Origin of the sequence: Pseudomonas sp. LPH60, assembly GCF_030718165.1 — a bacterium.
GTDB classification, from domain to species: domain Bacteria; phylum Pseudomonadota; class Gammaproteobacteria; order Pseudomonadales; family Pseudomonadaceae; genus Aquipseudomonas; species Aquipseudomonas danubii.
This window is the reverse complement of record NZ_JAVAJH010000006.1, coordinates 114,821-230,163: the sequence shown is the minus strand read 5'-3', so window position 1 is coordinate 230,163 and position 115,343 is coordinate 114,821. Positions and strand designations below refer to the sequence as shown.

Here is a 115,343-nt window from a genome sequence, read left to right as displayed (position 1 = left end):
CGTCCGGGTGCTGGAGCAGGACGCCCGCCAGGCCAGCATCGAATGGCAGGTCACCGATACCGGGATTGGCATCTCGCCCTTGCAGCAACCCCAGTTGTTCGACCCCTTCTATCAGGTCCGCGACGCTTCCAGCGAAGCCGGGGCCGGGCTGGGTCTGACGATCTGCCAGCGCCTGAGCGACATGATGGGCGGGCAGATGCAGGTCATCAGCGAGCCAGGGCTGGGCAGCAGCTTTTCCCTGCGCCTGACCCTGCAACGCCTGCCGGGGACCTTGTCGGGAGCCGAGCCACTGCCCGAAGGGCCGCCTGTGTATGTCCGCGCACCGGTGCCGGAACTGATGAAAAGCACATGCGACTGGCTCAACCGCCTGGGGGTCCAGGCCTATCCGCTGCCCACCAGTTGGGATGACAACCCCCAGAGCAGCGTCCTGATCGACATGCTGCCCCGGGACGCCCAGCCCACCTGGCCCGGCCCCTGCGTCAGTGCCAGTTCCAGCGGTCGCTGGCACGGCAGCAGCTTGCAGCCGGCGCACTGGGAGGTCGACGCCCACGACATCCGTGCCATCGCCCAGGCCGCAGCGCTGGCCCGCCTGGGACAGCCGCTGCATCTGGCACAGCGCGAAGCCGACACCTTGCAAGGCCTGAACCTGAACATCCTGGTGGCGGAAGACAACCCCATCAATCAGGCCATCATCAAGGAGCAGCTGGAGGCCCTGGGTTGCCAGGTAACCCTGGCGGCCAATGGTGAGCAAGCCCTGGAACAGTGGCTGCCGCAACGGTTCGACATCGCCTTGACCGACGTCAACATGCCGGTCATGAACGGCTACGACCTGGCCAGAGAGTTGCGTCTGAGGGAGCCGGAACTGCCGATCATCGGCGTCACTGCCAACGCCTTGCGCGAGGAAGGCCGCCGTTGCCTGGCTACCGGAATGAACAGCTGGATCGTCAAGCCCATGAGCCTGCAGACCCTGAGGGGGCAATTGTCGAAACTCTGCCAGGTGCCCGGCAAAAGCGCCCCGCTCGCTGCCAGACCTGGGTTGCGAAGCGAAAACCGGCCCGTGTCACCGCACCCCGTCAGAGACCGAATTCAGGTCTCGGAGCGGATGCGACCGCTGTTTCTCAGCACCATGCACGATGACCTGCAACGGCTGGCCAAAGCCCTGGAAACCGGCTCCGGCAAGGCGGCGGCCGAGCGTCTGCACAGTATTGCCGGGGCCATGGGGGCGGTGCAGGCCGGGGCGCTGGCCAGGGCCTGCGCCGAACTGGAGTGCCAATTACTGGAAAGCACCCTGAGCCCGACACTAGTAGCTCAAGTCAGGCAACTGATGCAGCACTTGTCGGAACTCCTGTTGCCCCTTGAATAATGAGTGGCAGGGTTTAATGTACCGTCAGTCTCATGTTTCTTTACTCATTTGCGTATTACACGGGTGTGTTTGCCATGGAAAAACTGAAAGTAGTCATTGCTGACGATCACCCTATTGTCTTGCTGGGCGTACGCGAGTTGATGGAGCGCGACGAACGTTTTGAAATCGTCGGTGAAGCGGTGTGTTCCAAAGGCCTGATCCAGCAATTGGAAGCCAAACAGGTGGACATCGTGATCACCGACTACAACATGCCTGGAGACTCACCCTACGGTGATGGCCTGAAGCTGGTGGAATACCTCAAGCGTAACTTTCCGCACCTGCAGATCCTGATCCTCACCATGATTTCCAACCAACTGATCCTCACCCGCCTGCACGAGTTGGGCGTGGTCGGGGTCATCCAGAAAAGCCAGCTGCACGAAGAGATCCAGACCGCCCTCAAGGCCATCGCGCAAAAAGGCGTCTACCGCAGTCTGGAGCCGGCTTCCAACTCGGTGATGGAATCCAATGTGGCGATCGATGAGCGCATCTCCACCCTGTCGCCCAAGGAGTTCGAAATCCTCCGCTTGTTCGTGTCCGGCAAAAGCGTCAGCGACATCGCCCGCAGCCAGAACCGCAGCTCCAAGACCATCAGTGCCCAGAAGATCTCCGCCATGCGCAAGCTGGAGGTACAGAGCGACCAGGACCTGCTGACCTACTGCATAGGCCGCAATATCTTCAACTGAACGCCCCCACAAGGAGTTGATCGACAATGGATACTGCATCCTCAGCCAGGAGCAACGACTCGCTGGAACTTCAGCGCCTGCAGGGAGCCTGGGAGCAAATCTCAATGGAGGACAGCGGCGTGCTGAATCCGCCGGACGAACACAGTGCGCCCGGGGCCCTGACCCTGATCGAAGGTGATCAGTTTCGCGTGCTGACGGTGGCGGGAGACGTGCTGCTGGCCGGAAGCTTCACCCTCGACAGCAGCACCACCCCCAAGTCGATCACCTGGATCGACTCCATCGGCGCGGATGCGGGCAAGCCCTTGCCCGCCAGCTATGAGCTGACTGAGGACGACTTCGTGTTCATCGCCGCCGATGAAGGTCAACCCCGGCCAACTCGCTTCAGCACCGGCCCGGGCCAGACCCTGCGGCGCTTCGTCCGGGTCCGCCAGGGCCAGTGACCCTCGCCCCCGGCGCACAAACGCCGGTGGCAAGCGGCTTCAGCTCCGCGCTATCACCTCGAAATCTCACCAGCCGACGCCGGGTCTTGGGCGTCCACGGCCCACCAGCTCGGCAACAACTGCCGCACCCTGGGCTCGGCAAAGCGATCGTCGATCAACATCAACACGCCCCGATCGGCCTGGCTGCGAATCACCCGCCCTGCCGCCTGCACCACTTTCTGCAGTCCGGGATAGAGGTAGGTGTAGTCGTACCCGGAGCCAAACAGCCGGGCCATGCGTTGTTTCATCTGCTCGTTCAACGGGTTGAGCTGAGGCAGCCCGAGGGTGGCGACAAAGGCGCCGATAAGTTTTGAGCCCGGCAAGTCGATGCCCTCGCCGAAAGCCCCGCCGAGCACGGCGAACCCGATGCCCTGCCCCTCTGCACGAAACTGCTGGAGAAAGCCCAGGCGCGACGCTTCATCCATGCCCCTGGACTGCAACCACAGGGGAATCTGCGGGTGCTCGCGAGCCAACAGCTCGGCCACTTGCTGCAGGTAATCGAAGCTGCTGAAGAACGCCAGGTAGTTGCCCGGCCGCGCAGCGAACTGCTGGGCCAGCAGTTCGACGATGGGCGCCAGGGACGCCTGTCGATGCACATAGCGGGTGGAGATGCGGCTGACGATATGCACGTCCAGCTGCGCGGCGGCAAACGGCGACTCCACGTCCAGCCACACCGTGGTCTGGGGCAATCCCAGCAGGTCGCGGTAGTAATGCTGCGGGTTGAGGGTGGCGGAAAACAGCACGGTGCTGCGAGCCGCCGTCAGTCGCGGCCCGAGTAGCGGCGCCGGCACCACATTGCGCAGGCTCAGCCGCGACAGGCTGCGCCTGGCACTCAGGGAGCGCTTGCTGATATCGAAGATGAACTGCTGTTCATCGAACAACTCCGCCACCCGGGCAAATTGCAGCAGCTCGAAATACAGCCCCTGCAAACCAACGTCCAGGCCCTGAGGCTGCTCGTTGAAGTAGTCCCCCAGGGCAGCGACACACAAGGCCAGCGCCCTGAGCCAGGCCGTCGGGAGTTGGCCATAGGCCTGGTATGGCGCGAGCTGTTCCTTGTGCAAGGCGTTCCATTCGCGGTTGAGCCGTTGCAACGAACTTTTCAGCGCCTGGGGCGCAGTGCTGCGCACGCTGGCCAGCGTTTGTTGATCCAGGCTGGCGCTGTACATGCCACGCCCGCGCTCCACCAGGTTATGGGCCTCGTCCACCAGCACCGCCACTTGCCATTGATTGGCCTGGGCCAGGCCGAACAGCAAGGCGCTGAAATCGAAATAATAGTTGTAGTCGGCCACCACCAGATCGCTCCAGCGGGCCATCTCCTGACTCAGGTAGTAAGGACAGACCTGATGCGCCAGGGCCACCTCGCGCAGCGCCTGGCGATCCAGCATCGGTACCTGGCTGGCCGCCTGACGCGCCGCGGGCAGACGCTGGTAGAACCCCTTGGCCAGCGGGCAGGACTCGCCGTGGCAAGCCTTGTCCAGGTGTTCGCAGGCCTTGTCCCGGGCCACCAGTTCCAGGACCCGCAACGGCAGTTGGGACTGGCTGGCGAACAGCACCCGGGCCGCATCCAGCGCCAACTGCCGCCCCGGGGTCTTGGCGGTGAGAAACAGCAGCTTGTCCAGTTGCTGCGGGGCCATGGCCTTGAGCATGGGAAAGATCGTGCCCAGGGTCTTGCCGATGCCGGTGGGCGCCTGGGCCAGCAGGCAACGGCCGGTGCTGACCGCCTTGTACACCGATTCCGCCAGGTGCCGCTGGCCAGGGCGGAACTCGCCATGGGGAAAGACCAGGGCCCCAGTGGCCTGGTCCCGGGCCTTGCGGTGGCGCATTTCCTGCTGCGCCCACTCCAGGAACACCGCGCACTGTCGATTGAAGAACGCCTGCAATGCCTCGGCACTGTGCTCCTCCACCAGGGCGGTTTCCTGCTCGCTGAGGATGTCGAAATACACCAGCGAGACTCGGACACTCGGCAGCTGCAGGCTCTGGCACAACAGCCAGCCATAGACCTTGGCCTGGGCCCAGTGCAGTTGCCGGTGGTTGTCGGGCATGCGCGCCAGGTCGCCCCGATAGGTCTTGATCTCCTCCAGGAGGTTCTGCGCCGGGTCATAACCGTCCGCCCGGCCCTTGACCAGCAACTCGCCGTATTGACCCTCCAGGGCCACTTCGCTCTGGTAGCCGGGATTGCGCCGGGACGCCACGGTGCGGTGCCCGACTATTCCCTCCAGGGCGGTAGGCGATGGGGTGAAACGCAGATCCAGGTCGCCGCTCTTGGCGCTGAACTCGCACAGGGCCCGCACCGCAATGCGGTAGCTCACGTCGACAGGTCCTGCCATTGCACATAGCACACCGCCACCGGCATCCGGTGCTCCTGGCAGAAGTCCAGCCAGCGCAGCTGGTTGTCCTGCAGGCGGTCCCCCGGGCCCTTGACCTCGATCATCCGGTAGGTCCTGGCCTCGGGCCAGAACTGGATCAGGTCCGGCATACCGGCCCGGTTGGCCTTGATATCCAGCAACAGGCGCTCAAACCAGTGTTTCAGGTGCTCGGCCGGCAGGCAGTCGAGGGCCTGCTCCAGCAACTCCTCGGTCAAGGCCCCCCAGAACACAAAGGGCGACTGCAGGCCCCACTTGTCGACAAACCGCTGGCGGATGCTGTCCCGGTAGCGACCATCGTCCAGCTCCTCCAGGCAGGCCTGGAACAGATCGCTGCGCCGCTGATGAAAGTCCTCGCTCAGCAGATCCACCGGCCCGCGCTGGAACGGGTGGAAGAACGCCCCGGGCAAGGGGGCGAAGATCGCCGGCCAGCACAGCAACCCGAACAGCGAATTGATCAGGCTGTTTTCCACGTAGTGCACCGGCGCCTGGGGCTGCTGCAGATGGGCCTGGACATGCAGCTCCACCGCCAGCCCATCGGCGTCACGGGGCAGGCACAGATCCAGTCGCGCCACCTCGCGGCTGACCGTCCGGGGCGCCGGCGGGCCACCCAGCTTGCGCCGCAGCCGGGGCATGACCCGCAGCAGCTGCTGGGCCTCGGCAGCGCTCTGGGGCGCCGCCGCAGCCTGCTCGGCCAGCGCCAGCGCCGCCTGATACTCGGCACTGAGCTCCAGGACCCGGATCAACCGCAGGCGAGCACCGGGGTAGGCACATTGCTGGTAGATCTCCCGGGCCTGCCGCCAGTCCGTCAACCGCTCGCAATGCTGCCCCAGCTGGAACAACAGCTTGCCGCGGCGTTTCTCCAGCCAGGGGTTGGCGGTGCTGAAAGCCGCGATGCGCGCGAGCACCGCGTCCACCTCCTCCCCGGCCTCGAAGGCTTCCTGACACTGGTGCAGGTAGATGAAGCCGTCCACATCGTCACGGCTGCGCAAGCCACGGGCATCGGCACTGATCTCGACCTTTTCGTAGCTGTAGATCCCCAGGTCCGCCAGCACGAATTCCGACCAGTCCTGGTAGAGATTGCCGAAGAACATCAAGCGCAGGCGATCGCACAACGGCATGACCGTCAGGCTCAGCAGCCGGTCCGCCAGTGCCGGGCACCATTGGCCGAAAGCCCGGGGTTGCGGGTACAGCGCCTGCAGGGTCTCCAGCCACTGGTTCTTCTTGGCCTTGGCCACCAGCCCCTGGTCACTGAAGCACTGCAGGATCTCGGCCTTTTGCAGCAGGCCGAACAACTCGTCCAGGGCCAAGGGCGCCTGCTCATCGACCCAGCCCAACGCCAGCAACGGCTGCAGGGCCCGGGCGCTGTCGCCGATCTCCGGGTAACGCAACTTGCCGAGGCGAAAATGCCGCCCCTTGCGCATCACCATGCGCACCAGCAAGGCCTGGGATGGCTGGGGCAACTGCGCGAAATCGGTGATGAAACGCTGCTCTTCATCGCGCAGCACATCGGCATAGCGCAGCTCCAGCCAGTTCAGGACTTGCTGGAAGTTGTGCAGGTAATAAAAGGGGTTCTCGAGGGGATTGGAAGTCACTGAACGAAGGCGCCACGGCTGGACTGATACTGGTTATGCGTACAGATAACAGCCGACGCCCCGGTCTGGCAAACACTATTGGATAAATGGCGGGAAGAAGATTTTTCCAGTGCCCAGGCGAACTTTCGTCGCCTTCACGACACCAAGGGGCCATGCTTATAGTGTCCGGCGCAACACGGATACCCCTACCGATAAGAGGTCTATATGAATGTGAAGAACCTGGGATTGCTCGTGGCCAGTGTCGCCGCCCTGGCCCTGACCGGCTGCGCCTCACCCACCGTGGTGACCTTGCAGAACGGTACCCAGTACCTGACCCGGGACCAGCCCAAGACCAAGACCGCTGATGGCTTCTACGAATTCCAGGACATTTCCGGCAAGACCATCCGGGTCAAGGCGGACGATGTGGCCACCGTTCGCCAGGAACAATGATTCAGCCGTGCACCTCAGTGCGACCAGGGAAAGGGTCCCTGCCCCGGCTCGCAGACAATCCCCAGGGGCTTGCCGCGCTTTGACATCTCGTCACGCACTTGCTGGCAGCGCTGCCGCTCCCGGGCTTCGGCGTTATCGATACTGATGTTGCCCGTGCTCTCTGGCGCCTTGCCGTCCCCCAGACGGAAATTTGCAATGGGTTGCTCCGGCTGCAGATTGAAGCGACTGGGTGCCGGCTCCTCTTTCTCGGCTGGCGCCGGCTGGCCGGCCGGCAATTGATCCGGGGTGACTCCGTAACGTTTCAGAATCGAGCTCTGAGGCAGCTCTTCGGCCGATGCCATGAGCGCCCACAGGGCCAGCACCAGTCCGCCCGCACACCTCTTGCTATTACTCACTGTCAACACTCTCCTGCCTTTTCCTTGAATCGATTACTGCTCAATACCTTGGGTAACGCATGACCAGGCTTGGGTTTTACAAGTATTTGAGTCGCCAACCGACCGACAGGTCACGATTTTCTTGCCAAGTCAGCGTGGAGCCCGTTGCGAGCCCCACGCTGCAGGTCCATCAGGCGAGGGTGATGCCCGAGCCGTTGAGGTGCGCGAGGCTGACACCCACCAGGGTCACCGAGTCATGGCCGAAGGTCAGCACGGTGTCATTGCCGCTGCTACTGGCGTGGGCCCGATAGTCCTGGTCCGGCAGCACGCCGCTCACCCCCATGAACACCAGCTTGTCGCCACTCTGGTAGCCGAGGATGCGGTCCTGGCCGAAATGACCGGTGAACAGGAAGGTGTTGTTGCCCCCACCCGACTCCATCAGGTCATTGCCGGCGCCACCGACGAAGACATCGTTGCCCTTGCCGCCGATCAGGTGATCGTTGCCATCCAGGCCGAACAGCCAATCGCCGCCGGCATGGGCCTTGAGCAGGTTGTCGCCGCCGTCCCCCTTCACCGAAGACGCGTACTGGGTCAGTTGGCTGCCCACCTTCAACCCCTGGTCGGTGACCTGGTGGACCACATCATCCTTGAACAGGCCCCAGAGAAACCCCGGCTCCTTGCTCTGAATGGCGCCGATGTCGCGGGTCATGCTGATCCCGCCGCTGGCGTCGCGCACGTACAGGGTCCCGGCGCCGTCGCTGGCGAAGCTGTAGTCCTTCACCGAGTGCTGCAGGTCCAGGGTGTTGCTGCCCTTGCCGCCGAGGATGATGTTGTAGCCGCCGTCATCACGGAAGGTGTCGTTGCCGTCGCGGCCTTCCAGGTAATCGTTGCCGCCCCCACCCTGGATCAGGTCGTTACCGTCGCTGCCGATGATGAAGGTGCTGCCCTTGTGGGTATCGGCGTTGCGGTTCAGATCCTGGACCCAGGTGCTACCCCGGGCCGGGTCCGACAGGTTGGCGACGACAATGGTGGAGTCCTTGCTGGTGAAGTCATAGAACTGCGACTGCAGCACCCGGGTCAGGCCATCGCCGTAGCCGGTGGGCAAGTGAGAAATCCAGGTGGGGATGTTGAGGATCGAGAACGGCAGCACGTTCCACAGGGTCGAGGCGTAATGGTCGTTGAAGTTGACGATGTTGTTGGTGGCCGAGTCCTGCTGGGCATCGTGCACCCCCAGGGACGACAGGTTGAAGTTGTAACCGTCCAGGGCGCGGAACACCGGGTCGTTTTCATAACCGATGTTCAACACCTTGTCGCTGCTGCTCTGGGTCGGTGAGGCATAGGCGATGTAGTTGGCATCCTTGTAGAACCCGGACCAGCGATCGGCACTCAGGTCCGCCAGGCTGTTGACCCCCAGCCCGCCCAGGCTGTGGCCACTGACCAGAATGTCCTTGCCCGACAGGCCATTGGCCTGGGCAAAAGCCGCCACATCGGCGAACAGTTTGCCGAAGGCCTCACCGGCGTAGTTCTTCGCATAGTCCTTGGGTCCCAGGGCGGCCAGCAGGTCACTGATGACATCACCGATGGTGTCGCCGATCACCGATTCCCGAGGGCCGCTGGTGCCGCGAAAGGCGATGCCGATGGAACTCAGGTGGCCCTGGGCATCGTACTTGCCGAGGATCTCCACCTGGGCCGTGCCGTAGCCGTCCTTCTCGCCGAAGAAGGTGCCCCGGGCATCCACCTTGCCGCTGTAGCCCAGTTGCTGGGCACTGAGGGTGGACCACCCGGCCTGGTGCAACGCGTCCTTGGCGGCCTGCTCCGAGTCCGGGTTCCAGGGAATACCGGGGATGACGCCCTGGGAATCGCTGCTGCCGATCAGCGCGGTGATCAGGGTCGCCGGCAGGCCCAGGCCGAAGCCGTGGTGCTGGTAACCCACGGCGAAGCCGTTGTCGAGGTTGTGATAGGAGTACAGCGTGATCGCCAGCGCATCGGAAAACAGCGCCTTGGAATCGGCTGCGGTGAAGTTCTTGTAGTCAAAGACACCCATGGTATTGCCTCTCTTTTGTTGGAATTGTCAGAGAAAGCTCAGGCCCTCGCAGGCCCCGTTTCCGGGTCTGGAGGACCTGTACAACACCTTGCACATCCGTTGCCTGGGTCTTAGAAAGTCCAGTCCAGGGTCAAGCCGACCCCATGGTTCCGGTCACGGCTGCCCAGCAACCCGTTGTAATCCAGATTGACCCGGGTCTGTCGACCCAGGGCAATGCCCGCCCGTGCACCGACGACCGCCGCATCGCGGTCCAGTGACAGGCTCTGCACCTTGTAGCTTTGTCCACCGTCGGCAAACGCCAGATGCTGGTCGGCGCCGGTGGCGCTCAGATTGTGCTGCCAGCCGAGGGTAGCGGACAGTTCCACAGTCTGCCCGGAAGACAACTGCAACTGCTTGCCGGCGCGCATGCCCAGGGTCGAGAGCCAAGCCTCGCGATTGTCGCTATCGCCCTTGAGTGCCGTGGCGCCGCCGTGTTCCTTGAAACGCTCGCTGTCCACCTGCACATAGGCCAGGCTGGCAAAGGGTTCCAGGGCCATGGGCTGCAGATCCAGGTGCCACGCCGCCTCGCCGAACAGCTGCAGGCTGCGGGCATCACGCTTGCTCTTCTGGCGATCGGCAACCTCGTCGTATTGCAGCTCGCGCCGAGTGGCGATGCGGTGCCAGCTGTAGGAACCGCCCAGGCTCAGGCGCAGTTGCGCAAGCTCGCGTCCGGCGTAGGCGCCCAGATGGTAGCTGTCGATGCTGGCCGAAGAATGCCGGCCATCGCCCATGCTCAGCGAGCTGTCGCTGTAGCCGGTGAACACGCCCAGGCGGGTGCTCGGGTCCACTTGCCCGTCGACACCGGCCAGCAGGCCGCCGATGGAGCTGGTGTAGCCGGCTCGATCCTGGCCGCCGTCGGCCTTGCCCCAGGCGCCCAGGGTCTTGAGCCACAGCCCCTGCTCGCCGCCCTCGACGGTAGGCACCGCGTCCCCGCCCTGCTGGCGTAGCCGCTCACCCATCGCGTCACGCAGGTAGCGGCTGTCATTGAGCAACTGGCTGCCAACGGCCGGATGAATTTCCCCGGACAGTTGCTCGAAGGCCTGTTGTGCACTGGCCGCGCTGGCGGCCAGCAGCAGGCTTTCATACACCGGGTTGCCCGCCCCCAGTTGCTCGGCAGCATCGGCCACCGAACGCTGGTTGGGGCTCAGGCCGATGCTGCTGAACGAGGTGGCATTGCGCGCCACCGCCAGCTGCACACCGCCGGCGCTGTAATTGAGGTTGCCCCCCAGAAACAGCGAGTTGGACAGCACCGGGCCAAAGCTGCCCTGCACGCCATTGGCGGCCTGGAGGATATCCAGTTGCCGCCCCACCAGGCTCGGGACCCGTTGTGCATTGAGGGACAATCCCGGGTTTTCCAGCTCCAGAGCCAGGCTCGCCCCGCCGAGGGTTGCCTGGCCGTCGCTGACGATCCGGTCGCTGCCGCTGGGAGACACCTCCACCGCGTAGGTCGAACCCGGGAGGAAGTTCACATCGGCGCTGACATGCAAGGTGCCGATGGAGTTGCCCGGAGCCACAATCGCGCCCGCGTTGGCGGTCAGTGCGCCCACGCGGCCCGTGCCGCCGAGGATGCCACCAGCGTTCACCGTCACCGCCGACAGCAGCGAGCCGTTGACCGCCAGCCGCCCCTGATTGACCAGGGTCGGCCCGGCGTAGGTGTTGGCGCCGCTGAGCACCAGGGTGCCGACGCCCTGCTTGGTCAGGCCGCCGTGGCCACTGATGTCGTTGCTCCAGATATCCAGTACGCAACTGATGTCATTGCAGCGCCGCTGGGTCGGCTTGCCGGCATCCAGCAACGCGCCATAGCCCGGCAGGTCAGCGACGAACTGGGTCGAACCGTAGCCGCCCTGGATACGGAACTCCTCAGGGATATCCGCTTCGGTCACCAGCATGCCGGGCCCGCGAATCCCCTTGCCCAGATCGATCATCCCCCAGCCGTACAAGGCATCAATGCCCGGGGCACCCAGGTCGGTGGCCGTGGTGCGCAGGACGCTGGCCACCTGTGCCGCGCTCATGTAGGGGAAACGCTCCATCAGCACCGCCGCGGCACCGGCCGCATGGGGCGCGGCCATGGAGGTGCCGTTCTTGTTGGCGTAGCCCAGGGTCATGTTCGCAAGGCTGGTGCCACCGATCACCGAGCTGTAGATCCGGGTGCCGGGGGCCGACACGCAAAAGCTCGCGGTGTAGCCGCAACGCGAGGAAAAGGTACTGATGACATAGGGATCGGCGCTGCTGGTGTCGGGGTTCTGCTGCAAGGCCGCCACGGTCAGCCAGTTGGGGGCAATCTGCGGCACGAAGTAGGCCAGCCCGGCGATAGCGTCGGGGTTGTTCAGGTTGTAATCGTTGCCGGCGGCAAAAATCGTCAGCACCCCGCTGCGGGCTGCGGCGATCGCCCCGTCGTAGGCGCCGCCCGGCAAGCTGCCCAGCAACGGCTGGATCTGCGCGAACTGCGCCCGGGCATCGTCCAGGGTGAAGTGCGGGAACGCCGGATCACGACCGCCCTTGCTGAAGTGCTCGGTAATGCCGATGCCCCAGCTGTTGTTGATGATCCGCGCGCCACTGGCCACCAGGCCGTCCCAGCCGGCCTTGTACACTGCGCCATCGTTACCGAGGATGATGCCGTCCTCCGGGCCGGGATCGCCGTTGTCGGCGCTGATGATCTGGGCGTCGAAGGCCACCCCGTGCATCGCCCCACCATCGCGGTTGCCAGCGGCAATCCCGCCGACATGGGTGCCGTGGGACCCCAGCTTGCCGTCCGAGCCCACCGAAGGTCGGCCGTCATAGACGAAGGCATCGCCGGCCCGCACCGGAATATAGGGATCGGTGTATTGACGAGTGCCGCTGGTGACCAGGGTCAGCACCTTGCCCGGGCTGGCGAACTCCGGATGCTGGGCATACACCGGCTGGTCGAAGATCCCCAGCTTGACACCCTTGCCGCTGTAACCGGCGGCATAGGCACTGTCGGCATGAATCGCCCCCAGGCCCCAATCGGCCTTGAACTCGCTGCTGCGCCAGCTCGCGGCATCACCGCGGCGGCCGTTCTCCACATAGGGCGCCGCCTGGGCTGTGCCCATCAAGGCCATCCAACCCAACAGGGCCGGAGCCAGGGGCAACCACCCACGTTCCTGCCCAAGCACCGCGCCATCCTTGCGTTTGACTTGCTTCACTACGACCTTCCTTAGTTGTGTTGCGAAATGACCCTGACAGGCTCCCTGCCCGCCGCTCGAATGACGTCGTGGAAACGCCATTGCAGATTGACTCCGACACCCTTGTGTCGCTCACCAACACCCCAGGCGCGCCAACGCAGCCGCACAGGCGCACGGGACTGGGCAGCACCTGCTGGGCTTGCTGGTTGTTCAGATAAGGGAAAGGTGCCATGGCTGGCGCTAGAGCGCCGATGGCATGGGGGCGGGAACGCCCCACTGGCCGGTGTGCCGAACGGCGTTGGGCGGCCGTCAACGGCAGGCCTGCGGCAAACGCCAGGCACGGGGTGCCCGCCAGCCTGTTGAACTGATGACATCTGACATCCATGTTGATGACTTCTCGTTTTTTGTTGTTGTTCGATCGTCCATCCAGGACGGATCAGGGTGTTGCCGGCGACTTCAGGGGAGCCACCCCGACGCCCTCTGGGTTCAAGGTCCGCAAAGCCCGGGGGAGCGAATCCTGCGCTCCCCCGGCCGAGGCTGAATCAGGCGAACACGATGCCTGAACCGTTGAGCCCCTCCATACCGATGCCCACCAGGGTCACCGAGTAGTCGCCCACCTTGAGCAAGGTGTCGTTGCCGCTCTGGGACAGGTGCTGGCTGTAGTCGTAATGGGCATCGATGCCGGGCACGCCCATGAACACCAGCTTGTCGTTGCTCTGGTAGCCGTGGATCAGGTCGAGGCCGAAGTTGCCGCTGAACAGGAACGTGTTGCTGCCACCTCCGCTGGAGTACATGACGTCGTTGCCGGCACCGCCGACAAAGGTCACGTTGGCCTTATCGCTGCTCAGCAGGTCGTCGCCGCCATGGCCGAACAGCCAATCGCCATTGACGCTGGCCACCAGCGCATTGCCATAGGCATCGCCATTGAGGGAGTGGTTGTAGGCGGTCCACTGGTTGCCGTTCTGCAAGCCGTCGGCGGTCACGCTATAGCTGACGTCCTTGCCGAGCAGTTGCCACCAGCTCCCGGCCTCGTGACTGACCAGGGCGCCGATATCCCGGGTCATGCTGATGCCGCCATAGGCATCGCGGATGTACAAAGTGCCGTCGCCGTCATTGGCAATGGAGAAGTTCTTCAGCGGCTGCTGCAGCTGCAAAACGTTATGACCCGAACCGCCATGGATGATGTTGTAGCCGCCGTCGTCGCGGAAACGGTCATCACCGGCCCCGCCATCGAGGTAATCGTTGCCCTTGCCACCGTGCAGCAGGTCGTTGCTCTGGGTGCCGATGATGAAGGTGCTGCCGCTGTGCTGGTCGGCGTAGAGATTCAGGTCCTTGACCCAGACCTGGTCGCGCTTGTCCTCGGACAGGTTGGAAACCACCACCGTCGAATCGCGACGGGTCAGGTCATAGAAGTCCGAATTGATCACGCGGTTGAGCCCCGCGGCGTAGTCGACCGCGCTATGGGCCGACCAGGACCAGGGGTTGAGGATGCTCTGGGGCACCAGCTTGCCGGACAACGACGAATAGTGATCGGTAAAGCTGACGATATTGTTGGTGGCCGACTCCTGTGGCTTGTCATGGGTGCCCAGGGACGAGGCGTTGAAATGGGTGCCGTCCAGCGCGCGGAACACCGGGTCGTTTTCATAACCGATGTTCAGCACCTGCTGGCTGTCGGCGCTCTGGGTCGGCGAGGCAAAGGCCACATAGCTGGCGTCCTTGTAGAACCCGCCCCAATGCTCCGCGCTCATGGTCGCCAGGCTGTTGACCGCCAGGCCGCCGAGGCTGTGCCCGGTGACCAGCACATCATTGCCGCTCAAGCCCTGAGCGTTGGCGAAGGCGGCAACCTTGCCCAGCAGTTGGTCGAAAGCCAAGCGGCTGTAGTTGTCGGCAAAACCTGGAACAAAGGCCGCCTGCAGGTCGTTGATCCCGTCCGCCAGGCTATCCGTGCCACGAAAGCTGATGCCGATGGACAGCAACTGCCCGGTGGCATCGTACTTGCCCAGGATTTCGACCTGAGCGTCGCCGACCGAAGACTGCTCGCCGGAAATGGTGCCCTGGGCGCTGATGTTGCCCTGGTAGCCCAGTTGCGAGGCGCTGATCGGTCGCCATGAGGTGCCCGGCAGGGCTTCACCGGTGGGCGATGAAGCATACAAGGCCAGCGTGATGGCATCGCTGTACTGGGCTTTGCCGGCACCGCCAAGGGCATTTTTGTAGTCGAAGATGCTCATTCCTTTCTCCTTGTTATTTCAGCGCCGGCAGGTCCGATCCCGGGCCGTCTACGGCGCTGTGCGCTGGCCAAAGGCTTCATCGACCCTGGCCAGATCTTCTTCTCGCAAGGTTCCTGCGTAGTAATGCAACTTGGTCCATGCCATCAGGTAGTCATAACGAGCCTGGGCCAGGTCACGCCGGGTAGTGTAGAGCTGCTGCTCGGCATTGAGCGCATCGAGGTTGACCCGCTCGCCGCCCAGAATGCTCTGCTGGGTCGAAACCACCAGGGCCTCGGCCGAGGTCAGGGCTTTCTGGTAGGCCCGCAACTTGTTCACCCCCGATAGACAGGCACTGAATTGCCGGCGTAGTTCAATCAGCGTCTCGCGGGTCTTGCCGTCCAGTTCGTACTCGGCCTGCTCCATGGCGCGGCTGGCCTGGCGAGTGGAGGCCGACACCACGCCACCGGCGTACAGCGGCAGGCTGACTTCGATGCCGATGGTGTTGGTGTCGTAGCGCTGGTTGTAGGTGTTGCCGCTTTCCGATTCGTTCTGCCGCACGCTGGCGTAAGCGCTGAGCTTGGGCAGGTGCCCGGCGCGGTTGCGCTCCACTTCATAACGCGCCACCTCGACCCGTTGCCGCTGGGAGGCCAGCACCGGGTTGTTGCTCAGGGCCATCTCATGCCAGGTGTCGTAATTGGCCGGGCTCAGGGCAAAGGACTGGAAGTTTTCCTGCAAGGGGTCGAGATCGCGCACGTCGAGGTCGGGCACGCCAATCAGCGCCCCCAGTTCACGCAAGGCCGCGTCCTGTTCGTCCCGGGCCTCGATCTCCTCGGCGGTGGCCAGCTCGTAGCGCGACTCGGCCTCGAGGATGTCGGTACGGGTGCCCTCGCCCTGCTCGAACATGTGCCGGTTCTGCTGGAACTGTTGCTCGAAGGCCTTCTTCTTGGCCAGGGCGATCTCGATCTGATCCTGGGCGAACAGGGCCTTGGTGTAGTAACTGAGCACCCGCACCAGCAACTCCTGGCTCTTGCCGCGAAAGTTCTCGTCGGCAAACAGGGCCTGGGCCACGCCCTTGCGGTAGTTGGCGTAGGCCTCGTAGTCGATCAGCGGCTGCTGCAGGGTCAGGGACGAGCCGTAGCTGTCGTAGTTGCGTTTTTCGCTGACACTGCCGCGCACCGTGTCCAGGTAGGTGACCTTGGAGTTGTTGTGGCCCTTGTTGTAGCTGTAGCCCACCTTGGGCAGCAGACCGGCGCGGCCGATGGCGCGGTTTTCCAGGCCGGCATCGCGCTCCTTGATGGCGCCGAGGAACACCGGGTCATTGCGCAGCGCCTGTTCGTAGATCTGGAACGGACCCATGGCCTGGGCCCCCTGGCACACCAGCAAGGACAAGGCCGCGGCGAGAATGGAAAGCTTACTCATACGACGCGACATCCTTATTCTTCGGTCAATGCAGAGCTGGCCCGGTCGAGCAGAGGCTTGAACAGGTAATTGAGCAGTGAACGCTCGCCGGTGCGCACGAACATCTCCGCCGGCATCCCGGGCTTGATCACCAGGCCGTTGAGCTTCTCCATGGCCTGGTCGCTGACGCTGCTGCGCAGCACGTAGTACGGCATGCCGGTCTTCTCGTCGACCATCTGGTCGGCGGATATCAGGCTGACTTCCCCCGGCACCCGTGGCGTGCGGCTCTGGTTGAAGGCGGTGAACAGGATGTCCACCGGCAGATGGGGGCCGACCTTGTCCACCAGGTTGACTGGCAACCGCCCTTCCACTTCCAGGTGCGTGCCCTGGGGCACGATTTCCAGCAGGGTTTCACCCTGGCGCACCACGGCGCCTTCGGTGTGTACCCCCAGGTTGACCGCGATGCCGTCGGCAGTGGCGATGATTTCGCTGTGCTGCAAGTCGAAGCCGGCGGAGGTCAGTTGCTGCTCCAGGGTCTGGGTCTTGAGCTGGGCTTCGGCCAATTGGCTGCGGACCTCCTTCTGGTACTCCTCGCTGTGCTGTTGCAGCTTGAGCCGGGACTCGAGAATGCCCTGCTCGATGCGCCCGCTTTCACCGGTGTTCTGCGCCAGCTCCTGTTGCACCTGGGACAACTGGCGCTGGTACTCCAGCAAGCGGTTGCGCGGGATGTAGCCGTTGTCGGCCAAAGGCTGCAGGTTGCTCAGTTGCTGGCGCAGGGACTCGGCCTGGCTGGCCAGGTCGGTGCGCGCCCGGCGCATGCCCGCCAGTTGCGCGGTGGCGCCTTCGATATTGGCGCGGATGCCCGCCTGCTCGCGGGAGAACGCCTCACGGCGGCTGCTGAACAGCTGACGCTGGCCTTCCAGCACCAGGGCCAGGCGTGGGTCGTCGCTGTTGCTCAACTGCGGCGGGAAGTCCACCTGCTTGAGGTTGTCGCGCTCGCTGCGCCAGCGCGCCAGGCTGGCCATGGCCATGCGGTACTGGGCCTGCAGCGACTGCACGTCCGCCGCCACCTGGGTCTGATCCAGGCGGAACAACGGCTGGCCCTGCTTCACGCTTTGGCCTTCGCGCACCAGAATCCGGCTGACCACGCCGCTGCTCATGGACTGCACCGCTTTGCGCTTGCCGGACACCACCACCGTGCCTTGCACGGGAATCCCCTGATCCAGTGGAGCCAGCGCGGCCCAGATGAAAAAACTGCCAGCCCCCACCAGGGCCAGTATCCAGCCCATGCGCGCGAAAAAGCCCGCATCACGCTCAACCCGTTCCGGCGCGTAACCCTCTTCGATCATCATGTTGCTGTCCTTGCTCATGCGCCTTTGTTCCGTGTCGGGGCCTGATACTGGCGGCTCATGCTCAAGCCACCGGGTGCGGCTGCAGCGGCGGGTCTGGCCGGTTCCTGGGGTTGGAGTGACTGGGGCTGCTGGGCACCGGCCAACGCCTTGAGTACTTCCTGGCTGGGGCCAAAGGCCTGCAGGCGGCCTTCATTGAGTACCAGCAGCTTGTCGGCCAGGGCCAGCACCGACGAGCGATGGGTCACCAGAACCACGCTGGTCCCCCGGGCCTTGAGCTGGGCAATCGCCGCCGCCAGGGCGCTCTCGCCCACGGTGTCGAGGTTGGAGTTGGGCTCGTCGAGCACCACCAGGCTGGGATTGCCATACAGTGCCCGGGCCAGGGCCACCCGTTGCTTCTGGCCCCCGGACAAGCCGCTGCCGTCATCGCCAAGCACGGTGTCGTAGCCTTGAGGCAGGCGCAGGATCAACTCGTGCACTCCGGCCAGCTGCGCGGCCTGGACCACCTGCTCCGGGTCGGCCTGGCGAAAGCGTGCGATGTTCTCGGCGATGCTGCCGGTGAAGAGTTCGATGTCCTGGGGCAAATAGCCGATGTAGGGACCCAACTCATCGCGATTCCAGCGATGAATGTCGGCGCCGTCCAGGCGCACCGTGCCGGCCAGGGTCGGCCAGACGCCCACCAGTACCCGAGCCAGGGTCGACTTGCCGGAACCGGAGGCCCCCAGCACCCCGAGCACTTCACCGGCATTGATACTGAAGCTCACCTGCTGCAGGGTCGCCGCCCGACGTCCGGGAGGCCCGGCGCTGACCTGCTCGAAACTCACCTGGCCCTTGGGCGCCGGCAGCGACATGGCGCTGTCACTGGGTGGGAACTCGCGCAGCAGCGCGTCCAGCCGACCATAGGCCAGCTTGGCCGAACTCCATTGCTTCCACACCGCGATCAACTGGTCGATGGGACTCAGGACCCGGCCCATGAGGATCGACCCGGCGATCATCATCCCCGCGGTCATGTCGCCCTTGATCACCAGCAAGGCGCCCAGGCCCAGCACCAGGGATTGCAGGCACAGACGCAGGGTCTTGCTCAGGGAACTGATCACCGAACCTGTGTCGCTGGCCTCGTTCTGCAGGCCGAGAAAGCGCGAGTGCACGGCAAACCAGCGCTTGCGCAAGGCACCGAGCATGCCCATCGCCTGAATGGTCTCGGCATTGTGCAAATGGCTGGTGGCCAATTGGGTGGAGCGTTGCGAAAAACCGCTGGCCTCGGCCAGGGGTTTCTTGGTCATGGCTTCATTCAGGTACGCCAGGGCGATCAGCAACACCGCGCCCACCGTGGCGAACACCCCGAGCCAGACGTTGAAGGCATAGATAACCAGCAGGTAGATCGGAAACCAGGGGGCATCGAAGAAGGCGAACAACGCCGGCCCGGTGAGGAACTGGCGGATATGGGTCAAATCGCCCAGTGACTGGCCGGCATGGCCTTCGCCACGGGCCAGGTTGCGTTCGAATGCAGCCTGATACACCCGCAGGTTGAAGCGGCGCTCCAACTGGCTACCGATGCGGATGACGATAAAGCTGCGCACCACTTCCAGCAGCCCGATAAACAGGAAAAAGCCCACCACCATCAGCGACAGCATCACCAGAGTGGTCTCATTCTGCGACGACAGCACCCGGTCGTAGACTTGCAACATATAGATGGAGGGCACCAGCATCAGCACATTAATCAACGCGGTGAAACAGCCGACACTGATCAGGATGCCCTTGTATTCGCCCAATGCCTTGAACAGTGGTGCAGGATGACTATTATTCAGCATCTTCAACATTTCCCTGAGCCGACCCTGCGCGCCGAACGCGAGCACCTCATATACGGCGCAACTAAAGATGTGTGCCCCTTAGTCTCAAAGTCTGCGGACACACCCAAACCAGACAACTGTAGTTAACAGTCATCCGGTTAAAAACCTGTCGATTAAAAGAGTGGTAAAACTAAAACCACAACCACCCAAGATTAAACGAACAGCCTGCTGCCTTAATTAGCCAGCACGCTGTAACACGATCAAACCGTCGCCTTTGAGGCGCGCTTCGTACAGGCCTTCTCTCTGTCGACTGAAAAAGATAATCCTTGAACCTTCCCGCCCCGTGATGGCAATACCGTCGGGCTCCGGAAACCAGCCCACCGCCGCCTCACCGATCCACTTCGACAGGCACTCGGCGCCGTCTCCCAGGGCTGCGTTTTGCAACAGGTCCAGGGCACAGGCGGCGCCAGGTTCGCTCTGTTGCTGCAACTGCCAGTGTCCAACCAGTTCCGAGGGGTCCGCCAAGCGCAGGCTGCTTGCCATGGTTATTGCTCCATAAAAGATCGTCAGCGTCGCCAGCAGCCAGGTGGCCGCCTTGCAACTCAAGGTGTGTGGGGTCATAGGGTGCTCCGTCCGCCCGGTAGACTCGCTCAGCCCCGGGGCCAATGCAAGAACGGAAGGCAGCGCATCGGCGCCGCCTTCCGCCTACTTCACTCAGGCCACGATGTCACTGACGGCTGCCTGGCCAACGGTGCTGACCAGGAAGTCCGCCACGCCCTGTCCGGAGAAGTCCACGGACAGGGTGCTGACGCCCCCGGAGGTAGTGAGGATGGCGTCACCCACCGCGCCGGTGAAGGCGTTGACGAAATGCAAGCCTGCACCCTTGGTGATACCGGTCAGATCGATCTTGTCCAGGCCGCTGACAAAATCCATGATCTGGTCGGCCGCGCCCGGCTTGGAGTCGGAACTGGCGCCGAACACGAAGGTGTCCGAACCCGAACCGCCCCAGAGCTTATCGGCGCCACCGCCACCGTAGATGATGTCGTTGCCGGCACCGCCCTTGAGCACGTTGGCAGCGTTGTTGCCGATCAACAGATCGTTGCCCGAACCGCCGATGGCGTTCTCCACGGTCACGCCCTGAGCAATGGAGACGTTACCCACCATGCCGCCAACGTCGGAGAACGAGGCCTCATTGAGGTTGATCTTCTGGTTTTGAGTGAACCCGGAGAAGTCCAGGGTATCGTTGCCACCACCGTCCCACACCGAGAACACCAGCTTGTCGGCAGACGAACTGGCGCTGTAGAAGTCGCGCCCGGTGTTGGAGTTGAAGCCATAGGTGGTATCGCCGGCACGGGTGCCGTAGTTGGCCCCGTAGAGTTTCTGGATGGCTGCGATATCGTCCATCAGCGGACCGGACGAATAGGCCACGACCCCGCCCTTGCTGAAGTTCTGGCTGGTGTTGCTTTCACTCCAGTAGCTCATGATGCTGTAGCCACGCGTGTCCTGGCCGTAGCTGGCGTCCTTGTAGCTTGGGTTGCCTTCGCCTGCGTTGTAGTCGCCAGGGTGAGCCAGGCCCAGGGTGTGACCGATCTCATGGGTCAGGGTCTGACGGCCATAGTTGTTCAGGTCGGGATTCTTGTTCTGGGTGTAGCTGCTGTTGATCAGGTACCAGGAGGTACCGTCGTAACCGGCACCGGTGCCCGGCAGGTAGGCGAAGGCCGCCGCGCCGTCCTGGCCACCACTGTAGTTGCCGAAGGTCATGCGAGCGTCGCCACCCGAGGCTTTCTCGGTAAACACGACATTGGCCACATCGGCCCAGGATTGCATGGCCAGCACTGCTTGGGCCTTCTGCTGGGCGCTGAACTGGCTGAACCCGGAGATACCGTGCTTGTACATGGTGCTCGAGGAGGCCGAGGTCAGGAAGGTATAGGACAGATCGATTTTGCCGTTACCGTTCAGGTCCTTGAACGCAGCGCCGTCACGCAGCAATTGCGTGGCGGCTTGATCGACTGAGAACGAAGGCTTGCCGTTAACCGTGAGATTGCCGCCACGATCGTATTGGTGGCTAAAGCTATTGATCTGGTTATACGCCGAACTTGCTGCGGCCAATGGCTCGAGTTGCTGTTCGGCAGATGCAATAGCGCTCTTTTTTATTGTCGACATAAACACACTTCCTTGTAATCAATGGAACAGTTTTTGTCAGATAGCGACAATCCCTGGCGAGATCGTCCTATCACTCGCCCTAAGCAGGCGAAAGCAAGCTGACACAGTTTGAAATCAGGCGTCCACTACTTTTTTGACGTCAAATTCCACTGTTCCGACAAACTCCCGCAAACAATGACCGTGCACTTAAAAGATTCTTTTCCAGCCGATTAGCGCTAGACATTGTCCGACAATCTACAATTTAATTATTAAATATCCATATAGAAAATTATGTCGATTGCGTCGCACTTCTTAGTCGGTTATTTCATGTTCCAACCAGTTAGTTCCAATGCTTGCCTCAATACTTGCGGGGTCAGCGCCGGTACTTGCACCCCGTCGGCACTGCTCATCGGCTCGGCTGCCAGCATGGCATTGATGATGGCCTCCTCCACCGCCTCGGCGGCTGCGCTGAACAGCGGCGAAATGTGATCGTTGTTGAGCATCGCCAGAGGCGCAGTGAACGCCAGGTCCTTGCGTCCATAATCCGCAGCGGGCAAGTCCCGGTTTCCCGTGGCAAAGGCCAGGAAGATATCGCCACTGGAATCTTCGGTGCCGCCACCGGTGCGGGCAATGCCGATGGAAGCACGCTGGGCCAGGCGCTGGCACTGATGAGGCAGCAGCGGCGCATCAGTGGCCAGGATCACCACGATCGAGCCCATGCCCGGGGTGCCGCGCTCGGCAAAAGGTGAGGCAATCCCTCCCAGATGACGCCCCACCGGGTAACCGTCCACCCGCAGCTCTTCACGCTTGCCGTGGTTGGCCTGGACCAGAGCGCCGACGGTGTAGCCGCCCTGCTCTGCCGCCAGCCGCCGGGAGGCGGTACCGATCCCGCCCTTGAACTCATGACAGATCATCCCGGTGCCGCCGCCTACCGCGCCTTCGGCCACCGGCCCGGATTCGGCGCTGGCCATGGCCTCGCGCACCTGTTGCGGCCCCACATGCTGCCCCCAGATGTCGTTAAGCAGGCCGTCGTAGGTTTCCATCACCACCGGCATGCACCAGTACACGGCGGGGTCCGCCAGGGCCTCGCGCTCCAGGGCGATCAGGGTGTCGCGCACCACGCCGACGCTGTGGGTATTGGTAATGGCCAGCGGCGTGGTCAGGGTGCCCGCCTCGCGAATCCACTCCAGCCCCGTGGCATCGCCATTGCCGTTGAGCACATGGCAACCGGCGAAACAGGGCTGTTGCCGCGCATGCCCGGCCCGGGGCTGGACCAGAGTGACCCCGGTGCGCACCTGCTTGCCGCCCACGCTGGCTTTCAGGGTGCTGTGCCCCACCCGTACCCCGGGTACGTCGGTGATCGCATTGAACGGACCTGGTGTCCCCAGACCCAGGCTGATGCCCAATTGACGTGCTCGCATAACCACTCCTTACAATTTCTGAAACGCCGGGCTGTACCGGCCATTGGTGCCATAGAGAATCACCGACAGTGCCAGCAGCCCGATAATCACCATGATGTCCCGCAGGGACGCCTCGAGGAACAGATTGATCAGCAGATACCCCGCGCCCATCACCGCCAGCAGCGCCGGTACTGGCCACAGGGGCATGCGATAGGGATGCTCGCGGTCGCGCAGCAGCACCCGGCTCATCAGCGCGCTGAGGGCAACAATCAGGTACACCAGCATGATCAGCAACACACTGAAGGACGTGAGGTCCGCCAGATTCGAGCTGAAACTGAGTACTGCCGAAGGAATCGCCAGGAACAACGTAGCCAGCCATGGCGAGTCCCAGCGTGGATGAATCCGCGTGAACAGGCGGTTGATGGTGGGCGTCCACAGGGCGTCGCGGCCGCTGCTGAACACCACCCGGCCGATCTGGATGACGATCGCGACAATGGCGTTGAACACCGACAGGAAGATCCCGCCACTGACCACCCTGGCGAGGGTTTCATTGCCATGGCTGGTGAGTAGGTAGCCGATGGGATCTGGGCTGGCCAGCATCGCGCTCAAGGACGGCGCGCCGATCAGCAGCGCGGTGAGCGGCACCAGTTCGATGATCACCACCAGCACCAGGGACCAGAGCACCGCCTTGTGCACGCCGCGCCCCTTGCACTTCATGTCTTCGGCCAGCAGCACCGCCGGCCCGTAGCCGTTGTAGGAAAACAGGCCGATGCCCACCGCACCGATCACCAGGGCCCAGGGCGCCATCTGCAATGCACCGTGATCGACGATCTGCGGTTGCAAAAGAATGCTCACCGGTTGCGTGGCGTTGCCAAAGCCCAGCCAGACAATCACCAGCAACGCCGCCACCTCCAGCAACAGGCAAGTGCCGGTGATCCAGGCATTGAGCTTGATGTTGAGGATGCCCAGCAGGTAGCTGCAGACCACTATCACCAGGGCTACGGTCTGGGAGTCGAAGTCGGTACCCAGGGCGTTGTTCAAATAGGTGGCGGCGCCAGTGGCCAGCACCGGAGGGATGAACAGCAGCATCACCAGCACCGTGAGGAAGGTGGCATAGCCGGCCATGCCGCCAAACACGCGCTTGGCATACACGTACTCACCGCCGGCACTGTTATGGGCCCGGCCCAGCTCGGCGTAACAGAAGGCAAACATCAGTGCCAGCAACCCGGCCATGACGAACGCCAGGAACACCCCGCTGCCGGCCTGGTGGATGGCAAAGGGCGCGATCACGAACACGGAACTGGCGGGGGTCACACCGGAAACAGTGATAGCCACCACATCGAACACACTCAAGGTTGGTTTCAGCGCGCCGTCGGGCACGGAGGGAGAGCTCATATCGTTATCCTCGTGTTTATTGTTGGTCTGAGGCAGAAACGAAATCCATCGGGCGGGTGCGCTCTGGGACGCACTGGCTGGGAGCTACTCTAGGCAGTCACATGACGGCGACCAATTCCCCTATTGGAGTACTCCCCTTGACGGCAACAGGCAAATCGACGAAACCCTTCTACGGCACTTTCGACGCATCAATGGAGCAAGGTCTTTGAGCAATCTGTTCAGGGAGGTCGGCATGCACGCCGGCCTGGGTCGCACCCTTACGCTGATCGGCAACCCGCGATTCTGGAAACAGCTGATCCTGCTGTTGCACCAGGCGACGCCGTTCGACAATGCCCTGGCGATCTTCTACCCGGTGGATGGCCCGCCCCGGGCCCTTGAGGAATATGACGCGGAGCCCAGCAGCAAACCGGCGTCGATGCTCACCTACCTCAATGGCCTGTACCTGCTGGACCCGTTCTTCCAGGCCTGTCGCGAGGGCTACCCCAGCGGCCTGTACCGCCTGGAAGAGGTGGCCCCGGACCACTTCCGCCAGAGCGAGTACTTTCTCAGCTACTTCCACGACAACGTCCTGGAAGATGAAGTGCAATTCATCCTGCAGCTGCCCGATACCGGCACCCTGTCCCTGTCACTGGGCAACCAACGGGTCTTCAATCGCGAGGAAATCGGCCAGCTCACGACCTTCGCGGCCTGGGTGCTGCCACTGATGCAACAGCATTGGCAACACAGCCAGATACGTCCCCAGGCCCCGATTGCAGAGGAAATGGCCAGCCAGATTCGCGATGCCCTGAGCCATTTCGGCAGCGCGGTGCTGTCGGATCGGGAGCTGGAGATCGCCCGACTGATCCTCCGGGGTTTTTCTTCCAAAGCCATGGCCGAGCGTTTGAAAATCTCGCCGGACACCATCAAGGTGCACCGCCGCCACCTTTACGCCAAGCTGGACATCTCCAGCCAGCCCGAGTTGTTTTCGTTGTTCATCCAATCCCTGGGGCATGATCTGGAAAATCCCTGACGCCCCTGTTCAGGCTGCTGTTCACGGTCTTTTCGCGTTCTTGCCTACCTGCTTGCCTGCTTGCCTGCTTGCCCGCTTGCCCGCTTGCCCGCTTGCCGTAGGAGCTGACTTGCCAGCGAAGGCGTCCTCAAGGACAACGCAAAACTCAAGGGCCTCTTCGCCGGCAAGCCGGCTCCTACACAGCCTGCGAAGGCGTCCTCAAGAGCAGCGCAAAACCAAAGGGCCCCTTTGCCGGCAAGCCGGCTCCTACGCAGCCAGCGTTGCCGTTTTGAGGGCGATGCGAAACTCCGGCGCCTACGCGTTCAGGGAGCGGGCGCGGAAGTCACGGGGCGACTGTTCGAAGTGCTTCTTGAACGTCCGGCTGAAATGCGCCGAATCGGTAAAGCCCCACTTGAAGGCGATATCGGTGATGGATTCGTTGCGCAGCTGCGGGTTGCTCAGGTCCGCCGCGCTGCGCTTGAGCCGGGAGCGCTGGATGAAGCGACACACGCTGTCGCCCTGCTCCTCAAACAGTCGGTACAGCTGGCGCACCGAAATATTCAACTGCCCGGCCAGGGATACCGGGGTCAGGCCCGGCTCATTGAGGGATTGATTGATCAGTTGCCGAGCCTGATCACGCAGACATTGACCATGCAGGTTGTCGTCAAAGCCATCCAGGGTGCTGGCCGTCTGACGCAGGGTCGGCCCAAGCAAGGCGATCAGGGCCTCTTGCAGGGCCTGACCCTCCTGCTGCGCCGCACACCCCTGCAGATCGCCGGCGCAGATCTGCTCCACCAGCAAACGCATCAGGCGACCACTGGCACAGTTTTGCGACAACTTGCCGAACTTGCGCTGCGGGGTCGGCAGATGCCGGTAAACCTCTTCCCGGCTGAGGTGGAACGAGGCGTGCTCGATCAGGCCGTGGGGCACGATTTCACAGGCACCGGCCGAATCCAGCAACGCCATGTCGCCGGGAGCCAGCTCAATGCTCTCACCATCCTGGCTCAGGCGAGCGTGGCCACTGCGCTGGATGATCAGGAAACAATGGCGATCGTCCTCATGGTCGACCTTGGTGCTCTGGCGGGAGATCAGCCCGGCATTGGTGCGGATCTGCGCCACCTCCAGCCCGGCATAATCCTGCAAACCCACTTCACCGATAAACAAGGCGGGATTGCGCGCCGGGCGGGCGTCGAATCGACCGCAGACACCCTGCAGGGCACCTACCCAGGAACTGAAACTATGCGAAGCAAGCACTGTGCACCTCCATAAGCCGGTTCAGACCGCCTTTGTTGTTATGGCGATATCATTAACATGTTATCTATTTGCCAGGCAAGGAGCCTGACAGCATGGATAGTCTGTTATGGCTTAAGCAGGGTGTATGCCAGTACTTACGGTTATGTCGGTCAGAATTCTCGTAGAAGCTTGTACAACTCAGTGAAGCTGCCCAACAGCGCCGCCCGCTGTTGGGGACTCAAGCGGATGTAGCGCCTGAACCCCGGTAAACGATTGACCACCTCGCTGGCGCCAAAGTGCTCAAGGCGCACTTGCCAGCCCTGCTCATCCCGCCACAGCTCAAGGTGCTTGAAGTCCAGCGGCAGCAGCCGCTCCAGCAACGACTGATCACTGCACAGCTTCTGCAGCAAGGGCGCCCATTGCTCTGCCTCCCCCGCAAGCAATCGCGCGGCGACGCCCTGTCGACGAATCGCCCCGGTGTGGCGCAGGCCAATCCGCGCTTGCCCGGGACGCTCGCAGGGCACCTGCAGACGCCACTCACAGACCACGATATGCATCAGGAACTGCGCCTGGGGACGCTCCCGCACTTGGAACTCCAGAGCGCTTTGCGGGCAATGGAAAACCCCCAGCCCAGCAGACCGAGGGGTGAAATCCAGGCCCGCCAGATCCCGCCGCACCTGACCCAGGGTGACCCCCGGGCGATAGCCCGAAGGTGCCCGGTGCCAGAATTCAAAGAGGTTTTGTCGCCAGCTTGAAAGATTCATCAGACAGATTCTCCCGAGGGCTTGGGGTTTCATCCGGCGACAGGCTCAGTGCCTGTTCCAGCACCTCCTCCACCGGCACCGGACGAAACGGATTGACCTTCTGTACCAGCAAGGTCCAGACCAGCGCGTAGATAGCGGTCAGGCCCAACATGCTGCCGAAGGGCACATAGATATCCCGTGGATTCATCCCCGGGGGGGTGATGAACCACATGCCCAGGACAATTCCCACCGAGGACAGAATCTGCGGCAACGGAAACCATGGCGATTTATAAGCCCGCGGCAAATCCGGCCGGCGAATGCGCAACATCACCACCGACAAGGTGACCAGCAGGTAGGCGGTGCTCCAGGCACAAACCGCCGCCAGCACCAGGTGCATGATGCTGTCGGTGCTGCCACCCAGCCACCAGGCATGCAGGCAGGGAATCAGGACCGCCACGGCGATGCACAGCAGCGGTGTCTTGAAGCGTGGGTGCAGATAGGTGAAAACCTTGGGTAATGCCCCGTCCAGGGCCATGCCATAGAGAATTCGCGGCAGGCCGGCCATCAACGTGTTGATAGTCGCGGCACCGGCAAACAGCAGGCCGATCCCCAGCCAGATGCGGCCGAACGGCCCCATGATCTGCTCGGCGAAATGCGGGATGGCCATGGGCGTATCCAGCAAATGCACGCTGCCGTCCTCACTCAAGGCAATGTTTTCCACCTGGCGCTTCATGGCTGCGCCGTAGATGAACATGCACACCGCGACGCCTACCAGACCCAGGGCCATCGCCCGGGGAATGGTCCTGGCGGCCTTGCGTACATCCGGTGTCAGGGGGGTAACAAACTCGCAGCCGACGAACATGAACATGGCCATGCCCACCAGAGACAGGATGGTCGTCAGATCGGTCCCTACCCTGGAAGCACCGAACCAGCCATCAAGTTCCACTGCCGGAGCCTTGATGACCCCGAGCACGCCAAAGATGATCAGGGTGGTCCACATGCCGAAGGTCAGGATCACCTCGGCACGGCTGAAGGCGGTGATGCCCACCGCGTTGAGCAGGCCGAAGAACACTACCAACCCGACACCCACCAACCAGGCGCTGCCGCTCTGTTCCAGCAGGGTATTGAGGGATTCGAAATTCACCAGGGCCATGACGCCGCTGAGAATGGTTTCCGCCGTCCCGGCAAACACGTGCACGATCAGGTAGGCGGACAAGGTCCCGGTGATAGCGAAGAAACGCCCCAGGCCACAGGCCAGGTAGTCATAGACCGAGCCATTGGTGGGCAACAGGCAGGCCGCTTCGGCGAAAGTGGTGGATTGCGCCAGCATCATCAGCAGGGCGATCACCATCGCCGCGGCGAACGCTCCACCACCGATACCGAATCCGGTGGTAGCCGTCAGGATCACCGGGCTGGCCATGATCAGGCCCACGGCACTGGCCAGCGCGGTGGGAAAGCCGACCACGCCCTGATCCAGGTGGTGCTTGAGTCTGTCGTTGAGCGACATGATGGTAAACCTCGAAAGCATGGGTTGATGATTGTTGTTCTAGGCATTTCAAGGGCACGCCCGGCAAGGGCGCAGAGCTTGGCTGTCTGACGCAGCTGAAATCATGTTCACGCCCTGTAGGCGCTGGCTTACCAGCGAAGACGTCCATGAGAATGACGCCTGTCCTGGGGGCCTCTTCGCCGGCCAACCGGCTCCTACAGTCAACCGGCTGGCCGGCAAAGGCGTCTGCATGGGGCGTGCTCAATAAGCGATGCACACCGATTTGTTCTCGGTATAGGCCTCGATGGCCGCGTGGCCCATCTCGCGGCCCATGCCCGATTGCTTGTAACCGCCGAAGGGCATCGAGGGGTCCAGCATGTTGTGGGTGTTGACCCAAACGGTACCGGCCTTGATCTGGGGAATCAGTTGCATGACCTGACTCAGATCGTTGGACCAGATGCTCGCCCCCAGCCCGTACTGGTTGTCATTGGCCAGGGCCACCACTTCCTCCAGAGAATCGAAAGGCGTCGCGACCACCACCGGGCCGAAAATCTCCTCGCGCACCAGCGGCAGGTTGGCGTTGACGTTGGCCACCACCGTGGGACGGACATAAAAGCCCTGCTCACCATGGGCAACTCCGCCGCAGAGCACCTTGGCGCCCTCCTCGACCCCGCGCTGGACCATCTGCAGCACGCGCTTTTGCTGTTTGGCAGAAATCAGCGGATTGATCTGTGCCTGCTCGTCCAGCCCCGGGCCAATGCGCAAGGACTCGGCAATGGCCACCAGCCGCTCCAGCACTTCGGTGTAGATCCCGCGTTGGACATACAGCCGCGAGCCCGCCGTGCAGACCTGTCCCTGATTGAAGAAGATGGCCCCGGCCGCCCCGGCGGCAGCAGTCTGCGGGTCGCAGTCGTCGAGGACGATCACCGGCGACTTGCCACCCAGCTCCAGGGAAAAGCGCGTCATGTTGTCCACCGCCGCGTGGCCGATCAGCTTGCCAACCTGGGTCGAACCGGTGAACGCCAGCTTGTCGATCCCCGGATGGGCAGCCAGCGCGGCACCGGCCTGGGCGCCACTGCCGGTCACCACGTTGACCACGCCGGGGGCGATCCCCGCTTCCAGGCAAAGCTGGCCAAGGCGCAGCGCGGTGAGCGGAGTCTCGTCGGCGGGCTTGAGTACCACGGTGCAGCCGCAAGCCAGGGCCGGGACGATTTTCCAGATGGCCATCAGCAACGGAAAATTCCACGGCACAATGGCTCCCACCACGCCCACCGGTTCCGGCACCGTATAAGCCCGGTACTGTGCCCCCGGGACCGCGGCGATGGACACATCCAGGCTCTTGCCTTCGATCTTGGTGGCCCAGCCGGCCATGTAGCGGGTGAACTCCGCCGCCGCCCCCACCTCCAGGGCCCGGGCCAGATGGATCGACTGGCCGTTGTTGAGAGTCTCCAACTGCGCCAGCTCCTCGCCATTGGCTTCCAGCAGATCCGCCAGCTTCAACAGCAGGCGCTCGCGATCGGCGGGACGCAACGCCTTCCAGCTGCCTTCGAAGGCCCGGCGCGCGGCCCCCACCGCCAGATCCACATCGGCCTGGGCGGCGGCGGCAACCTGGGTCAACTGCTCGCCACTGGCGGGGTTGTACACCGGCATCCGTGCTCCGGAAAGCGCGGGCTGGCTGAGACCGTCAATCAGCAGGCCGTGCTGACAGTCTATGAATGCAGCGACACGTGGGTCGATGGCAACGCTCATCTTGATTCCTCGCAGGTGGACCTTGTTCGAGGTGGACTTTGAGCCCAAAGTCGGATGCCGTCTTGATCCTGGCTGCCGCAAAACTTGGCCCTGGCTGCCAACGCCAGCGGCGCCTGGGCTGGCAAGCCAGCCCCTGCCAATGGCCGGCAGCGATACCCGCCAAGTCGCCACTGGCAGCCTGGGTCAAATGTCCTGGCACACAGAGGCAAGCCAGGAGCCCGCAAATGACGCACTAATAGCTCCACGCTGTCCGTGCGTTTTCAGGAGACTCAACGTGAGCCAAGCAAGCCGTTTCTGGCACCCCATGCTGCACCCCAACGAAATGAAGCAACGCGAACCGATCCGCATCGTCCGTGGCGATGGTTGCTATGTCTATGACGACAAGGGCCACCAGCTGGTGGATGGCGTCGCCGGGCTGTGGAACGTCAACGTCGGCCACAACCGCAAGGAAGTGAAAGCGGCCATCACCGCTCAGCTCGATGAGCTGGAGTATTTCCAGCTGTTCGACGGGGTCAGCCACCCTCGTGCCGAAGAACTGTCCCGGGTGCTGATGAACCTGCTGGAGCCCGAGGACATGTGCCGGGTGTCCTTCAGTTCCGGCGGTTCGGATGCCATCGAAAGCGCCCTGAAGCTGGCCCGCCAGTACTGGAAGCTCGAAGGCCAGGCCGACCGCACCAAGTTCATTTCCCTGCGCCAGGGCTACCACGGCACCCACTTCGGTGGCGCCTCGGTCAACGGCAACACGGTGTTCCGACGCAACTACGAGCCCCTGCTGCCCGGCTGCTACCACATCGATACGCCCTGGCTGTACCGCAACCCCTACAGCCAGGACCCGCAAGAGCTGGGCAAGATCTGCGCCGACCTGCTGGAACGGGAGATCCAGTTCCAGAGCCCGGACACCGTGGCCGCCTTCATTGCCGAGCCGATCCAGGGCGCCGGCGGCGTGATCGTGCCACCGGCCAACTACTGGCCGCTGATCCGCGAAGTCTGCGACAAGTACGGCGTCCTGCTGATCGCCGACGAGGTGGTCACCGGTTTCGGCCGCAGCGGTTCGATGTTCGGCAGCCGTCTGTGGGGCGTCAAACCCGACATCATGTGCCTGGCCAAGGGCATCACCTCGGGCTACATCCCCTTGGGCGCGACAGTGGTCAACCGGCGGATCGAGGCCGCCTTCGAGAAAAACGCCAACTTCACCGGCGCCATCATGCACGGCTACACCTACTCCGGGCACCCGGTGGCCTGCGCTGCTGCCCTGGCCTGCCTGGACATCGTGGTCAAGGAAGACCTGCCGGCCAACGCGGCGAAGATGGGCGACTACATGCTGGGCAAGCTGCGGCCCTTCGTCGAGCGCTTCGACACCGTCGGTGAAGTGCGGGGCCAGGGCTTGATGCTGGCCCTGGATCTGGTGGCGGACAAGAGCACCCGCGAACCCATCGACCCCATGAGCGGCTATGCCAATCAGGTGGCACAGATTGCCCGGGACAATGGCGTCATGGTGCGACCGGTGGGCACCAAGATCATTCTCTCGCCGCCCTTGGTGATCCAGCAGCCACAGGTGGATGCCATAGTCGATGCCCTCGCCGAGGGGTTGAGCAAGGCCCAGCGCTGATCGTTGCAACCGGCTGCGGTCAATCAAACAGCGACCGCAGCCTGTGCTGCATCCCTGCTTGCCAGGCGCCCCGCTCGTGGTTTTCCGCCCTGACACGGACAGCGCCACCCGTCGCAGCCCCCAACCACCCGAGCCACTGCCCAGCCGGCAGCCAGGAGCTATCCGATGATTGCGCCCACTTCCTTGCCCGGGGCCCATGAGCTGGGGCAACGCTGCATCGCCGCCTTTACCCGAGTGGTACCCGCCACCCTCTGCGCTTTCTACCGCATCGATCCGAACCTGCAGGCCCGGGACTTCTCGCTGTACCGCATGCCCGAGCAGATGCACCAGGCCTATTTGCAACGCTACCGCCACTACGACCCGTTGCAGCCACGCAACTGTGCCGCCGCCGGGCACCCGGTGCTGTCGCTGCACATGGGCATGGCCCAGCAGGGCCGTCATGCAACCGAGGTCTACCAGGGATTCCTGCAACGCCACGGGGTACTGGATGTGGTGGAGATTCTCGCCTGTGACGGTGAACGCCCCATCGCCGGCCTGTCGCTGCTGCGGGACAACGCCCTGGGGCATTTCAGCGTCGACGAACTGGGCACCCTGCATGCCTTGCAGGGCCTGCTGGAAATCGCTGCCCTGGCGCCCTATTCCCAGGTCGACGAACGTCTGGCCAACCTCACTCCCAGGGAACGGGAGATCGCCTGGCTGCTGCGCGATGGTGCCGACAACAAGAGCATCGCCAGGCGCCTGGACCTGGGGCTGCCCACGGTCAAGACCCACCTGATCAACCTGTTTCGCAAGGTCGGGGTCGGCAATCGCACGGAGCTGGTGAGCACGCTGTTCTTGTAACGGAGCACCGGCTCAACCATCTGGTTGATGGGCAGCAGCGGCGCCCAGGCAGAACATGGGGTTCTCCTTTCCTGGACAAGAGCCTTGCCATGAATCAGCAACCTGAGTGGATCACCGTCGGCGCCCTGGCGGACGGTTTTGCAGACGACAATCACATCCTAGCGGGGGTGGATGATCTGTCCGGTCGCACCTTGACCCTGCACTTCGACAACGGCTGGCAGATCGAACACCACTTCGCGCTCGACACGCTACGCTGGAACAGCCCCGGCCAGAGCGCCAGTGACGACCTGCCCTATCGCGCCACCTCGATACGCCCCGGTATCTACCTGGTGGACTTCCTCAAGCAGGAGCAAGGCCAGCCCCATTCGGTGAGCCTGATTCTCGATCTTGAGCGCCAGTGCTTCACCGCCGTGATCGGCCAGATGCCGAGCCAGGCCGAATGCGGCGTCGACCTGTTCAGCCGGGCGCTGGCCGGCGGCGAGCTGACCTCGGTCAAGGCGCAGTTCCTCCACGGTGCAATCGATGCCTTGCCCACGGCCGAGACTGCGCGACATGCGCCCACCGCCGAACTGATCGGCCTGCGCAACCAGTATGTCTACAGCGCCAGCGAGGCCTACGAGCACATCTACCTGAATGCCAACTTCTATAGCTGGCAGTGCCTCAGGGGTGTCGAGCAAGGCCTGGCGGACACCGACCGCTGTCACTACTACAAGATCGCCGAGCAGCTGTACCTGTTTGTCTGGCGCGAGAAGATCGTCCCGACCCTGGGCCTGGTGCTGATCGACCTCAAGGCCGGGCGTAGCGACGGCAAGATATTCGGCTACCAGGGTGCAGACTTCAGCCATGCCGCCAACTTCCCGGTGGGCGCCCTGGCCCAGGTCCTCAACCGAACCCTGCACCCCTGATTCCACACCGCTGCAGGCTTGTCCGAGCGCCAGCCGGCAGCGCTTTTCACAGGATACTTCCATGACTCTGGGCCTTGATCTGCAACGCGTCGCCAGCTGCTATCAGTCCGAACTGCAGCTGTTTGTCGAGCAACACCCGCGCTCCGGCGCCTTCTATCAGGAAAACCTCAAGCACTGGCTGTACGGCGCGCCGTTGCACTGGATGCAGCAATGGCCCGGCGCCTACCCGATCATGGTGGCGGATGCCCGTGGTGCGACCCTCACCGATTGCGACGGCCGCGAGTACGTGGACTTTGCCCTGGGCGACACCGGCGCCATGTTCGGCCATGCCCAGCCGGCGGTAGCCGCAGCCATTGCCGAACAGGCGCTGCATGGCTCGACGCTGATGCTGCCCACCGCCGACAGCCTGTGGGTCGGCAAGGAACTGAGCCGGCGCTTTGGTCTGCCCTATTGGCAGGTCACCACTTCAGCCACCGATGCCAACCGCTTTGTCCTGCGCCTGTGCCGGATGATCACCGGACGGCAGAAGGTCCTGGTGTTCAACTGCAACTACCACGGCAGCGTCGACGAATCCCAGGTGGAATTCGACGCCCAGGGGCAGATGATTCCCCGAGACGGCGTGCACGCCAACGGCTTGCAGCACGCCTCCACCACCCGACTGGTGGAGTTCAACGACCTGCCGGCCCTGGAGGCGGCGCTGGCCCATGGCGACGTGGCCGCGGTGCTGACCGAACCCTTCATGACCAACGTCGGCATGGTGCCTCCGGCCCCGGGCTTCCATGACGGCTTGCGGCAGTTGACCCAGCGCTATGACGTACCGCTGATCATTGACGAAACCCATACCCTGTCCTGTGGACCGGGGGGCTATTGCGGCGAACAGGGCTTGCAGCCGGACTTCTTCGTCCTGGGAAAATCCATCGCCGGGGGCATTCCCACGGCCGTCTGGGGCTGCAGCCAGGCCATGGCCGAACGGATCTGGCGGGTACTGCCGCATTTCCAGCCGGGCCAGGCGATCAACCACTTCGGCTTCGGTGGAACCCTGGCCGGCAACGCCCTGCAAATGGCCGCCATGCGCGCCACCTTCAGCGAAGTGATGAACGATGAAAACTACGCACGCATGTTCCTGCTCGCGGAGCGCCTGCGAGCGGGCGTCGACAGCATCATCGGCAAGCACGGCTTGCCCTGGCATGTGACCCGCATCGGTGCCCGGGTCGAATACCTGTTCATGCAGCAGGCCCCGCGTAACGGTGGCGAAGCCCACCACGCCCGCCATGCTCTGATCGAGGCGTACCTGCACCTGTACCTGCTCAATCGCGGGGTGCTGTTGACCCCATTCCACAACATGGCCCTGGTGTGTCCGGCCACCCGCGAGGCGCAGGTCGACCTGCACAATCGGCTGCTGGACCAGTGCCTGGCCCAGGTCCTGCCAGGAGCCCAGCCATGAGCCAGGATGACCGCGAGCGCATCGCCCTGGTTACCGGCTCGGGCCAGGGTATTGGCCGGGCGATCGCTCAGGTGTTCGCCGCCGGGGGCGCCAAGGTCATGCTGGCCACCCGCAGCGCTGCGTCAGGCGCCGAAACCCAACGCCTGATTCGTCAGGCCGGCGGAACAGCGGAGCTGCTGACCCTGGACCTCGGCACCCGGGCAGCCGCCGAACAGGCGGTAGCGGCGACCCTGGACGCCTTTGGCGGCCTGGACCTGCTGCTGCACAACGCCGGGATCTTTCCGATGCAGAAGCTGGCCGAGCTTGAGGAGCAGACCCTCGACAGCACCTTGGCGGTGAATCTGAAAAGCTGCTTCTGGCTGACCCAGGCAGCCTTGCCGGCGCTACGCCGGGCCCGAGCACCGCGGATCGTCGTCACCTCATCGGTGACCGGCCCACGCACGGCAATTCCCGGACTGGCCCACTACGCGGCGTCCAAGGCAGGGGTCAATGGCTTCATTCGCGCTGCGGCACTGGAACTGGCGGAGTATGGAATCACCGTCAACGGCGTCGAGCCGGGGCTTATCGCCACCCAAGCCATGGACAACCTCGGCGACGCCGCGACCCTGTCCAGGGGCATTCCCCTCGGGCGCCTGGGAACGCCTGAGGACATTGCCTACGCCATGCTGTTCCTGGCCTCACCACAGGCCGGCTACATCACCGGCCAGACCCTGATAGTGGACGGCGGTGCCCTGCTCCCGGAAAACAGCCAGTTGTAGGCGCTGGGAAGTTGCCCAAGATGAACTGTGGCACTACGCAATCCGGACGCAGATCAGTGCCACCCACCGCCAAAGGATCACACAAACCGGGCTATTCGAGCTTGAGTGCACTTTCTGTTTCATTGCTCCCTAAACCCCGGTACTGGCCTGCATGGAAGACCAGCGGTTCTGCGCCGCTGTATCGGTATTGTTCGATCTCGCCAATGAAGATCAGGTGATCACCGCCCTCGTACTGGGTGACGTTACGGCACACCAGCACTGCCACCACATCGTCCAGCACCGGGGATCCCGCCTTGCCATAGGAATGAGCTACACCGGCGAACTTGTCAGCGGCTGCCCGTGCGAACTGCTCCGACAAGTGGTGCTGGTGCGCGCCCAGCACATTGATGGCGAAGTGACTCGCCGAGCAAAAAAACTTCAGGCTCGGTGCGGTGCGTGCCAGGCTCCAGAGCACCAGCGCCGGCGATAGCGAGAGTGAGGAGAACGAGTTGGCTGTCACACCGACGTTGCGGCCCTCAGCGGTGCGCGTGGTGATCACGGTCACACCGGTAGCAAACTGCCCCAGCAAGTTGCGCAGCTCGCGGACATCGCGAACATCGCAGCCCTCGGCATCGAGCAAATCCTGAGCCTTGGTTTCGGTGGCAGCATTCATGGTGATCTCTCCCCTCAAGCTGGCTCAGATGGCCTGTTGGCTCATTGCGCGCGATTGCACGCGCAGCGTGAATCGAACCAGCGGTGCGGTAAGCGCTGTCGTCACCAGCGCGAACACCACGAGGATCGTGTAGACCTTTGGTGGAAGGATCTGCATCTGCAGACCGATCGACAGGACGATTAGCTCCATCAAGCCGCGCGTATTCATCAACGAGCTCACCAGCATCGCATCGTGTGGCACAAGCCCGGTGGCACGCGCGCCCAGATAGCTGCCGCCGAACTTGCCGATGAATCCGCCCGCGAGGAATACACCGAACCACATCCAGGATGCCGCGTCATCGATCGTGCCGACCGAGGCATGCAGCCCCGCATAGGCGAAAAACACCGGCATCAGCACAAGCTTGACGAAGCCTTCGACGTTGTCGCGCCACTCCTTCGCGACGCCGGGCATGCGCCGCACGAACAGCGCCGCCGCAAGTGCGCCAAATGCGCTATGGAATCCGATCAGCGACGTCGCGAGTGCCGACGCTATTACGAAGCAAAGCAAAACGGCCAAGCGGTCGCGCGCCGCATGCGCAGTCAATGCGAGCCGCGCAAGCGCCGGTCGAACCACGAAGCGCACCAGGAGCGCGCACAGCACCAGATACACGAGCAGGCTGACGAGCATGCGCGCAAATGCCCAGCCAGGGCCGCTCGAGAGCGAGGCAATCGTTGCAAGCAGCATCCATCCGAGCGCATCCGTCAGCATCGCGGCAGACATTGCGTGCCGCGCGCCCACCATGGCGCTGAGCGCCAGGTCGTCGATGATGCGCGCCATCACCGGTACCGCTGATACCGCAAGCGCAACACCGCAGAAGAGTATGTAGGGCAGCGCCGGCACGTCGCTGGCAAGCGTATCTTTCGAGACGCTGGCGACGATCATGCCGATCGCGGCCGGCGCGATGAGCCCGCACGCCGCGATCGCGACAGGTATGCGCCAGCGCCTGCCGCGCAGCGTCTCCCTCAACTCCATATGCAGACCGATCTGAAACATCAGCAGTATCAGGCCGACTTCGCCGACTTGCGCCATGGCTGACAGCGTACGTGGGCCGAACAACAGGTCGTAGAAACTCGGTGCGATCACGCCGAACAGCGAAGGTCCCAACAGCAGGCCGGCCGCGATCTCGCCGACGACCGCGCACTGGCCGAGGCGTTCGGCAATGCGGCCGCAGACATTGCAGAGCGCGATCACCAGCACGAGTTGCAACAGCCAGACGGTCATGAGTACCTCGGAAAGAGTGACGCCGACGCGAAGCGGGTGGTCGCGACGCAGCTCGCCAGGTTCGCGAGCGCCTGGCGGAGCGACGCGGCCGATACCAGCTCGGCCTCATGCATCACCGCTCACCCGCGACGCGGTCGACCCAGCCCCGGTAGAACGCACGGTACTTGAGCACGAGCTTGTCGTACTTGCTGTACGCACCGCCGCCGTCCGGCTTCATCCCGTTCCAGATTTTGACGTCGTACCCCGCGGCCTGTCTGGTCTGCAGCCCAAACAGCACGAAGTCGGTCGCACGGCGCAGGGCGCCGCTCACCTTCTTGATCGAGATGAGCATGTGCATGACGTTCTTGCCGTCGCTCACCGGCGTCACACACTGGAGCAGCTTGTATTTGACGTCTCCGTCCAGGGCAACGGTCATGACGCACCCGCCAGGGTAGCCATCGAAGTGCAGGTTCATCTGCGACATGTTCAGGCCGAGCGCGCGCGACAGCATGCCGAGGGGGCCGAAGTAGCGGTTCACGGTGAAGTCGATCCCGGCACCGAACCACGCGCCCGCCCGGGCCAGCGACTCAACCTCCGGCCACCGGCGCCAGTCGTCGAAAAGCTTGAGCTCGAAGGCCGAGATCGGGAGCGCGTGCACGGGGCTCGCGTGCTGCGCATCGTAGAAGTTCTCGACGATCCGCAAGACCGCCGTCGTCGTCTCGAACGCGAAGTGCAGGTGCATAAAGTCGCCGTTGTCGACGTCGGCCGCGGCGATTTCGGGCAGCGGGTGCAGCGGCTGCGGGGAGCCGTACCAGACCCACACGTAGCCGTATCGCTCGGTGGTGACCAACGTCGGCTGGCGCGCCCCGCGCGGCACGGGCTCCAGCCGGCACACCGCCTGGCTATGGCCGGGGATGTGAACGCACTTGCCCTGCTCGTCGTACCGCCAGTGGTGAAACGGGCATTGGATGCATCCGTCCTTGACCCGCCCGTCAGCCAGGTTCGCGCCCAGGTGCGAACAGTGGCGGTCCATCACCACTGCCCGCCCCGTCGCTCCGCGCCACGCCACGCACGGACGGCCGAAGAGCGTCAACTCCTTCGGCTTGCCCTTGAGGTCGTGCGAGCGCATTGCGACGTACCAGCTCGCGGCCACGCGCGTGGTCGCGTCGTACGCCCCCGGGGAATGCTTCTTGACGCTCGCTTGATCCAGTTGAATGTTGTTCATCGCTTTTGTGTCGTCCTCGGCCGACTACTTCTTCAGAACCAAGCCGATGCGGGTTGTGACGTACGCCTTGAGCAGCGCGAACATCGGGTTGTAGTCGAAGTACTTTTTCACCTCTGCCGGCGCACGGGTCTGCGTCCAGTACATCAGCTTCATCGCCGGCAGCAGGCTGTACTTCGAGTTGTTGAGCTGCGGCTTGTCCCCAGTGATGCAGTACCCGAAGCCGAACATCGGCTTGGCGAAGTCGCGTTCGTCGATGAGGGCGTGAATCCGCACCGCGGCCTCCTCGGCCGACTTGCGCCCGGCGCTAACGGCCTCGACCTCGGCCTTGGCGTCGTTGAACAACTGGTAGTACTGCTCCATGTCAGCGCACAGGTACCCGAGGTACGGGGGGTCGTTGTCGAGGTGATCGAGGTCGCCCTCGTCGCGCGACGCGCGGAACCTCGCGTGGGCTTGCACGAGCCGGAACTGCCCGAGGATTGTGCCGACCGCCCACAGCCTGTGGAACGCGTCCCATAGGCGAAAGTCCGAGAACGCCGTGTAGCAGCAGCTGACGAAGTCGTCGTTGTGGTCCAAAAGCTTTTGCTGCAGGCGCTCGATGTACTCGAAGCGCTCGGGGGAGAAGTCGTCGTCGCGTAGCGCCTTGATGAGACGCGCCGCAAGCGCGTGGATGGTCACCGCGGTGTTCTCGAGCCCCCGGGAGAAGAGCGGGTCGATGAACCCGTTCGCGTGCAGCATCAGGCAGTAGCGGTCGCCGACGCAGGCGCTCGACGAGAACTGCAGGCGGTCGGTCTTGACCCAATCGCGCACCGGCACGGCGTCCCGGAACTGAGCTCCGATACTCGGGAACCGCGCGAGGAACTCATCGAATTCTTGCTGCGCGCTGATGTCCGTTTTCGGGTAGACACGCGGATCGAGCTGCAGGCCGACGCTCACCAGGTTGTTGGTCGACCGCGGGTGGTTGTTGAACGGAATCACCCAGAGCCAGCCGCCTGTGAACATGTGGTGCAAGGTCCCCTCGTGCCAGCGCCAGCGCTGCCCCTTGACCTTGAAGATGTCGTCGAACGGCTTGACCCCGAGCATGTGCGTGTAGAGGCTGCGCGAGTGCGTCTTGAAGCGACACGGTTCTTCGCGGAGCTTGAACTTGGTCGCGAGCGGCGCGCGCGGGCCTCCGCAGTCGATCATGTACCGGCCGGTGAACCGTTCGCCCTCGGCGGTGGTCACCGCGACGCCGTCTTTATCGGCGTGGTATTCGGTCACGCTGGTCTTCTGGCGAACCTTGCAGCCGTACTTAATGGCGGCTTGCAACAGGTAGGCGTCGACGTCTTGCCGGTAATAATGGCTCTCCGGCCCCCACGGCAGCTCGGGAATGACGCACTGCGTAAACTCCTTCGGGTCGTGCTCCTGGCCGGGCTTGTGGAACACGAAACCGAAGTTGCGCTTGATGCCCGTGCTCGACGAGACGTAACGTTGCGTCGAGTAGAACGACGTGATGTGGCCCAGCTCCGGAATGCCGTAGCGATCAGCAATGATGCGGTTCATGAGCGACGTCTCGGGGATCGACGATTCGCCGATCGTAAACCGCGGGTGCGACGACTCCTCGATGATCAGCACGCGAAACTGTTGTTTGGCCAGGATGGCTCCCATCTGGGTTCCGGACATGCCGGAGCCGAGGATGATCACGTCGAAATGGTTGCTATCGCGCCCGTTCGCGGGGCTCTGCTGAGTCATGGGGCAAACTCTCCTTGTCAGATAGGACCTGGCCGTGCGCGTCAGGATTCGTCGAGCGCGGCGCGGATGCGGGACCGCGCGGCACACGTGAGCGTGAGTAGATCGCCGAGCATGCTGGGCGCGTACCCCCCGCTGCCCGTTGCGGGGCCGCTGCGCCCGACTTCGTACGCCCGCTCCGCCAATTTAAGGTGAGGCGCCCGGAAGCGCAGCAGGACCTTGAAGACCCGTTCGAGGGCTGTCAGCCCAGCCCGGACGGACTCGCCTCGTGCATCGACCGCTCGCGCCTCGGCGAGCACGCGATCAATGAGCGCCGGCCCCCCAGCGAACCGAGCGTAGACCGCCCTGTACGCGGGAAGCACGTAGGGCAGGTACGTCTCTTTGAATTCTCGATAAGCTTGGTCTTCCGATTGCGAGCCCCACAGGACGTGTTCCAGCACGAAGAGGGGCATTTCTACGGCTCCAGGGCCCAGGTAACTCTGGCCCCCGACTCGAATCGGTTCGTAGAAGGGGCGCAGCTCATCGTAGAAGACCTGCGGCGAGATGAAGCGGTACGCGTAGACGATCGATTCGACCATTTTCTCCAGATAGGCTGCTAGCTCGTCGCACCCTTGCGCGAACGCGGGCGACTGCAGGGGCACATCGGACAACTCGACGGTCACCGCGATGGCCGCCTCGAGGGCCGCCATCGAGATGCGCACGCTATCGAGCAGGTGCGCTTCGTCGCGGAGCCCTGTGTAGCTCCGCTGCGCATCGGCCGCCGCGGGGTTCCAGACCGTCACATGCAGGAGCGTCTCGCGCGGCGGCAGGTCGGTCGCGCGTGCCAAGTCGAGCAGCACCAGCTCAAGCCCGGGCACCACGTCGGTAGGCTCATGTCCGTGCCGCTTGAGCGACCCCAGGAAGAAACCGATGTCCCGCATCGCGGCGGCGGCTTCGACGAAGCCCCAGCCGGAGGGCACGCCGCGTACCGGGAGGAACTCGCGCAGCAGGCCGACGATGCCCGGCACGTCCTTGTTACGATTCAGGCCCGGCAGCTGCAGAACCAGCGAGCGCGCCTGTAGCGGATCGCAGGCCGCCACGGCGGCGTGCGTGGCCGCGAATGCGGATACCCGGTTCAAGGTGCGTTCCACTACAGGCCTTCCTTCGCCGCGAGTGTCGGCCCGCGCTGGTTGCGCGACTGCCCCGCATCGCCGTTACGCAGCGACCGCAGGTAGTCGTAGTTCGTCGGCAGGCTCGTGCGCAGGCGCTCGGCCTCGCGCCGGATGCTGGCGAACATCGCCTCGGCCTTCTCGATCGACTCCGGTCGGTGCTGCAAGAGCGGCAGCGACCGGTCGGGCAGCATGCCTAAGCCGGCAAAGATGCAGTAGTAGTTGCCGTTCAACCAGAAGTTCTTGAATTCGTAGTCGAAGGTCTCGTAGTACGTGGAATCGTCGAACGACGTGGTGGTCAGCGGCAGTCCCGCCTTGTAGCGCTGAACCTTCTCTTTGATGGCATCCGAGAGCCGCAGCTCATGCCGATTCGCGAGCCAGAACGGCGTGTCTTCGCGCGACGTGGTGAAATAGTGCGCCTGGACGAAGTCTCGACAGTCGTCGAACATGTAGACGATCTCGGCGTTGAATGCGTCGCTCAACCGCGGGTCGAACGAGGTGTCGGGGAAGTGCTTCACGAGTTGGTAAAGCGCGGCGTAGATGAAGTAGATTCCCGTCGATTCCAGGGGCTCCAGAAAACACGACGACAACCCGATCGAGACGCAGTTGTTGACCCACGCCCGCTTGTTGCGCCCGACTCGAAACTTGATCTGGTTGAGCGACTGATTGTCCGAGAGGCCCCAGAGGTTGAGGAAGTCGGCGGTGGCCTGGTCGCGCGAGGTGAACTTGCTCGAGAAGACGTAGCCGCTGCCGAACCGGCCCAGCATCGGAATCTTCCAGGTCCACCCCGAGTTCATGGCGATCGCGGAGGTGTACGGCTCGACCCCCTCGCGCACGTCGTCATTGGGCACGGCGCTGGCGACCGCGCTGTCGCACAGCAGATAGTCGGACATGTCGATGAAGGGCTCCTTCAGGGCCTGATTGATCAGGAGCCCCCGCATGCCGGAGCAGTCGATGAACAGGTCTCCCTCCAGCGTCCGACCTTCCTTGGTTAACAGGGTGGAGATGTAGCCGCGGTCGTTCAGGCGAACCTCCACGACTTCGTCGACCACACGGTTCACACCGCGTTCGACGGCCCAGCGCTTCAAGAAGTCGGCCACCAGGTGCGCGTCGAAGTGCCACGCGTGGGACATCTGGCGGGTGCCGTCGAGCAGGCACGGTGCCAGCTTGCCGTCAAGCGCCCCGGGCTGCGGATAGCACGCGTACTCCATCGGCTGCTGGAAGCCCTGTTCGCGCTTGCGCAGCCAGTAGTGGGTAAGCGGTACGCCGTCGCAGTTCGGCACGCTGCCGAACAAATGGTAGAAGTAATCGTCGCGCGAGTGGTCGGGAGGCTTTCTCCAATTCACGAACTTGATCGCGGCCTTGAACGCGCCGTTCACTTGGGGCATCCACTCCCGCTCCGGTATCCCGAGGAAGTCGAAGAACACCTTCTGCAAACTCGGGATGGTCGCCTCGCCCACGCCGATCCGGGGGATCGCCGCAGACTCGATGAGCGTGATGTTTACCTGCTGTTGGAGCGCCCGGACGAGGTACGAGGCGGCCATCCAGCCCGCAGTACCGCCGCCCACGATGACGATATTCTTGATCGGCTTGTTCATAACACTCCTTGTTTCAAGGCGAACTGCCGGCCATGAGGTAGAGGCCGCCAGTCTCCGTGCATCCGTGCAAGAGCCACATCAATGTGCTTGTTCGGGTTGACTCTAGCCGGCCGCAAAAGCGATGCAAATTCTGTTTCCGAATTAGCATTTCTAAAATGCAAAGGCGTTGGCTATAGAGGAAGGTGTTGCGGAGGTCCTTTGCGCCTAATCAGCCCGCCGCCAAGGGTGGTCTGACGTAGCGGTGTATTTTGGGCTGACTTCATCCACCGCCGATTTTGCAAGAGGCGAGCCGATCAAAGGCGTCGCGAGCACCCCGGGGGCGCATTCCCAGATCCCGGTTTCGACCCCGTCGCTGCGTTCGACGGCGGTCATCGATGTCACGGCCACGGGTATTCCCAGGGTACGGCGATCGGCGCCGCCCGCCATGACCTGATGACGCCGCGACCCTGTCCAGGGGCATTCCCCTCGGGCGCCTGGGAACGCCTGAGGACATCGCCTACGCCATGTTGTTCCTGGCCTCGCCACAGGCCGGCTACATCACCGGCCAGACCCTGATAGTGGACGGCGGTGCCCTGCTCCCGGAAAACAGCCAGTTGTAGGCGCTGGCTTGCCAGCGAAGGCGTCCTCAAGGGCGGTGCTTGTCTGAGGCCTCTTCGCCGGCAGCCGGCTCCTACACCGTCTGGGGTGATGGGGATCAGTTGCCGCTGCGGATCTTGTTCCACAAGCGGGTGCGGATACGGTCGATGTCCAGCGGCATGGCTTCCAGCGCAAACAACTTGTCCATCATGGCCGGGCTCGGGTAAACCTTGGTGTCGTTCTTGATCGCTGGGTCGACCAGAGCATCGGCTTGCTGGTTGCCATTGGCGTAATGCACGTAGTTGCTGATGTTGGCCATTACGTCCGGGCGCAGCAGGTAGTTCATGAAGGCATACCCGGCCTTCTCATCCGGTGCGTCCACCGGCATGGCCACCATGTCGAACCAGATCGGCGAGCCTTCCTTGGGAATCGAATAGCCGATCTCCACCCCGTTCTTCGCTTCCCTGGCCCGGCTCTCCGCTTGCAGGATGTCCCCGGAGAACCCCACCGCCACGCAGATATTGCCGTTGGCCAGGTCGCTGGTGTACTTCGACGAATGGAAGTAGCTGACATAAGGCCGAACCTTCATCAGCAGCGCCTCGGCTTTCTTGTAGTCCGCCGGGTTCTTGCTGTGGTGTGGCAGCCCCAGGTAATTCAAGGCTGTGGGAATCAGTTCGGGGCCGTTGTCGAGAATCGCCACGCCGCACTTCTGCAGCTTCTGCATGTACTCGGGCTTGAAGATCAGGTCCCAGGAGTCCAGCGGTGCGTCATCCCCCAGCACTTCCTTGATCTTGGCCACGTTGTAGCCAATCCCGGTGCTGCCCCACAGATACGGAAAACCGTGCTGGTTGCCCGGGTCATTGACCTCCAGCGCTTTGAGCAACGCCGGGTTGAGGTTCTTCCAGTTGGGCAACTGGCTCTTGTCGAGCTTCTTCAACGCCCCGCCCTGGATCTGCCGCGCCATGAAATGGTTGGAGGGGAACACCACGTCGTAACCGGATTTACCGGTCATCAGCTTGCCGTCCAGGGTCTCGTTGCTGTCGTAGACGTCATAGGTGAAACCTGTCCCGGTTTCCTTCTGGAACTGCTTGGTGGTGTCCGGGGCAATGTAGTCCGACCAGTTGTAGATCTTGACCGTGTCGGCGGCCTGGGCCAGAGAAGCGCCCAGGAACAAGGGGCTGAGTAACAGCAAAGTGCAAGTCTTGCGGATCATGAGTCGATACCTGTGGCTGGTTTTGTTATTGGCAGGCAATCAAGGGATCAGAAAATCAAGACGTAGGTCTTGCGCACCGTTTCCCGGATATCCCAGATGCCGGTGCTGTTGGCCGGCAACATCAGTGCATCGCCGGCTTCTATGTGCAGGGGCTCGCCATGGTCGGGCGTGAAGGTGCAGCGGCCCTGGATGAAATGACAGAACTCCTGGGCGACGATCTGCCGCCGCCAGCGCCCCGGAGTACATTCCCAGATCCCGGTTTCGACCCCGTCGTTGCGTTCGACGGCAGTCACCGATGTCACGGCCACGGGCGTCCCCAGGGGCACGGCGACCGGCGCCGACTCGTCCAGGGTAACCGTGGCGGTGTGCTTGAATTGCGTGATGCTCATGGCTCTACCTTTGGTTGAAAAACCCGAACGGACATCGTTCGGTGCAAGAAACCCGACTCAGTGCATGAAGCCTTCCATGAACCCGGCGACCCGGCTGGCCAGACGCCGTCGCCACGCAGGCGAAGCCGGGTTGGCCAGGGTCTGGTCTTCATGGACAAAGCTGCGAATGATCGCGTTGTAGCCCAGCCAGCGGCAGGGTTCAGGCTCCCAGACCCGCAGGGCGTCGAGGCTGCTTTGCGCCAACACCCAGGGTTGGCGGACCAGCGGACTGTCGTGCTGGAGAATCAGGTCGGCCAGGGTCCGGCCACCCAGATTGCTGGCGCCGACGCCCTCGCCGCCGTAGCCACCGGACAGGGCGATGCCCTTGCGCCGGTCACACAGCATGTGCGGCATGAAGTGCCGGGACATGCCCAGGTTGCCGCCCCAGGAGTGGGTGATGCGCACATTCTTCAATTGCGGGAACAGCTCGCCGAACAGGTAGCGACGCAGCTCGACCTCGTCCCGACTCAGGTCGAAATCGTGGCGCAGCTTGCTGGCGAACTGATATCCACCCCGGGCACCAAACACCAGGCGGTTATCCATGGAGCGCTGACCGTAAGTGACCTGGCGACTGCTTTCGCTGAAAGCCTGGCCCTGGCTCAGCCCGATTTCGTCCCAGGTCGATTCCGGCAGGGGCTCGGTGGCCACCAGCAGGCTTTGCACCGGCAACTGATAACGACCCAGGGGCGGTAAGGTCACTGAGTACCCCTCCACCGCCGGCACTATCCAACGGCTGCGCACCGCGGCGTGGCGGGTCTGCAGGCTGCCGGCCTGCCAATGGGTCACCGGGCTGTTCTCGTAAATCTTTACCCCCAGGCGCTCCACCGCACGCGCCAGCCCACGCACCAGCTTGGCCGGCTGGATGGTGGCGCAATGGGGGGCATAGATAGCGCCATAGGCGTTGGCCACCCGCAACTGCTGAGCCAGTTGCTCGGGGTTCAGCCAGCGGTAATCGTCCTGGTTCAGGCCCTGGGCGTAGAGCTTGTCCAGGTACTGACGCAGGCTGGTTTCCTGCTCGGGATAGCGGGCCGCGCAATACAGCACCCCGCCTTTGCGGTAATCGCAGTCGATGCCTTCGCGTTCGATGACGTTGGCCACTTCATCGGGAATGCCATGCAGCAGGTCGAAAGAGGCTCGACGCTGCTCCGGCGCCAGCCCTGCCAGCAGGCGGTCTTCTCCCAGCAGATTGCCCATCAGCCAGCCACCATTGCGGCCTGAGGCACCAAAACCTGCGGTCTGGGCCTCGATCACCGCCACCTTGAGCTGCGGCGCTTGGCGCTTGAGGTAATAGGCCGTCCACAGCCCGGTGTAACCGGCGCCGATGATCGCCACGTCCAGATCCAGGTCTTGCTCAAGGGACGGGCGCGGCAACAGCGGCTCGTCCAACTGGTCCATCCACAAACTGATACTGCGCCACGCTGGCATGCAAGCACTCCGCAATCCGAACTTCGAATGCGGCGATCCTAGTCCCTGTCTTCAGGGGCTGTCTTGCGCGCGTGCACGCAAAGAAATTTGCTTGGCATAAGCCTTGGGCGACTGCCCGGTGTGCTGGCGAAAACAGCTGTAGAACGCCGACAGGGAATTGAACCCGGCCGCAAAGGCCAGTTCGTCGACCCGTAGCGGCGGCGCAGCCTTGTCCAGGGCCGCCAGCACATGCTGCAGGCGCGCCTGGTTCACATAGCGGTAGAAGCTTTGGCCCAGCACCTGATTGAGCAGGTAGGAAATCTGATTGCGGCTGTAGCCGCACTCCCGGGCGACCCGCTGCAGGTCCAGTTGCGGATCGAGGTAAGGCTGCTGGCGGTGGAAGTACTGCTGCAAGTCCTCGGCCATGAAACTCAACTGGCGCGGCGACAGCCCCAGGCGGCTGACCGCCGGGCGCAGGCTGGCTGAAGAGCTGTTCGGCACCGACTCACGCACCAGGGACGCATATTCATTGACCCGCCAGATCAGACCGTCGCGCACGGTAATCGCTTCACTGGAGCGGAACGACACCAGGCCCTGGCCACCCCGCAGGGTCACCTGATACTGGATAAAGGCCGTGTTGCCATCCAAGCGAATGCGATCACAGTGCTCCAGGGCCTCATCGGGGGCCCGGGGCATGCTCACACGCACGTATTCCCGCAGTTCGGCCAGGCCCAGGGTGCGATTCTGGAAAAAGTCGTTGTACTGGATTTGCGGATGGTAAAGCGCCATCACACCATCGAGGTCGCGGTGCTTCCAGCACAGGTGATAACGCATCACGGTTTCACCGGTGGCCTGGGTTTGCAGAGGCCCGTCGTCAGGGGCAGTCATAAGGATCTCGAACAGCCAAAAAACGCAGCTTGCCGAACTTCGGCAGAGGCATCAATGACCGTCCTTCAGCCAAGGACCCGGGTTCTCCAGCCCCATTTGGGCGAATACATGACATGCATCAAAAATCTGCGAGTGAACCGCCGGACGGTGGGCAAAAAAACTGCGAGCGGTCACAAGCCGGTGCTATTTTTAAACCCTTGACTGATCGGGCCATTGACGGCCCGATCGTTCCTACCGCGAGCACAAGGAAGCGCTCAATGAATCAAGGTGGGCCATCGATGAACAGAGTCTGGGCCAGTAAAGTCACCTTTCCCAACGCCTGCCAGCTGATGCGCTGGCATTTTCATCCCCTGGGCTTCGAGGCCAGCATGGATGCGCCAGGCAGCATGATCGCCCGGCTCTTCGACCGTGCCAGCGGCGAAACCATGATCGCCATCGCCGGCATTCCCTGTGCCACGGTGATGAGCGCCGCGGATGTCGAACGAATAATCGAGGCGGTGGAAGATGAACTGGAGGCCTTTGCTCCGTCCCTGACACTCAAGGCCTGACGCCAGACCCCATCGACCGAAGCCCGCCTGACCGGCGGGCTTTTTTCGTCTTCACTGCCGCAGGTCGCGGAAATAAGGCTTGTCTCGGGGCACCCGATCCGAAGCCTTGGGCGCATTGCCCGCCGCCGCCTCCTGGCGATCGACGTACCAGTAGCAGTGCTTGGCCGCCCGAGTGATCCCCACATAAGCCAGGCGCAGGATCTCGTCCTTTTGTGCGCTGTCGTAGGGTTCGGCGTCGCCATCCTTGCCCAGGCCGGCCATGCGATACACCTGATTCTTGTAGGGCGAGCTGCTCAGGTGCTGGCAATCCCCCAGCAGGAACACCGCGTCCGCCTGCAAGCCCTTGGCACTGTGATAGGTGAGTTGCTTGAGCCGACGAGCCGCGGGCGGCAAGCTAGAATCAACATTAACTATTGGTAAAATATGCTGTTCAATCAACAACTTATCGCTAGTTTTTCGAAACAGCATCAAGATTGAATCACCCTGCCGATAGTGCTCTGCCAGGCGCTGGGCCAGGCCCTGATCGTCACGATCCAGTACCTGCACCGGCCATAGGTCCTTGGCCTCGCCACTGGCCTTGGCCTTCTTCCCGGCAATCGCCGGGGCTGCGCGAACAATATGCTCCGCCGCATCGATCACATGCTGGTGACTGCGGTAGTTCTCGCTGAGCATGACTCGATTGGTGCCCGGGGACGGAAACTCCTTGTTGAACTCGATAAAGTACTTCGGCGAACTGCCGCGCCAGCCGTAGATCGATTGCCAGTCATCGCCCACGCACAGCAAGGAAGAATGCTGGGCTCCACGCCCCACGTGCAGGGCCGCGCCACGGCTGCGAATCTCCCTGAGACTGGCCTTGATCCAGGAAACGATCTGCGGCGAAACGTCTTGAAACTCGTCGATCATCAGATGCGACATCGGCCTCAGGCAACTGTCGCTGAGCAGCTTGAAGTTTTCCGGGGAGCGCTCGCTGAACAGGGCGAACATCCGGTTGTAGCTCATGATCGGCGGCGACTGATCCAGCAAGTGGTCTTCAAGGGCTCGCCAGAACAGGCTCAAGGCCTCGAAGAAGAACCGGTCCGGATCATCCTGGGCAAAGCTCATGTTGCCGACCGCATCGCCCACATCCAGTCCCAGGTTCTCGATAAAACCGGCGGCAGCAACAAAACAATCCAGCAACGGTGCCGAAGCCAGCTCGCCCTTGACCTTGTAGTCGAAGCCCGGGCCGGCACTGACCTCGGCAGAAAAGGCGCCCAAAGCTCGCTTGGATGATTCGTAATTATCCAACCAAATCAATGGTTTACGACAGAAAGCTTGAAACAGGGTGCGCTTTACCGCCCACTCCGCCCGCACCGTCAGCTTGGCTCCGGGTCGGCTGATCTGCGGGTTCTCCCGCGGGTCGAAGCCCAGTACCACCCAGGCATCCAGCTCAGCGGCATAGCCATGGCAATGGAAGGTCGAGCCGTTGATTTCAAAGCTCTGGCGCTGAGGCTCGATGCCCTTGATCGGCCAGGCCCCGGCACGAAACCACAGGTCTTCCAGCGTGTCGCAGAGCTCCTCATCACGCTTGGCTGCCAACTCGGTGACCGCCACGCGCTTCTGTACATCGGGGTGATCGCGCTCCAGCTCCTTGAGCTGCAAGGCGTGGCGCAACAAGGGCTTGAGCGCCAGGCGGAAGCGTTCGTCGCTGCGATACAGCGCCTGGTAGCAGGCATTGAGGTGCTTGCGCTGGGCGTCGTTGATACGCAGGTCGAAGGGGTTGCTGTCCACTTCGTCTTCGGTACCCTGCACCCGCTCACTGAGGTTCTCGAAGGCCTGAAGGCGTTCGAACCCCGGCAGGCTGCGCACCATGGGCAAGATCCGCGAATGGAAGGTGCGCACCAGATCCCGGGCTTCCCGGGGGCTGAGCGCCCGGCCCCACAGGGCAAAGACCTGCACCAGCTTGTTGATGAAATCCTTGCGTGACTCCCGGGTGAAGGTCACTACGGTCATGGAGTCCAGCTCGAATCCCAGGTAGTGATTGAGCAAAAGCAGGCGCAATACCAAAGAAGTCGACTTGCCCGCCCCGGCCCCGGCAATCACTGCAGTGGCAGGCGTGTCGCTGAAAATCATCTTCCATTGGGCAGCGCTGGGCTGGGACTGCGGCGCCAGCAAACGAGCGACATCGGCCTTGAAGCGTTTTTTCAACTCGGCGCTCAGCGGCAGACGCCAGTCGTCGAACAGCCGGTCATCCACCCCCGGCGGCCGGTGCTCGGTGTTGCGACTGTCGCGAATCAGCAGCACCTGACGCCCTTCCTCCAGCCCTTCGAGCCGCCCTTCCTGGTAGCCGTATTCCACTCCTGCCGTGTGCCCGCTGCGAAAGCCGTCGGCCTGACCGTGCAGCCAGGACGCGCGATGCTGAGCCCGCAGACGATTCAGGCCATGGCCGAAAAACCGCGCCGCCAAGCGCTTCAACAGGGGCATCTGAGCCAGGGGCAAAAGATCAGGTGGCAGATCGGGGCTGTGTTGCGACACGCGGACTCCAGGGGATGAGACTGAGCGGTAATGGTCGCCGGATTTTTTCACGGTATCCAGCGAATTGCTTGCGGGTCATTAACTTAAGCGATGAACCGAAGGTTTAACACCAGCTCTGCGACAAAAAAATCATCTAATTTTACGATTGGATTACGGCATTTTTTGCGCTTTTTATCGATCAATAGCTGATAGAAGATGCACGCCATCAACCAACGGTTATCGTTTTTTGGCCCGGGTCCAACGAGCCATTACGAGCCCTTTTGAGGAGACGATCATGCTTGAACTCAGACCTTTCAACTCCCTGGGTGGCGCTCACCACGGCTGGCTGGATGCCCATCACCACTTTTCCTTCGCCGAGTACCATGACCCCAAGCGCATGCACTGGGGCAACCTGCGGGTGTGGAACGATGACGTGATCGCTCCCGGCACCGGCTTCCCCCAGCATCCGCACCGGGACATGGAAATCATCACCTACGTTCGCGAAGGCGCCATCAGCCACCAGGACAACCTGGGCAACAAGGGACGCACCGAAGCCGGTGACGTGCAGGTGATGAGTGCTGGGACCGGGATCGCCCACAGCGAATACAACCTGGAAGCCACGCCGACCAAGATCTTCCAGATCTGGATCATTCCCAACCAGGCCGGCTCCGCGCCGTCTTGGGGCGCCAAGCCTTTTCCCAAGGGGTTGCGCGAAGGGTTCGTGACCCTGGCCAGCGGCAAGGAAGGCGATGAGGAAAGCTTGCGTATTCGCGCCGATGCGCGGCTGGTGGCGGCCAACCTGAAGGCCGGGGAAACCGCCGAGTATCACCTGGACGCAGGGCGTCGGGCTTATCTGGTACCGGCGACCGGGGTGATCGAGATCAACGGCTTGCGTGCCGAAGCTCGAGACGGTGTTGCAATCGAAGATGAGCGGGTGCTGCGGGTGAGCGCCGTGCAAGACAGCGAAATCGTGCTGGTAGACCTGGCTTGAAACGCAGCGGCAACTAAAAAGGGGCGACCATGCTGGTCGCCCCTTTTTTTGCCCGCTAGCCGGCTACACAGATCGTGCAATGAACAACGACCGCAGGCGCTGGCTTGCCAGCGAACGCATCCGCAAGACCTGTGTCCGTCTCAAGGACCTTTTCGCCGGAGAGCCGGCTCCTACGTGAATCAGTTGCCGCTGATGGCGGTGTCCACCAGGGTCTGGGCTTCCTGCACCAGCTGCTTGAGGTGGTCGTCGCCGATGAAGCTTTCAGCGTAGATCTTGTAGATGTCCTCGGTGCCAGACGGGCGTGCGGCGAACCAGCCGTTCTCTGTCATGACTTTCAGGCCGCCAATGGCCTGATCGTTACCCGGGGCCTGGCTGAGGATCTGCTGGATCGGCTCGCCAGCCAACTGGGTCGAGGTCACTTGCTGCGGGGAGAGCTTGCTGAGCAAGGCTTTCTGCTGCGGATTGGCCTTGGCATCGACCCGCACCGAGAAAGGTTCGCCCAGCTCGTCGCACAGCGCGCGGTAAGCCTGGCTTGGATCACGGCCAGTGCGCGCGGTCATTTCAGCGGCCAGCAGCGACGGGATCAGGCCGTCCTTGTCGGTGCACCAGACGCCGCCGTCCTTGCGCAGGAAAGAGGCACCGGCACTTTCTTCACCACCAAAGCCCAGAGAGCCATCGAACAGGCCATCGGCAAACCACTTGAAGCCCACCGGCACTTCGTACAGGCGACGGCCCAGGCGTGCCGTCACCCGATCGATCAAGCCACTGCTGACCACGGTCTTGCCCACGGCGGCATCGGCCCGCCATTGCGGACGGTTCTGGAACAGATAGTCGATGGACACCGCCAGGTAGTTGTTGGGCGCCAGCAGGCCGCCGCTTGGGGTCACGATGCCGTGACGGTCGTGATCGGGGTCGCAGGCGAAGGCCACGTCAAAGCGCTCTTTCAGGCCGATCAGCCCTTGCATGGCGTAGCTGGAGGATGGGTCCATGCGAATCTGTCCGTCCCAGTCCACCGACATGAAACGGAAGGTGGCGTCCACCTGCTTGTTCACCACCTCCAGGTCAAGGCGGTAGTGCTCGGCGATCGCCGACCAGTAGCGCACCCCCGCTCCACCCAGCGGGTCCACGCCCAGGCGCAGCTTGGCGTTGCGGATCGCATCCAGGTCGATGACGTTGATCAGGTCGGCGACATAGGTGTTGAGGTAGTCGTGGCGATGGGTGGTGTCGGCCTTCAGCGCCTGCTCGTAGCTGATGCGCTTGACCCCAGCCAGCTTGGCCGCCAGCAGTTCGTTGGCCTTGGCTTCGATCCACTTGGTGATGTGGGTGTCGGCCGGGCCGCCATTGGTGGGGTTGTACTTGTAGCCACCGCTTTGTGGCGGGTTGTGGGAAGGCGTGATGACGATACCGTCCGCCAGGCCCGAGGTCCGGCCGCGGTTGTAGCAGAGAATGGCATGGGACACCGCCGGGGTCGGGGTGTACTCGTCACCGGCAGCGATCATCACGGTCACGCCGTTGGCCGCCAGGACTTCCAGGGCACTGGCCCCGGCCGGGGTCGACAGTGCGTGGGTATCGATGCCGACAAACAGCGGCCCGGTGATGCCCTGGGCTTCGCGGTACAGGCAGATGGCCTGGCTGATGGCCAGGACATGCCATTCATTGAAACTCAGATCGAACGAGCTGCCGCGGTGCCCGGAGGTGCCGAAAGCCACGCGCTGGGTGGGCACCGATGCATCGGGCTGACCGGTGTAATACGCCGTAACCAGTCGCGGGATATCGACCAGCAACTCAACGGGTGCCGGCTTGCCCGCAAAAGGACTGAGAGTCATGCAAAACCTCTGAAAAAGGATGGTTCGGGAATGGAGCGCAGTTTACTGGCAGTTTGACCACCGCGCGACGAAATCTATCCCAGAACAACCCCGCCTTTCTCAGCTGACTGAAGCAGGCCTGGCTTACGCAGGAACTGGCTTGCCGGGGAAGACAGCCTCAAGGCTTGCACGAGGTTCAGGCCCCCTTGGCCGACAAGCCGGCGCCGACAGAGATACAGATACAAAAACGCCAGGCTTGGCCTGGCGTTGGGGGAATCAGGCCGGTTCGACCTGCAGCGCGACCCGTTCGCGACATGGACATTCGTCCATGTAACGGTGCGCCTCGACAAACTCGCTGAAGGGGAAGACTCGGGTCTTCAAGGGCACCAGCACTCGATCCGCAGTCAGCTGGTTGATGTCGCGCAGCGCACGCTGCAACGCCACCTGATCCTGAATGATCCCCAGCTCCGGCTTGCCGGTGAAGTTGCCGATGCAGTGGACAAAGAACTGGATGTTCTTCTGGAACGCCGCGCAGGCCGGGAATGGAGTCTGGTTGCCGCCTTGCAGGCCGTACAACACCAGGCTGCCGCGAGGCGCCAGGACATCACCGAGCATCGACATCTGCGGGCCACCCAGACCGTCGAACACCACATCGACCCCGCGATTCTCGGTGAGCTTGTTGATCTGCATCAGCAGGTCCTGCTCTTCGGTGACAATCACCTTCTCGGCGCCGAGGGACAGCAGGTACTCACGCTCTTCAGCGGTCTTGGTCGCGGCAATCACCCGCACACCCAGGGCCTTGCCCAACTGCACAAAAGACGGGCCGGCACAGTGGCTGGCATCGGTGACCAGGGCGAACTGCCCGGGCTTGACCCGCGCAAGGTCAGCGTAGGCGAAATAGGCAATCAACAGCGGCGTGTAATGCACAGCGGCTTCGATAGGGCTAAGCACATCCGGATAACGGGTCAGGGCCGAGCGTGGCAGGACGATCTGCTCGCCATACACCGGGTAGTCATTGGGACTTTGCGCGGGAAAGCTGGCGACCTTGTCACCGACCGCGAGGTCGTCGACGCCCTCGCCTACCGCCGTGACCACACCGGCCATTTCATGCCCGAGGCCAGACGGCAGACGCGCATGGGACGACGCCAAGTTCTGCCGCCAGAGCACGTCGTACCAACTGATACCGATGGCTTCGACTCGTACCTGCACTTCGCCTGGCGCAGGCAACGAGGCCGCATGCTCTTCGCATTTGAGCACCTCGGCCGGTCCAAACTTGTGAAAACGAATCGTGCGGGACATCGCAAACCTCGTCAAATTAACCTCTAATGCCGCGAACTTTATCCGGGCTTTGAAAGCAAGACTATCAGTGCCTATTAATAGTCGACATGTCTGTCATTGATTCCGTGCCCTTGAAAATCGGGGCGGACAGCGTGCCGGGCCGCAGCCTGAGCACAAACAAACAACATTTAGCCGATGCAGAGTACCAGCCTTTACCCGTAAGATTCACGCCGGCCATTGTTCCGATATGGCCGCTCCCGTCAAGTTCGCTGACTCTGCCAGGACTCCAGATGAATCGTAATGACCTGCGTCGTGTCGACCTGAATCTATTGATTGTGTTCGAGACACTGATGCACGAACGCAGTGTGACTCGCGCCGCCGAGAAGCTGTTTCTCGGTCAGCCAGCCATCAGTGCCGCCCTGTCGCGGCTGCGCAACTTGTTCGACGACCCGCTATTTGTACGCACCGGCCGCAGCATGGAGCCGTCGGCCCGGGCCGTGGAAATCTTCGCCCTGCTCTCACCGGCCCTGGACTCGATCTCCACCGCCGTCAGCCGCGCCGCCGAGTTCGACCCGGCCACCAGCACCACAGTGTTCCGCATTGGCCTGTCCGACGACGCGGAGTTTGCCCTCCTGCCGATGCTGCTCAAACGCCTGCGCGCCGAAGCTCCAGGCATCGTGCTGGTGGTGCGCCGGGCCAACTACCTGTTGATGCCGTCGCTGCTGGCCTCCGGTGAAATCTCCATCGGCGTCAGCTACACCGCCGACCTGCCGGCCAACGCCAAACGCAAAGTCCTGCGCCGCAGCCTGCCCAAACTGCTGCGTGCCGACACCGTGCCCGGCGCCCTGAGCCTGGACGACTTCTGCGCCCGCCCCCACGCCCTGGTGTCGTTCGCCGGGGACCTGAGCGGTTTTATCGATGAAGAACTGGAGAAGCTCGGACGCAAGCGCCATGTGGTACTCGCCGTGCCACAGTTCAACGGCCTGAGCACCCTGCTGGCCGGCACCGACATCCTCGCCACCGTTCCGGACTACACCGCCGAGGCCCTGACCGCCGCCGGCGGCGTACGCGCCGAAGACCCGCCCCTGCCGGTGCGCAGCTTCGAGCTGCACATGGCCTGGCGCGGTTCACAGGACAATGACCCGGGAGAGCGCTGGTTGCGTTCGCGGATTCAGATGTTCTTTGGCGATCCGGATAGCCTTTGAGGTCGACCAGTGTCGCCTTCAACATCCACCGATTATTGGATGAGTGCTGCAATCTAAGGTCGTGGTGCCAGGGTTGTAGGCGCTGATGAAGAATTGACCCATCTGCCGAAAAATCGCTGACCCAAGCAGCCTTCAAGGCTACGGCCGTCTGTGCGCGGTATCTACCTATCCGTGTTGGGGCAGTCTTGATCTCAGCAGGTGGGGCAATTTTGCATCAATGCCAACACTCGGCCCTCATGCAGAGAAGGCGGCGAGCACGTCGCCTCCAGACGCCAGAACGATTCGATCAGTTGCTCAAGACTCATGACCTCGTCTGCGACGCTCAAGAGCAAGCCATTGTCGTGCAGGAAAACGGCACTGACATGACAGTTCATCGATTCGTCGCATTCATCCTTTGACCAGATTCGCTCGAATTAAAGCGTTACTCCTGCGGAATCGGGAGCCAGCAAGTTCTTTTCATGATTTTTCTCAGAGAACTTGACGACTTTACCGGCATTGTTACCGAAGCGTTCAATGGCCACTCCCAACTGCCCAAACCATTCTCTTAAAGAGACGCTGTCGGCAGGCAGTTGTGCCAAACCCTCCTTTTTCAGATGGGCGACAAGGAAATTGTACGGTCGACTCATTTCGAGGCTCTCTTGGTTTTGGCGTCGCTGTGTATCACCGGCACAAGGTCTTATTGCAAACAGGCAGGATTACCATCGTGCCAGCGGAACAAGCTCGGCCCGTACCAGCAAAACACACCCACTACAAGGTGTAGGCAATGCCGACCTGCAGCGTTCGCGGAGCCCCCGGATAGGCGTAAACGTTGCCGAACGCGCCCTCTTCATAATCACGGTCAAACAGGTTTTTCAGGTCCAGATTCAGCCGCACCTTGTCATTGACCTTGTAGAAACCGAGCAAATCGACAACGGTGTAGCTGCCCATCGAAAACCCGGTATTGGCGGTTTGCCCGGCGCGCTCGTCGACGTACTTGAGTCCGCTCCCCAGGCCCAGGCCCTTGAGCATGCCGTCCTGGAACTCGTACATATTCAGCAGGCTGAAGCTGTTTTTCGGGATGTTCAGCAGCCGCGTGCCAGAGCGCAGCACGTTGTCCTTGGTGACTTCGGCATCGACATAGGCGTAGCCGCCGATCACGCGCCATTCGGGCGTCAGGTTGCCGGCAACGTTGACATCGAGACCACGGCTTCGCACTTCACCGGCGGCCACGCTGAAGGTCGAGTCAACAGGGTCGGCGGTCAAGACGTTGCGCTTTTCGATCTGATAGATCGCCGCGTCGACACTCAACTGCTGATCCAGTGCTTCCCACTTGAGACCCATTTCATAAGACTTGCCCTTCTCCGGCGCAAACCCGCCGCCGAGCCGGCTGGCGCCGGTGTTGGGCTTGAACGAGCGAGCGGTATCGGCGTAGAGCGCCAAGGTCTCGGTCAAGTCGTAGCTCACGCCAATGCGCGGTGTGACCGCGTTGTCACTGGCCTGCCAACTCTTGCCGCCGGGTACATAGGTTTCATAGTCATGTTCGAAGCGTTCGAAACGCGCCCCGGCCAGCACTTTCAGTTTGTCGGTCAGGGCCACTTGATCCTGCACGAACGCGGCATAAGTCTTGAGGTTTTCCTGGTCATGAGTCGGCGTGCGGGTCAGGGCCGGACGCGGCTGGCCGTACAGCGGATCGAAGAGGTCGATGGGGTACGCACCGACAGCACCACTGGAGCGTTGAATGATCGACTGATAGTCGTAGTCTTCGTACTCGATACCGGTGAGCAAAGTGTGCTGCAAACCGGCGGTATCGAAATGGCCGGTCAGGTTGAGCTGGGCATCCCGGTCGGTCCATTCCAGCTTGCGATAGTTGAAATTGCGCCCCAAGGTGCGGCCGTCAGCGGCAATACCGTTGGCCTCGACCGCGTTGCCCTTGAGCGAACCATCGAGCCACTGCACACCACCCCCCAGAGTCCAGTCGTCGTTGAGCAGGTGTTCGAAGCGCAGTTGCGCCATGTTGTTGTCGTTGTGCAGTTTGCCAACGTCTTTTTCACCGAAAAAACTGTCGCGAGAAGCGCTGCCAATCTGCTTCGCGTAACGGGTAACACCTCGATCCAGAGGCGCGTTGTTACGCATGAAATCACCTTCGAAAATCAGCCTGGTCGCATCGCTGACCTGCCAGGTGAGCACCGGCGCAATGCCGTAGCGCTCGGTGTCGACATGATCGCGGAAGGTGTCGCCGCCCTCGCCCACCACGTTCAGTCGATAGGCCAGGCGCCCGTCTTCGTCGAGCGGCCCGGAAGCGTCCAACGTGCCGCGCCTCATGCCCTGGTCGTTCAGTTGACTGCCCAGGGTGACCGTGCGCTCGGGCAACGGCTGTTTGGAAACCACGTTGAAAGTACCGCCAGGATCACCCCGGCCATAAAGCACGGTTGCCGGGCCGCGCAGCACTTCAAGACGTTCAATGGTGTTGGCATCCGGCATGTTCGGATAGCCGCGATTGATGGGAAAACCGTTGCGGTAAAACTCGCCGGTGGTGAAGCCACGGACGGTAAAGGTGGTCAGCCCCTGCCCACCAAAATTGTTCGCCCGCCCCACGCCCCCGGCGTAGTCCAGCGCGTCCTGCAAACGCGTGGCTCCAAGATCCTCCACCGCATCCTTGGCGACCACACTGATCGACTGCGGGGTTTCATGGATCGAGGTATCGGTCCGCGTGGCGCTGGCCGAGCGCGTTGCGCGATAACCCTGCACCGGACCATCTGCCCTTTCGTAAGTCGCGGTGCCGATGACATCGGCCGTGCCCAGCTCAAGGGTTGAGGGCTTTACCTGCGCTTGTCCAGCCCATGAGGTAGACGACAACGCTTGCAGCACGCAAATGGAAAGCAGGGTTCGGCGCATGGAGAGAAAAAAACCTTTACGAATAGGCCAATACAAGGGTTGAAACCGCCAAAAAACTCCGGCGCATGCTATACAAAACCATTCGCAATTAATACAAATTCCCATTAGCACCCAAAGCCGCTATTCCCCCGCCGTAGCCATCACCGAAGCGCGTCGCGCGAAATCCCCACCTGCATCCATTGACAAGGCCAGGGCAAAAATTCAACATGCCAGCACTTGTTGGACAACCTACAACCAACAACCAACAAGTACTGCTCTGCAAGCGCCAAGGCGTGCGAAGAGCTGTCGAGGAGATGAAATCCATGCCTCACCCCAAATCCGCCACAGCGCGGCCGCCCTCCTGCGCCGCCCCGAGAGAAACGATCCAAGCCCCGAGCTTCGTGCTGCCGCCAGGTTCATGCGACACCCATGCGCATGTGATCTGCGCTGATTTTGAGCGCTATCCCCTGGTACCCGAGCGCAGTTACACCCCGCCTCCCGCACCTGAGGCGCTGTATCTGGACATGTTGCGGGCCACGGGGATGCAGCGCGGGGTTCTGGTGCAGCCGAGCGTCTACGGCACCGATAACCGCTACATGCTCGAGGTGTTGCAACGTCATCACGATCGACTGAGGGGCGTCGCGGTAGTCGACGAACGAATCGGCGATGACGAACTGGCGCACATGCACGCCTTGGGTGTGCGTGGAGTTCGCATCAACGTGCTGTTTCGCGGCGGCGTGAATCTGGACTTGATGGAGCGTCTTGCCAATCGAGTTGCCGACCTTGGCTGGCATCTGCAGTTTTTGATTGATGTCCGGCTGTTAAGCGAGCTGCAGGCACGGATAGCCAGGCTGCCCTGCCCCGTGGTGATCGATCACTTCGGACACTTCCCGGCCCGCCTGGGCGTCAAGGAGCCAGGGTTCGAGTTGCTGCTGAGAAACGTGGCGGAACACGGTTGGTGGGTCAAGTTGTCGGGCGCTTATCGCCTGAGTGAGCGGCATCCGGACTATGCCGATACGGATGCGTTGGCCCATGCCTTGCTGGGCGCCGCCCCCGAACGAATGGTTTGGGGCAGCGACTGGCCCCACGTAGCGCTCGAAAGCACGCCCGACACCGGTTCATTACTGGATCGCTTGTACTCATGGGCGCCCGATGAACGCCAGCGACAGAGCATCCTGGTCGATAACCCCGCCGTTCTGTACGACTTCAAATAACAAAAACAATAACCCAGCGGCACTAAGGTGCTGCACGGAGAACAATAATGAGCTGGTTTAGCGAACTTAATACCGTTGAAAAACGCACCTTCTACTCCGCATTGGGTGGCTGGGCGCTGGACGCCCTGGACTTCATGGTGTTCACCTTCGTCATCGCCTCCTTGATGACCCTCTGGCACATCGATAAGGGATCAGTAGGACTACTGAGCACCGTGACCTTGCTGTTTTCGTCCATTGGCGGATGGGGAGCGGGGATTCTGGCTGACCGCTACGGTCGGGTGCGGCTGCTGCAGATCAGCATTCTGTGGTTCTCGATCTGCACCGTACTGATCGGCTTCGCGCAAAACTTCGAACAACTGTTTGTCCTTCGTGCGCTGCAGGGACTCGGGTTCGGCGGCGAATGGGCGGTGGGCTCGGTGCTGATCGGCGAAATGGTCCGAGCGGAACATCGCGGCAAGGCCGTGGGTATCGTGCAGAGCGGATGGGCCATTGGCTGGGGCGCGGCCGCGCTGCTCTACACAGTGGCCTTCAGCTACCTTCCCGAAGACCTTGCCTGGCGCTCGCTGTTCTGGATCGGCATCGCACCTGCACTCCTGGTGCTCTACATTCGTAAATACGTGCCAGAACCCGAGGTGTTCCTGCAGAGCAAAAAACACCAGAGCGAAACAGGCAACAGGGTGGCTTTCTGGCACATCTTCTCCCCCTCGCTGCTGCGTACCACCCTGTTGTCCGCGCTGCTGTGCATGGGAGTACAAGGTGGCTACTACGCGATCACCACATGGTTGCCGGCCTATCTGAAGCTGGAGAAGGGCCTGTCAGTCTTCGGCACCGGCAGCTACCTGCTGGTGGTCATCCTGGGGTCATTCTTCGGCTATGTCTGCGGCGCCTACCTGTCTGACCGGCTGGGGCGCCGCGCCAACTTCATCCTCTTCGCCGTCCTGTCGGCCATCAGCGTGATCTGCTACATGCAACTGAACCTGACCAATACCCAGATGCTGATTCTCGGTTTTCCCTTGGGGTTCGCCGCATCCGGTATCTACAGCGGCATGGGGGCCTTTCTGACAGAACTTTATCCTTCGGCAGTGAGGGCCAACGGCCAGGCGTTCTCCTATAACTTCGGGCGCGCGGTGGGCGCACTGTTCCCGGGACTCGTCGGTTTCATCAGTGCCCAATACAGCCTGGGCACCGCGATTGCGATGTTCGCCGGAGGTGCCTACTGCCTGGTCCTGGTGGTGACCTGCTTCCTCCCGGAAACCAGGGGCAAGCAATTGCACTGAACCAGACATCATTTGTTAGAGTAACGCCCGCGTATCGTTCCTTACGCGGGCGTTCTACGTTTCAAGCTTTTGAAACCGACATTCGATGACTGAGAAAAATGACTATAAAAGCAATTGGCCGACGTGATCACTTCTCGGTTGAGATCTTTCGTTATCTGGAAAGTGAAATACGTGAAGGTCGACTCCGTCCCGGTGATCGCATCCCCACCGAAAGCCGCTTAGCCGAAGCCTTCGCCGTTAGCCGAAATGTCGTGCGTGAAGCCGTGGCGCGGCTCAATTCGGCTGGCCTCGTCATCAGTCGCCAAGGGCTTGGGGTGTTTGTTGCCACCGAAGCCAACCAGAGCAGCTTCCGCATCACTCAAGAGGAACTGACCGACAGCACCAAGCTGCGCCAGCTCTACGAACTGCGCCTGGACCTCGAAGTCGCCGCAGCCGCCATGGCCGCCCGACGTCGCTCACTCAATCAGTTGAACAAGATCGCGGCGGCGCTGGACACCCTGCGCGACGGCCTGCAAAACCCTCAGGACATGCTGGAGCACAGCCTGCAGTTCAAGCGGGCCATTGCCGACGCCACAGGCAATGACTACTTTCGCAACTTCATCATCTTTCTCTGCAGCCACGTCTACGAAGCGGCCTTGCTGGAGAACCGCCTGGTGCGTTCGAGCGACCTCGGCGAAACCCTGCTGGCCGAACACCAGGCGATCTTTGACGCCATCAAGCTCGGCGACCCCGACCTCGCCAGACGCGCCACCTGGCAACAGATCATCAACTCCGCCGAACGCAATGGGTTGCGGGGATTGCAAGGCTGGGAAATCACTCGCATGAGTTCGCTGGGCGAAACCTACGCCCCGCAATGCGCAGGCCCGGATCCCGAGCCGCGCAAACTGCAACGCACCTTGCCGGACGGGGCATGCGACTGCCACTTCCACGTCTTTGGTGACGAGCATGGGCAACCGTTCTCCCCTCACCGTTCCTACACGCCGCCCCCCGCTCCCCTGGAGGCCTTTGAGCACGTCCAGAAAACCCTGGGGTTGAGTCGCGCAGTCATCGTCCAACCCAGTGTCTACGGGGCGGACAACAGCACCACCCTGGCGGCGCTGAAGCAAGGGGGCAGCGCATTGCGCGGGGTTGTGGTGATCGATACCGACACCGATAGCCAAACCCTGCAGGCGATGCATCGCCTCGGGGTTCGCGGCGTGCGCGTCAACCTGATCTTTAAAAGTGGCGTCGAGGTATCGGATGTTGCGGCCCTGGCGGAAAAAGTCGCGCCCCTTGGCTGGCACCTTCAGTTGCTGATCGATATCACCGAATTCGCCGACTTGTACGAAACCGTGGCCAGCCTGCCCGTGCCAGTCGTCATCGACCACATGGGGCACATGCCCACCAGTTGCGGGCTGAACCACCCGGGATTCACCGACCTGCTGCGCCTGCTGCAAGAAGGCCGGGTGTGGGTCAAGCTTTCCGGCGCCTATCGCTTTACCGCGTCGAAGGACTTTCCTTACGACGACGTAACGCCCTACGCCCGGGCGTTGATCGAAGCCAATCCGAACCGGCTGCTGTGGGCAAGCGATTGGCCACATCCGTGCATACCGGTGCCGATGCCCAACGACGCCAGCCTGCTGGAGATGCTGTTCGACTGGGTAGAAAACGATGACGCGCTGATCAAGCAGATCCTGGTGGACAACCCGGCCCAGCTCTACGGCTTCTGAAGACGCCCAGCGAGCTGGTCGCACCAGTGCTCAACGAAAACATAAGCACCAGTCCACGCCGATACCCAGCCGCGGCGGTCAAACCGCACCATGCCCGCGCCGCTCAAGCGCCTGAGGTCTGGTCGGCGCCGCGCAGCAACTTCAGCAAGGCCTGGAGCGGGTGCTGGACGGTCTGTCCGTCCTTGCGCTTGACCTGGCTGCGGCACGAGTAGCCGTCCGCCAGCAGGCGCCCGGCCCCATTGAGACGGGCCACCAAGGGGCCCCAGGACTGACGGTAAATGACCTCCGAGGTCCCGGCGTTCTGGGTTTCGTGACCATAGGTTCCGGACATCCCACAGCAGCCGCTGGCTTGCACCTGCAACTTCAGGCCGACTCGGGCGAAGATCGTCTGCCACAGCGCCACGCTGCCCGGCTCGTTGGTTTTCTCGGTGCAGTGCGGCACAAAGTGGTAAGTCTCCTGGTCCGCGCCCAGCGCTGACGGCGCCAGTACCTGCGCCAGCCATTCCTGCGGCAGCAGCACGCTCGGAGCCTGATCCTGCCCCAGGGTCTTGGCGTACTCCTGCCGATAAACCAGGGTCATCGCCGGATCAAGACCCACCAATGGAATCTGATAGCGGTGCAGCTGGCGCAGCGTTCGGCCGTTGTAATGCGCAGCCTTTTCGAAGGCTTTCAAAAAGCCCTGGACCTGCAGCGGCTTGCCATTGGCTGCGAACGGCGCGATGTACACCTCAAACCCCAGCCTGGAAATCAGTTCGATCCAATCGGCCAGCAGCGGTGTTTCGAAGTAACGGGTAAAGGCGTCCTGCACGAGAATCACGCTGCGAGCCCGTTGCGCCTCGTCCATCCCCTCAAGCAGCACAGGCGACGCCACGCGCACGTTCCACCGCCGGCAAACCTCATCAAAATCCAGCAGGCTCAGCAACGGACTGTCGATCATTCCGGCCACCCGCCGCAGAAACGCCCCCACCATCCGCGAGCCGATGATGCCGTTGTACAAACGCGGCACGCGGGCGAAGTGGGGAATGGTGTACTCAAGGGAACCGATGAGGTAATCCTTCAACGGGCGCAGATAGCGACTGTGATACAGCTGCAAAAACCGCGAGCGAAAGTCCGGCACATTGACTTTCACCGGGCACTGCCCCGCACAGGACTTGCAGGCGAGGCACCCGGCCATCGCCTCGTAGACCTCATGGGAAAAGTCTTTCTGGCCCAACTTCCGTGCAAGCGTATTGACCGTACGCCTGGGCAGGCCGAGCAGCTCGGACCTGGACGAGAGAGCCACTTCCAGCACATCGACACCTTGCTGGCCCTGCAAGCGCAGCCACTCACGCACCAGCGACGCGCGCCCCTTGGGCGAGTGCAGTCTATTGCGAGTGCCTTTCCAGGACGGACACATGGCGTCATCGGGGTCGAAGTTGTAGCAGGCGCCGTTGCCATTGCAATGCACGGCGGCGTCGTAGTGCGACCAGACCCGCTCATCAATGGTGCGATCAAGCTCGCCCCGCAACCGGACCTCGTCCACCCGGGTCAACCGGGCGTCGGGCAGCGTTTTGGGCGTGGCGATCTTGCCCGGGTTGAGTTGGTTGTTCGGATCAAAAGCCGCCTTGAGTTCCTGCAGGGCCGGATAGAGTTCGCCGAAGTAGTCGGGCACGTATTGCGACCGCAACCCTTTACCGTGCTCGCCCCAGAGCAAGCCGCCATGCTTTTGCGTGAGCTCGGCGACGGCGTCGGAAATGGGCCGGATCAGGGCCGCCTGAGCGGGGTCTTTCATGTCCAGGATCGGCCGCACATGCAGGACCCCGGCGTCCACGTGACCGAACATGCCATATTCCAGGCCATGGCCATCAAGCAACTCGCGGAACTGCGCAATGAAATCAGCCAGGTGCTCGGGAGGAACGGCGGTATCTTCCACGAACGGCTGGGGCCGGGCGGAGCCTTTGACGTTGCCCAGCAGCCCCACGGCCCGCTTGCGCATCGCGTAGACCCGCTGCACTGCCTGGGCGCCGACGGCCAGGGTGTGCCCCAATCGCACCACGCGGGTGTCACGCTGCAGGTGCAGGACAAATTCATCCACGCGTTGCAGCAAGACCGCCTCGTCGTCGCCGCTGAATTCAACCAGGTTGATGCCCAGGGTCGCCACATCGGGGTCTTGGGGAAAGTATTCGGCGACGCCGTGCCAGACGATGTCGTTCATCGCCAGCCCGAGGACCTTGGAGTCCACCGTCTCGATGGACAGCGGCTTGAGCTGCATCAACGCCTTGGCGTCGCGCAGTGCGTCCATGAAGCCGGCATACCGCACATTGACCAGGATCGAATACTGGGGAATGGGCAGCACATTCAGCGTGGCTTCCACAATGAAACCCAGCGAGCCTTCGGAGCCGCACAGGACACTGTTCAGATTGAGTCGCTCGTTGGGCTCCTGCAGATGCACCAGGTCGTACCCCGTCAGGCAACGGTTCAGCTTGGGAAAGGTGTGTTCGATCAGCTCGGCATATTGCTCCACGATCTGCGATGCACAGCGATGGATCGCGCCAACCTTGTCTTCGCGACGGGCCTGTGCCTGCCACTGGTCACGGTCCAGGGGCACACTGTCGAGCCGCTCGCCACCAATGAGAATGGTCGACAGCGCCAGGACATGATCACGGGTCTTGCCATAGGTGCAGCTTCCCTGGCCACTTGCATCGGTGTTGATCATGCCGCCGATGGTGGCCCGGTTCGACGTCGACAGCTCGGGCGCAAAAAACAGTCCATGGGGTTTCAACGCCGCGTTGAGCTGGTCTTTGACCACGCCGCTTTGCACCCGCACCCAGCGCTCCTCGACGTTGATCTCAAGGATGCCGTTCATGTGGCGCGACAAGTCGACCACGATCCCGCTGGTCAACGATTGGCCATTGGTGCCGGTTCCTCCGCCCCGCGGCGTGAGTACCACCGAGCTGAATGGCGCCAGCGCCACGAGGCGGGCCAACAGCTGAACATCTTGCACATTGCGCGGAAACACCGCGGCTTGCGGCAGGCGCTGATAGATCGAGTTGTCGGTCGCCAGCACGGTCCTGAGCCCATGATCGCGAGCGATTTCTCCCTGGAAACCCTCCTGTTCCAGGCGAGCCAGGAACAACTCACAGGCTGGGTTTTTGACTTCATGGGGAGACAACCGGGCAATCATGCTGGAATTCCTACTGGCGATACCGCTAATCTGAGCATTCTCGTTATGTATGCTTACCCCCCGACAGCTGCTGCATGGCAAGGGGCGCACCCACGATTTTGTGGGGCCAAGACGTTTCACACAAACGTAAAACCTGCAGCTTTTGCATGAGCTTTATGAATGAACCCACGCCGACTGACCCCTTCAATGTCCCTGCTGGTCGCTTTCGAGGCCGCCGCCCGCCATTGCAGTTTCACCAAAGCTGCGGACGAACTGGCCCTGACCCAAAGCGCGGTCAGCCGGCAAGTGCAGGCCCTGGAATCGCAGCTGGAGATCTCGCTGTTCAAGCGCGAGGGCAGAAAAATCGAACTCACCGCCGCCGGCGCTCTGTACCAGCATGAACTCAGCGCCGCATTGGGGCGCATTCGCAGCGCCACCCTGCAGACCATTGCCTTCAAGGAAGAAGATGGCCCGTTGAACCTGGCGGTGCTTCCGACGTTCGGCTCAAAATGGCTGCTGCCGAAAATGCATGAGTTCTATGCCCGTCATCCCAGGAACCTGGTGCATATCCATTCAAGGATCATTCACGCCGACAACCCCTCCAGCGTGGGCGACATGCAGGCCATCATCTGTGCGGGAAAAGGGGACTGGCCGGGCTACGTGTCGCACCTGCTGCTGCAAGAAAAACTGATCGTCATCGCCAGCCCCAAGGCCCTGGCAGGCAACCCCGAGCTATCGCTGGACGAGCTCCCCCATCATTTGCTGCTGAACGTGGTGTCTCGCCCCAACGGCTGGTCTGATTGGTTCGACTTCAACAACCTGGATCACCAGAAAATGCGCACGGGCCCCAGCTTCGAGCTCACCGCCCACCTGATCCAGGCGGTGGCCGCAGGCATAGGTATCGGGCTGGTTCCCGATATCCTGGTGCAGGAGGAAATCGAGTCTGGAGCCGTGGTCAAGCTGTTCGGCCCCATGGACAGCGGTCGCAACTATTACCTGACCTGCGCCGCGCGCTACCAGCACTTTCCGGCGTTCAAGACATTCAGCGCCTGGTTGCTGTCCCTCCCCTCCTGAAGCGCCCGCTGCAAACATCATCCTGCTGCGGGCTCGGCAGCAGAAATGGCCTAGCGCTCCGTTCAACACATCACCAGCGCATGACCATCGGCAGCAGCGAACGCAAATCCCGGCGCTGACCGCTCCCGAACCAATGCCGACATTCATAGCGCTGACAGCTCTGCCATTGGCGGGGCAAAGCTGTTCAGCGCTCAGCGGCAGACTCAGGACTCGGGGCAGCGATAGACATTGCCCGAAAGCGTCACGTTGGTTTGCTCCAGGCGATTATCCGAACCGGTCTGCCCTGCGCGTTGAGTGAGCAGGTAAACCCGGTTGCCCCCCAGCGCCGCGGCCTTGTTTTTCAGGTCGTTGCGGGCGCCGGTTTCGAGATTGGCGTTACCCGTGATACTGCCCAATAAAAAGTCGCCCTGACTGCCGGTGACATCACCAAGAAACTGGCATTCACGTCCCGGTTCGTTGTGGGTGATGCGCACATTGTTGGCCCCGGGTCCGGCTATTGAAGTGGGCGCGCAACCTGCCAGGACAAACAACGCGGCACACAGACCGATCCCCGTGAGCCTATGAGAGAGATACATCCGGATGATTCCTTTCGTGCATTTGGAGCGATACCCCGAGCGGAGAATCCTTCGGGGCGGTAGAGCGCGCAGTATCAAACTTTGCTGAAGCCGGAGTTGTATTAATCAGTGAATCTACAGTCAAAAAATGTAAAGACCGGTCGACGATTCGCCAGCGCCAGGATCATGAGCACCCGCCGGGTGTGCGCATGGTCCTGTCAGCCATGCCGCTCAGCAGGATTCGCGTTCTACCAGCGGGCACGCAACCCTGTGAATCGTCGGCTGTTCCCAGCGCTCGATGAGGTATTGCGCAGAACGCCGCCCCATTTCGTAATACGGCAACTGCACGGTACTGAGCGGCGGATAGAACAGCTCGGCAACACCGATCATGTTGTCGTACCCCAGAACCGCCACGTCCTGCGGAATACGCAGACCGCGACCTAGCAAGTACTGGTAAGCCACCAAAGCGATGCGGTCGTTACCACAGATAAGAAGATCGAACGCTGGCGCTCCTTGCGACGCTTGCAATTGCGCCTCCAGCGCGGCGATCGTTTCCTGATAGGCGTCATCCTGGGACAGGCTGTATTGCGGAACATCGGCCACGGATATTCCAGCCTCAGTGAGGGCTCGACACAATCCAAGCTGGCGCTGCTCCCAGGCCAGGCTGGCTTGTGGCAGGTTGATGCACAACGGACTGCGGTAGCCACGCTTGAGCGCATGCCGCACAGCCTGATACTGGCCGTCGGCATCGTCAGGCACATAACAGGCCACCCCGGACTCCAGGCTCATGCAATTGCTCAGCACCAGCGGCAGGCTGCGCAACGCCGGGGGGATCTCGATGGTCCGCAGCTGCATGGCGCTGAAGATGATTCCGTCAGGCTGGTGGGACAGCATCAGGTCGATGGTCTGCTGGCTCGGCGGCACTTCGAACACGTTGAGGATGAAGACATTCCAGCCGTGTTCCCGGGCGGTGCGCTCCATGGACAGGAGCATTTCCACGGCGAAGGGCGTGGTGGCGGTATCCAGCGCGAAGACGCCAATGGTTTTGCTACGGGAAGCGCCGCCGCGGATCTGTCGGGCAGAAAGACTGGGGACATAACCCAGGGTCTCAACCGCTTGCAGAACTTTCGCCAGGGTTTCCTGATTGACTTTTTCCGGGGTATTAAGCGCCCTGGACACCGTCATCAAGGAAACCCCTGCGAGGTGCGCGACATCTTTAACTGAGGCCATTCGCAGGTGCCAATGCTTGTGTGGCCGGGCATCATGTCATGCTTGGCAAAAGCATGACAACACATCGCCAGACGTCGCGCGCCCATGGCCGATCAGCAGGGTCAGAGGCGCAGATCGGCCAGGTGCCAGACCGACGCATCGCCAAACCCAGCGCTGCCATTGACCGCAAACGCCATGACCGCCTGACTGTCCGGACGAGGATAGATCCGGCTGCTCAAGCTATAAGCGCCGTCATCGACAAACACCTCGATAGACGAACGATCAAGGAAAATCCGCAAGTCTATCCGCGTTTGTCCCTTGGCTATCGGCACGCTGCGCGCACCGCTCACCCCCACTCCCGAGTGTTGCCTGTCCAGCACCAGGCGGCGCGCCATCGCATCGAAATACACCAGGGTCCGCTCTTGCTGATCCTCACTGCAACGCAGCGCCAGCCCAAAGCGCTCAGCAGTGCTGCCAGCCAGGTCCAGGGACAGTTCGAACTCCAGTAACGTCCCTCGTTCATCGAGCAGGCAATTGCCGGATTCGACCACGCCGATTGCCAGTGTCCGTTGCGACTGGCGTAGCGCCTTCAGCTCGCGGGCCGGCCGCATGCGCAGCCGTTCGCCATTACGGCTCAGTTCACGAGGCAGCGACAGCGCCCCACACCAGTGCTGCGCCTGACTCGGCATCGGGCTCTCCCACATGTCCATCCAGGCCCACAACAGGCGGCGTCCGTCCGGCGCCAGCAGGGTCTGCGCCGCATAAAAATCGTGACCATGATCCAGTTCACGCGGCTCACCACACTCGCTGAAGTATCCACGGTCGTCCAGCAGCCCCATCCGATAGCTGTTCTGGAACTTGTTCCAGTTGTCATAACCGCTGGGCTTCAGGCCTTGAGGCGAATAGAGAAACACATCGTTGCCATCGAGTTCGAACAGGTCCGGACACTCCCACATGTAGCCGTCCGACTCGCGTCGCCCCTGCAGCGCGCACCTGAGGTACTTCCAGTGATGCAGATCGTCGGAGCAATAGAGCAGGAGCAGCGGGTCGTCGCCTTGGCGAGCGCCCAGGGCCATCCACCACTGCCCTGCTCGCCACCACACCTTGGGATCGCGAAAATGCATGATGCTCGGCTCAGGCGCCGTATCGATCACCGCCCCGTGCTTGCTGAACGAAACGCCATCGATGCTGCTGGCCAGGCACTGGACCTGACGAATGTGCCGCTCATCACCCGGCGCACCCAGCCAGGTATGCCCGGTGTAGATCAGGTACAGCCTGTCGTCCGCGACCACCGCAGATCCTGAAAAGCAGCCATCGCGGTCATAGGCGTCGCCAGGCGCCAGCGCGATGGGCAGATGCTCCCAGTGCACCAGGTCGCGGCTCTTGGCGTGCCCCCAGTGCATCGGCCCCCACTTGGCCGAATAGGGATGATGTTGGTAGAACACATGGTATTCACCGCGAAAAAACACCAGGCCGTTCGGGTCATTCATCCATCCTGCCGGCGGCGCCAGGTGATAGGCCAGGCGATAGTCATCCTCCCGCTCGGGCAGTTTTTTTTCGATAGCGCGATGCGCTTGCTCTAACAGTGCAGCGTGCATGGCCGGTTCCTGTCTAGGGTTCATAACGAAGGGCAGATTGAGCGATGGCAGGCAGCTCCGGCGAATCGCCAGGCCGGTCTTGAGCGGCGCCGCGCACGGGGTCCTTGCGCAACAAGGTCCATGACAGCAACAGGCAAACGCCGACCAGGCCTGCCATCAGCACGTAGACGCTGGAGAAACCGAGATGGTCGTAGCCGTAGCCCACCAGCGGCGATAGCAGCATGGAGGTCAATTGCTGGGCGAACTGGAATCCCACCAGGTAGATCGAGGCGGACAGCCGAGAGTCGAAGTTCAGCGAAATGTATTTGAATATCGAGACCAGCAAGATGGGCACTTCCAAGGCGTGCAACATCTTGCAGGCAGCGATAGCCCAGGCCTGCGTTGCCATCCCGGAGCCAAGGATGCGCACAAACATGATGCTGCCGGCCAGGATCAGCCCGTATTTGGCGCCTGTGCGGCTGACCACCCAGGGTGCAAACAGCATCAAGACCGCCTCGACCAGCACCTGAGACGAGTTCAGGTAGCCATAGGCGCGGGTGCCCTCCTCCGGGGTCGGGAAAAACGAGGAGAAATACACCGGAAACTGTTGCTCGTAGATCATGTAGATCCCGCACACCCCTGTCAGGTACAGGCTGAAAGCCCAGAATCGCGGGAGTGTCAGCAACTTCCAGAGATCGTTCAGGCGCACGGGGTGGGCAACGCTGCCCGCCTGCGCAGCCGGCGGGTTCAAACGGTCAAGGTCCAGGCGGGACAGGATCAGCAGGAACACGACGCCGGCGGCGCTGCTCATGTAAAACGCAATGTCAGGATCAATGTTGAACACCACGCCGACCACGCCGGTCGCGCTGGCCCAGCCCAACGATCCCCACATTCGGGTGGTTCCAAACTCGAACCCCGCATGACGTGACAAACGCTCGGTGTAGGACTCGATTACCCCCACGCCTGCCAGCATCGCCAGCGCCAGAAACGCCGCACCGACCAAGGCGCCGAGCACCACGTTCTGCGCCAACAGGCCGGCGTAGACATAAATGGCAAACGGGGCCGCGGCGCAGAGCAAGATGCCAATCCATACCAACAGTTTTTTGGACAGCCCGAGGCGGTCTTGAAGAGCGCCGTAGAAGGGCTGAACCAGCAACGCCGCAATGGCGTTGGCGGCGAAAATGAACCCGGTTTCCGTGCCATTCAAGCCAATGACTCGATGCAGCCAGATAGAGAACAGCGAATAGCTGGATGACCACGAAAAGAAGAAGAAAAACAATAAACCACTGATAAGCCAGTACTCGCGTTTGGCGGCAAGCTGCATGTGACGACCCTCTTGTTCTTATCTAGGTTAACGTTAACATTGCGACATATTACGCGTCTTCAAAGCCTTCGCTGTCAAGTGGAGTCATCTGCAAAAAGCGCTCAACACGCCCCGCATGACCCGCAGAAGGTCCCTGCGCGACAGGCGCCTGCGAGCCGTTTAAACAATCTCTGCAATGCCCGAATACAAAGACAGGAGGGCCTGTTCGCCGACAGCTGTCCCCTGCCCCGGCGGGCAATGTTGCGTATGCGACAACAATCAATTGCATACCAGGGGATTGATAGCACCCTAACGAAAGGCGCAGGCTAGAGGGCTCGCTTGGGGCTTATATCATTCCGAATGATAGTTACCTTCGCTTCATTCGATTCGTGAGATACCACCCTGCCGAGCATCATCCGCCCATCTCAAATTACCTTGGCGGATGAACCATGGACCAGTCAGTCAAACTCTTGCGTTACCCCTTAGCCGCCCTCGCCGTTCTGGTCATGAGTGCCTGCGGCAAAGCCCCGGAAACCGCCTCCGCCCCGCCCGCTGCCAAGGTCAGTGTGGCCAAGGTGCTGGAGCAGCCGGTCAACGAATGGGATGAGTTCACCGGACGCCTGGAAGCCCCGGAAACCGTGGAAATCCGGCCACGGGTCTCGGGCCAGATCGATCAGGTGGCGTTCACCGAAGGCGCCCTGGTGAAGAAAGGCGACCTGCTGTTCCAGATCGACCCGCGCCCCTTCCAGGCTGAAGTCCGCCGCCTCGAAGCCCAGCTGCAACAAGCCCGGGCCACCGCCACCCGCAGCGCCAACGAAGCCCAGCGCGGCCAGCGCCTGCTGACCAGCAACGCGATTTCCGCCGAGCTGGCCGACACCCGCAGCAGCGCCGCCCAGGAAGCCCGGGCCGGCGTCGATGCGATCCAGGCTCAACTGGACCTGGCCAAGCTCAACCTGAGCTTTACCCGGGTGGTGGCCCCCATCAGCGGTCGCGTCAGCCGCGCACAGATCACCGCCGGCAACCTGGTGACCGCCGATGTCACCGCGCTCACCAGCCTGGTGTCCACCGACAAGGTCTACGCCTACTTCGACGCCGACGAACGCGTGTACCTCAAGTACACCCAACTCGCCCGCCAGGGTCAGCGCGGCCAGACCACCCCGGTGTACCTGGGCCTGTCCAATGAAGAAGGCCACCCGCACCTGGGCCAGATGAACTTCGTCGACAACCAGGTCAACCCCAAGACCGGCACCATCCGCGGCCGCGCCGTGTTCGACAACCGTGACGGCAGCTACACCCCGGGCCTGTATGCGCGCCTGAAACTGGTGGGCAGCGGCACCTACTCGGCGATGCTGATCAACGACGAAGCCGTGGGCACCGACCTGGGCAAGAAGTTCGTGCTGGTGATGGACGCCGACAACAAGCCGGCCTACCGCGCCGTGGAGCTGGGGCCGAAGATCGAGGGCCTGCGCATCGTGCGCAACGGGCTGAGCAAGGACGACACCATCATCGTCAAGGGCTTGCAGCGGGCACGTCCCGGTGCCCCGGTCACGCCTGAAGTGATCCCCATGGCCAGCCAGGAAACCCTCGCCGCCCTGGCCCAACAACGCCAAGCACTGGAAGCCAGCAACCTGCCGCAGGTCACCCCTGCCAAGGCGGCTCCGGCTGTGAAACTCGCCGCTGCGACACCGCGCGGTTAAGGGACGACTCTCAAGATGAATTTTTCCCAGTTCTTCATTTCAAGGCCGATCTTCGCCGCGGTGCTGTCGCTGCTGATCCTGATCGCCGGCGCCATCTCGCTGTTCCAACTGCCCATCAGCGAATACCCGGAAGTGGTGCCACCCACCGTGGTGGTACGCGCCAACTTCCCCGGGGCCAACCCGAAAGTCATCGGTGAAACCGTGGCCGCGCCCCTGGAACAGGCGATCACCGGGGTCGAGAACATGCTCTACATGTCCTCGCAATCCACCGCCGACGGCAAGATCACCCTGACCATCACCTTCGCCCTGGGCACCGACCTGGACAACGCCCAGGTGCAGGTGCAGAACCGCGTGACCCGCACCCAGCCCAAGCTGCCGGAAGAAGTGACGCGCATCGGTATTACCGTGGACAAGGCCTCTCCGGACCTGACCATGGTGGTCCACCTGACCTCGCCGGACCAACGCTACGACATGCTCTACCTGTCCAACTACGCCCTGCTCAACATCAAGGATGAGCTGGCGCGCCTGGGCGGCGTGGGTGATGTACAGCTGTTCGGCATGGGCGACTACTCGCTGCGGGTCTGGCTCGATCCGAACAAGACCGCTTCGCGCAACCTGACCGCCACCGACGTGGTCACCGCGATCCGCGAACAGAACCGCCAGGTCGCCGCCGGTGCCCTGGGCGCTCCGCCTGCGCCCAGCGCCACCAGCTTCCAGCTGTCGGTCAACACCCAGGGCCGACTGGTCACCGAGGAAGAGTTCGAGAACATCATCATTCGCTCAGGCGAAGACGGTGAGATCACTCGCCTGAAAGACATCGCCCGCATCGAACTGGGGTCGAGCCAGTACGCCCTGCGCTCCCTGCTCAACAACCAGCCGGCAGTGGCGATCCCGATCTTCCAGCGCCCGGGCTCCAACGCCATCGAGATCTCCAACGAAGTGCGGGCCAAGATGGCCGAACTCAAGCAGAACTTCCCGCAGGGCATGGACTTCAGCATCGTCTACGACCCGACCATCTTCGTCCGCGGCTCCATCGAGGCGGTGGTGCACACCCTGTTCGAAGCGCTGATCCTGGTGGTGCTGGTGGTGATCCTGTTCCTGCAGACCTGGCGCGCCTCGATCATCCCGCTGGTGGCCGTACCGGTGTCGCTGATCGGCACCTTCGCGGTCATGCACCTGTTCGGCTTCTCCCTCAATGCCCTGTCGCTGTTCGGCCTGGTGCTGGCCATCGGTATCGTGGTGGACGACGCCATCGTGGTGGTGGAGAACGTCGAACGGAACATCGGCCTGGGACTGAACCCGGTGGAGGCCACCCAGCGCGCCATGCGCGAAGTGACCGGCCCGATCATCGCCACCGCCCTGGTGCTGTGCGCGGTGTTCGTACCGGCGGCCTTCATCAGCGGCCTGACCGGGCAGTTCTACAAGCAGTTCGCCCTGACCATCGCGATTTCCACGGTGATCTCGGCCTTCAACTCCCTGACCCTGTCGCCGGCCCTGGCCGCGGTACTGCTCAAGGAACACCATGCGCCCAAGGACCGCTTCTCGAAGATCCTCGACAAGCTGCTGGGGGGCTGGCTGTTCAAGCCGTTCAACCGCTTCTTCGACCGGGCCAGCCATGGCTACGTCGGCACCGTACGCCGGGTCATCCGCGGTAGCGGCATCGCCTTGTTCCTCTATGCCGGCCTGATGGTGCTGACCTGGTTCGGCTTCGCCCACACCCCGACCGGTTTCGTGCCGGCCCAGGACAAGCAATACCTGGTGGCCTTCGCCCAACTGCCGGACGCGGCGAGCCTGGACCGCACCGAAGACGTGATCAAGCGCATGTCCGACATCGCCCTCAAGCAGCCCGGCGTGGAAAGCGCGGTGGCCTTCCCCGGCCTGTCGATCAACGGCTTCACCAACAGCCCGAACAACGGCATCGTCTTCGTCACCTTGAAGCCCTTCGATGAGCGCAAGGACCCGAGCATGTCAGCCGGTGCCATCGCCGGTGCCCTGAACGGCAAATACGCCGATATCCAGGACGCCTACATGGCGATCTTCCCACCGCCGCCGGTACAGGGCCTGGGAACCATTGGCGGCTTCCGCCTGCAAGTGGAAGACCGCAGCGGGCTGGGTTACGACGAGCTGTATAAAGAAGTGCAGAACGTCATCACCAAGAGCCGCAGCGTGCCGGAACTGGCCGGGCTGTTCACCAGCTACCAGGTCAACGTGCCTCAGGTGGACGCGGCCATCGACCGGGAAAAGGCCAAGACCCACGGCGTGGCGATTTCCGACATCTTCGACACCCTGCAGATCTACCTGGGTTCGCTGTATGCCAACGACTTCAACCGCTTTGGCCGCACCTATCAGGTCAACGTCCAGGCCGAGCAGCAGTTCCGTCTCGAGCCCGAACAGATCGGCCAGCTGAAAGTGCGCAACAACAAGGGCGAGATGATCCCCCTGGCGACCTTCATCAAGGTCAGCGACACCGCCGGTCCCGACCGCGTGATGCACTACAACGGCTTCGTCACCGCGGAAATCAACGGTGCGGCCGCCCCGGGCTACAGCTCCGGGCAGGCAGAAGCGGCGATCGAGAAACTGCTCAAGGAAGAACTGCCCAACGGCATGACCTACGAATGGACCGAGCTGACCTACCAGCAGATCCTCGCCGGTAACACCGCCCTGTTCGTCTTCCCGCTCTGCGTGCTGCTGGCCTTCCTGGTACTGGCCGCGCAATACGAGAGCTGGAGCCTGCCGCTGGCGGTGATCCTGATCGTGCCGATGACCCTGCTGTCGGCGATTACCGGGGTGATCATCTCCGGTGGCGACAACAACATCTTCACCCAGATCGGCCTGATCGTACTGGTGGGCCTGGCCTGCAAGAACGCGATCCTGATCGTCGAGTTCGCCAAGGACAAACAAGAGGAAGGCCTCGACCCGCTGGCGGCGGTACTGGAAGCCTGCCGCCTGCGTCTGCGGCCGATCCTGATGACCTCCTTCGCCTTCATCATGGGCGTGGTGCCCCTGGTGATCTCCAGCGGCGCCGGTGCGGAAATGCGTCATGCCATGGGCGTCGCCGTGTTCTCCGGGATGCTCGGGGTGACCTTCTTCGGCCTGCTGCTGACCCCAGTGTTCTATGTCCTGATCCGCAATTATGTGGAGCGCAACGAGGCCCGCGCCCTGCAACTGGAGACGCAACAATGAGTGCCAAAGTCTTCCTGCCGAGCCTGCTGGTGCTGGCCCTGAGTGCCTGCGCCGTCGGTCCGGACTACCAAAGCCCAACCACCGAGGCGGCGCACATCAGCGCCGCCACCGATGGCGCTGCGGGCCAGAAGAACTTCGACCGCGCACGCTTCGAAGGCATCTGGTGGCAACAGTTCGATGACCCGACCCTCAACCAGCTGGTGAGCAAATCGCTGCAGGGCAACCGTGAACTGCGGGTGGCCTTCGCCCGCCTGCGGGCCGCCCGGGCAATTCGCGATGACGCCAGCAATGACGCCATGCCCACCATCACCAGCCGCGCCAGCAGCGACCAAGCCAAGGGGCAGATTCCGGGGCAGACCACCAAGCGGGTCAAGAGCGAGCGCTACGACCTGGGCCTGGACATGGCCTGGGAGCTGGACCTGTTCGGCCGCATCCAGCGCAACCTGGAAGCCACCGACGCCGACCAGCAAGCCGCCGAGGCCGACCTGTATCAGTTGCAAGTGACCATGATCGCCGAGCTGGTGGACGCCTACGGCCAGCTGCGCGGCGCGCAACTGCGGGAAAAGATCGCCCTGGCCAACCTGGACAACCAGCAGGCCTCGCGCAAGATCACCGAAAGCCTGCGCGACGCCGGGGTCGGCGACCAGCTCGATGTGGTGCGCGCCGATGCCCGCCTGGCTTCGGTGGAAGCCAGCGTGCCGCAGTTGCAGGCCGAGCAGACCCGTCAGCGCAACCGCATCGCCACCCTGCTGGGTGAGCGTCCGGACCAGCTCAGCGTCGACCTCTCGCCGGCGCAACTACCGGCGATTGCCAAGGCCCTGCCGATTGGCGACCCGGGCGAGCTGCTGCAACGCCGGCCGGACATTCTCAGCGCCGAACGCCAGCTGGCGGCGGCCACCGCACGGATTGGCGTGGCCAAGGCCGACCTGTTTCCACGGGTCAGCCTCAGCGGCTTCCTCGGCTTCACCGCCGGACGCGGTTCACAGATCGGCTCCTCGGCGGCCAGTGCCTGGGCCCTGGGTCCGAGCATCACCTGGGCGGCCTTTGACCTGGGCAGCGTGCGGGCCCGCCTGCGGGGTGCCGACGCCAATGCCGACGGCGCCCTGGCCAGCTACGAGCAGCAAGTACTGCTGGCCCTGGAAGAATCGGAAAACGCCTTCAGCGATTACGGCAAGCGCCAGCAACGGCTGATCTCGCTGATCCGCCAGAGCGAGTCCAGCCGCGCCGCGGCGGACCTGGCCGAGATCCGCTACCGCGAAGGCACCGTGGACTTCCTGGTGCTGCTGGACGCCCAGCGTGAACGCCTGGCGGCCGAAGACGCCCAGGCCCAGGCCGAAGTCGACCTGTACCGCGGCATTGTCGCCATCTACAAGGCCCTGGGCGGTGGCTGGCAACCGGAGACGCTGGCCAGCCAGTAAGGATTTGCAACGAGCTCCTTTGGTTGGCCGCAACCAACCAATGTTTGGCCCCGTGGATCATTCGGTCGCGGGGCTTTTTTTTGCCACGACATCGCCAAGCAAGGTCCTGCGGACCTTCGCGCAGCCTCGCCGCAGGCTCGACAGCGGCTACAGCCCTGTAGCCGCTGCCGCAGGCTGCGAACGGCCCGAAGGGACGCCAGGATCGCAGCGCCGCTCAAGACTCTGCGGGCAATCGTCAGACAAGGTCCTGCGGACCTTTTCGCAGCCTCGCCGAGGGCTCGACAGCGGCTACACAGCTCCCTGTAGCCGCTGCCGCAGGCTGCGAACGGCCCGAAGGGACGCCAGGATCGCAGGGCCGTTCAAGGCTCCGCGGGCAATCGTCAGGCAAGGGTCGGCGGCCGATAGAGGCAATCGATCATTCGGTCGATCATTGCGATTGGACAGCCCTACAGCGCGCTCCTACTCTTCACTCGCCGAGTAATCGCCCTGGCCTCAGCCATCATGATCGTCCGCCCCAAGCCCAACCTGATCAGCATCCTCTTTGCCCTCAAGGGCTCGATCGCCAAGCGCATTGCCTTGCGCTGCGTGCTGATCACCCTGCTGGCGTCGGTCATCGTCCTGGTGGAAACCCTGCAGCCCACCTATTTCTCCAAGGTCAATGCCACGCCCTTCACCCTGCTGGGCCTGTCGCTGTCGATCTTCATGAGTTTTCGCAACAACGCCTGCTACGACCGCTGGTGGGAAGGCCGCAAGCAGTTGGGGCAGTTGATCATCGAGGTCCGTTCGCTGATCCGCGAAAGCCTGATCATCGACGCTCATCCCCAACGCGAGGGCCTGCTGCGCGACCTCTGCGGCTTCGCCCACAGCCTGATTGCCCGCCTGCGCCATGAAGACGAAGCCCGCGCCCTGCAACCCTGGGCCCAGGCCGACATCGACCCGCAGCACCCCAACCTCACCGATGCCCAGTTGCAACGCATCGGCCAGCGCTGCTCGCAGTGGGCGCAGCAGGGGCTGATCAGTGAATGGCGCTACACCCAGATGGAAACCCGCCTGGTCAGCCTGAGCCTGGTCCAGGCCGCCTGCGAACGCATCCAGAACACCCCGCTGCCCTTCCCCTACACCTTGCTGCTGCACCGCACCATCTACCTGTTCTGCATCCTCCTGCCATTTGCCATGGCCGAGCCCCTGGGCTGGCTGACGCCGATCTTCACCGCCATCGTCAGCTACACCTTCCTGGGCCTCGACGAAATCGGCAATGACCTCGAAGACCCCTTTGGCTACGACGACAACGATCTGCCGTGCAACGCTCTATTGCGCGGTTTGGAGCGTGAACTCCTGGCCGCGCTGGGGCACCGGGACCTGCCGCCGCCACTGCAACCCCAGGAATACGTACTGACCTGATCCCGGGTTTGACTCAGGCCCATTCCTGACCGAAGCTTGCGCCTTCCAAAAGTCGCCAGCTTCCGGATTCCTGCATGCCCCTGCCCCGTCGCTATCTGCTGATCAGCCTGTTGCTCGTTATCGCCCTGGCCCTGGCCTGGACCTTTCTGCGCAGCAGCCCGCCAGCGGTTCCCGAGGCGATCAAGCATGGCTACGGCCCGGCCCTGGAGAAAGCCCGCAACGGCCAGCCGGGCGCAGCACGGGTGCTGTACCAACAACTGGCGCGCCCCGACCTCAATGACCAGCAGCGCACCCGCCTGCTGGCGGTATTGCCCAACTACCCCAGCCCCCAGGCCCTGAAGCTGGCGGACGCCGACCTCTATCATCCCTCGCCCGAGGTGCGCAAAGCCGCGATCGAGAGCGTGCTGGGCCTGGTTCCCAGTGGCCAGCGCAGCCTGCTGATAGGCCCCTTGCTCGACGATCACGAGCAAAGCGTGCGCTTTGCCGCGGTAGACGCCCTGCTCGGCCTGAGCCCGGATGACCAGGGCCTGTACTTCGGCCCACTGCAGCAGGTGATCGACGAATACACCCAGGTGCTCAAGACCCGGGGTGATGACGTCGAGGCCCAATACCAACTGGCCCGCCTGTACCTGCACAACGCCAACCTGAGCAAGGCCCAGCAGACCCTTGAACAAGCCCTGCGCCTGGCACCGGACAACCTGCAAGCGGTGGTGCTGCAGATCGAAGTGCTGGACAAGCAAGGCCAGAGCGACGCCGCCCGCCAGTTGCTGGCCAAGCAACTGCAGGCCCAGCAAGACTCCGCCTACCTGCAACATGCCCTGGGGCTCTGGCTGCTGCACCACGGCCAGGGCGAATTTGCCCTGCTGGGCCTGTCACGGGCGGTGGAACTGGAACCCAACAACGCCGCCTACCGCTACGACCTGGCCACCACCCTGCACAGCCAGCAGGAGCTGGAGGCGGCGCAGAAGCAACTGGAGGAAATCGTCCAGCGCCAGCCTTACAACCGCAAGGCGCGGGTGCTGCTGATCAACTATTGGAAAGAGAGCGGCCAGTTGCAGAACGTCCAGGTGTTGCTGGCCCAGCTGGAACAGCAGAACCCCGACGACCCGGCCCTGCAGCAGGGCCTGTAGCCGCTGCCGAGCCCGCGAGGCTGCGAAAAGGCCCGCAGGGCCTTGCCTGGCGATCTCCAGCCAAACCTTTACCGCCCTCAAGATCCTCGCGCCTGCTGCGTCGGAATACAGCCCAAGCCGTTCGCAGCCTGCGGCAGCGGCTACAAGAGCCCGCACAAAACCTGTAGCCGCTGCCGAGCCCGCGAGGCTGCGAGAAGGCCCGCAGGGCCTTGCCTGGCGATCCCCAGCCAAGCCTTCGCCGCCCTCAAGATCCTCGCGCCTGCTGCGTCGGAATGCCGCCCAAGCCGTTCGCAGCCTGCGGCAGCGGCTACAAGAGCCCGCACAAAACCTGTAGCCGCTGCCGGGCCCGCGAGGCTGCGAAAAGGCCCGCAGGGCCTTGCCTGGCGATCCCCAGCCAAACCTTTGCCGCCCTCAAGATCCCCGCGCCTGCTGCGTCGGAATGCCGCCCAAGCCGTTCGCAGCCTGCGGCAGCGGCTACACAACAAAAGGTTGAACCGTGGCAACGGCAGACGGTCAAGTGATTTATCAGCGATATCAAGGCGTTCGTCGCCATCGCCGATCACCTGGACCCATATGTGCGAGGGCATTGTTTGTCGACCTCATCTGCGTTGCTCAGCGAAAAAGCCGCCACTGGCGTCGAAGGCCTGGACGATATTCTCTCTGGAGGATTATCACGCAGCCATGTATTCCTGCTGGAAGGCGAACCCGGCACCGGCAAGACCACCGTGGCCTTGCATTTTCTACGTGCCGGCGCCCTGGCCGGCGAGCGCTGCCTGTACATCACCCTCTCGGAAACCGAGCGCGAACTGCGCCAGGGCGCCCAGTCCCACGGCTGGCAGCTGGACCACAACATCCACATCTTCGAGCTGACCCCACCGGAAAGCCTGCTCAACGCCGAGCACCAGCAAAGCCTGCTGTATTCCTCGGACCTGGAGCTGGGGGAAGCCACCCGGCAGATCTTCGACGTGGTGGAACGGGTCAAGCCGACGCGGGTGGTGCTCGACAGCCTCTCGGAAATCCGCCTGCTGGCCCAGAGTTCCCTGCGCTACCGGCGACAGATCCTGGCGATCAAGCACTACTTCGTGCGCTATGACGCCACCGTGCTGCTACTGGACGACCTGACCACCGAATCCCTGGACAAGACCGTGCACAGCGTGGCCCACGGGGTGATCCGCCTGGAAGAGCTGACCCCCAGTTACGGCGCCGAGCGCCGGCGCGTCCGGGTGGTGAAATACCGTGGCCAGAAGTACCGCGGCGGCTTCCATGATTTCACCATCATGGGCGACGGGGTCCATGTCTTCCCAAGGCTGGTGGCTGCCGAACACCGCGGCCGCAACGAGCGCCTGACCCTGACAAGCGGCATTGCGGAAATGGACGCGCTCCTGGGAGGCGGCATTGAAAGCGGTTCCAGCACCCTGATCCTGGGCCCCGCCGGTACCGGCAAATCGCTTTTTTCGATGATCTTCGCCGCGGCCGCAGTAGCCCGGGGCGAGAAAGCCGCGCTGTTCATCTTCGACGAAGAGCTGGGGCTGCTGTTGGAACGCATGCGCAACATGGGCATCGACCTGGAGGCCCTGCAAGCCACCGGCAACCTGGTGATCGAGCAAGTGGACGCCGCAGAACTGTCCCCGGGGGAACTGTCCTACCGGGTCCGGCGCTGTGTCGACCAGCAACGGATCAAGACCGTGGTGATCGACAGCATCAACGGCTACCAGGCGGCCATGCCCGAGGAAAACGCCCTGGTGCTGCACATGCACGAACTGCTGCTGTACCTCAACCGCCAGGGCGCCGCGACCTTCATGACCGTGGCCCAGCATGGCCTGGTGGGCGACATGCAGGCCCCGGTGGACATCACCTACCTGGCGGACACCGTGGTCCTGCTGCGCTACTTCGAGGCCCTGGGCAAGGTGCGTCGGGCCATCTCCATCATCAAGAAACGCACCGGCAGCCACGAGTCCACCATCCGTGAGTACCGCATCGGCGCTCGCGGCTTGACCATCGGCGAACCCCTGGAAGCCTTCCAGGGCGTACTGCGAGGCGTGCCCACCTACCTGGGCGAAAGCAAACCGCTGCTGCGGGACGAGGGGCGATGACCCAAGACCTGGCATTTTCCGAACGCGCCCTGGTGCTCACGCCCCACGGCCGTGACAGCCAGCTGGCGCAGATGATGCTCAACGAGGCGGGATTTCGCAGTCTGATCTGCCCGGACCTGCCGGCCCTGTGCACAGAGCTGGAGCACGGCGCCGGGCTGGTAATCATCGCCGCCGAGGCTTTGCGCGGGGTCGACCTGGCCCCCCTGCTGCGCCATCTGCAACAACAACCGGCCTGGTCCGACCTGCCCATCGTGCTGCTGACCCAGCACGGCGGTCCGGAGCAGAACCCGGCCTCAGGCTTCAGCGTGCCCTTGGGCAACGTCAGTTTCCTCGAACGGCCCTTCCATCCGGCCACCCTGATCAGCCTGGTCAGCGCCGCCCTGCGCGGACGCCGTCGCCAATACGAAGCCCGGGACCGGCTGATCGACCTGAGCCAGAGCGAACTGCGCCTGCAATGCACCCTGGAAACCCTGGAACAGCAGGTGCAGGAGCGTACCGCGCAACTGCGGCACAACGAGGAAGCCCTGCGCCAGTCGCAAAAGATGGAAGCCGTGGGCCAGCTCACTGGCGGCATCGCCCATGACTTCAACAACATGCTCACCGGCATCATCGGCAGCCTGGAGCTGCTGCGCCGGCGCCTGGCCCGGGGCCGCACCGAAGACCTGGACCGACTGATCGACCTGGGGGTCACCTCGGCCAATCGCGCCGCCGGCCTGACCCATCGCCTGCTGGCCTTCTCCCGGCGCCAGTCGCTGGACTCCAAGCCCGTGGAAATGAATGCCCTGGTGACGTCCATGGGCGAACTGCTGCAACGCAGCCTCAGCGAAAGCATCCAGCTGGACATGCAGCTGTGCCCGCAACTGTGGGTCGCCGAGGCCGACCCCAACCAGTTGGAAAGCGCCCTGCTCAATCTGGTCCTCAACGCCCGGGATGCCATGCCCAATGGCGGCCGGCTGCTGGTGGAAACCCTCAATCAGCACCTGGGCCCGGACTTCACCCAGGCCCACGACAACCTCGAACCCGGCGACTACGTGCTACTGAGAGTCAGCGACAACGGCTGCGGCATGCCCGACGCCATCATCCATCGGGTGTTCGACCCCTTCTTCACCACCAAGCCCATCGGCCAGGGCACCGGGCTCGGGCTGTCGATGATCTATGGCTTCAGCAAGCAGTCCCACGGCCACGTGTCCCTCAACAGCACCCTGGGCCGGGGCACCGAGGTCAGCCTGTACCTGCCGCGCTATCGGGGCAGTGCGCAGCTGGATGAACAGCCGCTGGAGCAACAGTCGGGCACCGCGCAGAACGGCGAGACGGTGCTGATCGTCGAGGATGATCCGGCGGTCCGGCTGCTGGTCAGCGCGGTACTCGGCGAGCTGGGCTACGCCTTTGTCGAAGCCGGCGACGCCCGCAGCGCCATGCCGATCCTCGATTCGGGGCAACGCATCGACCTATTGATCAGCGATGTGGGCTTGCCGGGCATGAACGGCCGGCAACTGGCGGAGATCGGGCGGCAGATCCGCCCGCAACTGAAAGTCCTGTTCATCACCGGCTACGCCGAGCACGCCGCCGCCCGGGGCGGCTTCCTCGACCCCGGCATGCAACTGATCACCAAGCCCTTCACCTTCGACCTGCTGACCGCCAAGGTGCAGGAGATGATCCGCGACTGAGGAGCGGCTCAAGCCAGCAGTTGCTGAATCTGCTCCTGCAGGCTGTTGAGGTCGAAGGGCTTGGCCAGGATCGGTGCCTTGCGGGTGATGGGGCTGCCGCATTCGAGGATTTCGTTGGGATAGCCGCTGATGAAAATCACCTTGAGGTCCGGACGCAGCTTCACCGCCGGTTCAGCGATCATTACCCCGGTAATGCCGCCAGGCAGCCGGTAGTCGGTGATCATCACATCCAGGTGCGGCTTGCTGGCCAGGATCTCGAACGCCTGCTCGCCATTTTCCGCTTGGAGTACCCGGTAGCCCAGGCCCGACAGATAGTCGGCCAGCAGCATCAGGATGACGGGTTCATCTTCGACGATCAGTACGACGTCTTGTGCATCTTCACTCATGGAAAACCTTTGCTCGATCAATTGCTGCCCCTTCGACCATTGGGTCACGCAGAGGTTGCGTGAGCATTACGCTTTTAGTCATTCGTCGGTCGCCGACAAGGGCAGGCTCACGCGAAACAGCGCGCCCTCGCCGATCCGGCTTTCAACACTGATGGTGCCGCCATGGGCAGTGACGATCTGCTCGGAAATAAACAGCCCAAGCCCAAGGCCCGCCGCCACGTGGCTGGCACTGACCCGCTCGAACTGCTGGAAAATTCGCTTCTGGTTCTCTTCGCTGATGCCAATCCCATGATCGCGCACCTCGACCCGGGCCTCGCCGTCCTGGGCATAGACCCGGACTTGGATGGGGCTCTTGGCGCCGTAGCGCAAGGCATTGGTCAGCAGATTGGAAATCACCTGTTCGATGCGGAATTCGTCCCAGTGGCCTTGCAACGGCTGCTCGGCTTCCAGGCTCAGGGACGATTGCGCAGCTTCCACCTGGGGCGCGAAGTTCTCCACCAATCCGCGTACCAACTGCGCCAGGTCAAACCGGGACGGGCGGATCGATAGCTTGCCAGTGCGAATCCGCGAGATGTCCAGCATGTCTTCGATCAGGCGGATCAGGCTTTTGATCTGGCGCTCGTCGCGATCCACCATGGCGTGCATCTTGTCCAGGCTGAAGGCAGCAGCGTTCTCCCGGGCCAGGTGCATCTTGCGCAGCTGGGTTTCCAGGATCAGGCCGTTGAGGGGCGTGCGCACTTCATGGGCGACGATGGACATGAAGTCATCGCGCATGCGCACCGCCTGCTCCAACTCGTTCTGGGTGGCCTGAAGCTTGTTGAGCAACACCTCCTGCTCACGCCGGCTCTGCTCCAGGGCCTCGACCTGCTGCTTCATGGCCTTGCTCTGGCGGTACAGGTCGACGAACACATTGACCTTGCTCTTGACCGCATGGATGTCCAGGGGCTTGTGCAGGAAGTCCACCGCCCCGCTCTCGTAGCCCTTGAAGGCGTAGTTGAGCTCGCGTCCGGCGGCACTGACGAAAACGATGGGAATGTGCTTGGTCTTCTCGGTGCCGCGCATCAACTCGGCCAGCTCGAAGCCATTCATGCCTGGCATCTGTACATCGAGGATGGCCATGGCGAACTCATGCTGGAGCAGCAGCGACAAGGCCTCGTCGGCCGACAGCGCCTTGTACACCAGGCGGTCCTCGCGCTTGATCAGCGCTTCCAGGGCCAGCAGGTTCTCCGGCAGATCGTCGACGATCAGCAGCTTGGCTTGAATAGTACTTAACATGCGATTCGTTCCAGCTCGGCAAGCAGACGGCTGATGCCGCGCAAAGGGAGAATGTAATCCGGTTGCTGCAGGGCCAGGGCTGCTTCCGGCATGGTGGGAACACTGGCTTCGCCGGGGTCCTGGACGATGGTCAGCCCGCCCTGGCGCTTGACCTCGACCAGGCCCTGGGCGCCGTCCTGATTGGCCCCGGTCAGCAGCACCGCCACGAGGTGCTCCCCGTAGGCATCAGCGGCGGACTCGAACAGGTAATCGATGGCCGGCCGCGAGTGATGCAAGCGCTCCTCCTGGCTCAGGGACAAGGTGCGGTCCTGCTCCACCGACAGGTGATAACCGGGTGCCGCGACGTACAAGGTGCCCGCAACGATCGCTTCCTTGTCGTCGGCCTCCTTCACCCTCAGCGCCAGGCGCCGGTCGAAGACGTCGGCCAATTGGCTGCGACGCTCGTCGGGCAGGTGCAGGACCACGATCACCGGCAGGCTGAAACTGGCGCTGAACTCATTGAACAGGCTCAACAAGGCCTCGACGCCCCCCGCGGAGGCGCCTACTACGACAGCCTCGATCCGAGGCCGGCGATGCGGCGCGACACTTTCCTGGCTCATGTCTTGCGGTAGATCCGTTCTTGTTTGACCAAGGGTTCGAAATGCTTGCCATAGGCGGAAAATTCCAGGGTTTCCTTGCTGCCCAGCACCAGGAAACCACGGTGGCAGAGCGACTCATGGAACAGCCCAAAGGCCCGATCCTGCAGCTTTTTATTGAAGTAAATCAATACGTTACGGCACGAAATTAATTGAGTTTCCGAGAATACACTGTCGGTCGCCAGGCTGTGATCGGCAAAGGTCACGTTCTCGCGCAGGGTCTTGTCGAAGATCGCGTAGTCGTAGGCGGCGGTGTAGTAGTCGGCAAAGGAACGCTGGCCACCGGCCTGCTGGTAGTTGTGGGTGTAGGCCCGCACGTTCTCCAGGGAGAAGATGCCCTGCTTGGCCTTCTCCAGGGAGCTGGGGTTGATGTCGGTGGCGTAGATGATGGTGCGTTCCAGCAGCCCCTCTTCGCGCAGCAGGATGGCCATGGAGTAGACCTCTTCCCCGGTGCTGCAACCAGCGATCCAGATCTTGATCGACGGGTAGGTCTTGAGCAGCGGCACCACCTCCTGGCGGATCGCCAGGAAGTGCGACGGGTCGCGAAACATCTCGCTCACCGGAATGGTCAGGAACTGCAGCAATTGCATGAACGCCGTCGGGTCGTGCAACACCCGCTCCTGCAGCGCGGAAATGGTCTTGCACTCGAACTGACGCAAAGCGTGGTTGACCCGGCGCTTGATCGAAGCACCGGAGTAGTCGCGGAAGTCGTAGCTGTATTTGAGATAAATAGCTTCGATCAGCAAACGCAGTTCGATCTCGGTATTGCGCTCCACTAAATTCTTTCCATCTTCGGTAGCCACACGCGGATAAGGGAAAACAGCCGGTCAAGGTCGATGGGCTTGGCCAAGTAGTCGTTGGAACCGGCCTGCAGGCAGCGCTCCTGGTCGTCCTTCATGGCCTTGGCGGTCACGGCGATGATCGGCAGCTTGCGCCAGCGCGGGTCCTTGCGGATCTGCACCGTGGCTTCGAAACCGTCCATCTCCGGCATCATCACGTCCATCAGCACCAGGTCGATATCTTCGACTTCATTGAGTCTGGCAATGGCCTCATGGCCGTTACGGCCGATCACCACCACCGCGCCCTTGTGTTCCAGGGCGCTGGTCAAGGCAAAGATGTTGCGCACGTCATCGTCCACCAGGAGGATCTTGCGCCCCTCGAAGACCTTGTCACGGCTGCGGGCGGTCTTGAGCATCTTCTGCCGCTCATGGGACAACTGGGATTCGACTTTGTGCAGAAACAACGTCACTTCATCCAGCAGGCGCTCCGGCGAGCGGGCGCCCTTGATGATGATCGAACGGGAATACTTGCGCAGCTCGGTCTCTTCATCCCGGGTCAGGTTGCGCCCGGTATAGACGATCACCGGCGGGAAGGAGCAGATGTCCTCGGTGGACATGCGCTTGAGCAGGTCGTTGCCAAGCATGTCCGGCAGCTTGAGGTCGATGACCATGCAGTCGTAGACATTCTCGCGCAGCAGGTCCAGGGCATCCTGGGCCAGGCCCACGGCGGTGATCTCGATATCGTCGTCGCCGATCAGCCGGGCAATGCTGTCGCGTTGCAGGTCGTCGTCCTCCACCAGCAGCACGCGCTTGACCTTCTGCGTCAGCTTGGCTTCCAGGCGGGCGAACACATCCTTGAGTTCCTCGCGGGTGGTGGGTTTCACCGCGTAGCCCACGGCGCCCATGTGCATGGCCGCTTCCACCCGGTCTTCCACCGAGATCACGTGCACCGGGATGTGCCGGGTCTGGGCATGTTCCTTGAGGCGTTGGAGCACAGTCAGGCCGGAATGGTCGGGCAGGCGCATGTCCAGCAGGATGGCGTCCGGGATGTACTGCTCGGCCAGGCTGTAGCCCTCGTCGGCGCCATGGGCCACCAGGCAGTGGTAACCCAGTTCGTGGGCCAGATCGAAGAGGATATGCGCAAAATTCGGCTCATCTTCCACCACCAGGATGCAGCGGCTGCTGAATGGAGCCTTGTCCCGGTCATCGGCAAAGCGCGGGATCTCACTGCCAGGCCCTTCAGCCACCGGCAACGGCGCACTGGGTGCAACAGGCGCCGCCACCGGCATCATTGCAGGCGCTGGCGCCAGCACCGGTTCGGCCGCCTCGCTGTACTGCTCTGGCAGCACCAGCGTGAAAATGCTGCCCTGCCCCGGCTCACTGCTGACGCTGATGGAGCCCCCCAGCAAGGTCGCCAGGTCCCGGGAGATCGACAGACCCAGGCCAGTGCCGCCATAACGCCGGTTGGTGGTGCCGTCGGCCTGGCGGAAGGCTTCGAAAATGCTTTCCTGCTGGTCCTGGGCGATGCCGATCCCCGAATCCTGCACGACAAAGGCGATACCGCCACCCGGCTGAGCACCAACGCTCAGGCTGACCTGGCCCCTTTCGGTGAACTTGACCGCGTTGGACAGCAGGTTCTTGACTATCTGTTCGACCCGCTGGCGATCCGTGAACAGCCTCTGTGGCGCCCCCGGTTGCAGCTCCACCTTGAAGGCCAGGCCCTTGTCCGCGGTCAACGGCTGGAACAGGCTGCGCAGGCCGTCCACCAGGCGCGGCACGCTGGCATTTTCCGGACGCACTTCGAGCTTGCCCGCCTCGACCTTGGAGATATCCAGGATGTCATTGATCAGGTTCAGCAGGTCGTTGCCGGCGGAATAGATCGACTCGGCGAACTTGACCTGCTCGGCAGTGAGGTTCTCCTGGGGGTTTTCCGCCAGCAACTTGGCCAGGATCAGCGAACTGTTGAGCGGTGTGCGCAGTTCGTGGGACATGTTGGCGAGGAATTCGGACTTGTACTTGCTGGAGCGCTGCAGTTCTTCGGCGCGCTCTTCAAGCTGGGTCTGCGCCTCGTTCAGCTCGCTGTTCTTGCGGTCCATGGCGTCGCGCTGCTCGGCGAGGATCTGCGCCTGCTCGGCCAACTGTTCGTTGGTCTGTTCCAGTTCCACCTGCTGCGTCTCCAGGTGCACCTGGGACTCCTTGAGAATCCGCGACTGCTCCTCCAACTCCTCATTGGCGGTCTTCAATTCTTCCTGCTGCACCTGCAACTCTTCGTTGAGCTGCTGGGTTTCGGCCAGCACTTCCTGAAGGCGCTGGCGGTAGCGCGCAGCTTCGATGGAGGTGCCGATATTGCCGGCAATCAGCTCCAGCAACTCCACATCGCGATCGCTCAGCGCCCGCAAGAAGCCCAGCTCGATCACGCCATTGACCCGGTCGTCATCACGGGTCGGCACCACCAGCACGCTGCGCGGCGCGCCCTCGCCCAGGCCGGAGCTGACCTTGAAGTAATCCGCCGGCACATCGTCCAGGCGGATCAGGCGCTTGTGCTGCGCGGCCTGGCCCACCAGGCCCTCATCGCCATACAGCGACTGCTCTTGCTGCTCCAGCTCCCGGGAAAATCCATAAGAAGCCACACGCTTGAGGCCGCCGTGATCTTCACGGATATACAGCGCCGCCACCGGTGTCCCCAGGTAATGGGCGCAGAACTGGAGGATATTGCGCCCCAGCAGGTTCAGGGTCAGTTGGCCGAGCATCTGTTCGGCCAGTTCGGTCTGGCCGTTGCGCAGCCAGGCCTGCTGTTCCAGGCGCCGGGCGCTGTTTTCCTGGGCCTCGAGGTTGTCGCTGTAGCTTTTGGACAGCGCCAGCAGATCCCGACGCCCGACATAGGCCAGCAAGCCGCTGATGCCCACCACGAACAACAGGTACAGGATCACGCTGAAAATGGTCGTGCGGCTGACGCTCTCATTGCGTTCCAGGCGCAACTGCTGCTCCATGACCACCGCATCCTCGTATTCCTTGCGGATCTCGTCGGTCAGGCGCTTGCCCCGCCCGGCCTGCACCGCGCCACGGTAGTCGCCGTTCTGCCGACGCAGCTCGATCATGCTCTGGGAGAAGTTGTTCCACTCCAGCTGCAGGGCTTCCAGGCGCTTGAGGCGGTCGACCTGCTGCGGGTTGTCGGCGACCAGATCACGCAGCCCATTGAGCTCGCTGAGGATGCGTGGCTTGGCCACTTCATAAGGGTCGAGGAAATGCTCATCGCCGGTGATCAGGAAACCGCGCATGCCGGTTTCCAGGTCGATGGTCAGGCGCGCCGCCTCATTGAGATTGTTGATCACCCGGTCAGTGTGCTGCACCCACTGGATGACCGAGAGCAGATAGGTGATCAGGGACACGAAAAAAACCGCGCTGAGCACGCCTACACCGAGGGGCAGGCTGATGTTGCGGGTCAGCAGCTTGCGAAAACTCTGTTCATCAACCGATGACGGACGGATCATTTGATGGACCTTGGCGCAGGAAAAAAAACGAAGTTTGCCCCACATTCGGCCATCGCAGCTATTTTTTATAACCCACGGGTTCACAACTGCGATTGGACCTGCCCTGGGACAAGGGAAGCGGTTATTCTTGCCGGCGCTTGTACAACAGCCTTTTTCTGTACAGCTTCGGGAACTTGTGGCCAGTCGCCACTTACTGATGCACAGGGCCGCCTGTCGCAGCGCCCCGTACCACCCACTTCTTGAGAGAGTCCCTATGCCCGCCAGCGTCTCCACCATCCTAGTCGTCGAAGACGATGCCATCGTGCGCATGCTGATTGTCGATGTTCTCGAAGAGCTCGAATTCAGCGTCCTGGAGGCTGATGGCAGTGACGCCGCGCTGAGCCTGCTGGAAAACCCGCAACAGACCATCGACCTGCTGATGACCGATGTCGGCCTGCCCGGCATGAACGGCCGTGAACTGGCCGAACGCGCCCGGCAATTGCGTCCGCACCTGCCGGTGCTGTTTGCCAGCGGCTATGCCGAGTCCATCGACGTGCCTGCCGGCATGTCGGTGATCGGCAAGCCCTTCTCTATCGATCAGTTGCGGGACAAGGTGCGCAGCATCCTCGGTTGAGCCCGGCAGCGGCCTGATCCGCCGCTGGCGCGCTGTGGTTTAATGGCGGCCTTTTTTTGCCCTTGCCTGCCAGGAATCGCCCCTCATGAGTCCCACCGCCGCAACCAAAGTCCTGATCATTGGTTACGTCTGGCCCGAACCCCGCTCCTCCGCCGCCGGCGGGCACATGATGCAGATCCTCCAGAGTTTCCTCGACCAGGGCTGGGAGCTGACCTTCAGCAGCCCGGCCAAGGAGGGCGAACACAAGGAGGACCTCGCGGCCCTGGGTATCCGCGAATGCCCGATCGAGCTCAACAACAGCAGTTTTGACCGCTTTGTCGCCGAACTGGCCCCGGACATCGTGCTGTTCGACCAGTTCATGATGGAGGAACAGTTCGGCTGGCGGGTCGAGCAACACTGCCCGAATGCCCTGCGGGTCCTGGAAACCTCGGATTTGCAATGCCTGCGCCATGCCCGGCACCAGCGCCTCAAGGATCAGCTCAAGGCCTGCGCCGACGAAGATGACTTCAGCGCTCTGTTCACCCAGGCCGCGGCGCAAGAGTTCCAGCACATGGCCGACACCGACCTGGCCAAGCGCGAGATCGCCGCCATCTACCGCTGCGACCTGAGCCTGATGATCTCCGAGGTGGAGATCGAACTGCTGGTGCAGCAGTTCCGCCTGCCACCGGCGCTGCTGCACTGGTGCCCCTTGATGCTGGAACAACTGCCGCAGGACTTCCCGCCCTTCGAACAGCGGGCGCACTTCCTCAGCATCGGCAATTTCCGCCACGCGCCAAACTGGGACGCCGTGCTCTGGATGAAAAACCGCGTGTGGCCATTGATCCGCCAACAACTGCCCGGCGCCCAGTTGCACCTGTACGGCGCCTACACACCGCCCAAGGCGGCAGCCCTGCACAACCCGGCCCAGGGTTTTTACATCATGAACTGGGCGCAAGACGCGCTGCAGGTGATGAGTGCCGCGCGGATCTGCCTGGCCCCCCTGCGTTTTGGCGCCGGGATCAAGGGCAAGCTGCTGGACGCCATGCTCTGCGGCACGCCCAGCGTCACCACGCCGGTGGGCAGCGAATCCATGTCCCAGGATGGCCTGCCCTGGCCTGGCGCGGTGGCCGAATCGGCCAGTGCCCTGGCGGCCGCGGCCGTGCGCCTGTACCAGGACCAACAGTTGTGGGAACAGGCCCAGACCGATGGCCGGCGGTTGCTTGAGGCGCGCTACCGCCAGCAAGTCCACGGCCCGGCCCTGATCCAGCGCCTGCAAGACTGCCGCCAGCACCTGGAACAATTGCGCCGGGACAACTTCACCGGCGCCATGCTGCGACACCACCATCACAAGAGCACCCAATACATGGCGCAATGGATCGAAGCCAAGAACCGCCCTGCCCCATGACCTCCTCCTACGGGCGAGACACGAAAACTCCATGCAGGAGCCGGCTTGCCGGCGAAGAGGCCCACAAGCCCTGCATCGCCCTCAAGGACGCCTTCGCTGGCAAGCCAGCTCCTACTGGTGCGCGGGCGGGGCACAAGGCATTATCAGCGCGGCCAACAACAAGAACAGTCCCGCGCCATGAGTCGAACCGGCAAGATCAGCGACCCCTCCTACGAGTTGATGGACGACCATAACGGCCTGTCGATCATCTATCGCCAGCACGGTTTCCCCTGCCCCCTGGTGCGCTGGCACTTCCACAAGGAATACGAACTGCACTTGATCGTCGCCAGTTCCGGCAAGGTGTTCATCGGCGACTACATTGGCAACTTCTATCCGCAGACGCTGTTCCTGACCGGCCCCAACCTGCCCCACAACTGGATCAGCCAGGTGGCCGAGGACGAGGTCGTGGCCAAGCGCGACATGCTGGTGAACTTCACCGACGAACTGTTCGACAGCGGCAGCCAGGTGTTCACCGAACTGAAGAACCTCAGCCCACTGCTGGAGCGGGCGCAATACGGTATCGAGTTCCGCTGCAAGCACACCATCGCCCAGGCCCTGCCCCTGATGCAGCGCATTGCCGATTCCAGCGGCATCACCCGCCTCGGCCACTTTTTCATCCTCATGGAACTGCTGGCGGCCTGCGACGACTATCAACTGCTGTCCGGCGCCACCCGCGTGCAACTGGCGGACGAACACAGTGTCGATCGCACCAACCGTGCCGTGGACTACATCTTTGCCCACTACGCCCGAGAGCTGCCCCTGGAGGAAGTGGCCCAGTACCTGGGGATGAAGCCCACCTACTTCTCCCGGGTGTTCAAACAGGCCACGGGGCGCTGCTTCATCGAGTTCGTCAATCGCCTGCGGATCAGCAAATCCTGCGAACTGCTGGCCGATGGCGACAAGCCGGTGACCGATGTGTGCTTCGAATCGGGATTCAACAACATCTCCAACTTCAATCGCCGCTTCCAGCAACTCAAGGGCATGACCCCTTCCCACTACCGCCGCCTGGCGGTGCAACGCCTGACCGAGCAGAACCTGGGCTGATCGCCCCGCCCCGTAGCAGTTGGCTTGCCAGCGAAGGCGGTCCAACGTCCTGCACAAGGCTCAGGGGCCTCTTCGCCGGCAAGCCGGCTCCTACAGAGCGTGAACACTGGTAAATAAATCTCGTTCAGGCTTCGTTCAGCAGTTGTCAATAATCTTCATTTGGCAATGAGTATCATTATGTTACAAGTTAGCTCCCTACCCATTGCCCCGCCGGTGCTGAATGCTTGTTCCATTTCTGATCATGCTGCGCGAAGGGATTGAAGCCGCGCTTATCGTTGGCATCATCGCCAGCTACCTGAAGCAGACCGGCCGTGGCCAGTGGATGCCCGCGGTGTGGATCGGAGTGTTTCTCGCCGCAGCCCTGGCCCTGCTGGTGGGCGGCGGCCTGGAGCTGATGAGCGCCGAATTCCCGCAAAAGCAGCAGGAACTCTTCGAGGGCATCGTCGGCCTGGTGGCCGTAGGCATCCTCAGTTCCATGGTGTTCTGGATGCGCAAGGTGGCGCGCTCGATCAAGCACTCCCTGCAAGCGTCCCTGGACCAGGCCCTGGCCGGCTCCCGGCATCAGCTCATCGCGCTGATCGCCATGGTGTTCTTCGCCGTCGCCCGGGAAGGCCTGGAAACCGTGTTCTTCCTGTTGGCGGTGTTCCAGCAGAGCGAAGGCCCGGGCGCGCCGCTCGGCGCCCTGCTGGGGCTGATCATGGCGATCATCGTCGGCTTCCTGATCTATACCGGCAGCATGCGCCTGAACCTCGCCGCCTTCTTCCGCTGGACCGGGCTGTTCATCCTGGTGGTGGCCGCCGGCATCCTCGCCAACTCGGTGCAGGCCCTGCATGAAGCCGGAGTCTGGAACCACCTGCAGAGCGTGCTCTTCGATGTCAGCGCCAGCCTGCCCATGGATGGCCCTTTGGGCTCGGTGCTGGCCGGCATGTTCGGCTACCAGGACGCGCCCACCCTCAGCACCTTAGGCGCCTACGTGCTGTACCTGGGCGTGACCCTGGTGCTGTTCTTCCTGCCCGGCGGCGCCCCGGCCAAGGCGCCCGGCTCAGCATCTTCCGTTTCCAGTCAGTAAGGCTCCCTCAATGACCCAGCAAGCCTCTCCCCAGGCCTCGCCGCCCCGCGCATTGCGCTGGGCGGTTGCCGGCTCGGTGATCGTCATGATCGCCGCCGGCGGGCTGTTCTATTACGCCTCGCAACGGGCCGCCAGCAAGCGCCAGGCCCACCAGGGCGAAATCACCGTGACCCTCCATCCCCACAGCTGTGAGCCCAACGCGCTGACGGTGCCGGCAGGCCACGCCAGCTTTCGCATCGTCAACCGCTCGGACCGCGCCGTGGAATGGGAAATCCTTGATGGCGTGCTGGTGGTCGAGGAGCGGGAGAACATCGCTCCGGGCCTGAGCCAGGTGCTCAACGCCACCCTGCAACCGGGTGATTACGCCATCACGTGCGGGCTGTTGAGCAACCCGCGCGGCACCCTGCACGTGACCCCGACCGCGCAGTCCGAGGCCCAGGCCAAGGCCCGGCCTTCGATGGTGGCCTTTATCGGCCCACTGGCGGAATTCCGGGTTTACCTGAGCACCCAGGGCGGTGCCCTGATCAAGGCGGTGAACGCTCTGCAACAGGCCATCGATGCCGGTGACCTGAAGCAGGCCCAAGCCCTGTATCTGCCGGCCCGCGCCGCCTACCAGCAACTGGCCCCGGCCGCCCAGCGCCTGGCCGAGCTGGACAACGCCATCAACGCCCGCGCCGACTATTTCGAACAGCGGGAACAGGACCCGGGCTTCAGCGGCTTCCACCGCCTGGAATACGGCCTGTTCCAGAAACGCGACCTGGCCGGCCTGGCTCCGGTCGCGAAGCAGCTGTCCAGCGACGTCTCGCGCCTCAAGGAGCAACTGCTGGCCCAAACCCTGCCGCCCGAACAACTGGTGAGCATCGTCGCACGCAACCTGCGCAGCCTTGCCGACCTGCGGGCCAGCAGCGGCGAGGAAGAACGCTACAGCCACAGCGACCTCAACGGCTTTGCCGCCAACCTGGCGACCACCCGCAAGGTCATCGACCTGCTGCGCCCCTTGCTGGCCAAGTCCGCTGCCCGGTTGTTGCCCCAGGTCGACAACGCCGCGAACGCCCTGGACACCCGTCTCGCCAGCCTGCGCGACGGCTTCGGCTACCTGGACTACGACAAGGTCAGCGCCGCACAACGCAAAGAGATCGCCGACAAGGCCAAGGCCCTGGCCGACACTCTCGACGCCATCGATCCCGCACTCGGCCTCTCCGGCCTGTAACCAGACGAGTTTTCAATGAACGATTCCGATCCATCCAACCCGTGCTTTTGCGCCCAGCGCCGGCGTGTGCTGCTGGGCATGGGCGCCGCCGGCATGGCCCTGGCCGGCAGCAGCCTGAGTGGCCCGGCCATGGCCGCCGGCGCCGCAGCCCAGGTCACCCAGGCCCCCAGCAGCGACAGGACCCAGGACCGCCACGACTACCACGGCCAGCACCAGAGCGGCATCGTCACCCCGCGCCCGACCTCGGGCATGCTGGTGTCCTTCGATGTGCTGGCCAGCGACCGCGACGACCTGGAGCGACTGTTCCGTACCCTCGACGAGCGCATCGCCTTTCTCATGAGCGGCGGGCCGGTGGCCCAGGTCGACCCGAAACTGCCGCCCCTGGATTCCGGCATCCTCGGCCCGGTGGTGCCCCCGGACAACCTGACCATCACCGTGTCGGTGGGCGAATCGTTGTTCGACGAACGTTTTGGCCTGGCCGCCGCCAAACCCAAGCGCCTGATCCGCATGGTGGGTTTTCCCAACGATGCCCTGGAGCCGGCCTGCTGCCATGGCGACCTGAGCCTGCAGTTCTGCTCCAACACCGCCGACACCAATATCCACGCCCTGCGCGACATCGTGAAGAACCTCCCCGACCTGCTGCTGGTGCGCTGGAAGCAGGAAGGCAGCGTGCCGCCCCAGGCGCCGGCCAAGCCCGGGGAGTCGGCGCAAAGCGCGCGCAACTTCCTGGGCTTTCGCGACGGCTCGGCCAACCCCGACTCCAATGACCAGCAAGCCATGCAGCAGATCGTCTGGGTCCAGCCCGGCAGCGACGAACCGGCCTGGGCAACCCACGGCAGCTACCAGGCGGTACGGATCATCCGCAATTTTGTCGAGCGCTGGGACCGCACCCCGCTGCAGGAGCAGGAAAGCATCATCGGCCGGATCAAGACCACGGGCGCGCCCATGGATGGCCAGAAGGAAACCCAGGTCCCCGACTACGCCCGTGACCCCCACGGCAAGCTGACCAAGCTCGATGCCCACATCCGCCTGGCCAACCCGCGCACCCCACAGACCCGGCAGAACCTGATCCTGCGCCGGCCGTTCAACTACTCCAATGGGGTCAACAAGAACGGTCAGCTGGACATGGGCCTGCTGTTCATCTGCTACCAGGCGGACCTGGAAAAAGGCTTTATCGCGGTCCAGACCCGCCTCAACGGCGAGCCTCTGGAGGAGTACCTCAAGCCTACCGGCGGCGGCTATTTCTTCAGCTTGCCGGGGGTCACCGGCGCCGGCGATTTCATCGGTCGCTCGTTGCTCGAAGCCACCCGACCGAACACCACCGCCTGAACCCCATGACACTTCAACCCCCACGGAAAAGTCCCATGAAAAAGTCGCCTCTCGCTGTGTTGCTGACCCTTGGCTTGCTCCACGCTCCACTGTCGGCGTTCGCCGCCGCTGCGCCCCTGGAGCTGGTGGGGCCGATCTCCGATTACAAGATCTACGTCACCGAGCAGCTCGATGAACTGGCCAGCCACACCCAGCAATTCACCGATGCGGTGAAACAGGGCGACCTGGCCAGCGCCAGGAAGCTCTACGCACCGACCCGGGTGTACTACGAGTCGATCGAGCCCATCGCCGAACTCTTCAGCGACCTGGACGCCGCCATCGACTCCCGGGTCGACGACCACGAGCAAGGCGTCAAGGCCGAAGACTTCACCGGCTTCCACCGCCTGGAATATTCGCTGTTCTCGGAAAACAGCACCGAAGGCCTGGGCGAGCTGGCCGACGGCCTGAACAAGAACGTCAAGGACCTGCAAACCCGCGTCGCCGGCCTGACCTTCCCACCGGAAAAGGTCGTGGGGGGGGCCGCCGCGCTGCTGGAGGAAGTGGCCGCGACCAAGATCTCCGGAGAAGAAGACCGCTACAGCCACACCGACCTCTACGACTTCCAGGGCAACATCGACGGCGCAAAGAAAATCGTCGACCTGTTCCGTGGGCAGATCGCGAAACAGGACCCGGCCTTTGTCGCCAAGGTGGACAAGAACTTCGCCACGGTGAACAAGATCCTCGCCAAGTACAACACCCCGGACGGCGGCTTCATGACCTACGACAAGGTCAAGGAAAACGACCGCAAGGCCCTGATCGGTCCGGTCAACACCCTGGCCGAAGACCTCTCCACCCTGCGCGGCAAACTGGGCCTGAACTGAGCCCACCCTCACTTGAGCCAGCTCATGCAGGAGTTGGCGGGTGCAGGCATTGGCTGGCCAGCCAAAGCGACGCCCAGAACAACACAGGCCCCAATGGCTTCTTCGTCCTGGTCGCCCGCTTCGCCGACCAGCCGGCGCCTCAAGGGTGCTGCCATCACCGACGCAGATAAGGCTGGGCGGTGGCCGGTTATCCCGATAACGTTCACGGCCCAACGGCTTTCATGGAAGACCCACTATGTCTCGCTCCACAGCAGCGGCCACGCCGCTGGCTGCCAAACCCTTCTCGCTGCTGCCGCTGATGGCCGCCTACATGGCCTGCACCATGTCGATGATGGCCTTCGTCTCGCTGATCGGCCCGATCTCCCGGGCCCTGCATCTGGAAACCTGGCATGCGGGCGCCGCCGTGACCGTTTCCGGGGTGATCTGGATGCTCCTGGCACGCCCCTGGGGCCAGGCCAGTGACCGCTTCGGCCGGCGTTGGGTGCTGCTGCTGGGCACGGCCGGCTTCACCCTCGCCTACTGGGCCCTGTGCCTGTTCATCGACCTGTCGCTGCAGTCGCTGCCCAGCGTCGCCATGGCCTTTCTCGGCCTGATGCTGGGCCGCGGGCTGATCGGCGCCTTTTATGCGGCGATCCCGGTGGGCGGCTTCGCCCTGATCGCCGATAACGTCGAACCCCAGCACCGCGCCCGCGCCATGGCCACCCTGGGCGCCGCCAACGCCGTGGGCTTGGTGGTGGGTCCTGCGGTGGCCGCCTTGCTGGCCCGCTACAGCCTCAGCCTGCCGTTCTACGCCATGGCGCTGCTGCCGTTGCTGGCATTTGTGGTGCTGCGCTACCAGTTGCCACGCCAGGAACTGCACCTGGCCCAGGCCCCGACGCGGGTGCGCCTGGGCGACCCACGGCTGCGCCGGCCGATGGTGGTGGCCTTTGTCGCCATGCTCTGTGTGTCGATTGCCCAGATCACCGTCAGCTTCTACGCCCTGGACCGGCTGCGCATGAGCCCCGCCGATGCCGCCCAGACGGCCGGGGTGGCCCTGGCCATGGTCGGCGTAGCGCTGATCTGCGCGCAATTGGTGGTGCGCAAGCTGGAGTGGCCGCCGCTGCGGATGATCCGCTACGGCGCCCTGCTGTCGGCGCTGGGCTATGCCGGCAGCATGCTGGTGGACAGCGCCTGGGGCCTGTGGCTGGCGTTCTTTGTCTCGGCGGCGGGCATGGGTGGGGTGTTTCCATCGTTCTCGGCACTGGCGGCCAATGCCGTAGAGGCCTCGGAACAGGGCGCGACTGCTGGCAGCATCGGCGCGGCCCAGGGCCTGGGCGTGGTCATCGGCCCCATGGCCGGCAGCCTGATCTACGCCATCGAACCGCGCCTGCCCTACCTGCTGGCAGCGGTGTTGCTGGTACTGATCGCCATCTGGCCAACCCCCCGATCCCTGTAACCGCTGCCGCAGGCTGCGAACGGCTCTGCAAGAGGCGTCGTTCTTCGGAGCGCTGAAGGTCCTGCGGACCTTTGCGCAGCCTCGCAGGCTCGGCAGCGGCTACAGGTGTTATCGCACAGCTTTTGTAGCCGCTGCCGCAGGCTGCGAACAGGTCTGCTGGAGGCGTCGTTCTTCGGAGCGCTGAAGGTCCTGCGGACCTTTGCGCAGCCTCGCAGGCTCGGCAGCGGCTACAGGTGTTATCGCACAGCTTTTGTAGCCGCTGCCGCAGGCTGCGAACGGGTCTGCTGGAGGCGTCGTTCCTGGGAGCGCTGAAGGTCCTGCGGACCTTTGCGCAGCCTCGCAGGCTCGGCAGCGGCGACAGGCTACAGCATGCGGTAGAGCAGGCGTTCGATGCGCACCCGGCTGACCCGACGCAGGAACTTGCCCACCGCCTCGGGGTAGTCCACCAGGCTGTCCAGGTACTGGAAGTGCTCGATGCGCCGGGTATGGCGGTAGATCTCGGCCTGTTCGGCACGACGCGCCTCCAGCAACTCGCCCTTGGGATCGTCCAGCAACAGGGCGTTCTCCAGGTCCAGGCGGAAGGCCCGGGGATTGAGGTTGTTACCGGTGAGCAAGGTGTAGCGCTCATCCACCCACAGGCCCTTGAGGTGGTAGGTGTTGTCGCCGTCACGCCACAGGTGCAGGTTGAGCAGGCCGCTGTCGATGACTTTCTGGTGGCGCTTGGCAAAGCGTCGCAGGCTGATCTCGTACAGGTAAGGCAGGGCCGCGATGACCTTGAACGGCTCGCTGGGCGGGATGTAGAAGTCGTTGGCGGTCTTGTCGCCGACAATGATATCGATCTTTACCCCGCGCTCCAGGGCCCGATTGATTTCCCGGGTCACCACCAAGGGCAGGTTGAAATACGGGGTGCAGATGGTCAGTTGCTGGCGGGCCCCGGCGATCAGTTCGCAGATGATCCGGTTCAGCGGGTTGCCCTTGCCGACACCGAGCAACGGACTGACCGACAGCCCGCTCTTGTCCAGGCCACCAGCAGTGGTGTCGTAGGTGGCGTGCTTGAGTCGACTGCGCAGGTCGCCGATGTCGTTACGCAGACTGCGAGTGGTCGGCAGGTTCGGCAGGTCCAGGCGATGTACCGCCCGCGACGCCACCAGCCCGTGCTGCACCAGATGGTGCATGGAGTCGGCCAGGGCGCGGTTGTGCAGCAGGTGGTAACGGTCGAAGCGGTACTTGTCGAACTTGTGCAGGTACACGTTGTTCAGGCTGGCGCCGCTGTAGAGCACGCAATCGTCGATCACGAAGCCCTTGAGGTGCAGGACCCCGAACAGCTCCCGGGTCTGCACCGGCACGCCGTAGATCGGCACTTCGGTAGCGTGGGTACGGGTCATTTCCTGATACCAGGCCGAGTTGCCCGGCTGCTTGCCGGCGCCGATCAGGCCGCGCTGGGCCCGCAGCCAGTCCACCACCACAAGCACCTCGAGTTCCGGGCGCGCGGCCTTGGCGGCATGCAGGGCATCGAGGATTTCCTGACCGGCCTCATCCTGCTGCAGGTACAGCGCGACGATATAGATGCGCCGCCGGGCCTGGGCAATTTGCTCGAGCAGAGTGCGACGAAATTGCGCAGCGCCAGTCAGAGTGGTGAAGGCTTCGGCAGCCAGGGGGAAGCTGCGCAGTTTGGGCAGCAAGGAACGTTTGAAAAGCGACGGCATAGGGCTCGCAGTGGCTCAAATCCAAAGAGCGCAAGAGCTTACACCATGGAACAGGCTGAGTCCCCTGCCAGCCCGTTCTGAAGTAACCGGCTTGCCGGCGCAAAGCATCTTGAGTCTTGCACAGCCCAGGAAATTACCTTGGCCAGCAAGCCTGCACCTGTGAGAAAGACCGCTGAATATAAAAGTTTGAACAACAGGATTGACCAAGGAGAACGATCGTTCTACTCTTTGCCCCATGAACGAAATCACTCCCTCTGAAACACGCGACATCATCCTCGACGTCACCGAGAAGCTGATCTACAAGAGCGGCATTGCCGCCACTGGCATGGATCTGTTGGTGAAGACCGCCGGGGTCTCGAGAAAGAGCGTCTATCGCTATTTCAGCAACAAGGACGAACTGGTGGTGGCCGCCCTGGAACGTCGCGACCAGCGCTGGATGCACTGGTACAGGACTGAAGTGGGCAAGGCCGAAGGCTCTGCACAGCGGCTGCTGGCGCTGTTCAGCGTACTCAGGGACTGGTTCGGGTCCGAAGGTTTCCGCGGCTGCGCCTTTATCAACACCAGCGGCGAGACCGGCGATCCCCAGGACCCGGTGCGCCAGGTGGCCAAACAACATAAACAGAAACTGCTCGATTACGTGACCGAGCTTTGCCAGGAACATGGCGTGCAACATCCCAAGGAACTGGCAGCGCAACTGCTGATCCTGATCGATGGCGCCATTACCGTTGCCCTTGTCATGGGCGATCACAGTGCTGCTGATAATGCGCAATGCATGGCGCGAAAGTTATTGGACCTCTGATTGTTTTAAACAAGAGCAACTGCTTTGTTTGAACAGCAACTTTTATTGGAGACAAGTCATGTCGTCTAACGCTCAAGTGCGCCCGCCCCTTCCACCTTTCACTCGCGAGTCGGCGATTGAAAAGATCCGTCTGGCCGAAGATGGCTGGAACTCCCGGGACCCGGAACGGGTATCCCTGGCGTATACCCTGGACACCCAATGGCGCAACCGCGCCGAGTTTGCCCACAACCGCGAAGAGGCCAAGGCCTTCCTCGCCCGCAAATGGGCCAAGGAACTGGATTACCGCCTGATCAAGGAACTCTGGGCCTTTACCGACAACCGCATCGCCGTGCGCTACGCCTATGAATGGCATGACGATTCGGGCAACTGGTTCCGCTCCTACGGCAACGAGAACTGGGAGTTCGACGAACAAGGGCTGATGGCCCGGCGTTTTGCCTGCGTCAACGACATGCCGATCAAGGCAACCGAGCGCAAATTCCACTGGCCCCTGGGCCGGCGCCCGGATGACCATCCAGGCCTCAGCGACCTGGGCCTGTAACCCCTCCCACACCACCTGGGAGCTGGCTTGCCAGTGAAGAAGTCTCCAGCCTTGCATCAGGCTGGTGAACTTCTTCGCCGGCAAGCAACGCGGGGTTCACGCCGCGGCTTCTTGCTCCTTGAGCAGGGCCTGGGCTTCCAGCTCGCGCACCAACGGCAGTACGCGCTGGCCGAAATACTCAACTTCCTCCTGAAAATGCAGGAAGCCCGCCAGGACCAGATCCACCCCCACCGCCTTCAAGGCGACAATCCGCTGGGCAATCTGCTGCGGGGTGCCGATCAGGTTGGTCTTGAAGCCGTCGTTGTATTGCACCAGGTCCTCGAAGCTGGACTTGGCCCAGTTGCCCTCACCCTCCGGTGAGGCCTTGCCGGCCTGCTTGGCTGCATCGCCAAAGGCATTCACCGCCTCCGGATCGGCCTTGTCGATAATCTCCGCCAGCACCGCCCGGGCTTCTTCCTCGGTGTCCCGGGCGATCACAAAGGCATTCACCCCGACTTTCACCGAATGCTGGTTGGCGGCGGCCTTGGCGCGAATATCGTCAACCTGGGCCTTGATGCCCTCCACGCTGTTGCCATTGGTGAAGTACCAGTCCGACACCCTCGCGGCCATGTCCCGGGCCGCCCGCGAACTGCCGCCCTGGAAGATTTCCGGTTGCCCCAGGGGCTTGGGTTTGAGGCTGTAATTGTCGAAACGATAGAAGTCCCCCTTGAAGGTGAAGTGGTCCTGGCTCCAGATCCCGCGCAGGGAACGGATGAACTCCTCGGAGCGGCGATAACGCTCATCGTGTTCGAGCCAGTGCTCGCCGATGGCCTGGAACTCGCCCTTGAACCAGCCGCTGACAATGTTCACCGCGATGCGGCCGTTGGTCAGTTGATCGATGGTCGCCAGTTGCTTGGCCGCCAGGGCCGGTTGCCAGGGCCCGGGCAGGATCGCCGCGATCACCTTGAGCTTGTCGGTTGCCGCCAACAGCGCATGGCTGAAGGCCACCGACTCATGCTGATATTCGGCGCCGTAGCCGGCGGTGAAACGGATCTGCGTCAGGGCATATTCAAAGCCCGCCGCTTCGGCGATCTGCGCCAGCTTGCGGTTGTAGTCGATGCCCCAGTGGGTGCGCTGTTCGATCTTGCTCACCACCAGCCCGCCACTGACATTAGGCACCCAATAAGCAAATTTGACGGCTTGCTGACTCATGATTCGGTCCTCGGGACTGATTAAGGTGCAAGGACCAGAGCAGCAAGCGTGCCAGCGCCCGACAGCGCCGGCGCAAGCCTTGTTCCGGAGCCCGGGCAAGGCACAGCCCCGCGGCGCAGGGCCAGGCCCGCAGCGGCTTGCCAGGGTTGCTGGGGCGACTTCGTTGCCCCTGCAAGTACCACTTGCAACAGCTGCGACAGGCCATCCAAAAAACCCGCAATCAACCGATTTGTTGATCAACTGTTGCCCGGACAACAGTTGCCGGATGCTCGTCCCCGCCCGCGCCCAGGCAAACCGGCACTGGGGATTCCGGCATGCTGTGTGCAATCAGCTTCGACACCTACCGTTTTTTACTGCCTGCCCCAGGAGCCACACCATGACCGAACATCAGGTAATCAATCCGCTGTCCGTAGGCGTCGACTACGAAGCCCTGGCCGAGCGCTTCCGGCCAATCTTCCAGAAGATCGCCGCCGGTGCCGTGGAGCGCGAGCACAGCCGTACCTTGCCTTATGAACCTATCCAATGGCTCAAGGAGGCCGGCTTCGGCGCGCTACGGGTGCCGGTGGAATACGGTGGCGGCGGCGCCTCCCTGCCCCAGCTGTTTCAACTGCTGATCGAGCTGGCCGAGGCCGATGCCAATGTGCCCCAAGCCCTGCGCGGCCACTTCGCCTTTGCCGAGGATCGTCTCAATGCGCCCCCTGGCCCGGCCCGGGACCTGTGGTTCAAGCGTTTTGTCGAGGGCGATATCGTCGGCTGCGCCTGGACTGAAATCGGCGCGGTGGAGATTGGCCAGGTGATCACCAAGGTGACGCCGGACGGCGACAAATGGCGCCTCAATGGCGAAAAGTTCTACAGCACCGGCAGCATTTTCTCCGACTGGATCGATGTCTACGCCCAGCGCAGCGATACCGGCGGCGATGTGATTGCCGCCGTAAGGACTCGCCAGAGCGGCATCCAGCAGAGCGATGACTGGGACGGTTTCGGCCAGCGCACCACCGGCAGTGGCACCTCGCGCTTTACCGACGCCGAAGTGGAGGCCGAGAACCTCATCGACTTCGCCACCCGCTTCAAATACCAGACCGCCTTCTATCAACTGGTGCTGCTGGCGACCCTGTCCGGGATCGGCCGCGCTGCACTGCGCGATGTGGCTCACGAAGTGCGGGTGCGCAAGCGCATCTACAGCCATGGCAACGCACCGCAGGTCAGCGCCGACGCCCAGGTGCAGCAGGTGGTGGGCGAGATTGCAGCCCTGGTGTATGCCGCCGAGGCGGCGACAGTCCGGGCAGCGGCGCCGGCGCAACGAGCGTACCTGGCGCGCTTTGCCGGGGATCAGGTGAAGGAACGTGAAGCCAATGTGGCCGCGGAAATCGAATCGGCCACGGCCCAGGTGGTGGTGAGCGAACTGATCCAGCGCGCCACCAGCGAACTGTTCAATGCCCTGGGGGCTTCGGACATTCGCCAGGGCAAGGCCCTGGATCGGCATTGGCGCAATGCGCGGACCGTGTCGTCCCATAACCCGGTGATCTACAAGGCACGGATTGTCGGTGACTGGCGTATCAACGGCAGCGAACCGCCTTTTGTCTGGCAGATCGGCAACGGCCCGCAACGCTGACCCTTCCCTGCACCGTCCGTAGGAGCTGGCTTGCCAGCGAAGGCACCCTCCGGTCGTGCACAAGGCTCAAGGGCTCATTCGCCGGCAAGCCGGCTCCTACGCTTTCCGGGCCCTGCGCCGTCCGTAGGAGCTGGCTTGCCAGTGAGGGCGCCCTCCGATCGTGCGCAAGACTCAAGGGCTCACTCGCCGGCAAGCCGGCGCCTGGGATAGGGGTACCAGACCAAGGTCGAGGCGGTCGCGCAGCGGGCGGGGTTGCAGGTAAGATGGCGACCTTTCGCGCAGCCCCCTTTTGCGCTTCCCGCCGAACAATAAGCCGAATCCATGCCCTTCGAACTCAGCGTAGACCTGACCACCCTCGCCATTCTCGCCCTCGTAGCGTTCATCGCCGGTTTCATCGACGCCATCGCTGGCGGCGGCGGGCTGCTCACCACGCCGGCCCTGCTGACGGCCGGGCTGCCGCCGCACTTGGTCCTGGGTACCAACAAGCTCAGTTCGACCTTCGGTTCCGCCACCGCCAGCTTCACCTTCTATCGCCGCAAGCTGTTCCACCCCCGGCAATGGACCCACGCTATTGTTGGTACCTTGGTGGGGGCGCTGACCGGGGCCATCGTCGCCCATTACCTGCCGGCCGAGTGGCTGAACAAGATGCTGCCGGTGATCGTCTTCGCCTGTGGCCTGTACCTGCTGTTCGGCGGCACGCCCAAGGCGCCGCTGGACAGCGACGCACCCATCAAGAAGAAGTGGCAATCGAGCCAGGGCTTCAGCCTGGGCTTCTATGACGGCGTGGCTGGGCCCGGCACCGGGGCGTTCTGGACCGTGAGCAGCCTGCTGCTCTACCCCATCGACCTGGTCAAGGCCAGCGGCGTGGCCCGCAGCATGAACTTCGTCAGCAACATCGCAGCGCTGTCGGTGTTCGTGTTCTCCGGGCAGGTGGACTGGATCATCGGCCTGTGCATGGGCCTGTCGGTGATGGTCGGGGCGTTCTTCGGCGCACGCACCGCCATCAGCGGTGGTGCCAAGTTCATTCGCCCGGTGTTCATCACCGTGGTCCTGGGGTTGACCGTGCGCCTAGCCTGGCAGCACTGGTTCAGCGTGGCCTAGACGGCGCGCCACATAGAGGTCGATCAGGTAGCGGGCAATCGAGCGCGAGGCCGGCAACGGCGGCAGCGCGTGCACGTTGAACCACTGGGCATCCTCGATCTCGTCTTCCTGGGGGATGATCTCGCCAGCGGCGTATTCGGCATGAAAGCCCAGCATCATCGAATGCGGGAACGGCCAGCACTGACTGCCCACGTACTGGATGTTCCTGACCTCGATACTCACCTCTTCGCGCACTTCGCGGATCAGGCAATCCTCCGCCGACTCACCGGGCTCGGCAAAGCCGGCCAGGGTGCTGTAGACACCCGTAACGAAACGCGGAGAACGGGCCAGAAGAATCTCGTCGCCCCGGGTGATCAGCACGATCATGCTCGGTGAAATGCGCGGATAGGCCCGCAGATCGCAGGGCTCGCAATACATTGCCCGCTCCCCCGGCACTTGCCGCGTGGCCCGGCCGCAACTGCCGCAAAAGCGATGTTCCCGGGCCCAGGTGCCGATCTGTGCGGCGTAGCCCAGGACCTTGTACAGGGTGTGATCGCCCTCCAGCATGAAGGCTCGCAGGCTTTTCCAGCGACAGCCCGGCACCTCGGCGCGGCCACTGAGTTCCAGCAGGTACACCGGCTCGCCATCGAGGTGGCCGATGCCGTGTTCCGCCAGCAGCGGCAGGTCCTGGCCCTTGAGCCAGTGCCGCGGAAACAGCGCGCCGTTGTCGTCATGGAGAAAGCCTTCCGGGCCGCGGGCCACGGCCCAGCCGCCAGGAAGGTCGGTGTCGAGTACTGCGGTGGTCCAGCGTGCAATCATCGTCAATCAATCCAGAAATTCGGGTTTCTGTTTGCTCATGTGGGCGGCAATGGCCACACGCAAGTCGTTGGACTGCAACATGGCGGCGTTCCAGGTGGCGACATATTCCAGGCCGTCATCGATCCGGTGGTCACGCATGTAGCTGAGCATTTCCTTGGTGCCGCTGACCGCGATCGGCGATTTGGCGGCAATCTCCCGGGCAATCTCCATGACCCCGTCCAGCAGGCTGGCGGCATCGCTGTAGGTGCGGTTGACCAGGCCGATGCTGCGCGCTTCCTCGGCACCGAAGGTGCGCCCAGTGTAGGCCAGCTCGCGCAGCATGCCGTCGCCGATGATACGTGGCAAACGTTGCAATGTGCCGACATCCGCCGCCATGCCGATATCGATTTCCTTGATGGAGAACTGGGCATCGTCAGCGGCATAGCGCATGTCGCAGGCGCTGATCAGGTCGATGGCGCCCCCCAGGCAATAGCCCTGGATGGCCGCCAGCACTGGCTTGCGGCAGTTGTCCACGGCGGTGAAGGAGGATTGCAACTGGAGAATCTTGCGCCTTAGCAGACGGGCGTTGCGGCCCACGTCCTTGCCCAGTTCGTTGGCCACGCCGGCCAGCAGCATCAGGTCTATACCTGAGGAAAAATGCTTGCCGGCGCCACTGAGCACCACCACCCGCACCGCATCGGTGTCATCGATCCAGCGGAAGATCTCGACGATCTCGCTCCAGAACGCGGCGTTCATGGCATTGATCTTTTCCGGCCGATTGATCTGCACATGGGCGATGTTGTCAGCGAGTTCGACGCGAAAGGCTTGGTATTCGGACATGGCAGTGATCCTTTACTGGGCGGAAAATGAGGGCCGAACTATAGCAAGTGGCGGCGCCGCCCCGTAAGGCAGCGCATTGGCCAAAAACGGGACTGGCCGCAGGCTGGCGCGCGTCCTTGAAGGCACGCCGGTTTGTGTAGCCGCTGCCGCAGGCTGCGAACGGGCCCTGAGGGCACGCTGGAGCAGACGCCGCGTTGCTCCAGCTGCGTCGCCGATCGCAGGTTCGGCAGCGGCTAAAAGGCCGTGGGCGCCGTTCAGCGGGTGGTCGGGGGCGGCAGGCTCAGGCGAAAACGCGCGCCACCCAGGGGCGAGGCTTCCACGGTCAGGGTGCCGTCCTGGGCTTCCAGGGCCCGGCGGCTGATGGCCAGGCCCAGGCCGAATCCGCCGGTGGCGCGGTCGCGGCTGCGGTCCAGGCGGTAGAAGGGTTCGAATACCCGCTCGCGCTCGTCGTCAGGAATGCCGATGCCGTCGTCGTCGACCCAGATTTCACACCCCTCGTCGCTGACCAGCACGCCCACCTGAATGCGTTTCTCACAGTAACGGGTGGCATTGCGCAGCAGGTTCTGCAGGGCCCGAGCAGTCAGCCGCGGGTCCAGGGTGAAACGCTCCAGGGTGCCGTGCAGCAGGACATCGATGACGATGTCCGATTCCAGTTCATCGTCGACGCTGCCAAGGATGCTGTCGATGAACTCGTCCAGCGACACCTCGACCTGCTCCGGCAGGCAGGCCGGATTCTGCAGGCGGCTGTAGGACAGCAGCTCCAGCACCAGTTCATCCAGTTCACGAATATGCGCCACCAGCCCTTGCAGACGCTCGCGGCTGGCGGCGGGCAGATCGTCGGAGAGCACCAGGGCCAGGCCGAAATCCAGTCGGGTCAAAGGCGTGCGCAACTCGTGGGACACCGCATTGAGCAAGTCCCGCTGCTGGTTCAGGAGTTGCTCGATGTCCCCGGCCATGGTGTCGAAGACATGGGCCAGGCTGCCGATGTTGGAGCTGCCGGGCAGTTGCGTGCGTTCACTCAAGTGGCCCTTGCCGAAGCGCTCGGCGGTGCGCTTCAAGCGTTCCAGATCGCGCCAGTGGGGCCTGACCCAAAGCAACAGGCAGGCCAGCAGCACCGCGACGATCAGCACGTTGATGCTCCAGTACAGCAGGTTGACGTCCAGAGGGTCCGGCGGCACCACCAGCTTCACCGCCAGCTGGTCATCCAGCGGCGACACTGCCAGTGTGCGCCAGCCCCAGTCTCCCAGGCGCACGACCTTCTCGCCGCGCTCCAGGCGCTCACGCTCGTAAAGGCTGAAGTCCGGATCGTCGATGCGCACCAGAGCCACCTGCAGCGGGTGGAACTCTTCGTCCATTTCCTCAGCCAGGGTCGGCCACTGGGACGCAGGCAGGGCGCGAAACTGCTTGACGATCAAGCTCTGCAGCCCCCGGGACTGATCCAGGTTGTAGTCCAGGAAACGCTCGTGGAAGACCTTGATCACCAGGTCGGGAATCAGGTAGATCGCTGCGCTGAAGGCGACGATGGTGATCAGGTACAGCCGGATCAGGATGCGCAGCATGGACTCAGCATTCCCACTCGGAACGGCTGAACAGATAGCCCTTGCCCCAGACGGTCTTGATCTTGCGCGCCTCGCCGGCATGGTCGTCGAACTTGCGTCGCAGCTTGGAGATGGCCACGTCCACCGAGCGATCGGTGCCGTTGAACTCGATGCCCCGCAGGCGCTGGAGGATCTGGTCGCGACTGAGCACTTCACCGGCATGTCGGGCCAGCACCACCAGCAGGTTGTACTCACCGCTGGACAGTTCCACCAACTGCTCGCGCCAGGTCACGGTGCGCTCGGAGAGGTCGATGCACAGGTTGCCCATGAGGATCTGGTCGCTGGCGGTCTGGGGCTCACTCAGGCTGCTGCGGCGCAACAAGGTACGCACCCGTGCCAACAGCACTCGCGGTTCGCAAGGTTTTGTCACATAGTCGTCGGCGCCCATTTCCAGACCCAGGACCTGATCATGGCTATCATCGCGCGCGGTCAGCATCAGGATCGGCAAAGTCGCCGAGTCGGCGCGCAACAAACGGCAGACCTGCAAACCGTCCAGCCCCGGCAACATCAGGTCGAGGATCACCAGGTCCGGCGGATTGGTCTTGGCCCGCTCCCGCACCTGATCGCCACGACTGATCACACTGACTTGATAGCCATTGCGCTCCAGATAACTGGCAATCAGTTCCGAGAGGGCGGAGTCGTCTTCGACGAGAAGAATATTGGGCATGAGCTGAGGTCTTTATTGAAGAAATACAGAGTACCGGCGTTTCTTATAGAGCACCGGCTACAACCAGCGAGGCGCCAAGGATATACAACAGCGGCAGCCCGGGCGCGCCCGCTTCACACTTTTTCACACAGCACCTACACAGCTTCACAGCGGGCCTTGACCCATGCCCTTAGCATGCCGAGGTCATTATTGGGGTATCAGCATGTCGAATAAACTCTTCGCGCCACTCTGCCTGTTGGTTCTGGCAGGGGCGCTGAGCGCCTGCGGCCAAACCGAAGGCGAACAGACACCACCGACCGCCACGGTGCGGATCGAGACGATCCAGAGCCAGGCCCTGTCCATCACCAGCGAACTGAGCGGGCGCATTGCCGCACCGCGGATCGCCGAAGTCCGCGCCCGAGTGGCCGGGGTGGTGCTGCAACGGACCTTCCGCGAGGGTTCCGACGTCAAGCAGGGTGACGTGCTGTTCCGCATTGACCCGGCGCCCTTCCAGGCCGATCTGGACAGCGCCCGGGCCAACCTGCGCAAGGCCGAGGCCAGCGCCTTCCAGGCGCGCCTGCAGGAACAGCGCTTTGCCAAGCTGATCGCCGACCAGGCCATCAGCGGCCAGGAATACGACAACGCCCGGGCGACCCGGCGCCAGGCCGATGCCGAAGTCGCGGCCAATCAGGCCGCAGTCAAACGTGCCAGGCTCAATCTGGACTTCGCCACCGTTACCGCGCCGATTTCCGGTCGCGTCGGCCGCGCCCTGGTGACCGAAGGCGCCCTGGTGGGCCAGAACGAAACCACGCCTCTGGCGCTGATCCAGCAACTGGACCCGATCCACGCCGACCTGACCCAATCCACCCGTGAGCTCAATGATCTGCGCCGGGCCTTGCGGGCCGGGCACTTGCAACAGGTGGGCAAGGACCAGGCCAAGGCCACCCTGATCCAGGACGACGGCAGCCTCTATCCGTTGCCGGGCAAACTGCTGTTCGCCGACATCAGCGTCGACCCGAGCACCGGGCAGATCATCCTGCGTAGCGAGTTCCCCAACCCGGACCTCGATCTCTTGCCCGGCAGCTTCGTGCGCGTGCGCCTGGAGCAGGCCGTCAACCAGCAGGGCATCAGCGTGCCGCAACGGGCCATCCAGCGTGACAGCGCCGGCGTCGCCCAAGTGTTGCTGGTGAATGCCGAGAACCGTGTGGTGCAACACCCGGTGCAACTGGGCGGGGTACAGAAAGACCGCTGGATCGTCACCGAAGGGCTCAAGCCCGGTGACCGCATCATCGTCGAAGGCTTGCAGCACGCCCGTCCCGGCGAGCTGGTGCAGATCGACGACACGCCCCTTCCGCTCGCTCAGAATCCTGGCCAGTAGGTAGTACGACATGCCGCAATTCTTTATTGACCGCCCGGTATTCGCCTGGGTGGTCGCCTTCTTCATCCTGTTGGGTGGCGCCCTGGCGATTCCCCAACTGCCGGTGGCCCAGTACCCCAACGTGGCGCCGCCGCAGATCGAGATCTACGCGGTCTATCCCGGCGCCTCGGCACAGACCCTGGACGAATCGGTGGTCAGCCTGATCGAGCAGGAGCTCAATGGCGCCGATCACCTGCTGTACTTCTCCTCCCAGAGCAGCCTGGGCAGCGCCACCATCACCGCCACCTTCCAGCCCGGCACCAATCCGGAGCTGGCCCAGGTCGATGTGCAGAACCGCCTCAAGGCGGTGGAACCGCGCCTGCCCCAGGCCGTGACCCAGCAAGGCCTGCAGGTGGAGAAAGTCTCCGCCGGCTTCCTGTTGCTGATCACCCTGACCTCCAATGACGGGCGCCTCAACGATGTGGCCCTCAGCGACTACCTGGCGCGCAACGTGATGAACGAGATCCGTCGCGTGGACGGGGTTGGCAAGGCCCAGCTGTACGGCGCCGAACGGGCCATGCGCATCTGGGTCGACCCGCAGAAGCTGATCGGTTTCAACCTGACCCCGGCGGACGTCAATGCTGCGGTCGCGGCGCAGAACGCCCAGGTGCCGGCCGGCAGCATCGGCGACCTGCCCAACCCCTCCAGCCAGGAAATCACCGCGACCATTCTGGTCAAGGGCCAGTTGACCACCCCCGAGGAGTTCGCCGACATTGTCCTGCGGGCCAATCCCGACGGCTCTACGGTGCGCATCGGCGATGTCGCGCGGGTGGAAGTCGGCAGCCAGGAATACCAGTTCGGCACACGCCTGAACGGCAAGCCCTCCACCGCTGTTGGCGTGCAGCTGTCCCCCGGGGCCAACGCGCTGAATACCGCGACCCTGATCCGCGCCAAGATGGACGAACTGTCGCGCTACTTCCCCACCGGGGTGGAATACAAGATCCCCTATGACACCTCGCCCTTCGTCAAGGTCTCGATCACCAAAGTGATCTACACCCTGATGGAAGCCATGGCCCTGGTGTTCCTGGTGATGTTCCTGTTCCTGCAGAACATCCGCTACACCCTGATCCCGACCCTGGTGGTGCCGGTGGCGCTGATGGGCACCTTCGCCACCATGCTGGCCCTGGGGTTCTCCATCAACGTGCTGACCATGTTCGGCATGGTGCTGGCCATCGGTATCCTGGTGGACGATGCCATCGTGGTGGTGGAGAACGTCGAGCGGATCATGGCCACCGAGGGCCTGTCGCCCAAGGAAGCCACGCGCAAGGCCATGAAGCAGATCACCGGGGCCATCATCGGCATCACCCTGGTGCTGGTGGCGGTGTTCATTCCCATGGCCTTCATGCCGGGTTCGGTGGGGGTGATCTACCAGCAGTTCTCCCTGTCCATGGCCACCTCGATCCTGTTCTCGGCCTTCCTTGCCCTGACCCTGACCCCGGCCCTGTGCGCCACCCTGCTCAAGCCCATCGCCGCCGGCGAGCACCATGAGCGCAAGGGCTTCTTCGGCTGGTTCAACCGGCGCTTCGAACGCCTGAGCAACCGCTACGAGGGCGGCGTGAGCTACGCCCTCAAGCGCACCGGCCGCTACCTGCTGATCTACGTCGCGCTGCTGGCGATCATGGCGCTGCTGTTCAGCCGCCTGCCCTCCTCGTTCCTCCCGGTGGAAGACCAGGGCTACACCATCACCGACATCCAGCTGCCGCCCGGGGCCAGCCAGAACCGCACGATCAAGGTGGTGGAACAGATCGAGGCGCATAACGCCGGCGAACCGGGGGTGGGCGACAGCACCATCATCCTCGGCTTCAGCTTCTCCGGTAGCGGACAGAACGCGGCCCTGGCCTTCACCACCCTCAAGGACTGGTCGCAACGGGGCAGCGACGACTCGGCCATGGCCATTGCCGACCGCGCCAACGGCGCCCTGAGTGCGATCAAGGACGCCGTGGTGTACGCCGTGCTGCCGCCGCCGATCGACGGCCTGGGCACCTCCAGTGGCTTCGAATTCCGTCTGCAGGACCGTGGCGGCGTCGGCCACGCCGCGCTGATGCAGGCCCGGACCGAGCTGCTGGCTGCCACGGAAAAGAGCCCGATCCTGGCCAACGTCCGCGAAAGCGCCCTGGCCGAAGCGCCCCAGGTGCAACTGGAAGTCGACCGCAAGCAGGCCAACGCCCTGGGCGTGTCCTTCGCCGATATCGGCAACCTGCTGTCCACGGCCCTGGGCTCGGCCTATATCAACGACTTCCCCAACCAGGGGCGCATGCAGCGGGTGGTGGTCCAGGCCGAAGGCGATCAACGCAGCCAGGTCGAGGACCTGCTGCGGATGAACGTGCGCAACAGCGCCGGCAAGATGGTGCCGCTGTCTGCTTTCGTCCGCGCCACCTGGACCCTGGGGCCGGCCCAGCTGACCCGCTACAACGGCTACCCGGCGATTGCCATTTCCGGCGAACCGGCTCCGGGCCACAGCACCGGTGAAGCCATGCAGGAAGTCGAGCGACTGGTGAGCCAGTTGCCCGCCGGCCTGGGCCTGGAGTGGACCGGTCTGTCGCTGCAGGAACGCCTCTCGGGCAGTCAGGCGCCGCTGTTGCTGGGCCTGTCGCTGCTGATCGTGTTCCTGTGCCTGGCGGCGCTCTACGAGAGCTGGTCGATTCCGACCTCGGTGCTGCTGGTGGTG

86 protein-coding genes and 2 pseudogenes (2 of these 88 running past the window's edge) are annotated in these 115,343 nt (G+C 63.0%); 39 read left to right on the top strand and 49 right to left on the bottom strand.

Annotation, left to right across the window (positions count from 1 at the left end; all coding sequences use genetic code 11):
* The 3 genes from Q8O96_RS22445 to Q8O96_RS22435 form a co-directional block, all read left to right on the top strand.
* Positions 1-1,363: the end of a hybrid sensor histidine kinase/response regulator gene (locus Q8O96_RS22445; protein ID WP_305949423.1), read on the top strand. 1,877 nt of this gene lie to the left of the window's left edge; only the last 1,363 of its 3,240 coding nucleotides appear in the window; its start codon lies beyond the left edge, outside the window; the stop codon is at positions 1,361-1,363.
* Positions 1,364-1,437: 74 nt separating this feature from the next.
* Positions 1,438-2,085, top strand: a complete 648-nt coding sequence (locus Q8O96_RS22440) for a response regulator (protein ID WP_102865251.1) — start codon at positions 1,438-1,440, stop codon at positions 2,083-2,085.
* A 26-nt stretch (positions 2,086-2,111) separates the two neighbouring features.
* On the top strand, positions 2,112-2,525 hold the full coding sequence (locus Q8O96_RS22435) for a TIGR03067 domain-containing protein (protein WP_102865125.1): 414 nt from the start codon (positions 2,112-2,114) through the stop codon (positions 2,523-2,525).
* A gap of 53 nt (positions 2,526-2,578) precedes the next feature.
* Here Q8O96_RS22435 and Q8O96_RS22430 read toward each other — a convergent pair whose 3' ends face one another.
* Positions 2,579-4,873 carry an ATP-dependent DNA helicase gene (locus Q8O96_RS22430; protein ID WP_305949422.1) on the bottom strand — a complete coding sequence of 765 codons (2,295 nt, stop codon included), beginning with the start codon at positions 4,871-4,873 and terminating at the stop codon, positions 2,579-2,581.
* Complete coding sequence (locus Q8O96_RS22425; protein WP_102865127.1) at positions 4,870-6,522, bottom strand: VRR-NUC domain-containing protein; 1,653 nt, start codon at positions 6,520-6,522, stop codon at positions 4,870-4,872. The genes Q8O96_RS22430 and Q8O96_RS22425 overlap by 4 nt, the downstream gene beginning before the upstream one ends.
* A 204-nt stretch (positions 6,523-6,726) precedes the next feature.
* Between Q8O96_RS22425 and Q8O96_RS22420 the strand changes: the two genes are divergently transcribed.
* Entirely contained in the window at positions 6,727-6,951 is a 225-nt protein-coding gene (locus Q8O96_RS22420; protein WP_305949421.1) for a YgdI/YgdR family lipoprotein, read from the top strand.
* 14 nt (positions 6,952-6,965) lie between these two features.
* Here Q8O96_RS22420 and Q8O96_RS22415 read toward each other — a convergent pair whose 3' ends face one another.
* The 11 genes from Q8O96_RS22415 to Q8O96_RS22365 all read right to left on the bottom strand — a co-directional run bounded on the left by Q8O96_RS22415 (position 6,966) and on the right by Q8O96_RS22365 (position 24,232).
* Positions 6,966-7,346, bottom strand: a complete 381-nt coding sequence (locus Q8O96_RS22415; protein WP_102865129.1) for a hypothetical protein — start codon at positions 7,344-7,346, stop codon at positions 6,966-6,968.
* Between the two features lie 169 nt (positions 7,347-7,515).
* Complete coding sequence (locus tag Q8O96_RS22410; RefSeq protein ID WP_102865130.1) at positions 7,516-9,369, bottom strand: polyurethanase; 1,854 nt, start codon at positions 9,367-9,369, stop codon at positions 7,516-7,518.
* A 110-nt stretch (positions 9,370-9,479) separates the two neighbouring features.
* Positions 9,480-12,488: an autotransporter domain-containing protein gene (locus Q8O96_RS22405; RefSeq protein ID WP_305949494.1), complete on the bottom strand. Its 3,009-nt coding sequence runs from the start codon at positions 12,486-12,488 to the stop codon at positions 9,480-9,482.
* A 605-nt stretch (positions 12,489-13,093) separates the two neighbouring features.
* Positions 13,094-14,779 (bottom strand): polyurethanase, encoded by a 1,686-nt coding sequence (locus Q8O96_RS22400; RefSeq protein ID WP_305949420.1) that lies wholly within the window; start codon positions 14,777-14,779, stop codon positions 13,094-13,096.
* A 48-nt stretch (positions 14,780-14,827) separates the two neighbouring features.
* Positions 14,828-16,177, bottom strand: coding sequence for a TolC family outer membrane protein (locus Q8O96_RS22395; RefSeq protein ID WP_371826199.1), 1,350 nt, complete (start codon positions 16,175-16,177; stop codon positions 14,828-14,830).
* A 14-nt stretch (positions 16,178-16,191) separates the two neighbouring features.
* Complete coding sequence (locus Q8O96_RS22390) at positions 16,192-17,508, bottom strand: HlyD family type I secretion periplasmic adaptor subunit (protein WP_371826200.1); 1,317 nt, start codon at positions 17,506-17,508, stop codon at positions 16,192-16,194.
* A 14-nt stretch (positions 17,509-17,522) separates the two neighbouring features.
* Positions 17,523-19,316 (bottom strand): type I secretion system permease/ATPase, encoded by a 1,794-nt coding sequence (locus tag Q8O96_RS22385; RefSeq protein ID WP_102865134.1) that lies wholly within the window; start codon positions 19,314-19,316, stop codon positions 17,523-17,525.
* A 216-nt stretch (positions 19,317-19,532) separates the two neighbouring features.
* Positions 19,533-19,916, bottom strand: a complete 384-nt coding sequence (locus Q8O96_RS22380) for an AprI/Inh family metalloprotease inhibitor (RefSeq protein WP_102865135.1) — start codon at positions 19,914-19,916, stop codon at positions 19,533-19,535.
* A gap of 93 nt (positions 19,917-20,009) precedes the next feature.
* Positions 20,010-21,458 (bottom strand): serralysin family metalloprotease, encoded by a 1,449-nt coding sequence (locus Q8O96_RS22375; protein ID WP_115579979.1) that lies wholly within the window; start codon positions 21,456-21,458, stop codon positions 20,010-20,012.
* A gap of 299 nt (positions 21,459-21,757) precedes the next feature.
* Positions 21,758-22,858, bottom strand: coding sequence for a P1 family peptidase (locus tag Q8O96_RS22370; RefSeq protein WP_207167853.1), 1,101 nt, complete (start codon positions 22,856-22,858; stop codon positions 21,758-21,760).
* A gap of 9 nt (positions 22,859-22,867) precedes the next feature.
* Positions 22,868-24,232, bottom strand: a complete 1,365-nt coding sequence (locus tag Q8O96_RS22365) for an APC family permease (protein WP_102879450.1) — start codon at positions 24,230-24,232, stop codon at positions 22,868-22,870.
* A gap of 205 nt (positions 24,233-24,437) precedes the next feature.
* Between Q8O96_RS22365 and Q8O96_RS22360 the strand changes: the two genes are divergently transcribed.
* Positions 24,438-25,241 carry a LuxR family transcriptional regulator gene (locus Q8O96_RS22360; protein WP_305949417.1) on the top strand — a complete coding sequence of 268 codons (804 nt, stop codon included), beginning with the start codon at positions 24,438-24,440 and terminating at the stop codon, positions 25,239-25,241.
* Between the two features lie 294 nt (positions 25,242-25,535).
* Here the strand turns inward: Q8O96_RS22360 and feaR are convergent, their stop codons facing one another.
* The 4 genes from feaR to Q8O96_RS22340 form a co-directional block, all read right to left on the bottom strand.
* The gene (gene feaR / locus Q8O96_RS22355; protein ID WP_102865140.1) at positions 25,536-26,474 is read right to left on the bottom strand and encodes a transcriptional regulator FeaR; all 939 of its coding nucleotides are present in this window, start codon (positions 26,472-26,474) and stop codon (positions 25,536-25,538) included.
* Between the two features lie 149 nt (positions 26,475-26,623).
* Entirely contained in the window at positions 26,624-27,217 is a 594-nt protein-coding gene (locus Q8O96_RS22350; protein WP_115579976.1) for a DUF3156 family protein, read from the bottom strand.
* Positions 27,183-28,703, bottom strand: a complete 1,521-nt coding sequence (locus Q8O96_RS22345; protein ID WP_102865142.1) for an APC family permease — start codon at positions 28,701-28,703, stop codon at positions 27,183-27,185. The genes Q8O96_RS22350 and Q8O96_RS22345 overlap by 35 nt, the downstream gene beginning before the upstream one ends.
* Positions 28,704-28,943: 240 nt before the next feature.
* On the bottom strand, positions 28,944-30,431 hold the full coding sequence (locus Q8O96_RS22340; RefSeq protein WP_305949416.1) for an aldehyde dehydrogenase: 1,488 nt from the start codon (positions 30,429-30,431) through the stop codon (positions 28,944-28,946).
* Positions 30,432-30,705: 274 nt separating this feature from the next.
* On the opposite strand from Q8O96_RS22340, the gene Q8O96_RS22335 reads away from it, so the two are divergent.
* The 5 genes from Q8O96_RS22335 to Q8O96_RS22315 all read left to right on the top strand — a co-directional run bounded on the left by Q8O96_RS22335 (position 30,706) and on the right by Q8O96_RS22315 (position 35,987).
* A complete protein-coding gene (locus Q8O96_RS22335; RefSeq protein WP_102865144.1) occupies positions 30,706-32,040 on the top strand; it encodes an aspartate aminotransferase family protein in 1,335 nt (444 codons plus the stop codon).
* A gap of 165 nt (positions 32,041-32,205) precedes the next feature.
* Positions 32,206-32,880 (top strand): helix-turn-helix transcriptional regulator, encoded by a 675-nt coding sequence (locus tag Q8O96_RS22330; protein WP_250330231.1) that lies wholly within the window; start codon positions 32,206-32,208, stop codon positions 32,878-32,880.
* A gap of 89 nt (positions 32,881-32,969) precedes the next feature.
* Positions 32,970-33,785, top strand: coding sequence for a molybdenum cofactor biosynthesis F family protein (locus Q8O96_RS22325; RefSeq protein WP_250330230.1), 816 nt, complete (start codon positions 32,970-32,972; stop codon positions 33,783-33,785).
* Positions 33,786-33,846: 61 nt separating this feature from the next.
* A complete protein-coding gene (locus tag Q8O96_RS22320; protein WP_250330229.1) occupies positions 33,847-35,229 on the top strand; it encodes an aspartate aminotransferase family protein in 1,383 nt (460 codons plus the stop codon).
* Positions 35,226-35,987, top strand: a complete 762-nt coding sequence (locus Q8O96_RS22315) for an SDR family oxidoreductase (protein ID WP_305949415.1) — start codon at positions 35,226-35,228, stop codon at positions 35,985-35,987. Before Q8O96_RS22320 ends, Q8O96_RS22315 begins: the two co-directional genes overlap by 4 nt.
* A gap of 91 nt (positions 35,988-36,078) precedes the next feature.
* Here Q8O96_RS22315 and Q8O96_RS22310 read toward each other — a convergent pair whose 3' ends face one another.
* The 7 genes and pseudogenes from Q8O96_RS22310 to Q8O96_RS22280 all read right to left on the bottom strand — a co-directional run.
* Positions 36,079-36,639, bottom strand: a complete 561-nt coding sequence (locus Q8O96_RS22310; protein ID WP_110595603.1) for a flavin reductase family protein — start codon at positions 36,637-36,639, stop codon at positions 36,079-36,081.
* Positions 36,640-36,663: 24 nt separating this feature from the next.
* A complete protein-coding gene (locus Q8O96_RS22305; RefSeq protein ID WP_305949414.1) occupies positions 36,664-37,899 on the bottom strand; it encodes a cation:proton antiporter in 1,236 nt (411 codons plus the stop codon).
* Positions 37,900-38,011: 112 nt separating this feature from the next.
* Positions 38,012-39,103 carry a Rieske 2Fe-2S domain-containing protein gene (locus Q8O96_RS22300; RefSeq protein ID WP_305949413.1) on the bottom strand — a complete coding sequence of 364 codons (1,092 nt, stop codon included), beginning with the start codon at positions 39,101-39,103 and terminating at the stop codon, positions 38,012-38,014.
* A gap of 24 nt (positions 39,104-39,127) precedes the next feature.
* Complete coding sequence (locus Q8O96_RS22295; RefSeq protein ID WP_305949412.1) at positions 39,128-40,831, bottom strand: NAD(P)/FAD-dependent oxidoreductase; 1,704 nt, start codon at positions 40,829-40,831, stop codon at positions 39,128-39,130.
* A gap of 41 nt (positions 40,832-40,872) precedes the next feature.
* Positions 40,873-41,958, bottom strand: coding sequence for a monodechloroaminopyrrolnitrin synthase PrnB family protein (locus Q8O96_RS22290; RefSeq protein ID WP_102865154.1), 1,086 nt, complete (start codon positions 41,956-41,958; stop codon positions 40,873-40,875).
* Positions 41,958-43,574 carry a tryptophan halogenase family protein gene (locus Q8O96_RS22285; protein WP_305949411.1) on the bottom strand — a complete coding sequence of 539 codons (1,617 nt, stop codon included), beginning with the start codon at positions 43,572-43,574 and terminating at the stop codon, positions 41,958-41,960. The genes Q8O96_RS22290 and Q8O96_RS22285 overlap by 1 nt, the downstream gene beginning before the upstream one ends.
* Positions 43,575-43,886: 312 nt before the next feature.
* Positions 43,887-43,973: pseudogene (locus Q8O96_RS22280) on the bottom strand (cupin); the annotation flags it as partial.
* A gap of 35 nt (positions 43,974-44,008) precedes the next feature.
* Here Q8O96_RS22280 and Q8O96_RS22275 point away from each other — a divergent pair.
* Positions 44,009-44,173, top strand: a pseudogene (locus Q8O96_RS22275) (SDR family oxidoreductase); the annotation flags it as partial.
* A 95-nt stretch (positions 44,174-44,268) separates the two neighbouring features.
* Here Q8O96_RS22275 and Q8O96_RS22270 read toward each other — a convergent pair.
* From Q8O96_RS22270 to Q8O96_RS22255, 4 genes are read right to left on the bottom strand one after another with little or no spacing between them, the layout of a single operon-like run.
* Positions 44,269-45,363, bottom strand: a complete 1,095-nt coding sequence (locus tag Q8O96_RS22270) for a polyamine ABC transporter substrate-binding protein (protein WP_123390997.1) — start codon at positions 45,361-45,363, stop codon at positions 44,269-44,271.
* Positions 45,364-45,410: 47 nt separating this feature from the next.
* A complete protein-coding gene (locus Q8O96_RS22265; RefSeq protein WP_305949410.1) occupies positions 45,411-45,752 on the bottom strand; it encodes a cupin domain-containing protein in 342 nt (113 codons plus the stop codon).
* A 57-nt stretch (positions 45,753-45,809) separates the two neighbouring features.
* Positions 45,810-47,216, bottom strand: coding sequence for an FAD-binding oxidoreductase (locus Q8O96_RS22260; RefSeq protein ID WP_305949409.1), 1,407 nt, complete (start codon positions 47,214-47,216; stop codon positions 45,810-45,812).
* Positions 47,217-47,267: 51 nt separating this feature from the next.
* On the bottom strand, positions 47,268-48,083 hold the full coding sequence (locus tag Q8O96_RS22255) for an AraC family transcriptional regulator (RefSeq protein ID WP_305949408.1): 816 nt from the start codon (positions 48,081-48,083) through the stop codon (positions 47,268-47,270).
* A 278-nt stretch (positions 48,084-48,361) separates the two neighbouring features.
* Between Q8O96_RS22255 and Q8O96_RS22250 the strand changes: the two genes are divergently transcribed.
* Positions 48,362-48,631, top strand: coding sequence for a DUF1652 domain-containing protein (locus tag Q8O96_RS22250; RefSeq protein WP_102865161.1), 270 nt, complete (start codon positions 48,362-48,364; stop codon positions 48,629-48,631).
* A 51-nt stretch (positions 48,632-48,682) separates the two neighbouring features.
* Here Q8O96_RS22250 and Q8O96_RS22245 read toward each other — a convergent pair whose 3' ends face one another.
* A complete protein-coding gene (locus tag Q8O96_RS22245; RefSeq protein WP_305949407.1) occupies positions 48,683-51,142 on the bottom strand; it encodes a UvrD-helicase domain-containing protein in 2,460 nt (819 codons plus the stop codon).
* A 274-nt stretch (positions 51,143-51,416) separates the two neighbouring features.
* Between Q8O96_RS22245 and Q8O96_RS22240 the strand changes: the two genes are divergently transcribed.
* Positions 51,417-52,112 carry a pirin family protein gene (locus Q8O96_RS22240; RefSeq protein ID WP_102865163.1) on the top strand — a complete coding sequence of 232 codons (696 nt, stop codon included), beginning with the start codon at positions 51,417-51,419 and terminating at the stop codon, positions 52,110-52,112.
* A gap of 179 nt (positions 52,113-52,291) precedes the next feature.
* Here Q8O96_RS22240 and pgm read toward each other — a convergent pair whose 3' ends face one another.
* Both pgm and Q8O96_RS22230 read right to left on the bottom strand, forming a co-directional pair.
* Positions 52,292-53,938 carry a phosphoglucomutase (alpha-D-glucose-1,6-bisphosphate-dependent) gene (gene pgm, locus Q8O96_RS22235; protein ID WP_102879466.1) on the bottom strand — a complete coding sequence of 549 codons (1,647 nt, stop codon included), beginning with the start codon at positions 53,936-53,938 and terminating at the stop codon, positions 52,292-52,294.
* 255 nt (positions 53,939-54,193) lie between these two features.
* Positions 54,194-55,216, bottom strand: a complete 1,023-nt coding sequence (locus Q8O96_RS22230) for a zinc-dependent alcohol dehydrogenase family protein (RefSeq protein ID WP_305949406.1) — start codon at positions 55,214-55,216, stop codon at positions 54,194-54,196.
* A 269-nt stretch (positions 55,217-55,485) separates the two neighbouring features.
* Between Q8O96_RS22230 and Q8O96_RS22225 the strand changes: the two genes are divergently transcribed.
* Positions 55,486-56,400 (top strand): LysR family transcriptional regulator, encoded by a 915-nt coding sequence (locus Q8O96_RS22225; protein WP_102865166.1) that lies wholly within the window; start codon positions 55,486-55,488, stop codon positions 56,398-56,400.
* 413 nt (positions 56,401-56,813) lie between these two features.
* Here Q8O96_RS22225 and Q8O96_RS22220 read toward each other — a convergent pair whose 3' ends face one another.
* Together Q8O96_RS22220 and Q8O96_RS22215 are read right to left on the bottom strand one after the other, a co-directional pair.
* The gene (locus Q8O96_RS22220) at positions 56,814-57,026 is read right to left on the bottom strand and encodes a hypothetical protein (protein ID WP_305949405.1); all 213 of its coding nucleotides are present in this window, start codon (positions 57,024-57,026) and stop codon (positions 56,814-56,816) included.
* 121 nt (positions 57,027-57,147) lie between these two features.
* Positions 57,148-59,274 carry a TonB-dependent siderophore receptor gene (locus Q8O96_RS22215; protein WP_305949404.1) on the bottom strand — a complete coding sequence of 709 codons (2,127 nt, stop codon included), beginning with the start codon at positions 59,272-59,274 and terminating at the stop codon, positions 57,148-57,150.
* Positions 59,275-59,576: 302 nt separating this feature from the next.
* Here Q8O96_RS22215 and Q8O96_RS22210 point away from each other — a divergent pair, with 302 nt between their 5' ends.
* The 3 genes from Q8O96_RS22210 to Q8O96_RS22200 all read left to right on the top strand — a co-directional run bounded on the left by Q8O96_RS22210 (position 59,577) and on the right by Q8O96_RS22200 (position 63,453).
* Positions 59,577-60,467 (top strand): amidohydrolase family protein, encoded by an 891-nt coding sequence (locus Q8O96_RS22210; RefSeq protein WP_305949403.1) that lies wholly within the window; start codon positions 59,577-59,579, stop codon positions 60,465-60,467.
* Positions 60,468-60,514: 47 nt separating this feature from the next.
* Positions 60,515-61,744: an MFS transporter gene (locus Q8O96_RS22205; protein ID WP_047304692.1), complete on the top strand. Its 1,230-nt coding sequence runs from the start codon at positions 60,515-60,517 to the stop codon at positions 61,742-61,744.
* 98 nt (positions 61,745-61,842) lie between these two features.
* Positions 61,843-63,453, top strand: a complete 1,611-nt coding sequence (locus Q8O96_RS22200; RefSeq protein ID WP_115582382.1) for an amidohydrolase family protein — start codon at positions 61,843-61,845, stop codon at positions 63,451-63,453.
* A gap of 103 nt (positions 63,454-63,556) precedes the next feature.
* Here the strand turns inward: Q8O96_RS22200 and Q8O96_RS22195 are convergent, their stop codons facing one another.
* Positions 63,557-66,616, bottom strand: a complete 3,060-nt coding sequence (locus tag Q8O96_RS22195) for an FAD-binding and (Fe-S)-binding domain-containing protein (protein WP_305949402.1) — start codon at positions 66,614-66,616, stop codon at positions 63,557-63,559.
* Positions 66,617-66,775: 159 nt separating this feature from the next.
* On the opposite strand from Q8O96_RS22195, the gene Q8O96_RS22190 reads away from it, so the two are divergent.
* Positions 66,776-67,669, top strand: a complete 894-nt coding sequence (locus Q8O96_RS22190) for a LysR substrate-binding domain-containing protein (protein WP_102865172.1) — start codon at positions 66,776-66,778, stop codon at positions 67,667-67,669.
* A 203-nt stretch (positions 67,670-67,872) separates the two neighbouring features.
* Here the strand turns inward: Q8O96_RS22190 and Q8O96_RS22185 are convergent, their stop codons facing one another.
* The 4 genes from Q8O96_RS22185 to Q8O96_RS22170 all read right to left on the bottom strand — a co-directional run bounded on the left by Q8O96_RS22185 (position 67,873) and on the right by Q8O96_RS22170 (position 72,333).
* A complete protein-coding gene (locus Q8O96_RS22185; protein ID WP_102865173.1) occupies positions 67,873-68,244 on the bottom strand; it encodes a DUF4156 domain-containing protein in 372 nt (123 codons plus the stop codon).
* A 210-nt stretch (positions 68,245-68,454) separates the two neighbouring features.
* Positions 68,455-69,453 (bottom strand): LacI family DNA-binding transcriptional regulator, encoded by a 999-nt coding sequence (locus tag Q8O96_RS22180; protein WP_305949401.1) that lies wholly within the window; start codon positions 69,451-69,453, stop codon positions 68,455-68,457.
* Positions 69,454-69,554: 101 nt separating this feature from the next.
* Complete coding sequence (locus Q8O96_RS22175) at positions 69,555-71,030, bottom strand: glycoside hydrolase family 32 protein (protein ID WP_115582377.1); 1,476 nt, start codon at positions 71,028-71,030, stop codon at positions 69,555-69,557.
* A gap of 13 nt (positions 71,031-71,043) precedes the next feature.
* On the bottom strand, positions 71,044-72,333 hold the full coding sequence (locus tag Q8O96_RS22170; protein ID WP_305949400.1) for an MFS transporter: 1,290 nt from the start codon (positions 72,331-72,333) through the stop codon (positions 71,044-71,046).
* Between the two features lie 428 nt (positions 72,334-72,761).
* Between Q8O96_RS22170 and mexE the strand changes: the two genes are divergently transcribed.
* The 7 genes from mexE to Q8O96_RS22135 all read left to right on the top strand — a co-directional run bounded on the left by mexE (position 72,762) and on the right by Q8O96_RS22135 (position 84,901).
* Positions 72,762-74,009: a multidrug efflux RND transporter periplasmic adaptor subunit MexE gene (gene mexE, locus Q8O96_RS22165; protein ID WP_115582376.1), complete on the top strand. Its 1,248-nt coding sequence runs from the start codon at positions 72,762-72,764 to the stop codon at positions 74,007-74,009.
* Positions 74,010-74,024: 15 nt separating this feature from the next.
* Positions 74,025-77,192 carry an efflux RND transporter permease subunit gene (locus Q8O96_RS22160; protein WP_305949399.1) on the top strand — a complete coding sequence of 1,056 codons (3,168 nt, stop codon included), beginning with the start codon at positions 74,025-74,027 and terminating at the stop codon, positions 77,190-77,192.
* Entirely contained in the window at positions 77,189-78,610 is a 1,422-nt protein-coding gene (locus tag Q8O96_RS22155; protein ID WP_102865179.1) for an efflux transporter outer membrane subunit, read from the top strand. Before Q8O96_RS22160 ends, Q8O96_RS22155 begins: the two co-directional genes overlap by 4 nt.
* Positions 78,611-79,111: 501 nt before the next feature.
* Entirely contained in the window at positions 79,112-80,011 is a 900-nt protein-coding gene (locus tag Q8O96_RS22150; RefSeq protein WP_305949398.1) for a bestrophin family protein, read from the top strand.
* A 74-nt stretch (positions 80,012-80,085) separates the two neighbouring features.
* Positions 80,086-81,141, top strand: a complete 1,056-nt coding sequence (locus Q8O96_RS22145) for a HEAT repeat domain-containing protein (RefSeq protein ID WP_207167832.1) — start codon at positions 80,086-80,088, stop codon at positions 81,139-81,141.
* A gap of 590 nt (positions 81,142-81,731) precedes the next feature.
* Entirely contained in the window at positions 81,732-83,234 is a 1,503-nt protein-coding gene (locus tag Q8O96_RS22140) for an ATPase domain-containing protein (protein ID WP_305949397.1), read from the top strand.
* The gene (locus Q8O96_RS22135; RefSeq protein ID WP_115582374.1) at positions 83,231-84,901 is read left to right on the top strand and encodes a response regulator; all 1,671 of its coding nucleotides are present in this window, start codon (positions 83,231-83,233) and stop codon (positions 84,899-84,901) included. Before Q8O96_RS22140 ends, Q8O96_RS22135 begins: the two co-directional genes overlap by 4 nt.
* 8 nt (positions 84,902-84,909) lie before the next feature.
* On the opposite strand, the gene Q8O96_RS22130 is transcribed toward Q8O96_RS22135, so the two are convergent.
* The 5 genes from Q8O96_RS22130 to Q8O96_RS22110 all read right to left on the bottom strand — a co-directional run bounded on the left by Q8O96_RS22130 (position 84,910) and on the right by Q8O96_RS22110 (position 91,467).
* Entirely contained in the window at positions 84,910-85,287 is a 378-nt protein-coding gene (locus tag Q8O96_RS22130) for a response regulator (protein ID WP_011061530.1), read from the bottom strand.
* Positions 85,288-85,365: 78 nt separating this feature from the next.
* The gene (locus Q8O96_RS22125) at positions 85,366-86,562 is read right to left on the bottom strand and encodes a hybrid sensor histidine kinase/response regulator (protein ID WP_102865184.1); all 1,197 of its coding nucleotides are present in this window, start codon (positions 86,560-86,562) and stop codon (positions 85,366-85,368) included.
* A complete protein-coding gene (locus Q8O96_RS22120) occupies positions 86,556-87,161 on the bottom strand; it encodes a chemotaxis protein CheB (protein WP_305949396.1) in 606 nt (201 codons plus the stop codon). The genes Q8O96_RS22125 and Q8O96_RS22120 overlap by 7 nt, the downstream gene beginning before the upstream one ends.
* Positions 87,158-87,973, bottom strand: a complete 816-nt coding sequence (locus Q8O96_RS22115) for a protein-glutamate O-methyltransferase CheR (RefSeq protein ID WP_016964143.1) — start codon at positions 87,971-87,973, stop codon at positions 87,158-87,160. Before Q8O96_RS22115 ends, Q8O96_RS22120 begins: the two co-directional genes overlap by 4 nt.
* Positions 87,973-91,467, bottom strand: a complete 3,495-nt coding sequence (locus Q8O96_RS22110; protein ID WP_305949395.1) for a response regulator — start codon at positions 91,465-91,467, stop codon at positions 87,973-87,975. The genes Q8O96_RS22115 and Q8O96_RS22110 overlap by 1 nt, the downstream gene beginning before the upstream one ends.
* A 253-nt stretch (positions 91,468-91,720) precedes the next feature.
* On the opposite strand from Q8O96_RS22110, the gene Q8O96_RS22105 reads away from it, so the two are divergent.
* The 8 genes from Q8O96_RS22105 (at position 91,721) to Q8O96_RS22070 (ending at position 100,450) form a co-directional block, all read left to right on the top strand.
* Positions 91,721-92,080 (top strand): response regulator, encoded by a 360-nt coding sequence (locus Q8O96_RS22105; protein ID WP_102865187.1) that lies wholly within the window; start codon positions 91,721-91,723, stop codon positions 92,078-92,080.
* Positions 92,081-92,165: 85 nt separating this feature from the next.
* Complete coding sequence (locus tag Q8O96_RS22100) at positions 92,166-93,464, top strand: glycosyltransferase (protein WP_115582372.1); 1,299 nt, start codon at positions 92,166-92,168, stop codon at positions 93,462-93,464.
* A gap of 177 nt (positions 93,465-93,641) precedes the next feature.
* Positions 93,642-94,547 (top strand): AraC family transcriptional regulator, encoded by a 906-nt coding sequence (locus tag Q8O96_RS22095; RefSeq protein WP_102865190.1) that lies wholly within the window; start codon positions 93,642-93,644, stop codon positions 94,545-94,547.
* A 220-nt stretch (positions 94,548-94,767) separates the two neighbouring features.
* Positions 94,768-95,616, top strand: a complete 849-nt coding sequence (gene efeU / locus Q8O96_RS22090) for an iron uptake transporter permease EfeU (RefSeq protein ID WP_115582371.1) — start codon at positions 94,768-94,770, stop codon at positions 95,614-95,616.
* Between the two features lie 10 nt (positions 95,617-95,626).
* Positions 95,627-96,826 carry an iron uptake system protein EfeO gene (efeO, locus tag Q8O96_RS22085; RefSeq protein ID WP_305949394.1) on the top strand — a complete coding sequence of 400 codons (1,200 nt, stop codon included), beginning with the start codon at positions 95,627-95,629 and terminating at the stop codon, positions 96,824-96,826.
* 15 nt (positions 96,827-96,841) lie between these two features.
* On the top strand, positions 96,842-98,155 hold the full coding sequence (efeB, locus tag Q8O96_RS22080) for an iron uptake transporter deferrochelatase/peroxidase subunit (protein WP_305949393.1): 1,314 nt from the start codon (positions 96,842-96,844) through the stop codon (positions 98,153-98,155).
* A gap of 35 nt (positions 98,156-98,190) precedes the next feature.
* Positions 98,191-99,015, top strand: coding sequence for an iron uptake system protein EfeO (efeO, locus tag Q8O96_RS22075; protein ID WP_102865194.1), 825 nt, complete (start codon positions 98,191-98,193; stop codon positions 99,013-99,015).
* 235 nt (positions 99,016-99,250) lie between these two features.
* The gene (locus Q8O96_RS22070) at positions 99,251-100,450 is read left to right on the top strand and encodes an MFS transporter (protein ID WP_305949392.1); all 1,200 of its coding nucleotides are present in this window, start codon (positions 99,251-99,253) and stop codon (positions 100,448-100,450) included.
* Between the two features lie 362 nt (positions 100,451-100,812).
* Here the strand turns inward: Q8O96_RS22070 and pssA are convergent, their stop codons facing one another.
* Positions 100,813-102,156: a CDP-diacylglycerol--serine O-phosphatidyltransferase gene (gene pssA / locus Q8O96_RS22065; RefSeq protein ID WP_102865196.1), complete on the bottom strand. Its 1,344-nt coding sequence runs from the start codon at positions 102,154-102,156 to the stop codon at positions 100,813-100,815.
* A 235-nt stretch (positions 102,157-102,391) separates the two neighbouring features.
* On the opposite strand from pssA, the gene Q8O96_RS22060 reads away from it, so the two are divergent.
* On the top strand, positions 102,392-102,955 hold the full coding sequence (locus Q8O96_RS22060) for a TetR/AcrR family transcriptional regulator (RefSeq protein ID WP_102865197.1): 564 nt from the start codon (positions 102,392-102,394) through the stop codon (positions 102,953-102,955).
* Positions 102,956-103,013: 58 nt separating this feature from the next.
* Complete coding sequence (locus Q8O96_RS22055) at positions 103,014-103,493, top strand: nuclear transport factor 2 family protein (protein ID WP_016965720.1); 480 nt, start codon at positions 103,014-103,016, stop codon at positions 103,491-103,493.
* A 96-nt stretch (positions 103,494-103,589) separates the two neighbouring features.
* On the opposite strand, the gene sfnG is transcribed toward Q8O96_RS22055, so the two are convergent.
* The gene (gene sfnG, locus Q8O96_RS22050; protein WP_102865199.1) at positions 103,590-104,684 is read right to left on the bottom strand and encodes a dimethylsulfone monooxygenase SfnG; all 1,095 of its coding nucleotides are present in this window, start codon (positions 104,682-104,684) and stop codon (positions 103,590-103,592) included.
* Between the two features lie 376 nt (positions 104,685-105,060).
* Between sfnG and Q8O96_RS22045 the strand changes: the two genes are divergently transcribed.
* Both Q8O96_RS22045 and Q8O96_RS22040 read left to right on the top strand, forming a co-directional pair.
* Positions 105,061-106,296: an acyl-CoA dehydrogenase family protein gene (locus Q8O96_RS22045; protein ID WP_305949391.1), complete on the top strand. Its 1,236-nt coding sequence runs from the start codon at positions 105,061-105,063 to the stop codon at positions 106,294-106,296.
* A 321-nt stretch (positions 106,297-106,617) separates the two neighbouring features.
* On the top strand, positions 106,618-107,397 hold the full coding sequence (locus Q8O96_RS22040; RefSeq protein ID WP_011061548.1) for a TSUP family transporter: 780 nt from the start codon (positions 106,618-106,620) through the stop codon (positions 107,395-107,397).
* Here the strand turns inward: Q8O96_RS22040 and nudC are convergent.
* The 4 genes from nudC to Q8O96_RS22020 form a co-directional block, all read right to left on the bottom strand.
* Positions 107,365-108,195: an NAD(+) diphosphatase gene (gene nudC / locus Q8O96_RS22035; protein ID WP_102865201.1), complete on the bottom strand. Its 831-nt coding sequence runs from the start codon at positions 108,193-108,195 to the stop codon at positions 107,365-107,367. The genes Q8O96_RS22040 and nudC overlap by 33 nt on opposite strands.
* A gap of 6 nt (positions 108,196-108,201) precedes the next feature.
* Positions 108,202-109,014: a crotonase/enoyl-CoA hydratase family protein gene (locus Q8O96_RS22030; RefSeq protein ID WP_102865202.1), complete on the bottom strand. Its 813-nt coding sequence runs from the start codon at positions 109,012-109,014 to the stop codon at positions 108,202-108,204.
* Between the two features lie 254 nt (positions 109,015-109,268).
* Entirely contained in the window at positions 109,269-110,573 is a 1,305-nt protein-coding gene (locus Q8O96_RS22025; RefSeq protein WP_102865203.1) for an ATP-binding protein, read from the bottom strand.
* Between the two features lie 4 nt (positions 110,574-110,577).
* Entirely contained in the window at positions 110,578-111,279 is a 702-nt protein-coding gene (locus Q8O96_RS22020) for a response regulator transcription factor (RefSeq protein WP_102865204.1), read from the bottom strand.
* Positions 111,280-111,481: 202 nt separating this feature from the next.
* Here Q8O96_RS22020 and Q8O96_RS22015 point away from each other — a divergent pair, with 202 nt between their 5' ends.
* Both Q8O96_RS22015 and Q8O96_RS22010 read left to right on the top strand, forming a co-directional pair.
* Positions 111,482-112,636 (top strand): efflux RND transporter periplasmic adaptor subunit, encoded by a 1,155-nt coding sequence (locus tag Q8O96_RS22015; RefSeq protein WP_102865205.1) that lies wholly within the window; start codon positions 111,482-111,484, stop codon positions 112,634-112,636.
* A gap of 10 nt (positions 112,637-112,646) precedes the next feature.
* Positions 112,647-115,343 carry the 5' portion of an efflux RND transporter permease subunit gene (locus tag Q8O96_RS22010; RefSeq protein WP_102865206.1) on the top strand. The gene runs 402 nt beyond the window's last position, so the window shows 2,697 of its 3,099 coding nt (coding positions 1-2,697); its start codon is at positions 112,647-112,649; the stop codon falls past the right edge of the window.

Coding starts and splice junctions, on each gene's coding strand:
- Q8O96_RS22440 (WP_102865251.1), top strand. CDS start 1,438: ATGGAAAAACTGAAAGTAGTCATTGCTGACGATCACCCTATTGTCTTG.
- Q8O96_RS22435 (WP_102865125.1), top strand. CDS start 2,112: ATGGATACTGCATCCTCAGCCAGGAGCAACGACTCGCTGGAACTTCAG.
- Q8O96_RS22420 (WP_305949421.1), top strand. CDS start 6,727: ATGAATGTGAAGAACCTGGGATTGCTCGTGGCCAGTGTCGCCGCCCTG.
- Q8O96_RS22410 (WP_102865130.1), bottom strand. CDS start 9,369: ATGGGTGTCTTTGACTACAAGAACTTCACCGCAGCCGATTCCAAGGCG.
- Q8O96_RS22405 (WP_305949494.1), bottom strand. CDS start 12,488: ATGGCCTTGATGGGCACAGCCCAGGCGGCGCCCTATGTGGAGAACGGC.
- Q8O96_RS22400 (WP_305949420.1), bottom strand. CDS start 14,779: ATGAGCATCTTCGACTACAAAAATGCCCTTGGCGGTGCCGGCAAAGCC.
- Q8O96_RS22395 (WP_371826199.1), bottom strand. CDS start 16,177: ATGAGTAAGCTTTCCATTCTCGCCGCGGCCTTGTCCTTGCTGGTGTGC.
- Q8O96_RS22390 (WP_371826200.1), bottom strand. CDS start 17,508: ATGATGATCGAAGAGGGTTACGCGCCGGAACGGGTTGAGCGTGATGCG.
- Q8O96_RS22385 (WP_102865134.1), bottom strand. CDS start 19,316: ATGCTGAATAATAGTCATCCTGCACCACTGTTCAAGGCATTGGGCGAA.
- Q8O96_RS22380 (WP_102865135.1), bottom strand. CDS start 19,916: ATGACCCCACACACCTTGAGTTGCAAGGCGGCCACCTGGCTGCTGGCG.
- Q8O96_RS22375 (WP_115579979.1), bottom strand. CDS start 21,458: ATGTCGACAATAAAAAAGAGCGCTATTGCATCTGCCGAACAGCAACTC.
- Q8O96_RS22370 (WP_207167853.1), bottom strand. CDS start 22,858: ATGCGAGCACGTCAATTGGGCATCAGCCTGGGTCTGGGGACACCAGGT.
- Q8O96_RS22365 (WP_102879450.1), bottom strand. CDS start 24,232: ATGAGCTCTCCCTCCGTGCCCGACGGCGCGCTGAAACCAACCTTGAGT.
- Q8O96_RS22350 (WP_115579976.1), bottom strand. CDS start 27,217: ATGAATCTTTCAAGCTGGCGACAAAACCTCTTTGAATTCTGGCACCGG.
- Q8O96_RS22345 (WP_102865142.1), bottom strand. CDS start 28,703: ATGTCGCTCAACGACAGACTCAAGCACCACCTGGATCAGGGCGTGGTC.
- Q8O96_RS22340 (WP_305949416.1), bottom strand. CDS start 30,431: ATGAGCGTTGCCATCGACCCACGTGTCGCTGCATTCATAGACTGTCAG.
- Q8O96_RS22330 (WP_250330231.1), top strand. CDS start 32,206: ATGATTGCGCCCACTTCCTTGCCCGGGGCCCATGAGCTGGGGCAACGC.
- Q8O96_RS22325 (WP_250330230.1), top strand. CDS start 32,970: ATGAATCAGCAACCTGAGTGGATCACCGTCGGCGCCCTGGCGGACGGT.
- Q8O96_RS22320 (WP_250330229.1), top strand. CDS start 33,847: ATGACTCTGGGCCTTGATCTGCAACGCGTCGCCAGCTGCTATCAGTCC.
- Q8O96_RS22315 (WP_305949415.1), top strand. CDS start 35,226: ATGAGCCAGGATGACCGCGAGCGCATCGCCCTGGTTACCGGCTCGGGC.
- Q8O96_RS22310 (WP_110595603.1), bottom strand. CDS start 36,639: ATGAATGCTGCCACCGAAACCAAGGCTCAGGATTTGCTCGATGCCGAG.
- Q8O96_RS22305 (WP_305949414.1), bottom strand. CDS start 37,899: ATGACCGTCTGGCTGTTGCAACTCGTGCTGGTGATCGCGCTCTGCAAT.
- Q8O96_RS22300 (WP_305949413.1), bottom strand. CDS start 39,103: ATGAACAACATTCAACTGGATCAAGCGAGCGTCAAGAAGCATTCCCCG.
- Q8O96_RS22295 (WP_305949412.1), bottom strand. CDS start 40,831: ATGACTCAGCAGAGCCCCGCGAACGGGCGCGATAGCAACCATTTCGAC.
- Q8O96_RS22285 (WP_305949411.1), bottom strand. CDS start 43,574: ATGAACAAGCCGATCAAGAATATCGTCATCGTGGGCGGCGGTACTGCG.
- Q8O96_RS22270 (WP_123390997.1), bottom strand. CDS start 45,363: ATGATCCGCAAGACTTGCACTTTGCTGTTACTCAGCCCCTTGTTCCTG.
- Q8O96_RS22265 (WP_305949410.1), bottom strand. CDS start 45,752: ATGAGCATCACGCAATTCAAGCACACCGCCACGGTTACCCTGGACGAG.
- Q8O96_RS22260 (WP_305949409.1), bottom strand. CDS start 47,216: ATGCCAGCGTGGCGCAGTATCAGTTTGTGGATGGACCAGTTGGACGAG.
- Q8O96_RS22255 (WP_305949408.1), bottom strand. CDS start 48,083: ATGACTGCCCCTGACGACGGGCCTCTGCAAACCCAGGCCACCGGTGAA.
- Q8O96_RS22250 (WP_102865161.1), top strand. CDS start 48,362: ATGAACAGAGTCTGGGCCAGTAAAGTCACCTTTCCCAACGCCTGCCAG.
- Q8O96_RS22240 (WP_102865163.1), top strand. CDS start 51,417: ATGCTTGAACTCAGACCTTTCAACTCCCTGGGTGGCGCTCACCACGGC.
- pgm (WP_102879466.1), bottom strand. CDS start 53,938: ATGACTCTCAGTCCTTTTGCGGGCAAGCCGGCACCCGTTGAGTTGCTG.
- Q8O96_RS22230 (WP_305949406.1), bottom strand. CDS start 55,216: ATGTCCCGCACGATTCGTTTTCACAAGTTTGGACCGGCCGAGGTGCTC.
- Q8O96_RS22225 (WP_102865166.1), top strand. CDS start 55,486: ATGAATCGTAATGACCTGCGTCGTGTCGACCTGAATCTATTGATTGTG.
- Q8O96_RS22220 (WP_305949405.1), bottom strand. CDS start 57,026: ATGAGTCGACCGTACAATTTCCTTGTCGCCCATCTGAAAAAGGAGGGT.
- Q8O96_RS22215 (WP_305949404.1), bottom strand. CDS start 59,274: ATGCGCCGAACCCTGCTTTCCATTTGCGTGCTGCAAGCGTTGTCGTCT.
- Q8O96_RS22210 (WP_305949403.1), top strand. CDS start 59,577: ATGCCTCACCCCAAATCCGCCACAGCGCGGCCGCCCTCCTGCGCCGCC.
- Q8O96_RS22205 (WP_047304692.1), top strand. CDS start 60,515: ATGAGCTGGTTTAGCGAACTTAATACCGTTGAAAAACGCACCTTCTAC.
- Q8O96_RS22200 (WP_115582382.1), top strand. CDS start 61,843: ATGACTATAAAAGCAATTGGCCGACGTGATCACTTCTCGGTTGAGATC.
- Q8O96_RS22195 (WP_305949402.1), bottom strand. CDS start 66,616: ATGATTGCCCGGTTGTCTCCCCATGAAGTCAAAAACCCAGCCTGTGAG.
- Q8O96_RS22190 (WP_102865172.1), top strand. CDS start 66,776: ATGAACCCACGCCGACTGACCCCTTCAATGTCCCTGCTGGTCGCTTTC.
- Q8O96_RS22185 (WP_102865173.1), bottom strand. CDS start 68,244: ATGTATCTCTCTCATAGGCTCACGGGGATCGGTCTGTGTGCCGCGTTG.
- Q8O96_RS22180 (WP_305949401.1), bottom strand. CDS start 69,453: ATGGCCTCAGTTAAAGATGTCGCGCACCTCGCAGGGGTTTCCTTGATG.
- Q8O96_RS22175 (WP_115582377.1), bottom strand. CDS start 71,030: ATGCACGCTGCACTGTTAGAGCAAGCGCATCGCGCTATCGAAAAAAAA.
- Q8O96_RS22170 (WP_305949400.1), bottom strand. CDS start 72,333: ATGCAGCTTGCCGCCAAACGCGAGTACTGGCTTATCAGTGGTTTATTG.
- mexE (WP_115582376.1), top strand. CDS start 72,762: ATGGACCAGTCAGTCAAACTCTTGCGTTACCCCTTAGCCGCCCTCGCC.
- Q8O96_RS22160 (WP_305949399.1), top strand. CDS start 74,025: ATGAATTTTTCCCAGTTCTTCATTTCAAGGCCGATCTTCGCCGCGGTG.
- Q8O96_RS22155 (WP_102865179.1), top strand. CDS start 77,189: ATGAGTGCCAAAGTCTTCCTGCCGAGCCTGCTGGTGCTGGCCCTGAGT.
- Q8O96_RS22150 (WP_305949398.1), top strand. CDS start 79,112: ATGATCGTCCGCCCCAAGCCCAACCTGATCAGCATCCTCTTTGCCCTC.
- Q8O96_RS22145 (WP_207167832.1), top strand. CDS start 80,086: ATGCCCCTGCCCCGTCGCTATCTGCTGATCAGCCTGTTGCTCGTTATC.
- Q8O96_RS22135 (WP_115582374.1), top strand. CDS start 83,231: ATGACCCAAGACCTGGCATTTTCCGAACGCGCCCTGGTGCTCACGCCC.
- Q8O96_RS22130 (WP_011061530.1), bottom strand. CDS start 85,287: ATGAGTGAAGATGCACAAGACGTCGTACTGATCGTCGAAGATGAACCC.
- Q8O96_RS22125 (WP_102865184.1), bottom strand. CDS start 86,562: ATGTTAAGTACTATTCAAGCCAAGCTGCTGATCGTCGACGATCTGCCG.
- Q8O96_RS22120 (WP_305949396.1), bottom strand. CDS start 87,161: ATGAGCCAGGAAAGTGTCGCGCCGCATCGCCGGCCTCGGATCGAGGCT.
- Q8O96_RS22110 (WP_305949395.1), bottom strand. CDS start 91,467: ATGATCCGTCCGTCATCGGTTGATGAACAGAGTTTTCGCAAGCTGCTG.
- Q8O96_RS22105 (WP_102865187.1), top strand. CDS start 91,721: ATGCCCGCCAGCGTCTCCACCATCCTAGTCGTCGAAGACGATGCCATC.
- Q8O96_RS22100 (WP_115582372.1), top strand. CDS start 92,166: ATGAGTCCCACCGCCGCAACCAAAGTCCTGATCATTGGTTACGTCTGG.
- Q8O96_RS22095 (WP_102865190.1), top strand. CDS start 93,642: ATGAGTCGAACCGGCAAGATCAGCGACCCCTCCTACGAGTTGATGGAC.
- efeU (WP_115582371.1), top strand. CDS start 94,768: ATGCTTGTTCCATTTCTGATCATGCTGCGCGAAGGGATTGAAGCCGCG.
- efeO (WP_305949394.1), top strand. CDS start 95,627: ATGACCCAGCAAGCCTCTCCCCAGGCCTCGCCGCCCCGCGCATTGCGC.
- efeB (WP_305949393.1), top strand. CDS start 96,842: ATGAACGATTCCGATCCATCCAACCCGTGCTTTTGCGCCCAGCGCCGG.
- efeO (WP_102865194.1), top strand. CDS start 98,191: ATGAAAAAGTCGCCTCTCGCTGTGTTGCTGACCCTTGGCTTGCTCCAC.
- Q8O96_RS22070 (WP_305949392.1), top strand. CDS start 99,251: ATGTCTCGCTCCACAGCAGCGGCCACGCCGCTGGCTGCCAAACCCTTC.
- pssA (WP_102865196.1), bottom strand. CDS start 102,156: ATGCCGTCGCTTTTCAAACGTTCCTTGCTGCCCAAACTGCGCAGCTTC.
- Q8O96_RS22060 (WP_102865197.1), top strand. CDS start 102,392: ATGAACGAAATCACTCCCTCTGAAACACGCGACATCATCCTCGACGTC.
- Q8O96_RS22055 (WP_016965720.1), top strand. CDS start 103,014: ATGTCGTCTAACGCTCAAGTGCGCCCGCCCCTTCCACCTTTCACTCGC.
- sfnG (WP_102865199.1), bottom strand. CDS start 104,684: ATGAGTCAGCAAGCCGTCAAATTTGCTTATTGGGTGCCTAATGTCAGT.
- Q8O96_RS22045 (WP_305949391.1), top strand. CDS start 105,061: ATGACCGAACATCAGGTAATCAATCCGCTGTCCGTAGGCGTCGACTAC.
- Q8O96_RS22040 (WP_011061548.1), top strand. CDS start 106,618: ATGCCCTTCGAACTCAGCGTAGACCTGACCACCCTCGCCATTCTCGCC.
- nudC (WP_102865201.1), bottom strand. CDS start 108,195: ATGATTGCACGCTGGACCACCGCAGTACTCGACACCGACCTTCCTGGC.
- Q8O96_RS22030 (WP_102865202.1), bottom strand. CDS start 109,014: ATGTCCGAATACCAAGCCTTTCGCGTCGAACTCGCTGACAACATCGCC.
- Q8O96_RS22025 (WP_102865203.1), bottom strand. CDS start 110,573: ATGCTGCGCATCCTGATCCGGCTGTACCTGATCACCATCGTCGCCTTC.
- Q8O96_RS22020 (WP_102865204.1), bottom strand. CDS start 111,279: ATGCCCAATATTCTTCTCGTCGAAGACGACTCCGCCCTCTCGGAACTG.
- Q8O96_RS22015 (WP_102865205.1), top strand. CDS start 111,482: ATGTCGAATAAACTCTTCGCGCCACTCTGCCTGTTGGTTCTGGCAGGG.